Source organism: Blastococcus sp. SYSU DS0552 (assembly GCF_054050815.1).
The window spans coordinates 1-114,102 of the sequence record NZ_JBJHAB010000011.1 but is presented as its reverse complement, the minus strand read 5'-3'; the positions used below and the strand labels follow the sequence as shown (position 1 = coordinate 114,102).

The window sequence follows — 114,102 nt, the reverse complement described above, 5'->3', positions numbered from 1 at the left end:
CCGCGTGGGTGAACGCCAACCAGAGTCCCAGCCCCTCGTGCCACTGCACCGGCGCCTGCGCCCGGGCCCGCGCGAACGCCGGGTACGGGTCGGCGACGAACGAGGGGGCGGTGAGGTCGAGCGCGTCGACGGCCGGGGACACGCCGGGAAGCCTAGGAGCCCGCCCGCGGCGTCCGGCAGCCGCGGGCCCGCCGACGAGTGAGACGAACTCGGCTTCGTGGCCGCGTCCCCCGGCGCCCGCGGCCTCGGGGCGGGGTCCCGCACCCCGCCACATACGCTGACCCGCATGGCTTCCCGCAAGCGCTCGTCCGCCCCCGCTGCCGCGCCGGAGGGCGTGAACCCGAAGGCGCCCTGCCCCTGCGGGTCGGGCCGCCGCTACAAGCACTGCCACGGCTCCGGGTACGCCCCGCCGGTCGTCCGGCCGTTCGAGGGCCTGCCCGGCGAGGCCGACTGGGTGGCGCTGCGCGAGCTCGTCCCGGCGGCGACGGCGACGCTGCGCTCGGCCGACGGGCGCGAGCTCACCCTGGCCAGCGTGCTGCCCGGCGGCGCCCCCGCTCTGGTGCGCGCCAACGGCCAGATCCTCGTCGGCGCCCAGCTGGCGACGTCGTCGGACGACGTCAGCCGCGACCTCGGCACCGCCGTCGCCGCCGCGCTGGAGGCCCCCGCGGGCGCGCCGGTGGACCCGGGCCCCATCGGTGGCACCGGCTCGGCCGGCCCACGGCTGCAGGAGGTGCTCGACCTCACCGCGCCGCTCGAGGTGACCGTGCACGACACCTTCGACTTCTGGCTGGAGGGCACCGACCCCAGCCCCGCCGCGCGCGCCGGCCTGACCCAGGCCAACGAGGCGATCCTGCCCACCGTCCGGCTGGAAGGGCTGGAGGCCGCCTACTGGGTGCGCCCGGGCAGCGAGCGGGCGCACCTGCGGTGGGTGCGGCCGGAGAAGGAGGAGCAGCTGCTCGACGCGCTGGCCCGTCTGTCGGCGGCCGAGCAGATCCTCCTCGGTGAGGGCACCCGCTACGCCGGCGCCTTCCGCGCCCACGGTCTCGTCGTCCCGGTGTGGGACCTGCCGGCCGACACCCCGGCCGAGGACTGGGTCGCACCGGCGACCGAGTTCCAGAGCCGGCTCGAGGCGGCCCTGGCCGAGACGGCCCCGCTGACCGCCGACGAGCGGCGCGCCCGCGCCGGGCTGCTCTCCCGCCAGATCACCCTGCGGTAGCCGGCTGCGGGGCGCACGAACGGGTGACGCCCCGCAACCGACGCACCCGGGAGCGGCCCGCCCGGTGACCGCCCGTACCGGCCGCCCGGCGGGGAGAACGCGCTGGCGGCCGGGCGTGCGCCTGCCCGGACGGCGCTGCCCGGTGTCCGGCGGATGGACGTGTCGTTACGCGACCGTGACGCAAACCGCACTTGACGGCGGCTCGTGTTAGCGCTCACATAGACGGGTCCGCAGACGCGGGCCTGAGCGCCGACGCGACGGCGGCAGAAGCTTCAACGAGGAGGCCCATGTGAGCAAGAAGCTCGGCCTGACCGCACTGGGCGCCACCCTGGCGCTCGGTCTGGCGGCGTGCGGCGGCGAGGGCGCCGGCAGCACCAACGACACGGCCAACGCCAACCCGGAGGACCTGTCGATCGGCGTCTCGATGCCGACGCAGACCTCCGAGCGCTGGATCGCCGACGGCGAGAACGTCGAGGAGCAGCTGACCGAGGCCGGGTACGACGTCGAGCTGCGGTACGCCAACGACGACATCCCGACCCAGGCGCAGCAGATCGACACGATGATCACCCAGGGCGTCGACGCCCTGATCGTCGCCGCCATCGACGGCACCGCGCTGACCAGCCAGCTCGCCAACGCCGCCGCCGAGGGCATCCCGGTCATCTCCTACGACCGGCTCATCCGCGACACCGAGAACGTCGACTTCTACGTCAGCTTCGACAACTTCAAGGTCGGCGTCGCCCAGGGCGAGTCCCTGCTCAAGGGCCTCGGCGTCCTGGACGAGAACGGCGAGCGCACCGACGCCGCCGGTCCGTTCAACGTCGAGCTGTTCGCCGGCTCGCTGGACGACAACAACGCGCACTTCTTCTGGGACGGCGCCATGTCGGTGCTGCAGCCGCTGATCGACGACGGCACGCTGGTCGTCCCGTCCGGGCAGACCGACATCGGGCAGGCCGCGATCCTGCGCTGGGCGCAGGAGGGCGCGCAGCGGCGCATGGAGGACCTGCTGACCTCCACGTACAACAGCGGCACCGTCCTCAACGGCGTCCTCTCGCCCTACGACGGCCTGTCCCGCGGCATCATCACCGCCCTGGAGAACGCCGGCTACGGCCCGACGATCACCGCCCCGGAGCGGCCGATGCCGATCATCACCGGTCAGGACGCCGAGATCGCCTCCGTCAAGCTGATCGACGACGAGATCCAGTACTCGACGATCTTCAAGGACACCCGGCTGCTGGCCGAGCAGGCCGTCGCGGCCGCCCAGGCCTACCTGGAGGGCGAGGAGCCCGAGGCCAACGACACCGAGAGCTACCACAACGGCGTGAAGGTCGTGCCGTCGTACCTGCTCCCGGTGGAGACGGTGACCAAGGAGAACATCGAGCAGGTCCTGATCGACTCCGGTTACTACACCGCCGACGAGGTCGCCGCCGGTCAGACCAGCTGACCCGCGCTCCTCGGCAGCACCCCGCACGACCGGTCGGGCTCGGCGCCGCGTTCTCGCCGCCGGGCCCGACCGGGCACCATCCAGCAGTTCCGTGCACCGCCCAGCACCGTGACCCACTCAGCACCGAGGACGACGGAGTCCCATGGACAACATCCTGGAGATGCGCTCCATCACCAAGACCTTTCCCGGGGTCAAGGCGCTGGAGGACGTGAACCTCGCGGTTCGCGCCGGCGAGATCCACGCGATCTGCGGGGAGAACGGAGCCGGCAAGTCCACCCTGATGAAGGTGCTCTCTGGCGTGTACCCGGCGGGCAGCTACGACGGCGAGATCGTCTTCGACGGTCAGCCGGTCGCCTTCAGCGGCATCCGGGACAGCGAGCAGGTGGGGATCGTGATCATCCACCAGGAGCTGGCGCTGGTCCCCTACCTCTCGATCGCCGAGAACATCTTCCTCGGCAACGAGCGCCGCGGCCGCGGCGGCCTGATCGACTGGAACCGCGCGCACGCCGAGGCCGAGGCGCTGCTGCGGTCGGTGGGCCTGCGGGAGAACCCCGAGACGCCGGTCGGCCAGCTCGGCGTCGGCAAGCAGCAGCTGGTCGAGATCGCGAAGGCGCTGTCGAAGAACGTGCGGCTGCTCATCCTCGACGAGCCCACCGCCGCCCTCAACGACACCGACTCCGCGCACCTCCTGGGGCTGCTCCGCGACCTCAAGGGGCGCGGCATCACCTGCATCATGATCTCGCACAAGCTCGGTGAGATCACCGCGATCGCCGACAACGTCACGGTCATCCGCGACGGCAAGACGGTGGAGACGCTCAACCTGCACGCCGGCGAGGTCACCCAGGACCGGATCATCCGCGGGATGGTCGGCCGCGATCTGGAGAGCTACTACCCCGAGCGCGAGTCGCACCCCGGGGAGGAGGTGCTCCGGGTCGAGGACTGGACCGTGTGGCACCCCACCCAGGACCGCAAGGTCGTCGACGGCGCCGGCTTCGACGTGCGCGCCGGCGAGGTGGTCGGCATCGCCGGGCTGATGGGCGCCGGGCGCACCGAGCTGGCGATGAGCATCTTCGGCCGCTCCTGGGGCCGCAACATCTCCGGCCGGCTGTACATGCACGGCAAGGAGATCCAGGCCCGCAACGTCCCGGAGGCGATCGACCACGGCATCGCCTACGCCACCGAGGACCGCAAGCACTACGGCCTCAACCTGATCGAGGACATCCGGCGCAACGTCTCCGCCGCCGCCCTCGGCAAGCTCTCCCGCCGGGGCTGGGTGAACGCCAACGAGGAGACCAAGGTCGCCGAGGCCAGCCGGCGCAGCATGAACATCAAGGCGCCGACGGTCTCCGCCGTCGTGGGCAAGCTCTCGGGCGGCAACCAGCAGAAGGTCGTGCTGTCCAAGTGGCTGTACACCGACCCCGAGGTGCTCATCCTCGACGAGCCGACGCGCGGCATCGACGTCGGCGCGAAGTACGAGATCTACACGATCATCAACCGTCTGGTGGCCGACGGGAAGGCCGTCGTCGTCATCTCGTCGGAGCTGCCCGAGCTGCTCGGCATCTGCGACCGCATCTACACCCTCTCCGCCGGCCGGATCACCGGTCAGCTGCCGGTGCGCGAGGCGACCCAGGAGAACCTGATGGAGCTCATGACCCAGGACAAGGAGGTCGCGGCGTGACCAAGACCGTGCCGCAGACCGAGGAGATCACGCCGGCGCCGGGCGCCGCGCAGCAGGCGAAGGAGGACGCGCGGGGCGGCGGGCTGCTGGGCCTGGTCACCGCGAACCTGCGCACCAGCGGCATCTACATCGCCTTCGTGGCGATCGTGGCCCTGTTCGCGGTCCTCACCGGCGGGGACTCGCTGAGCCCCGGAAACCTGTCCAACATGGTCCTCCAGTACTCCTACATCCTGGTGCTGGCCATCGGCATGGTGATCGTGATCATCGCCGGGCACATCGACCTCTCGGTCGGTTCCGTGGTCGCGCTCACCGGTGCGGTCTCGGCCGTGCTGGTGATCCAGCAGGGCTTCCCGTACTGGGTCGGCATCGTGGCCGCGCTCGCCGTCGGCATCGCCGTCGGCGCCTGGCACGGCCTCTGGGTCGCCTACGTCGGCATCCCGGCGTTCATCGTCACCCTCGCCGGCATGCTGCTGTTCCGCGGCCTCACCCTGCAGGTCCTGGACAACGTCTCGCTCTCGCCCTTCCCCCGCGAGTACGGGCAGATCGCCACCGGCTTCCTCAACGGCCTGCTGGGCGGCTACGGCTACGACGCGTTCACGCTGGTGATCGGTGCGGTCGCGGTGGCCGGCTACGCGGTCAGCGGCTGGCGGGCCCGGTCGGCGCGCATCCGCTACGACCAGCCGGTCGAGAGCCTCGGCCTGTTCGTCCTCAAGGTGGTCGCCGTCGGCGCCGTCGTGATGGCGTTCGCCTGGCAGCTCGCGAACTCCCGCGGCCTGCCGATCGTGCTGATCATCCTCGCCGTCCTGGTGCTGGTCTACGGCCTGGTCACCACGCGCACGGTGTTCGGGCGCCAGGTCTACGCGATCGGCGGGAACCTCCCGGCGGCCATGCTCTCCGGGGTGAAGGTCAAGAAGGTCAACTTCTGGATCTTCGTCAACATGGGCTTCCTCGCCGCGATCGCCGGGATCATCTACTCCTCGCGCATGAACGGTGCCCAGCCCGCCGCCGGCCAGATGTTCGAGCTCGACGCCATCGCGGCGGCCTTCATCGGCGGCGCGGCGGTGACCGGTGGCGTGGGCACCGTGGTCGGTGCCATGGTCGGCGGGCTGATCATGGCGGTGATGACCAACGGCATGCAGCTCATGGGCGTCGAGCAGCAGGTGCAGATGGTCGTCAAGGGTCTGGTGCTCCTGCTCGCCGTCGCCTTCGACGTCTACAACAAGCGGCGCGCCGGCGCCTCGCGCTGACCGGCGGCGGCGCCTGCGGAGGACCGTGCCGGGCAACGAGGGAGGAGCGGGCGTGACAGCCGAGGTCGTGGGGTCCCGCCCCCCGGGGCTGGCCGCCGTGGCCGCGCGGGCGGGGGTGTCGCACCAGACGGTCTCCCGGGTCATCAACGGGCACCCGAGCGTCGCGCCCCTCACCCGCGAGCGGGTCCAGCGGGCGATCGCCGAGCTCGGGTACCGCCCGAACCGGGCGGCCCGGGCGCTGGTCACCGGCACCACCCGCACGATCGGCCTGGTCACGGTCAACATCGCCCAGTACGGCCCGGCGCAGATGATGATCGGCCTGGAGCGGGCCGCCCGGGCGGCCGGGTACGCGCTGTCGGTGGCGATCCTCGACGAGGCCACCGCCGACGCCATGCGGGAGTCGGTCGACAACCTGGTGGCCCAGGGTGTCGACGCGGTCGTGGCGTTGTCCACGTACGACGACGCCGCCGACGCGGTGAGCCGGCTCGAGCCGCCGGTCCCCCTGGTCGCCGTCCAGGTGGGCGGGGCGGACGGGCGGCCGGCCGTCGCGATCGACCAGGAGGCCGGGGCGCGGGCGGCGGTGCGGCACCTGCTGGACCTCGGGCACGCGACGGTGCACCACCTGCCCGGCCCGGCGGACTCCCAGGAGTCCCGCGGCCGCGCCGACGGGTGGCGCGCGGAGCTCGCGGCCGCCGGTGCATGGCTGCCCGAGGAGCTGCCGCGCGGCGACTGGACGCCCGCCTCCGGGTACGCCGCCGGCGAGGAGCTCGTGGCCCGGCGGCGCGCGGGGGAGCAGATCACCGCCGTCTTCGCGGCCAACGACCAGATGAGCCTGGGTCTGCTGGCGGCGCTGCACGACGCCCGGCTCACCGTGCCGGGCGACGTGAGCGTCGTGGGCTTCGACGACCTGCCCGAGGCCCCGTACTTCGTGCCGCCGCTGACCACGATCCGGCAGGACTTCGCCGAGCTCGGCCGACGGGGCGTGGACCTGGTGCTCGGCCGCATCCGGGGCGAGTCCCCGCATCCCGACCCTGTTCCGCCGAGCCTGGTGGTGCGGGCCAGTGCGGGCTCCCCGCCCGCCGTGAGAGGCTGATGTGAACGCTCACAAATCACCCGGAGGAGACCCGATGGGGCAGCAGGCGGACGCCGTGACGGCCGGCGCCGGTGCCGGCACGGACCCCGGCGAGGCGATCACCGCGGGCCGCACGGCGCTGGGCATCGAGCTCGGGTCGACGCGGATCAAGGCGGTGCTGATCGGCCCGGACCACGCTCCGCTCGCCGTCGGCAGCTCCGACTGGGAGAACCAGCTGGTCGACGGCGTGTGGACGTACTCGCTGGACGCCGTCTGGTCGGGCGTGCAGCAGAGCGTCGCGGCCCTGGCCGAGGACGTGCGGCGCCGCCACGGGGTCGAGCTGACCGGAGCCGGTGCGCTCGGGGTGTCGGCGATGATGCACGGCTACCTGGCCTTCGACGCCCGGGGTGAGCTGCTCGCGCCGTTCCGCACCTGGCGCAACACCAACACGGGGCGGGCCACCGAGCGGCTCAGCGCGGAGTTCGGCGTCAACATCCCGCACCGGTGGAGCGTCGCGCACCTCTACCAAGCGATCTTGGACGGCGAGGAGCACCTCGCCCGGCTCGACCACCTGACCACCCTCGCCGGCTACGTGCACTGGCAGCTCACCGGGGAGCGGGTGCTCGGCGTGGGGGACGCCAGCGGCATGTTCCCCATCGACGCCACCACCGGCGGCTACGACGCCGCGATGCTGGCCCGGTTCGACCAGCTGGCCGCCGAGGCCGGGGTGGAAGTCACCCTCGCCGAGCTGCTGCCGGCCATCGCCGTCGCCGGGCAGCCGGCCGGCACGCTCACCGCGGCGGGCGCGCGGCTCCTCGACCCGGCCGGGCGGCTGCGCCCCGGCATCCCGCTCTGCCCCCCGGAGGGCGACGCGGGCACCGGCATGGTCGCCACGAACTCGGTCGCGCCGCGCACCGGCAACGTCTCCGCCGGGACGTCGATCTTCGCCATGGTGGTGCTCGAGCGGGAGCTCGCCGCGGTGCACCGCGAGCTGGACCTGGTCACCACACCGGCCGGCGACCCGGTGGCGATGGTGCACTGCAACAACGGCGCCAGCGAGCTGGACGCGTGGGCCGGGCTGTTCACCGAGTTCGCCCGGGCGCTGGGTTCCGACGCCGAGCCGGGGAAGGTCTTCGAGACCCTCTTCACCGCCGCGCTGGACGGGCAGAGCGACTGCGGCGGGATGCTCGCCTACAACTACCTCTCCGGGGAGCCGATCACCGGTCTGGAGGAGGGGCGGCCGCTCTTCCTGCGGTCGCCGGACAGCAGGCTGGACCTGGGCACCTTCATGCGCACCCACCTGTTCTCCTCCCTGGCCACGCTCCGGATCGGCATGGACGTCCTGCAGAAGGCCGAGGGCGTGCGGCTGGACCGGATGTTCGCCCACGGCGGCATGTTCAAGACCGAGGGCGTCGCCCAGCGCTTCCTGGCCGCCGCGATCGACACCCCCGTCTCCGTCGGCGACGTCGCCGGTGAGGGGGGTGCCTGGGGCATGGCCGTCCTCGCCGCCTTCGCGACCGGTCGCTCCCCGGAGCAGGGCCTGGCCGACTACCTGGACACCGCGGTCTTCGCCGGCACGAACCTGCAGACCGCCGAGCCCGACCCGGTCGACGTCGCGGGCTTCGACGCGTTCATGGAGCGGTACTTGGCCGGCCTGCCGGTAGAGCAGGCCGCCGTCGACCACGTGGGAGTCGGCCGCGGACGGGCCGCCGACGCCCCGACGACCTCCCCCGTCCCGAAGGAGGAGCACCTGGCATGAGCAGCCCGACCCTGACCGAGCGCGGCACCCACCGGGAACTGCGCGAGCACGTCGCCGCGCTGCACGGCGAGCTGACCCGGTACGAGCTGGTCACCTGGACCGCCGGGAACGTCTCGGCCCGCGTGCCCGGCGAGGACCTGTTCGTCATCAAGGGCAGCGGCGTCTCCTACGACGAGCTGACCTGGGAGGGCATCACCGTCTGCGACCTGGACGGCGCCGTCGTCGACGGGGTGAAGGCGCCCTCGTCGGACACCGCCGCCCACGCCTACGTCTACCGGCACATGCCGGAGGTCGGGGGCCAGGTGCACACGCACAGCCCGTACGCCGCGGCCTGGGCCGCGCGCGGCGAGGAGATCCCGTGCGTGCTGACGGCGATGGCCGACGAGTTCGGCGGCCCGATCCCGGTGGGCCCCTTCGCGCTGATCGGGGACGACTCGATCGGTCAGGGCGTCGTCGCCACGCTGTCGGGGTCGCGCTCACCCGCCGTCCTGATGCAGAACCACGGCGTCTTCACCATCGGCCGGGACGCCCGGGCCGCCGTCAAGGCGGCCGTCATGACCGAGGACGTCGCCCGCACCGTGCACCTGTCCCGGCAGCTGGGCGAGCCGATCCCCATCGCGCAGTCGGACATCGACTCGCTCTACGCGCGCTACCAGAACGTCTACGGACAGCGCTGAGGAAGGACGACTTCGTGGCACAGGACCCCTACGCCGGGGCGCAGGTGTGGTTCCTCACGGGCAGCCAGGGGCTGTACGGGGAGGAGACGCTGCAGCAGGTGGCCGACCAGTCCCGCCGGGTGGCGGTCGCGCTCGACGCGGCCGCCGAGATTCCCGCCGAGGTGGTGTGGAAGCCGGTGCTCACCGACGCCGGCGCCATCCGCCGGGCGATGGGCGAGGCCAACGAGGACCCGTCCTGCATCGGGGTGATCACCTGGATGCACACCTTCTCGCCGGCCAAGATGTGGATCGCCGGGATCGACGCCCTGCGCAAGCCGCTGCTGCACCTGCACACCCAGGCCGACGCCGCCCTCCCGTGGGCGACGATCGACATGGACTTCATGAACCTCAACCAGGCCGCCCACGGCGACCGCGAGTACGGGTTCGTCCTCACCCGGTTGCGCCAGCCGCGCACCACCGTCGCCGGCCACGTGGACAACCCCGCGGTGCGGGCACGGGTCGGTTCCTGGGTGCGCGCGGCCGCCGGGGCCGCGGCCGCCCGGAACCTCAAGCTGGCCCGCTTCGGCGACAACATGCGCGACGTCGCCGTGACCGAGGGCGACAAGGTCGAGGCGCAGCTCCGCTTCGGCATGTCGGTGAACACCTGGGGGGTCAACGACCTGGTCGCCGTGGTCGACCAGGTGGCCGACGCCGACGTCGACGCGCTGGTGCAGGAGTACGGCGACCTCTACGAGCTGGCCGCCGACGTCCGGCCGGGCGGGGAGCGGCACGACTCGGTCCGCTACCAGGCGCGGATCGAGCTGGCGCTCCGGCAGTTCCTCACCGAGGGCGGGTTCGGGGCCTTCACCACCAACTTCGAGGACCTCGGCGGACTGCGCCAGCTGCCCGGGCTGGCCGTGCAGCGACTCATGGCCGACGGCTTCGGCTTCGGCGGGGAGGGCGACTGGAAGACCTCCGCCCTGCTGCGGGTGCTCAAGGTGGCCGCGGCCGGCCTGCCGGGTGGCACGTCGTTCATGGAGGACTACACCTACGACCTGGCCTCCGACCGGCCGAAGATCCTCGGCGCGCACATGCTCGAGGTCTGCCCGACGATCTCCGGCGAGCGGCCCCGGCTCGAGGTGCACCCGCTCTCGATCGGCGGCCGGGAGGACCCGGCCCGCCTGGTCTTCACCGCCGCTCCCGGCGAGGGGGTCGTCATCGGCTGGGCCGACCTCGGCGACCGGTTCCGCTGGGTGGCCAACGAGGTCGACGTCGTCCCGCCGTCCGAGCCGCTGCCGAACCTGCCCGTGGCGCGGGCGGTCTGGGAGCCGCGGCCGGACTTCGCGACCTCCACCGAGGGCTGGCTGACCGCCGGCGGCCCGCACCACACGGTGCTGTCCACCGCGCTGGACGCCGACGTGCTCACCGACCTCGCCGAGGTGTTCGGCGTGGAGCTCGTGGTCATCGACGGCGACACCACCCGCCGGTCGCTGGCCAAGGAGTTGCGCTGGAGCGCCGCGTACCACCGGCTGGCCGCCGGGATCTGACCGGCGGGGCCCTCCGCGCGCAGTCGGGCCCTGCCCACCCTGGTGGGCAGGGCCCGACCGTCCTGAGGACGGTGCGCTCAGAGGCCGCGGATCAGGTGCCGGAAGAACTCGACGCCCCGCTCCAGCGTCTCGACCCGGATCCGCTCGTCCGCGGCGTGCAGCGCCCCGAGCTCCTCGCGGCTGAGGTCGAAGGGCATGAACCGGTACACGCTGTCGCTGATGGCGTGGAAGTGCCGGGCGTCGCTGGCCTGCACCATCACGTAGGGCGCCACGGTCGCGTCGGGGTAGACGGCCAGCGCCGAGCCCCGGATGGCGGCGAAGGCGTCGTTGTCGGCCCGGGAGATCGTCGTCGGGTCGCTGCCCGAGACCACCCGCACCTCCACGGCCGGGTCGCCGATCACCCGGCGCAGCCGGTCGACCGTCGATTGCACCGTCTCACCCAGGGCGATCCGGATGTTCAGGTGCGCCGTCGCCCGGGTGGCCAGGACGTTCGCCGCCCGGCTGCCCTCCAGCTGGGTGACCGCCACGGTGGTGCGCACCATGGCGTTGGCCTCGCGGCCGGCGCGGGACAGGACGGCGGCCAGGACCGGCCGCAGCCGGCGGGCCCGGCCCAGGACGGCGCGCACCGGTGCGGGCGCCTTCGGCCGCACGGCCTCGATCATGCCGAGGACGACGTCGTTGAGGCGGGCCGGGAACGGGTGCTCCTCCAGGGCGACGATCGCTCGCGCGAGCCGGGCCGGCGCGCCGTTACGGGTAGGGGAGGAGGCGTGCCCGCCGGGGTCGCTGGTGGCCAGCTCCACGTCCAGCAGGCCCTTCTCGGCGAGCCCGACGACGCCGATCTGCCCGGGCACCCCGGGGAACATGCCGCTCACCACGGCGCCGCCCTCGTCGAGCACGGCCCACGGCCGGATCCCCCGCGCGCGCAGCGAGTCCACTGCCAGCTGGGCACCGACCCCGGCGACCTCCTCGTCGTTGCCGAAGGAGAGGTGGACGTCGCGGCGCGGGGTGAAGCCGGCCGCCGCCAGCGACTCGACCGCCTCGATGATCGCGACCAGCGAGCCCTTGTCGTCGATGGCGCCGCGGCCGTGCACGACGCCGTCCTCGATCGAGCCGGAGAACGGGTCGCGGCTCCACTCCTGGCCGTCGACGGGGACGACGTCGTAGTGGGCCATGAGGACCAGCGGCGGCTCGTCGGTCGTGCCGCGCCACCGGTACAGCAGGGCGCCGTCGCCCAGCACCTCGCGCTCCAGCACCTCGTGCGTGGCCGGGTAGAGCTCGGCCAGCCGGTCGCGGAACCGGGCGAACACCGCCTGGTCGACCCGCTCGCGGTCGCGGGAGGAGACGGTGGGGATGCGGATCAGCTCCGCGAGCCGTTCGGCCGCTCCGGTCGTCACGCCCGGCTCCTCTCGTCCGCCGTGGGCAGGGGCTGGTCGGTCACCGGTCCGTCGGAGAAGGCCAGCCGCGGCACGAACACCAGCGCCACCGCGGCCAGCAGCGCCGTCGTCCCGCAGACCACCCAGACCGTGATGTAACCCGACAGCGAGCCGGCGGTGCCCGCCGACCCGTCGGGCAGCAGCGGCACGTTCGAGGCCAGCGCGATGGCGAAGGCGGCGGAGGCGAACGACCCGCCGAGCACCTTCGTGGTGTTGGTCAGCCCGGTGGCGACGGCCGTCCGGCCCACCGGCGCCGCTGCGGCGGCCGCCGCCGGGAGCGCGGCGACCAGCGCGCCGGAGCCGAGGCCGGCGATCGCGATGCAGGCCAGCATCTGCGCCAGCGTGTCGTGGAAGGGCACCAGCAGCAGGTAGCCGACGCCGGTCAGGGTCGCCGCGCCGATCAGCGTGCGACGGGGCGTGGTCAGCCGGCTGACCCGGGAGAACTGGCTGGCGCCGACCAGCATGGAGACGACGTAGGCACCGATGACGATGGACACCTCGCTGGTGGAGAGCCCGAGGCCGTAGCCGTAGACCTCCGGGTCGGTGCGCGCGAACGTGGAGAGCGGGCCCTGGGCGCCGAGCACGCTGATGCCGAAGAGGCCGGCGGTCAGCTGGACCGGCCACATCGAGGAGCTGCGCAGGACCCGGAAGTCGACCAGCGGGTCGTCCTGGCGCAGCTCGTACAGCACGAACGGGACGAGCAGCACGAGGCCGAGCGCGGTGACCGCCCACGGCCACAGCGCATCCTCGTTGAGGCGGACGAAGCTCAGCCCGCCGGTGATGACCAGCAGCACCAGGCTCAGCAGGGCCGCGCCCGTCGCGTCGACGCTGCCGCCGGTGCGGTCCTCGCTCTCCGGCACGCGGAAGGCCACGATCGCGCAGACGCCGACGACCAGGACCAGCGGGGCCAGGAGCACCAGCCAGAAGGTGCCGGCCAGGCTCTGCCCGATCTGCCCGCCGCCGAGCGCGCCGACGATGGCGCCCGCCTGCAGCGCGGCCACGATCAACCCGGTCGCGCGGCGGGTCTGGCTCGCGGCCCCCGGTGTCCGGCGCGACCGGTCCCAGATCAGCGCCACCTGCAGCGGCAGCCAGACCACGTACATGCCCTGCAGCGCCCAGGCGGCCAGGAACAGCGGGAAGCTCTGGGCGAAGGCGAGCACGACCGTGGACAGCGCGACGACCACGGCGGACCACAGCAGCACCCGGCGGTGGCCGTACAGGTCGCCGAGCTTGGCGAGCACCGGCACGGCGATGGCCGAGAGCATCAGCTGGGCGGCCTCGAGCCAGTTGACGTCGGCGTCGTTGACGCCGAGGTAACGCGCGATGTCGGTGAGCAGCGGGACGTAGTAGCCCTGCAGCACGCCGCTGGTGAACTCGACGAAGACCAGGTAGCCGACGAGCCCTCCGCCGATCCCCGCGATCCGGCCGGTCCGCCGTGCCGTCTCCGTGCGTGCCACCAGGCATCCCTTCGCCGAGCGCCGGGCCCGGCGCGGGAAGTTGGCAGCGTAGTGGTCGCGATCACGCCGGTGGGGGCTCCGGTGCGGAGAGTCCCCCGGTCGGAGCGCCGCGCCGCCGTCCCCGGTGTCGTGCGCCCGGTGTCGTGCGCCCGGTGTCGTGCGCCCGGCGTCAGAGCGGGGCGCGGGAGACGGGGCAGGACATGCAGCGCGGGCCGCCCCGGCCGCTGCCGAGCTCCGAGCCGGCGATCCGCACCACCTCGATGCCGGCGGCCTCGAGTGCGGCGTTGGTGACGGTGTTGCGCTCGTAGGCGACCGTCAGGCGCGGGGCCAGGGCCAGGGTGTTGTTGCCGTCGTCCCACTGCTCGCGCTCGGCGGTGACCGGGTCCAGCCCGGTGTCGATCACCCGCAGCTTGTCGATGCCCATCGCGGTCGCGGCCGCGGTGAGGAACGGCTGGGGGCCGGTGACGGCGAGGTCGGTGGTGTCGGCGTCGTCGGCGATCCCGTACGGAGCCTTCACGGTCCAGGCGACCAGCGAGTCGGCGACCGCGGGATACATGACCATCGCGTCGACGTCGACCATCGTGGCGATGGTGTCCAGGTGCATGGTCGCCCGCTCCTGGGCGATCGGGACGACGAGCACCGTGTGCGCCAGGCCGCGGGCGAACAGCCGCCGCGCCAGCCGCTCCGCGCCGCCCGGTGTCGTCCGCTCGCCCACCCCGACGGCGACGACGCCCTCGGCCAGCAGCAGCACGTCACCGCCCTCCAGGTGCTCCAGGCCGGGCCCGTACAGCTGCTCGGACCCGGCGAAGCGCGGGTGGTGGGTGTAGATGGCTTCGGTGATCGTGCTCTCCCGGTGCCGCGCCGGCATCGCCAGCGAGGTCACCGCCACCTCGTCGCCGATCCACACCGAGGAGTCCCGGGTGAACAGCAGGTTGGGCAGCGGGGGGACGACGAAGTCCGAGCGGTCCATGAGCTGGTAGGCCAGCCCGTGGCCGCGCAGCTCGTCGTGCGCCAGGCCCGCGATCAGCGCCGTCGCCAGGTCCTCGGGGGAGAGCCAGGCCAGGTGCCGGGTGGCGTCGCGCTGCAGGGTCGCGCCCAGCCGCGGATCGTCGACGGCGGCGCCGATGAGCTCGGCCCGGGCGGCCGGGAAGGCGAGGACCTCGGCCAGCAGCGTCGCCAGGTGCAGCACCTCGACGCCGCGGTCGGTGAGCGCCTGGGCGAACGCGTCGTGCTCCTCCTGCGCCCGGGCCACCCACGGGACGCCGTCGAAGAGCAGCTGGTCGTTGTTGCGCGGCGTCAGCCGGCGCAGCTCGGGGCCGGGCCGGTGCAGCATCACCGTGCGCAGCGGGCCGACCTCGCTCGTGGCGCCCGGGGTCGCGGCGGATCCGATCATGGGAGCCAGGCTGGCACACCTGGCTCCGGCGCCGCCCGCTGCGGCCCTCGTTAGGGTGCCGGAGGTGGTGCCGACGACGGCGCCGCGACGCCGAACCGGAGGTACCCGTGGACCTGTTCGACCTGACCGGCAAGGTGGCTGTGGTCACCGGTGGCACCCGCGGCATCGGCCTGATGATGGCCCGGGGGCTGCTGCAGGCGGGGGCGAAGGTCTACCTCAGCTCCCGCAAGGCCGAGGCCGGCGACGCCGCCGTCGCGGAGCTCGCCGAGTTCGGCACCGCCGTCTCGATCCCTGCCGACCTCTCCACGGAGGCGGAGTGCGTGCGGCTGGCCGAGGAGGTGGGCCGTTCCGAGGAGCGGGTGCACATCCTGGTGAACAACGCCGGCGCCACCTGGGGCGAGCCGCTGGAGACCTTCCCCGAGTCGGCGTGGGACAAGCTGCTCGACCTGAACCTCAAGTCGCCGTTCTTCCTCACCCGCGCCTTCCTGCCGAAGCTCGAGGCCGCGGCCGCCGAGGGCGACCCGGCGCGCATCGTGAACGTCGGCAGCATCGACGGCCTGCACGTCAACCCGATGCCGACCTACTCCTACGCCGCGAGCAAGGCCGGGCTGCACCACCTCACCCGGGTGCTCGCCAAGGAGCTCGGGCCCAAGGGCATCACCGTCAACGCCGTGGCGCCGGGGCCGTTCGAGTCGAAGATGATGGCCGCCACGCTGGACGCCTTCGGGGCCGAGATCGCCGCGAAGTCGCCGCTGGGCCGCATCGGGCGTCCCGACGACATGGCGGGCGTCGTCGTCTACCTCTCGTCGCGGGCCGGTTCCTACGTGACCGGTGCGGTCATCCCCGTCGACGGCGGGATCGCCACGACCGCCTGAACCACCGGGCGAGATCTGCACACTGGCCCTCATCAGGCCGCTGATGGGGGTCAGTGTGCAGATCTCGCCCGTTCAGTCGGGGAGCAGGACGCCGGGGTTGCAGATGCCGTGCGGGTCGAGCCGCTGCTTGACCGCCCGCAGCACCTCCACGCCCAGCGGCCCGATCTCGCGCTCCAGCCACGGGCGGTGGTCGGCGCCGACGGCGTGGTGGTGGGTGAGCGTGCCGCCGGCGGCCAGCAGCGCGTCGGTCGCCGCCCGCTTGGCGGTGAGCCACTGCTGGATGGGCAGCGCGTCGTCGCGGTCGGCGATCACGGTCAGGTAGAGCGACGCGCCGGTGGCGTACCCGTGCGAGACGTGCGCCAGCACCAGCGGCCGGTGCCCGCCGCGGGTCAGCGAGCCCTGCAGCGCGCGGCGGGTGGCGTCGTACACGGTGGGCAGCGCCGTCCAGGTGGCCGCCGTCTCCAGGGTCTCCACCAGCAGGCCGCCGTCCATCAGCCGGTCGCGCAGGTACGGCCCCTCGAACCGGTGCCGGCGCCAGGAGTCGCCCACCCGGCGGCCGAGCCGCACGGCGCCGCCGTCGCGCAGCAGCGAGGCGGCGGCCCGCATCCGGGCGCGCACCAGGTCGGGCACCCCCTCCCAGCCCACGACGAGCATGCAGCCCTCGCCGCGCCCCCGGGCCCGCAGGCTGCCGCGCAGCGCCTTCGCCCCGGCGCCGGCGGCCATGAGCAGGTTGGCGCGGGTCTCGTCGGCGTCGGAGAGCCGGACGACGTCGGGCAGCAGGTCGTGCCGGGCGAGCAGCTGGAGCGCGGCGAGCCCCGCCGGCCAGGTGCGGAACGACCAGCCCTCGTAGGCGCTGGCCGACGGCTTGGGGCGCACCCGCAGCGTCAGCTCGGTGATGACGCCGAGGGTGCCCTCCGAGCCCAGCGCGAGGCCGAGCAGGTCGGGGCCGGCGGCCGAGGCGGGCGGGGAGCCGAGCTGGAGCACCCCGGACGGCGTGGCCAGCGTGAGGCCGGCGACCAGGTCGTCGAACCGGCCGACCCCGGTCGAGGACTGCCCGGCCGACCGGGTCGCGGCGTAGCCGCCGAGCGTGGCGAACTCCCAGCTCTGCGGCAGGTGGCCGAAGGTGAGGCCCTGCTGGGCCAGCGCCTGCTCGAGGGCGGGCCCGCGCATGCCCGGGCCCACGGTGACCAGCGAGGAGGGCACGTCCAGCGCCTGCACCGACGACATGCGCGACAGGTCGACGGCGATGGCGGGCCGGTCGTCGGGGTCGACGCCGGCCAGCCCGCCGACGACGCTGGTCCCGCCGCCGAACGGCACCACGACGATGCCGCGCTCGCTGCAGAGCGCGAGCAGCGCGGCGGTCTCCTCGGTGGTCCCGGGCAGCACCACGGCGTCGGGCGCGTCGGAGGCGTCGCCCTCCCGCCGGCGCAGCAGGTCGAGGTAGCTCTTGCCGCCGGCCCGCCGCAGCCGCGACTCCCGGTCGGTGCGCACGTGCTCCTCGCCGAGCAGGCCGGCCAGCGCCGCGCGGTCCTCCTCGGGGAGCCGGCAGGGCGCCAGCCGGATCTGCGCCACCGGCACGGGCGGCGTGGACCGCGGCTCCCAGCCCAGCTCGCGGGTGAGGTGGCGGCGCGCGGCCTTGGTCAGGGCGCCGTCGGGGCTCTCGTCGCCCTGGGGGGCGGGGCGCGGGCCCCAGCCCTGGATCGTCAGTTCCGGCTGCTCGGGCACGGCTACAGTCTGCCGGTGCCGCAGCGCTGGACAGCCAGGTGATCGGCTCCCTGTCACCCGCTCGGCGGGCCCGGGACCTCGCGAAGGTGGCCGGCGCGACCGTCGACGTGGTGGTGGTCGGCGGGGGTGTGACCGGCGCCGGGGTGGCGCTGGACGCCGCGTCGCGCGGCCTCTCGGTGCTGCTGTGCGAGCGCACCGACCTGGCGGCGGGCACCAGCCGGTGGTCGTCGAAGCTCGTGCACGGCGGCCTGCGCTACCTGGCGCACGGGGAGATCGGGCTGGCGCGGGAGAGCGCCCGCGAGCGCGCCGTCCTCATGCGCGCGACGGCGCCGCACCTGGTGCGCCCGCTGCCGTTCCTCGTGCCCGACGCGGCCGGCCGCGACGTCACCGCCCTCGCCGGGCTCGGCGGGCGGCTCGGTGACGCGGTGCGCTTCTCGGTGCCCGGCGGCCGGGGCTCGCTGCCCCCGACCCGGCGCGTGGACGCCGCCGACGTCGGCCGGCTGGTGCCCGGGGTGCGGGCCGGGGGCGGTGGCGTCGTCTTCTGGGACGGGCAGCTGACCGACGACGCGCGCCTCGTCGTCGCCCTGGCCCGGACGGCGGCCGCGCACGGGGCCCGCATCCTCACCGGCGCCACGGTCACCGCCGTCGACGGCGCCGACGTGCACGTCACCACCGACGAGGGGTCGCTGACCGTGCGGGCCGGCGCGGTGGTCAACGCGGCCGGGGTGTGGGCGCAGCGCCTGGCGCCGCGGCTCCGGCTCGTGCCCTCGCGCGGTTCCCACCTGGTGGTGCCGGGCGTGCGGCTGGGCTCGCCGGCGGCGGCGCTGACCGTGCCGCTGCCCGGGTCCCGGTCGCGGTACGTCTTCGCGCTGCCGCAGCCCGACGGGCTGATGTACCTCGGGCTCACCGACGAGCCGGTGGAGGGGCCGGTGCCCGACGACGACGCGGTGCCCTCCGACGCCGAGGTGCGGCTGCTGCTGGACACGGTGAACCAGGTGCTCGCCGAGCCGCTGACGGCTGCGGACCTGGTGGGCGCGTACGTCGGCTACCGGCCGCTGGTGCTGCCGGAATCCGCCGGCACCGGGCCGGGGAGCAGCACCGCCGACCTCTCCCGGAAGCACCTGCTGGTGTGGGACGGACCGGTCCTCTCCGTCGTCGGCGGGAAGCTGACCACCTACCGGGCGATGGCGCAGGAGGCGGTCGACGCCGTGGTCAGCCGCCTGGGGCGGGGCGCGACCCGCTCGGTCACGGCCCGGCTGCCGCTGGTCGGAGCGGCGCCGCGGGTGGCCCTGGACCGGGTGGCCGCCCCGGCCCGGCTGGTGGCCCGGTACGGCACCGAGGCGCCGGCGGTCGAGGCGCTCGGGCCGGCGCTGGTGGTGGCCGGGCGGCCGGAGACGGTGGGGGAGCTGCGCTTCGCCGTCCGCCACGAGGGCGCGCGGACAGTGGCCGACCTGCTCGACCGCCGCACCCGCATGGGTCTGGTGCCGGCCGACCGCGAGCGGGCGGTGCCGGTGGCCCAGCAGGTGCTCGCCGAGGGCTGATCCGGCGGGGACGCGCTCAGGGGGTCCTGCGCGTGGTCCGGGGGTGCTGCGCGACCCGGGGAGCGCGCGGAGCACTCCCGGAGCGGGCGTCGTCTCGTACAATGGGAACGCTGTTTCGCACAGTGGGACCACGGTGCACGATGCGGGCGTGGACACCTACACGCACGGGCACGCCGAGCCGGTGCTGCAGTCCCACCGCTGGCGGACGGCGGAGAACTCGGCGGGCTACCTGCTGCCGGCGCTGCGCCCGGGCCTCGACCTGCTCGACGTCGGCTGCGGCCCGGGGACGATCACGGTCGACCTCGCCGCGCGGGTGGCGCCCGGCCGCGTCCTGGGGCTCGACGTCTCCCCGGACCCGCTCGACGAGGCGCGGGCGTCCGCCGCCCGCGCCGGCGTGGCGGTGACCTTCGCCGTCGGCGACGTCTACTCCCTCGACCTGCCCGACGCCTCGTTCGACGTCGTCCACGCCCACCAGGTGCTCCAGCACCTCACCGACCCGGTGGCCGCGCTGGGGGAGATGGCGCGGGTCTGCCGGCCGGGTGGGCTGATCGCCGTGCGCGACGTCGACTACGCCGCCACCACCTGGTTCCCCGCCGACGACGGGCTGGACCGCTGGCTGGCGCTCTACCAGCAGGTCGCCCGGCACAACGGAGCCGAGCCCGACGCCGGGCGCCGGCTGGTGGGCTGGGCGCACGCCGCCGGGCTGCGGGACCTCACGGCGTCTGCGTCGGCGTGGTGCTTCGCGACCCCGGCCGAGCGGGAGTGGTGGGGCACCTCGTGGGCGGGGCGGGCGACGGCGTCGTCCTTCGCCGAGCAGGCGCTGGCCTACGGGCTGGCGACGCCGGGGGAGCTGCAGCGGATCGCCGACGCGTGGCTGCGCTGGGCCGGCGCGGACGACGGCTGGCTGGGCATGCTGCACGGCGAGCTGCTCATCCGCGTCTGAAGCTCACGCCGGGGCGCGCAGACCGTCCTGCGCGCCGAGCGCCGACAGGCTGCGGCGGACCCCGACGGCGACGGCGCCGAGGGCGAAGAAGCCCTCGTCGTCGGAGACCGTGCTGTTCCGGACGAGGCCGACCAGCCGGTGCAGCGCGTCGACGGCGCGGGCGAGCCGGGCGTCGCGCTCGTCGGGCGCCGTCCCCTCGCCGGCGCGGAGCACGTCGGCGAGCCCGTCCAGGGCCTCGGCGAGCACCCAGCCGGTCCCGGCGTCGGCGTGGTCGATGCCGCGCCGGTGCGGGTGGAACTCGACGACCAGCGAGGTGAGGTCGTCGACGAGCACCGCGACCCGGTCGACCGCACGGGACTCGGCGCGGATGCTCTCGGCCCGCCCCTTCCAGCGGCGGGCCCGGGGGTTGGCGAGGCGGGCCCGGTCGACCTGGCGCTCGGCGGCCCGCATACGGTCCAGCGCGCCGTCCAGCCGGCGGTTGCGCTCGGTCCACTCGCCCGGATCGGGGACCTGCCCCTCGCGCAGCGTCCCGGCCATGTCGGAGAGGTGCTCGGCGAGGACGGCGCGGGTGGCGGCGATCCGGTCGACGGCCTGGGTGAGCTGCAGGGGTGGGAAGAGCACGGCGGTGACCAGGACGCCGATGGCGGCGCCGACCAGCGTCAGGCCGGCGTACCGCAGGACGTAGGGCCCGGGCTGACCGGCCCCGACGGTGATCATCAGGACCGCGGCGAAGCTGACCCAGGCGGCCTGGTCCCGCAGGAGGCGACGCCACTGCTCGACCCCGATGGCCAGGGCGACGATCAGCGCGATCGTCAGGGCGTCCGGGACGGTCCGGGTCAGCTCGTACACGGCGTAGGCCAGGGCGAAGCCCATGAGCATCGCGAGGACGCTGCGCCACGCCGCGCTCGCCGAGTCGGCGATCGTCGGGTGGACGGCGATCACCGCGCCGAGCGGGGCGTAGTAGGCGTACTCCGACAGCAGCGGCGGCAGCATGACCGCCACCTGCCAGGCCAGCCCCGCAGCGACCGCCGCCCGCACCCCTCGCTGCGCCGCCGGGCGGTGCAGCCACACCCATACGGCCCTCATCCCGCCCAGGATGACCGGTGCCGCGGCTCGGGCGCGCGCCGGGTCCGGGGGGTGCGGCGCGGCGCGCGCCCGACGGGGTGACGCCGACCTGACCGGGTGCCCGGGGAGCGGCAGCCGCTACCGTGGCTGGGCCGTGTCGTGGAGCACGTCGCCCGGCCGAAGGGACTCTGATGCGTGCGCGCCCGCCCGCCGGACTCGTCGCACTGGTCGTCGCGGGCTGCCTGGCGACCAGCGGCTGCGGTCTCCAGGCGGCCACGCAGTACACCCCGCCGTCGGCACCCGGCAGCATCGAACCGATCGACGGCGCCGAGGGCGCCGAGATCGTCGTGGGCGCCAAGAACTTCACCGAGCAGCTGATCCTGGGCAAGATCGCGGTGATCGCGCTGCAGGTCGCCGGCTTGGAGGTCGTGGACCGGACCAACATCCCCGGCTCCGTCCCCGCCCGCCAGGGCATGGTCGACGGCGACATCGACATGGAGTGGGAGTACACCGGCACGGCCTGGCTCTCCTACCTCGGCGAGGCGGAGCCGATCCCCGACCCGCAGGAGCAGTGGGCGGCGGTGCGGGACGCCGACGCGGCCAACGGCCTGACGTGGCTGCCGCCGGCCGAGGCGAACAACACCTACGCCTTCGCCGTCCGCAGCGAGGCGGTGCCCGAGCTGGGCGGCATCTCCACCCTCTCCGGCATCGCCGAGCTCCCGGTCGAGGAGCGGACGTTCTGCGTGGAGTCGGAGTTCGCCAGCCGCAACGACGGCCTGGCCCCGATGCTGGAGACCTACGGCATCCCGCTCGGGGACCCGCAGGGCGTGCCGCGGGACAACATCCGCATCCTGGACACCGGGGCGGTGTACGAGGCCACCGACGACGGGCTGTGCAACTTCGGCGAGGTGTTCACCACCGACGGCCGCATCCCCGCCCTGGACCTCACCGTGCTCGAGGACGACCGGCAGTTCTTCCCGGCCTACAACGTCTCCCCGGTCGTGCTGACCGAGACCCTCCAGGAGCACCCCGAGCTGGCCGACCTCTTCGGCCGGATCACCCCGCTGCTGACCGACGAGGTGCTGCAGGTGCTCAACGCGCGGGTCGACGTCGACGGGGAGGAGCCCGCCGACGTCGCGCTGGACTGGATGGTCTCCGAGGGGCTGGTCACCCGCGGGTGACCCCGGGTGTGTGCGCCGGCGCCCGGTTCCGGTGCGGGACACCGGGCACCGGCGCACATGCCTGCTCAGCCCTGGCGCGCGGCGTTCGCCTGGACGGCGGCGCTCACGTACTGCGCCAGGCCGGGCGCGATCCGCTCGTAGTACGCGGTGAACCGCTCGTCCTCCACGTACATCCGGCCGATCCCGGCGTGCATCTCCGGCGGGCAGTCGTAGAAGTTCCGGCTGATCTGCTGCCGGTGCTCCTCGGCGAGGTCCATCGCCCGCTCCGAGTCCGCGGGCACGCCGGCGGTGAGCGCCTCGGCGAACCGGCGCTCGACGTCGTCGGACTCGGCCTTCACCCGCAGCCAGTCGTCCTTGGTCATGGCGCGCGTCCGCTGCTGCGACTGCGCCCACGCCTCGGTGTCGCCCCACTTCTCCTCGGCCTCGGCGGCGTACTCCTCCGGCAGCCAGTCGCCGAACACCTCGAACCGCTCCTCCGGGGTCAACGAGATCCCCATGGCACGTGCCTCCATCTCCTTCTCGACGGCCGCGACCATCGCCGACGTCCGTTCCAGCCGGTCCCGCAGCAGCCGGTGCTGCCGGCGCAGGTGCTCCACGGGATCGGCGGACGGGTCGTCGAGCAGCGTCGCGACCTCCTCGAGGGGGAACCCGAGCTCGCGGTAGAGCAGCACCTGGTGCAGCCGCTCCAGATCGGCCGGCGCGTACTGCCGGTAGCCGGCCGACGTCCGTCCTGACGGCGACAGCAGGCCGATCCGGTCGTAGTGGTGCAACGTGCGCACCGTGACGCCGGCCAGCGCCGCGACCTCACCCACGTTCATCGGGTCCTCCCTTCTCCTGACACGTTGCAGGCAACAGCCTGACGTCGCGTCAGGGTCAAGCCCGTTCATGGACGACGTGGTGGCCACGACCCGTCGAGTGTCACGAACTCGTGGTCATCAGGCGCTGATGACCACGAGTTCGTCGCACTCGGCGCGGTTGCCGGGCCTCGCGGCCGGGGCCGGCCTCCCGAGGACGGGGCGCCGCCTAGGGTCGACCCGGTGAGCGAGGAACCGCGCGGCTGGGGCGCGCCGTTGCACGAGGCCGTCCTCGACGCCACCGGCGTGGGCCGCGGCACCCGCCTGCTCGACCTGGGCTGCGGCGCCGGGCTGTTCGCGCGGGCGGCGGCCGACCGCGGCGCCGGCGTGACCGGCGTCGACCTCGACGCGGATGCCGTCGCGCAGGCCGCGGCGGAGGTGCCCGGCGGGACCTTCCTGGTGCGGCACGCGCAGGACCCGCCGCCCGGGCCGTTCGACGTGGTGGCCGCCGTGCAGCTGCTGATGCACGTCGCCGACCCGGTCGCGGTGCTGCGCCGGGCCGGGCGCGTCGGCGGCGTCGTCGCCGCGACGGTGTGGGGGCGGGACCGGGAGTGCGAGCTGCGCGTGCTGCAGCAGGCCCTGGCGCCCGGCCGCCCGGCGCGGACGCCGGCGGTGAGCGAGCCGGCCCGGTTGCGGGCGATGGCGGAGCGGGCCGGGCTGGTGGTCGAGCAGCTGCACGAGGTGCTCGTGCCCTTCGGCTACGCCGACGCCGACGAGCTGCTCGTCCCGCTCCTGGCGACCCCGCTGGGCCGCGCCGCCACGCGGCAGGCCGAGCCGGACGTCCTGCGCGACACCGTGCTGGAGCACCTGGAGCCCTATCGCACGGGCGAGGACGGCTACCGGCTGCACAACCTGTTCCGGGTGCTCGTCGCCCGGCCGGGCGCCGGGAGCAGGCAGAGCCCGTCGTAGCGGTCCGATTCGTCACCCTGCTGCGGCAGGGTGCCGGCATGGAGACGACCGACCCGGACCAGAAGACCGTCCTGCACACCTACCTGCGGCAAGGGCGCGACAGCCTCCTCGCCAAGCTGGACGGGCTCGACGAGTACGCCGTCCGCCGGCCGCTGACGCCGACCGGCACCAACCTGCTCGGCCTGCTCAAGCACGTTGCGTACGTGCAACTGGGCTACTTCGGCGAGGTGCTCGGCCGGCCGAGCGGCCGGGCCTACCCGTGGGACGGCGACGGGGAGGAGGACGCCGACATGTGGGCCACCGCCGAGGAGTCCCGTGCGGAGATCATCGAGCTCTACCGGTTCTCGGCCGCGCACGCGGACGCGACGATCGACGCGCTACCGCTCGACGCCGTGGGGGAGGTCCCCTGGTGGTCGGAGGAGAGACGGCGCCCCACGCTGCACACCCTCCTGGTCCACGTGGCGGCCGAGGTCGCCCGGCATGCCGGCCACGCCGACATCCTCCGCGAGACGCTGGACGGCGCGGCAGGGCTGAGCGCGGGCAACGCCAACCTGCCCGAGCGCACCGCGGAGGAGTGGGCCACCTACCGGGGTCGCATCGAGGCCGCCGCGCGCGCGGCGGCGGCCAGGTCCGGTGGTTCCGGAGGTGGTCCCGCCGCCGCGGGGTGAGGATCGCCGCATGGCTGACGAGATCTCACCCGACGACCCGTTCCCGCGCACCCGGATCTCCGTGAAGGGCGCCGAGATGGCGTACGTGGACGTCGGCACCGGGGAGTCGATCGTCTTCCTGCACGGCAACCCGACGTCGTCCTACCTGTGGCGCAACGTCATCCCGCACGTGCAGCACCTCGGCCGCTGCATCGCCCCCGACCTCATCGGCATGGGGCAGTCGGACAAGCTCCCCGACCCGGGCCCCGGCACGTACTCGTTCGAGACGCACGCCGCGTACCTGGAGGAGTTCCTCGACCGCGTCTTCGTCGGCGACCGCGTCACCCTCGTCCTGCACGACTGGGGCTCGGGGCTCGGCTTCGACTGGGCCGAACGCCACCAGGACCGGGTCCGCGGCATCGCCTTCACCGAGGCGATCGTCACGCCGATGACCTGGGACGACTGGCCCGCCGACGCCCGCAAGATCTTCCAGCTCATGCGGAGCGCGGACGGCGAGGCGGCGGTGCTGGACAAGAACGTGTTCGTCGAGCGGATCCTGCCAGCGTCGGTGGCCCGCGGGCTGACGCCGGAGGCGCACGAGGTCTACCGGGCGCCGTTCCGCGAGCGCGCGGACCGCTGGCCGACCCTGGAGTGGCCGCGGTCGATCCCGCTCGAAGGCGAGCCCGCGGCCGTGGTGGAGCGGGTCGAGCGGTACGGGGCGTGGCTCGCGAGCAGCGACGTCCCGAAGCTGTTCATCGACGCCGACCCGGGATCGATCCTGGTCGGCCGCCAGCGGGAGGTGGTGCGCAGCTGGCCGGCGCTGACCGAGGTGACCGTCGTGGGCAGCCACTTCGTGCCGGAGGACTCGCCGCACGAGATCGGCCGCGCGGTGGCGGACTGGATCCCGACCCTGGGCTAGTCGCCACGGCCGCGCGTCACCGGGTGGCCACCTCCGGCGCGGCGCCCTCGACGCCGGGCTCCCGCGTGACCTCGGCGACCGCCAGGCGCTCGCGCCAGTCCCGCATGGCGGAGCGGTGCGGCTCGGCGATCGCGTAGGCGCGCGCCGCCGCGGCGTCGTCCCACCACGAGACGGTGCGGAAGCGCCGGGCCAGCGGCTCGGCCTGCAGCCGTACCGACCGGGCGCCCGGGGCGGCGACGGCCTGCCGGTGGACGGCGAGCGAGGTGCGCACGAAGGCGGGCACGTCGCGCAGCCGCCGCAGTCGCAGCTCGGTGCGGACGACGACGCCCGGGCCCGGACGTCGGTCGGGGGCGGTCCAGGTGAGATCGGGGATCAGCGGCACGGTGGTCTCCTCGCTCGGCGCCAGCTTTACATCTGTAAAGCACGGTAGCCTCCCTCTTTACAGCTGTAAAGTGCCGCTCGTGCCCCGGGACCTGCGCGCCGATCTGGTGACCGCCGCGACGACGCTGCTGGAGCGAGAGGGGTCGCTCGCCGCGGTCAGCCTGCGGGCCGTGGCCCGGGAGGCGGGGGTCAGCGCGCCAGCCGTCTACGGTCACTTCGCCGACCTCGAGGCGCTGCTGGGTGCCGTCCTGGACGAGGGGTTCGAGCAGCTGCGCGCGGCGGTGCTGGCCGCCGTCGACGCCGAATCCGACCCCGCGCGCCGGCTGCTCGCCGGGTGTCGGGCCTACGTGCTGGCGGGGCTGGCCGCGCCGGCCCGCTACCGGGCGATGTTCGGCCCGCGGAGGGGCGCCAGCGGGCAACGGGCCTTCGCCGTCCTGGTGGGCGGCGTCGAGGCGTGCATGGCCGCGGGGCGCTCCCGCAGCCGCGACCCGCACCAGGAGGCGACGCTGGTGTGGACGGCGCTGCACGGCGTCGTCACGCTGAGGTCCGCGGCGCCGGAGGTGGGCTGGCCCGACCTCGATGCCCAGCTGACGGCGCTCGTCGAGCGGCTGGCGCTGCTGGCGCCCCCGGTCAGCTGAGCGCCCGGACCGTCTCCACGACCGCGACCACGGCGAACACGAGGAACAGCCCCGCCGCGACCCGGCGGATCAGCGCGATCGGCAGCCGGTCGGCCAGCTTCTTGCCGAGGAAGACGGCGAGGCCGGAGACCACCAGGAGCGCGGCCCACGCGCCGACGAAGACCGACAGCGGCGCCTCGTAGCGCGCGGCCAGCCCCGCGGTCGCCAGCTGGGAGAGGTCGCCCCACTCGGCGGCGAACAGCACGCCGAAGGAGATCGCCGCCGCCCGCAGGAACGACGTCGGCTCGCGGCCGTCGGCGGCCGCTCCGGCGTCCTCCGCCTCGCCGGTCGCGCTGCGCCAGAGGATCACCGCCCCCACCAGGAACAGCAGCGCGACGACGCCGCTCACCGGCGCCTCCGGCAGCAGGGAGAGCAGCGAGCCGGCGGTGACGGCGATCGCCACCTGCAGGCCGAACGCGGTGGCGACGCCCACGAACACCGGCAGCGGGGGGAACCGGGTGGCGAGCACCAGGCTGGCGAACAGGGTCTTGTCGGGCAGCTCGACCGGGAGCACCAGGACGAACGCGGCCAGCACGACCGACCAGATCACGACGAACCCTCCTCCGCGGCACTGCCGGGCGGAGCTCGGGCAGGCGACCTTCTCAGCGGCCAACGGTAGCGGCCGCCGGACGGGGCGGGCGGAGGGGTCAGGGGGTGGGCACGGCGGATCCCGGCACCGGCCGCGGTGCGTGCGGGTGCCCCGCCCGGCGGGCGGCCTTCACCCGGTACATCGCGGCGTCGGAGGCGGCGAGCGCGGAGTCGGGCGTCTCGCCCGGCCCGCACAGCGCGACCCCGATGCTGATGCCCACGGCGTGCTCGGCGCCGTTGGGGCGGCGCAGCGGGCGGTCGAAGGCGGCGGTGATGCGGTCGGCGATGACCTGCGCGGCCTGCTCGGAGCCGGCCTCCGGGCACAGCACGACGAACTCGTCCCCACCGATCCGGGCCACTGTGTCCCCGGGGCGGATGGCGGCGGCCAGCCGGTGGGCGGCCTCGACCAGCACCTCGTCGCCGGCGGCGTGCCCGGCGGTGTCGTTGACCGGCTTGAACCCGTCCAGGTCGCAGTAGAGCACCGCCATCGGCCGGCGGGCCCGCTCGGCGGCGGCGAGCGTCTGGTCGAGCCGGTCGAGCAGCAGGTTGCGGTTGGGCAGGCCGGTCAGCGGGTCGTGCAGCGCAGCCTCGCGCAGCGCCGACTCCAGCGCCCGCTGCTCGGTGACGTCGGAGAGCGTGACCACCGCGCCGAGCAGGGCGCCCTCGGCGTCGTGCACCTGCACGCCGGAGCAGGAGACGTGCCGGAACGGCTCGCCGGGCACCGCGATGCCCATCTCGGCCTGGTCGAGCCGCCCCTCGGCGTAGACCCGGCGCAGCGGCACCCGCTCCGGCGGCAGCGGTGCCCCGTCGACGTCGGTGAGCCGGTAGGTGCCCGGGATGTCCGTCGGCTCGACGGTGGGGTCGGCGTCCAGGCCGTGCCACCGGCGGCTGGCGGCGTTGAACAGTGTCACCCGGCCCTCGGCGTCGGCGCCGACGACGCCCACGGGGAGCACCTCGAGCAGCGCATGGCTGAAGGCGGTGGACCGGGCCAGCTCCTGGTGGGCCCGGGCGGTCTCGGCGCGGGCGAGCTGGCTGGCGGCGGCCAGGTCGGCGAGCTGGCGCGCCTGCTGGGCGGCGCGCACCAGGGAGGCCACCGCGGTCGCGACATCGGCGAGCCGGGCGCGCTCCTCGTCGCTGAAGGCGTGCGGGGTGGGGTCGAAGACGCAGACCGCGGCCAGCGTGCGGCCGTCCACGACCACCGGGGCGGTGCCGAAGGCGCGCATCCCGGCGCGGCGGCCGTCGACCCATGGGCTCCGGGCGAACCGCGGCTCCGCCCTCAGGTCGTCGCAGGTCTGCACCCCCGGGCCGCGCTCGAGCACGATCGACACGATGGACCCCTCGCGCGGCCACGCCGCTCCCCGGAAGCCGTGCACCGCCATCACGTGCATGACGGGGGTGTCCATGGTGATCACCGAGGCCCAGGACGTGCCGGTGACGGCGGCGGCGACGCGCACCAGGCCCGCGAGCGCCGGGTCGGTGTCCATGACCGGCCGCTCGAGGTCTTCCTCGCGGGCACCCGGACGGCCGGGCACCGGCGTGGGTTCGGCCGTGCTGGTCATCCTGCGTCCCTCCGCGGGCGGGACCGGAGCATCCGGTCTCTTCAGTCTCGCAACGGCGTGCCGTGTCCGGCGGTTGAGTCCCGGCGTGTTCCTTCCACCCGCAGGGGTCATGCCCACCCGCCCCGCTGTTACCCCGGTGCGCCGGGGCGGCGTCCGGGCTAGCCTGCGGGACATGCGCCGACATTGATCCGCACCGCCCCCGCTGCCTCCCGCGGCCAGGCCGCTCGCCCGCCTGGCCATCGGCTGGGCAGCGCTCTCCGAGTGGGTGCCGCTGTACCCGCTGTACGCCCTGCTCTTCCTCGACGCCGGGGTCTCCGCCGCCCAGCTCTCCCTTCTGTTCGGCCTCTGGTCGGTCACCGCCCTGCTGGCCGAGGTGCCGGCCGGGCTGCTCGCCGACCGGTGGTCCCGCCGCGGTGTGCTGGCCCTCTCGGGCGTGCTGCAGGCCGCGGCCTTCGGCGTGTGGGTGGCGGCTCCCTCGACCGGCGCGTTCGCCGCCGGCTTCGTCCTGTGGGGCCTCGCCGGCGCAGGCACGTCGGGCGCGGCGGAGGCCCTGGTGCACGACGGGCTCGCCGAGGTCGGCGCCGCGGGGTGCTTCGCCCGGGTCAACGCCGCCATGACCGCTGCCGAGCTGCTGGTCCAGGTGCCGACGGCGCTGGCGGCCACCGCCCTCTACACCGCCGGCGGCTTCCCGCTGGTCGGCTGGGTCAGCGCCGCCGGCTGCCTGGGCGCCGCCGCGCTCGCGCTCCGGTTCCCCGAGGCGGCGGCGCCCGGCGCCGAGGCCGAGGAGGAGCCGGCCGCCGGCCCGGGCGTCGCGCTGCGCCGCCCCGCGCTGCTCGCGGCCGTGGTGGCCGTCGCGCTGGTCGGCGGGCTGGACGGGATGGAGGAGTACTTCCCGGTGCTGGTGGCCGACCGGGGGGTGCCGGAGGTGGCGGTGCCCGGGTCGGTGCTCGTCGTCTCCCTCGCCGGGGCGTCCGGAGCCGCGCTCGGTGGCCGGCTGGTGCGGCCCCCGGGTCGGCTGCTGGCCGCGCTGCTCGCGGCGGCGGGAACCGGGGTGCTGCTCGCCGCGGCCGCGGACGGGTTCCTCGTGGTCGCCGTGCTGGCGGTGGCCTACGGCCTGTACCTCGCCGTGCTCGTCGCCGCCGAGGCCGAGCTGCAGCGCCGGATCACCGGCCCGCACCGCGCGACGATCACCTCGGTCGCCGGCATGGGGGTCGAGCTCTCGTCGCTGCTGGTCTTCGCCGTGTGGGCGCTGGGCGGGCCGGCGGCCGTCGGGCTGCTGGTGCTCGCCGTCGTCCCGGTGGCGGGGGCGGCCCTGCGGGGGCGGTGAGGTCAGCCCCGGGGCGGGGGAGTGCCGCCGGGTGGGGCGACCGGGTAGGCGGCCGACGCGGCGGCGGTGGCGGCCCGCAGCACCTCCTTGACCGGCAGCTCCCGGGCGCGGGCCAGCGCGGCGACGTCCTCGAACTCGACGCTGACGTTCACCCGCCGGCCTCCCGCGGAGGCGATCTTGACGCCCACCCGGCCGCCGAGCACGTCGACGGCCGCCTGCGTGCGGTCGAGCGCGACCTTGCCCACCGGGACCACCCGCAGCCCGATCGTGGAGGTGCTGGCGAAGACGGCGCCCTGCACCGCCGCGACCGCGTCGGGGCGGCAGAGCACCGACAGCGTGTGCGCCGGGCGGCCCTTCTTCATCACGATCGGCGTCAGCCAGGCGTCCGAGGCGCCGGCGGTCAGCAGCGCCTCCAGCACGCCGGGCCACAACCGGGGGTCGAGGTCGTCGACGTTGGCCTCGAGCACCACCGGCCCGGACGGTGCCGGCTCGGCCGGTTCGCCGAGCACCAGCCGGACCACGTTGGGCAGCTGCTCCGGGTTGCGCTCGCCGGCGCCGGTGCCTACCTGCTGGATGCGGAGGGCGGGCAGCGTCGTCCACTCCTCCACCCGGGCAGCGAGCAACGCTGCCCCCGTGGGCGTGCACGTCTCCGCCGGCACCGGGCCGGCGTGCACCGGCACGCCGGTGAGCAGCTCCAGCACGGCCGGCCCCGGGATCGGCACCACGCCGTGCGCACCGCGCGCCGAGCCGCTGCCCAGGGCCACGGGGGACGCGGTGAGCCGGTCGAGCGCCAGGTGCTCCAGGCAGGCCACGACGCCGACGACGTCGGCCAGCGCGTCCAGCGCCCCGACCTCGTGGAAGTGGACCTCGTCGGCGGGCACGCGGTGCACCCGCCCCTCGGCGACGGCGAGCCGCTCGAACACCGCCAGCGCGCCGTCGCGGACCGGGGCCGGCAGGGCGGAGCCGCCCAGCAGCGCGCGGACGTCGGCCCAGGTGCGGTGGACGTCGGAGGGCGGGGCGTGCACGTGCACGCGGGTGGCGCCCAGCCCGTGCCGGGTGACCTGCTCGGTCTCCAGGCGGACGCGCTCGACCGGGAGCGCGCCGACCGCCCCGGCCGGGACGTCCAGGGGCACGCCGGCGTCCACCAGGGCGCCGAGCAGCATGTCGCCCGAGGCCCCGGCCGCGAGGTCCAGCCAGCCGATCACCGTGACATCGTCGTCCTCCGGACGACACCGCGGCCAGGTGCCGTCCTCCGGTCGCGCGGAGCCGGGACCCTCCGGGCCCCACTCCTCCGGGTCCGGCCGAGACCGCGGGCAGGTGCCGTCCCCCGGCCCGGGGTCACGCCCTCCTGGCGCCCCTCCGCGCCGTTCGCGCGGCGAAGATGCCGGCCGAGCAGCCGTCGTCGACCGCGGCGACGACCACCCCGGACCCGGCCGGGTGCAGCATCGTGACGAGCGCGCCCAGCCCGCCGAGCCCACCGGGGTGCGCGGCCGAGGTCGGCACCGCGACCACCGGTACGTCGGTGCGCGCGCCGATCGTCGCGGCCAGCCCGGGGTCCGCCCCGGCGACGACGACGAGGCAGTCGGTGCCCTCGGGGAGTGTCCCGTCCTCGATCAGGCGGACCTCGGTGCCGGTCACGCGGGCGGCGAAGGCGGCCTCGGCGGCGACGGCGGCGTCCGCACCGTCGGTGCACAGCACGGTGGTGCGGCCGGCCGGTTCCGGCAGCGGGCCGACGGCCGCGGCCCGCGCGGCGCCGTCCAGGGTGGTGCCGGACCCGTGCTCGGTGGCCAACGCCACCAGCGTCTCGGCGGCCGCGCGCAGCACCAGCACGGGCCGGTCGGGGGTCTCGCGGCGGGCGTCGCGGACCAGGGCGAGCACCTGCTCGGTGGTGCGGCCCGCGGCGCGGACCACCACCGGGCCGACCCCCGCGGCGGGGGGCGCCGGCGCGACGGGGGCCAGCAGCGGCTCGCCCGGGCGTGCGGTGCCCAGCGGGGGGTGCGCGCCGCCCAGCAGCGCGGCGAAGCCGGCCGCCTCCGCGCGGACGGCGGCGGCGGCGCGGGCGGCGTCGTCGGCGGGCGTGGCTCCCGCGGGCTCCGGCGGCGCGGCCCCGGGCGTCGTCTCCCCAGGCGTCGTCTCCCCAGGCGTCGTCTCCCCGGGCGTCGTCGCGTCCGGCGTCGTGGCCTCCGGAGCCGCGGCCTCCTGGGCGGCCGGCTCGGGCGCGCCGTCGGCGGCCCGCGTTTGGGTGACCGCGGAGAGCCGCACCACGCGGTCGCGGCCGCTGCGCTTGGCGTCGTACAGCATCCCGTCGGCCGCGGCGAACAGCGTCTTGCGGTCGTCGCCCCGGGTGGCCGAGGCGATGCCGGCGCTGATGGTCACCGGCAGGTCGAGGCCGAGGTCGGTCCACGGGTACCGGGCGACCGAGGCGCGGATGCGCTCCAGCGCCCGCTCGCCCTGCTCCGCCGTCGTCTCGGGCAGGAGGATGACGAACTCGTCACCCGCCCAGCGGCACACCTCGTCGGTGTCGCGCACCCCGGCGACCAGCAGCTCGCCGATGGTCCGCAGCACGGCGTCGCCGGCCGGGTGCCCGGCGGTGTCGTTGATCGCCTTGAAGTTGTCGACGTCGACCACGGCCAGCGCCGGGACGTCGCCGGCGGCCAGCAGCCCGTCCAGCCGCGCCTCGGCGTAGCGCCGGTTGGGCAGGTGGGTCAGCGGGTCTTCGTAGGCCTGCCGGCGCAGCTGCCCGGCGGCCCGCTCGGTCTCCAGCAGGCTCTTGCGCCGGCCGAACAGCTCCACCCAGCGGGTGCGCCGCTCGTCGACCCGGTCCAGCTCGTCGGCGAGGTAGGCCTGCAGGTAGGGGAGCGCGCGGCCGGCGTCGTCGAGGTCGGCGTGCAGCGTGCAGAGCTCCCGCAGGGCGGCCCGGCGCAGCCGCGGCAGGCCGTGCTCGGTGGCCAGGGTGAGGGCGGCGACCAGGTGCTCGTCGGCGGCCCGGCCCTCGCCCTGGCGGCGCAGCGCGCGGCCGAGGGCCAGCTGCGCCGAGGCCATGCGGTCCCGGTCGGCGGCGGCCGCGGAGAGCCGGATCGCGGCGCGCAGCGGCCCGGCCGCGGCGGCCTGCTCGCCCAGGCCCACCAGCGCCCACCCGTGCACGACCTGGGCGGGCACGACACCGGCGGAGTCCGGGGGCAGCTGCACCAGTGCCTGCTCGGCGAGCCCACGGGCCTCCGCGAAGTAGGGCGCGGCCGAATCGGGGGCGCCGTCGTCGAGGAGGCCTTCACCGAGCTCGGCGCACAGCTCCCCGAGGCGGGTGGCTGCGACGGCGACGAGCACGTCGGCATCGGTCTCCTCCGCCCCGCTCGCGGCGACCGCCTGGGCGGCCTCGACCGCGCGTCGCTGGTAGTCCAGCGCCAGCGGCATCAGCTCCAGGTCGGCGAGGACGCCGGCCAGCGTGCCGAGCGTGTCGACCAGCAGCGGGCTGGGTGCCAACCCCGGGTCGAGGAGGCTCGCGGCCTCCACGGCCTCGTCCATCGCGGCGTCGATGCGCCGCGACAGCAGCTCGATGCGGGCGTGTCGGGCCAGCCCGGCGGCCCGCTGGAGGTCGTCGTCGGCGGCGTCGAACGCCGCCTTGGCCGAGCGGACCAGGGCGATGGCCAGCGCCGCGCGGGAGGCCGACTCCGACCGCGGGTCGGCGTCCGCGCAGTCGCCGTCGATCAGCCCGGCGACCCCGGCGTGCAGGTCGAGGGCGGACTCGGCGGGGGAGACGGGGTCGCCGACGAGGGTGAAGCCGGCGACGCGCAGCCGCCGCACCAGCAGCTCGGCGCGCAGCGTGTCGGCCCACGCGCGGCCGAGCGACGCCGGGGCGCCGTCGGGCGCGTCGGCGGCCGGTGCGGCCGCGACGTAGGGCGAGGTGTCCCGCTCGACCCCGGCGAGCAGCTGCTCGGCGTCGTCGAGCTGCCAGTTGCTCAGAGCGGCGGTCACCCGTTGGTGCAGGGCTCCCGGTGGCACGAGCGCACTGTGCATGTCGTCACCGACAGTGTCGAGGACGTCACGGGGAACGCGCCGTCCCTCGTCCGTCGTGTCCCTCCCGTCCCAGGCGCGCAGGGTCGTCACGCAGTTGCCCCGCGATCGGCCTGTGTGACGTCGGCCGGCCCGTGCGCGCGGACCCGGTTGCGCCCGAGCCGCTTGGCGGAGAAGAGGTGGAGGTCGGCGGTGTCGAAGAGCGCCCGCCAGCCGGCGACCGGGCTCGGCTGCCCGTCGGGGACCGCCGGCGCCGTCGCCACGCCGATGCTGACCGTCACCGGCCCCGAGAGCTGCAGGTCGCGCCAGTCGGCCTCGGCGACGGCCGACCGCAGCCGCTCCATGACGACCACGGCCTGCGCCTCGGTGGCGGTCGGCAGCACGACGAGGAACTCGTCCCCGGCCCAGCGGTACACCTCGTCGCCGGTGCGGCTGTGCTCCCGCAGCAGGTCGGCGACCCGGCGCAGCACGGCGTCGCCGTGGGTGTGCGAGGTGTCGTCGTTGACCTCCTTGAACCGGTCGACGTCGACGACGGCCAGGGACAGCGGCTCCTCGCCCAGCCGCAGCGTCCCCAGCCGGCGCTCCGCGCTGCGCCGGTTGCCCAGCCCGGTCAGCGGGTCCTCCAGCGCGTGCCGGCGGAGCACCGCCTCCTGCCGCTCGGCCTCGCGCAGCCGGCTGCGCCGGACGAACATCTCCGCCCACAGCTCGCGGCTGCGGGCGTGCGCCCGGCCGGTGTCGGCGCGGTAGGCCTCCAGCCAGTGCAGCGCCTCGGCCGGCCGGCCCAGGTCGGCGTTGCCCTGTCCGAGCTCCAGCAGGCTCTGCCGGTAGCGGCGTCGGTCACCGACGGCGGCGAACGCGCCCGAGGCGTCGACCAGCAGGGTGATCGCCTCCTCGCCCGCCGCCGGGTCCCGTCCGCCGGACCCGAGGGCGGCCAGCACGCGGGCGAGTGCCAGGTCGGTGTAGCCGCGCAGCCACAGGCCGCCGCCGTCGCGCTGCAGGGCCCGCCGCACGCGGCGCAGGGGCCCGAGAGCGGCGCCCGGGTCGCCGCTGCACATGAGCGCCCAGGCCTGCACCACGTCGAGCAGGTCGGCGTCGGCCTGCTCGGGAGACCAGTCCAGCTCGCGGGCGGCGGTCGCGCAGGCGATCGCCTCGGTGGCCAGCTCGGCGGCGCGCTCGGTGTCGCCGCGGCGGCGCATCGTCTGGGCGAGCTCGACGTGCTGGCGGGCGGTGAGCAGCAGCAGCCGGCCGCGGTCACCGACGTCGGGCAGCTCCGCGGCCACCTGGTGCCCGCGGACGGCGTGGTGGACGGCGAGCTCCTCCAGGTCCAGCCCGGAGAGCGTCATCGACAGCCAGCGGTGGGCCTGCAGCAGGGCGCGCGAGGGCGGCACGGCGGGCCCGTCGGTGAGCAGGCTGGCGTCGACGGCGAGCAGCAGGGCCGAGTCGAGGTGGTCGGCGGTCGCCTCGACGTGGGCGAGGTAGGCCATGAGCAGGGCCGTCTGCGACGACACCGGGCACTCGTCGAGCTGTTCGCGGGCCGCCGCGATCCGGACCGCAGCGCCGGCGGGGTCGTCGTCCACGAGCGCGCGGTGGGCGTCGAACGCGTGCCGCCAGGCGCGCCAGGCGGGGTCGGGGCTGCCGGCGAAGGCCTCGTCGACCTCGTCCAGGTGCGCCAGGAAGGGAGCGTGGTCCTCCCGGTCGCTGGCGTCGAGCAGTCGCCAGAGGGCGGTGTGCAGAGCGCCGGGAGCGACGCGGGCACGACCTGCGGTCACGCATCCCTCCCCTCCGCGGCGGGGCCCCGGAGGGCCGGTGCTGCCGGTTCCCGGCGCCCGTCCGGGCCGGGCGACCGCCTCGTCCCGTGCGCACTACCCTCGTCGGATGCCCGGGATGCCACCCAGTTCGTCTCCGACGCGATTCGCCTATCTGGGGCCCGAGGGTACCTTCGCCGAAGCGGCCCTGAGCAGGGCAATCGCCACCGCCGAGGGACGTCGGGACCCCCACCCGAGCGTCGCCGCGGCCTTGGCCGCCGTCCGATCGGGTGACGCCGACGCCGCCCTCGTGCCGCTGGAGAACTCCGTCGAGGGTTCGGTGCCGGCGACCATGGACGGGCTGGCCGACGGCGCGCCGCTGGTGATCACCCGCGAGGTGTACCTGGAGGTCGCCTTCGTCCTCGCCGTCCGCCCGGGGACGGCGCTGTCCGCCGTCCGGTCGGTGGCCAGCCACCCGCACGCCCTCGCGCAGACCGGCGGGCGGCTGGCCGAGCTGCTGCCCGGCGTCCAGCCGCTGCCGACCAACTCCACGGCCGCGGCGGCCGCGGCGGTGGCCGCGGGCGAGGTGGACGCCGCCGTCTGCGCGGCGATCGCCGCCGAACGCTACGGCCTCGAGCAGCTGGTCTCCGACGTCGCCGACCACCCCGGTGCGGTCACCCGGTTCGTGCTGGTGGAGCCGCCCGCCCCGCCCGCCGCGCCGACCGGCAACGACAAGACGTCGCTGGTCGCCGTGGTGGGCGACCGCACCGGCGCGCTGCTGGAGCTGCTGCGGGAGTTCGCCGTCCGCGACATCAACCTCACCCGCATCGAGTCGCGGCCCACCCGGCAGCGGCTGGGCGTCTACTCCTTCTCCCTCGACTGCGAGGGGCACGTGGGCGACCCGCGCGTGGGGGAGGCGCTGGCCGCGCTGCACCGGGTGTGCGAGGACGTCCGTTTCCTGGGGTCCTACCCGCGCGCGGACGGGCGGGAGAACCGCCCGGTGCAGCCGGAGTCGTCCGACGCCGCGTTCGCCGACGCCCGGGAGTGGCTGGCCCGGGTGCGCGCCGGCGATCTCTAGAAGGACCCCGCCCCCTCACCGCTCGCAGGCTCGCGGCGAGCCTCCGGACGGGGCCGCCCGTCCCTCGCACCGCTCGCGAGCTCGCGGCGAGCCTCCGGACGGGGCCGTCACCGCGCGCGGGTGCGGAGCTCCTCGACGATCCGCCGGGTGACCGGGACGTCGACGCCGTGCCGGTCGGCCGCCCGGAGCACCGCCCCGCCGATGGCCTCCAGCTCGGTCGGGTTGCCCGCCTCGGCGTCGCGCTGCATCGACGAGCGCATGCCGTCGGGCAGCGACCAGGCGAACTCGCGGGTGGCGGCGGCGTCGGAGGCGGCGCCCTCGGCCCGCGCCACCGCGGCGACCTCGCCGATGACCGCGGCGAGCTCCTCGCCGTGCTGGTCGCGCACGGTGCCGAGCGGGGCCGCGGCCTGGGTGGTCAGCAGCGCCATGGGGGCGAGGAAGCAGAGCTTGTCCCACAGCAGGCCGGCCTCGTCCGGTCGAACCGTGACGTCGACCCCGGCGGCGGTCAGCGCGTCGGCCAGCGGCTCGGCGCCCGGCGCCAGCTGGACGGCGCACAGCTCGCCGTCGTGCCGCACCACGCCGGGCGCCGGGCGGTCGGCGAAGACGCGGATCGTGCCGGCGACCACCCGCGCCGCCGGGTAGCGCTCGCGCAGCGCCGCCAGGTGCTCGACGCCGTTGAGCAGCGGCACCACGACGGCGCCGCCCAGCACGTCGGCGGGCACGCGGCCGAGCGCCTCCTCCAGCTGGGTGGCCTTCGTCGTCACCAGCAGGACGTCGACCGGGCCGTCCAGCCGCTCGGCGCCGCGCACCCGCGCCGTCAGCTCGCCGAAGCGGTCGCTGGTCACCCGCACGCCGTGCTCGTCGAGGTGTGCCGCGGTCCCTGGCCGGGCCAGGCAGGTGACGGCGTGCCGCTGGCGCGCCAGCAGGGCGGCGAGCAGCCCGCCGACGCCACCTGGTCCCAGCACGGCCACGCGCAACGGATCCATGACGCCATCCTCGCGCTACGTCAGCGGCCCCGCTGCAGGGTCCCGCCGCGAGCTCGCGAGTGGTGGGGGGCAGCGGGGTCCTTTCTGCGCTCCAGCCCGCGCTCCTCCGTGGGCGCGGCCGGCTCGGTGGGCCCCTGCGCCAGCCGGCCCGGCCACCAGACCTTGTCGCCGATCAGGTGCACGGCCGAGGGCACGAGCAGGGTCCGGACGACGAAGGTGTCGAGCAGGACGCCGAAGCCGACGAGGAACCCGAGCTGGATGAGGATGACCAGCGGCAGCACGGTCAGCGCCCCGAAGGTGGCCGCGAGCACCAGCCCGGCGCTGGTGATCACCCCGCCGGTGACCGCCAGCGACCGCAGGACGCCGGCCCGCGCCCCGTGCCGAGTCGACTCCTCCCGGGCCCGGGTCATGAGGAAGATGTTGTAGTCGATCCCCAAGGCCACGAGGAAGACGAACCCGATGAGCAGCACCTGCGGATCGCTGCCCGGGAAGTCGAAGAGGTGCTCGAAGACCAGCGCGGCGACGCCGACGGTCGCGGCGGTGCTCAGCGCGGTCGTGCCCACCAGCAGCAGCGGCGCCACGACCGCCCGCAGCAGCATCGCGAGCACGACGGTGATCACCAGCAGGACCAGCGGCACGATCACTGCGAGGTCGCGGGCGGCGGTCTCCTGGGTGTCCAGGTCCTGGGCGGTCGAGCCGCCGACGAGGGCGTCGGGGTCGACGTCGAGCACCGCCGCCCGCAGGTCGGCCACGGTGCTCTGCGCGGCCTCGCTGTCCGGGGCGTCGGCCAGCGTGGCGTCGATGCGGACCAGTCCGTCCGCCACGACCGGCTCGGCGTTCCCCGCTCCGGGCGGGCCCCCACCGGTGAAGGGCGCCACCCCGGCGACGCCGTCGACCTGCGACGCGGCGTCGGCGACGTCCTGCCATCCGTCGGCGGGGGTGATGACCACTGCGGGGCTGGCGCCGCCGGCCTGGTAGTGCCGGGCCAGCGCCTCCTGCCCCGCGCCGGACTCCGAGCCACCACGCACCGCCTCCGACAGGGGGATGCCGTCGGCGTCGAAGGTCGGCAGGAACAGCGCGAGGACGACGAGCACGCCGGTGCTGCCGACGAGGTACCGGCCCGGACGGCGCCCGACCGAGGCCGACACCCGCTCCCAGCCCTTGCCGTGCGCGTGCTCCTCGCCGTACTTCGGGCGGAACGGCCAGAACGCCGCGCGGCCGAAGAGGACCAGCACCGCGGGCAGGAAGGTGAGCGCGGCGAGCATGGCGAAGGCGATGCAGACCGCGGAGATCGGGCCGAGCGCGCGGTTGGAGCCCAGGTCGGAGAAGAGCAGGCAGAGGACGCCGAGGATCACCGTCCCGCCGGAGGCGAGGATCGGCTCCCACGACTGCCGGAGCGCCACCTTCATCGCGGCGACGGGGGACCGCTCGCGGCGCAGCTCCTCCCGGTAGCGGGCGACCAGCAGCAGGCCGTAGTCGGTGGCCGCGCCGACGACCAGGATCGAGGCGATGCCCTGGCTCTGGCCGTTGACCGTGATCCAGCCCCGGTCGGCCAGGAAGTAGGCGACGGCGAGGGAGACGACCAGCGCGAGGCCGGCGGTGCCGATGACCAGCAGCGGCAGCAGCGGGCTGCGGTAGACGACCAACAGGATGAGCAGGACGACGCCGAACGCGGCGAGCAGCAGCAGGCCGTCGATGCCGGAGAAGCCCTCGGCGAAGTCGGAGAAGATCGCGCCCGGGCCGGTGACGTACGCCGTGGTGCCGTCGATGCCCGGCAGATCGCGCAGGTCGGCGATGACCTGCCCCAGCGCGTCGCCCAGGTCCGGGTCGAACGGCAGCACCGCCTGCACCGCTTCGCCGTCCTCCGACGGGATCGGCGGCGACGGCTCGCCGGCCAGCGCGCCGGCGTCCTCGGCGAGGGCGGCCGCCTCCTCGACCCGCTCCTGCGCCTCGGTCAGCGCGGCGGGGTCGAGCGCGCCGTCCTCGCTCTCCCAGAGCAGGATCACCGGCAGCGTGCGCTCGGTGCGGAACCGCTGCTGCAGCTCGGTCACCCGGGTGGACTCGGCGCTGTCGGGGAGGAAGGCGGCGGAGTCGTTCTCCGAGACCTCCCCGAGCTTGCCGCTGAACGAGCCGAGGGGTCCGGCCAGCCCGAGCCACAGCAGGGTGACGACGGCAGGCAGGATCCAGCGGAGGACGGGGGAGCGGCGCGGCATCGGTTTTCCTTGATGGTCGATCATCTCGGTGATCGAGAGATTAGGGCGGTCTCGTGCCGCGCGCGAACGGAGGTGTGGTGGCCGAGGTCGATCCCGCGCGGCAGGAGCTGGCGCTGCTCCTTCGCCGGCTGACCGTGGAGCTGGATGCCGTCGGGCAGCGGTTCGCCGGGTTGCACGGGCTGGGGCGCACCGACGTCCGGGCGCTGGTGGCGGTCATGGACGCCGCTCGCCGCGGTGAGGCGCTCACCGCGGGCCGGCTCGGCGCGGCTGTGGAGCTGAGCTCGGCGTCGGTGACCGCGCTGGTCGACCGGCTGGAGCGCGCCGGCCACCTGCGCCGGGTGCGGGACGACGCCGACCGCCGCCGGGTGACGCTGGAGATGTCATCGGAGGCGATGGCCGCCGGGGCGGAGTTCTTCGGCGGGCTGCAGCGGGACCTGCTGGCGGCGATGGAGGGCTACTCCGACGCCGAGCTCGCCGTCGTCCACCGGTTCCTGACCGACATGACCGGGGTGATCGAGCAGCACGCCCGCACGACCCCGCCCGAGACCCAGGCATAGGAAGCTATACGTGCGCATCCGGGGCCCCGGACGCATGCATAGCTTCCTATGCCTGGGGGCCGCTCAGAGGTAGAGGCCGGTCGATTCCTCGATGCGCTCGGCGGCGACGGCGTGCACGTCGCGCTCGCGCAGGATGATCAGGTCCTCGCCGTGCACCTCGACCTCGTGCTGGTCCTCGGGGGAGAAGAGCACCTGGTCGCCGATCTTGACCTGGCGCACGCTCGGGCCGACGCCCTTGGCCTCGCCCCACACCAGCCGCTTGGCGACCTGCGCGGTGGCCGGGATGAGGATGCCGCCGGTGGAGCGCCGCTCGCCGTCCTCCCGGCGCAGCGACACCAGGATGCGGTCGTGCAGCATCTTGATCGGCAACCGGCCGGCGCTGTTCTCGGGCACGTCGTCCCACGCTACTAGGGCCCTCGGAGCGGCCGAGTGCTGACTTGTGGTCGGTCTTCCCGGCGTGTCCGCCCGTGTCGGCGGCAACGACTGCGCACTCGGCTGACGGTGCCGCACCGACCACCCGGCGCTTCGTGCACGAGACGCCGGGGTCAACCCCAGCCGAGCTCGTGGAGGCGGTCTTCCTCGATGCCGAAGTGGTGCGCGATCTCGTGCACGACGGTGACCGTGACCTCCTCGACGACCTCCTCCTCGGTCTCGCAGATGTCGCAGATCGCCTCGCGGTAGATCATGATCCGGTCCGGCAGCGAGCCGCCGTAGTCCCAGCCGCGCTCGGTCAGCGCGTACCCCTCGTAGAGCCCGAGCAGCTCCGGCTCGTCGGGGTTCCGGTCCTCCACCAGGACGACGACGTTGTCCAGCAGCCCCATCAGCTCGGGCGGCACCTGGTCGAGGGCGTCGGCGACCAGCTCCTCGAAGACGGGGAGCGGGAGCGCCTTCACCAGGACGTCGGCAGCGGCCGGCCCTCCTCGTAGCCGGCCGAGCTCTGCACCCCCAGCACCGCCCGCTCGTGCAGCTCGTCCACGGTCCGCGCGCCCGCGTAGGTGCACGACGACCGCACGCCGGCCACGATCTGGTCGATCAGGTCCTCGACGCCGGGGCGGGCCGGGTCCAGGTACATCCGGGACGAGGAGATGCCCTCTTCGAAGAGGCCGGCCCGCGCCCGCTCGAACCCGGTCTGGGTCGCCGTCCGGGCCTTGACCGCCCGCGCCGACGCCATGCCGAACGACTCCTTGTACAGCCGGCCGCCGTCGTCGTGCACGTCACCGGCCGACTCGTAGGTGCCGGCGAACCAGGAGCCCACCATCACGTTCGCCGCGCCGGCGGCCAGCGCGAGCGCGATGTCGCGCGGGTGCCGGACCCCGCCGTCGGCCCACACGTGCTTGCCCAGCGAGCGAGCCTCCGCGGCGCACTCCTCGACGGCGGAGAACTGCGGCCGCCCGACGCCGGTCATCATCCGGGTGGTGCACATCGCGCCCGGGCCCACGCCGACCTTGACGACGTCGGCGCCGGCCTCGATCAGGTCGCGCGTGCCCTGCGCCGTCACCACGTTGCCGGCGACCACCGGCACGGAGCCGGCCACCGAGCGCGCCGCGCGGACCGCCTCGATCGCCTTCTCCTGGTGCCCGTGCGCCGTGTCGACGACCAGCACGTCCACCCCGGCGGCGAGCAAGGCCGCGGCCTTGCCCGCGACGTCGCCGTTGATGCCCACGGCGGCCGAGGTGAGCAGGTGGCCCTCGGTGTTCACCGCCGGCGTGTAGATCGCCGAGCGCAGCGCGCCCTTCTTCGTGATGACGCCGACCAGCCGGTCGCCCTCGACCACGGGGGCGGCGCTCACGCGCTCACCGGAGAGCACGTCGAAGATCTTCGGCAGGTCGGTGCCGGCGGGGATGGTGAGCGGCTCGCGGGTCATCACCTCGGCGAGCTGGGTGAACCGGTCGACGCCCTGGCACTGCCCGTCGGTGACGACGCCGACGGGGGACCCGTCCTCGACCACCACGACGATCCCGTGCGCGCGCTTGGTGAGCAGCGATAGCGCCTCGCCGACGGTGGAGGTGGGGGAGAGGGTGATCGGGGTGTCGTAGACCGGGTGCCGGGTCTTCACCCAGGAGACGACCTCGGTGACGACGTCGACCGGGATGTCCTGCGGCAGCACCGCCAACCCGCCCCGGCGGGCGGTGGTCTCGGCCATCCGCCGTCCCGAGATCGCGGTCATGTTGGCGACGACGATCGGGATGGTCGTGCCCACGCGGTCCGGCGTGGTCAGGTCGACCTCGAGCCGCGAGCCGACCGTCGAGTGGTTGGGCACCATGAAGACGTCGGAGTACGTGAGGTCGTGCGAGGGCCGCTGCAGGAAGCGCATGGCCCCAGTGTCCCAGTAGCGGTGCCGGCTCGGGGGCTGAGCCGGGGAAGCGGACGTTGAGCCGCGATGTGGCCCGGCCAGAGGTCGGACGGCGAGGGTTGACCCGGTCGGGCGTCGGTGGTGCGGTCACGAGCCGCGCGGCAGCGGTGGCTCCGTACGATCGGCGTCGTGATCGACCTACGGCTCGTGCGCGAGAACCCCGACGTCGTCCGTGCCAGCCAGCGCGCCCGGGGCGCCGACGAGTCCCTGGTCGACCAGCTGCTCGCCGCCGACGCCGCCCGCCGCGACGCGGTGAAGCGGGCCGACGACCTGCGCGCCGAGCAGAAGAACGCCTCGCAGGCGGTGAAGAAGGCGAGCCCCGAGGAGCGCCCCGCCGTCCTGGAGCGGGCCAAGGCGCTGGCCGCCGAGGTCAAGGAGGCCGAGGAGCAGCAGCGCGCCGCCGACGCCGCGCTGCGCGAGGTCCACCTGCGCATCCCCAACGTGGTCGCCGACGACGTCCCGCCCGGCGGTGAGGACGACGCGGTCACCCTGCGCACCGTCGGCGAGGTGCCCACCTACGACTTCGAGGTGCGCGACCACATCGAGATCGGCGAGGCCCTCGGCGCCATCGACATGGAGCGCGGCGCCAAGGTCTCCGGCTCCCGCTTCTACTTCCTCACCGGCCCCGGCGCGCTGCTGGAGTTCGCGCTGGCCCAGCTGGCGATCAGCCGGGCGGTGGCGGCCGGGTTCACCCCGGTGGTCGCTCCGGCCCTGGTCAAGCCGAGCGCCATGGAGGGCACCGGCTTCCTCGGCGAGCACGACGAGGAGGTGTACCGGATCGAGCGCGACGACCTGTACCTCGTCGGCACCTCCGAGGTGGCGCTGGCCGGCATGCACGCCGGTGAGGTGCTCGACCTCGCGCAGGGCCCGAAGCGCTACGCCGGGTGGTCCTCCTGCTTCCGCCGCGAGGCCGGTTCCTACGGCAAGGACACCCGCGGCATCATCCGGGTGCACTGGTTCGACAAGGTCGAGATGTTCAGCTTCTGCCGGCCGGAGGACGCCGCCGTCGAGCACCTGCGGCTGCTCGCGTGGGAGGAGGAGTTCCTCCAGGCCCTGGAGCTGCCCTACCGCGTCGTCGACATCGCCGCCGGCGACCTGGGCACCAGCGCCACGCGCAAGTACGACATCGAGGCGTGGTTCCCCACCCAGGGCACGTACCGGGAGCTCACCAGCACCTCGGACTGCACCACCTTCCAGGCCCGCCGGCTGACCATCCGGTACCGGGACGAGGACGGGAAGAACCAGACCGCGGCCACGCTGAACGGCACGCTCTGCGCCATCGCCCGCACCATCGCCTGCCTGCTCGAGGTGCACCAGCGGGCCGACGGCTCGGTGCACGTGCCGGTGGCGCTGCGGCCGTGGCTGGGGGGCGTCGAGGCGCTGACCCCCGGCATGACCCTGGCGGCCCCCGTCCCGCCGCCCGCGGCATGAGCGATTCCGCGCCGAAGGCTCTGCAGGCCTACGGCGTCCTGCCCGGCGCCGACCAGGTCGTGGAGCTCGGTGACCTCGGCCCGTGGCGGCCCAAGCTGGTCGCCACCGACCTCGACGGCACCCTCCTCGACGACGCCGGCGAGGTCAGCCCGCGCACCCGGGCGGCGGTGACCGCCTGCTGGGACGCCGGTATCCCGGTGGTCGGCGTCACCGGCCGCGGCCCCCGGCTGCTGGAGAGCGTGCGCGTCGCCCTCGGTGGGCGCGGCATCGCGGTGCTGGCGCAGGGCGGGTTCGTCGTCGACCTGGAACGCGACGAGGTGCTGCGCACAGTCGCCCTTCCGCGGAGCCAGGCGGCCGCGGTCATCGAGCGGATCGAGTCGGTGGCCGGGGACCTCGTGCTGGCGGTGGAGGACGCCGCCCATCAGGGCGAGGCGCGCGGCGCGTTGCGGGTGCAGCACGGCTTCGACTGGCCCTACCCCGAGGACGCCGAGCTCGTGGCCAAGGACGAGGTGCTGCCGGCCGAGGCCGTGCTCAAGGTCTTCCTGCGCTCGCCCACGATCGGCCAGGACGAGCTGCTCGCGCTCGCCCGCTCCGTCGTCGACCCGGCCGACGCCGAGCTGACCCACGCCGGCCTCGGGTTCATCGAGGTGCTGCCGCCGGGGATCACCAAGGCCACCGGCCTGGCCGTCGCCCTCGAGCGCTTCGGCGTCGACCTCGCCGACGTCCTCGTGTTCGGCGACATGCCCAACGACCTGCCGATGCTGACCGCGGTCGCCGAGGCCGGGGGCCGGGCCGTCGCCGTCGCCAACGCGCACCCGGCGGTTCGTGCCGTCACCACCCACGTGACCAGCGGCCACCGCGCCGACGGGGTCGCCCGGTACCTGGAGGCGGTGCTCGATGGCTGACTGGCGTCCCCGCCTGATCGCCAGCGACATGGACGGCACGCTCCTGCGCTGGGACGACACGGTCAGCGAGGCGACCGTCGCCGAGCTGGAGCGCTGGCGGGCCGACGGCGTCCCGGTGGTGCTGGCCACCGGCCGCCCGCCGCGGTGGATGCGCCGGATCCGCGAGGTGCTCGGCTACGGGACGGCGGTGTGCTGCAACGGCGCCGTGCTCCTGGACCTGGAGAGCTTCGAGATCCTCCACGAGGAGCCGGTGCACCCCGACGTCCTCCGGTCGGTCACGGCCGAGCTGCGTCGGCGGCAGCCGGACACCTGGTTCGCGGTCGAGTACGGGCTGGAGTTCCGTCACGAGCCGATCTACAAGCCACGGTGGGACGTCGACGCGCCGGGGGTCGCCGAGGCGACGCTGGAGGAGATGCTGGAGCAACCGGTCGCCAAGCTCCTGGCCCGCCACGAGAAGCTGCCGCGCGACGAGTTCGTGGCCCTGGTGGAGGAGGTCATCGGCGGGCGGGCGACGGTCACGTGCTCGTCGACGGATGCCCTCGCGGAGATCTCCGCGACCGGGGTGACGAAGGCGTCGGGCCTGGCCACGGTCGCCGCCCGCCACGGGATCGGCCCCGAGGACGTCGTCGTCTTCGGCGACATGCCCAACGACATCGCCGCCTTCGAGTGGGTGCGCGACGGCGGTGGCCGGGCGGTCGCGATGTCGCATGCGCACCCCGACCTGCTCGCCGTCGCCACCGACGTCACGGGGACCAACGAGGAGGACGGCGTCGCCACCTTCCTGAGGTCGCTCTAGCCGTTCCTGCTCCGCTGGAGTGACTCCAGCCTTGGGTCGGCTCAATCCGGCGCACGATCTGCCGAAAACCCGGGCAGTCGACCGCCGGTGGAGCGGTTCTGTCCCTCGGGAGGCTCGGCATGGACGCCGCTGTCGCACCAACCGCTCAGCACGGTTCTGAGCACGCCGCGGATGGAGGGCGCGGGCTGTTCCGCCGGGTCGGTCTGCAGGGCCGGCTCCTGCTGGCGATCCTGCTCGTCGCCCTGACCACCCTGGCGGTCGGCGTCATCGGGGCCTCCCGCATGGCGGTGCTCAGCGACCAGGCCGAGCAGATCTACCACGACGGCACGGTGCCGCTGGACGAGATCCGGCTGCTGCAGTCGGCCTGGTGGGAGTACCAGGCGAACTCGGCGCGCACCACGATCCCCGGGCTCCAGCCGGAGGCGGTCGCCCAGTACCAGGCCCGCGCCACCGAGGTGCAGGCCCGGATCCAGGAGCTGACCGGCCTCGTCGACGGTGAGCCGCTGGGTGCCGCGTCGCGCGCGGCCTTCGAGCGCTTCGAGCCCGCGATGACCGACTACTTCACCACGCTCGGCGAGATCATCGCTGCCCTCGAGAGCGGTGACCCGGCCCAGCTGGCGCAGCTGGAGACCGCCGGCGCCGAGCTCGATGCCGCCGAGATCGAGGCGATCGCCGCCCTCACCGAAGCCGCCGACGCGCAGTCGGAGTTCGCCGACGCCATCGCGGAGGACGCGAGGAACGCCGCCGAGGCGGCGCGCACGCTGACGTTCCTCGTCATCGGGATCGGCCTCGTCGTGTCGGTCGGGCTGGCCGTTCTGGTGGCCCGCAGCATCAACCGCCCGGTGCAGCGGATCAGCGAGGTGCTCGACCGGGTGGCCGACGGCGACCTGAGCGTGCGCGTCGGTCCCACCGGTGGTGCCGAGCTGGCCCGCGTCTCGGCCTCGGTCGACCGGACGCTCGACTCGATCGGCGGGGTGCTGCGGCTGGTCGGCGACTCCGCGAACCGGCTGGCCGACGCCTCGCAGAAGCTCGACGGCGCCGCCGAGGGCATCGCCGCCAACGCCCGGGCCGCGGCCGGCCAGGCCGATGAGGTGGTGACCTCCGCGGGTGCGGTGGCATCGAGCGTGGACACGGTGGCGACGGGGTCGTCGCAGATGGAGTCGGCGATCCGGGAGATCGCGCACAACGCGACCGAGGCGGCCCGGGTGGCGGGTCAGGCGGTGACGGTGGCGGAGACGACGACGAAGACCGTGGGGAAGCTGGGTGACTCCTCGCAGGAGATCGCCACGGTGATCAAGCTGATCAACGGGATCGCGGAGCAGACGAACCTGCTGGCGCTGAACGCCACGATCGAGGCTGCGCGCGCCGGTGAGGCGGGCAAGGGGTTCGCGGTGGTGGCCAGCGAGGTGAAGGAGCTGGCGCAGGAGACGGCGCGGGCGACCGAGGACATCTCCAAGCGGGTGGAGGCGATCCAGGGTGACACCGCGGGTGCGGTGGATGCGATCGGCAAGATCAGTGCGGTGATCGGGGAGATCAACGACTTCCAAGCGACGATCGCTGCGGCGGTGGAGGAGCAGACGGCGACGACGAACGAGATGAACCGCAACGTGGCCGAGGCGGCGAGTGGTTCGCAGGACATCGCCGCGGCGATCTCGGGGCTGGCCGCGGGGACGCAGGAGACCAACCAGCGGGTGGAGGACGCGCAGCGGGCCGCCGCGGAGCTGGCCCGGATGAGCGGGGAGCTGCAGGAGGCGGTCGCCCGCTTCACCGTCTGAACCAACCCGGCACGCCCGACGGCGCCGTTCCCACCCGGGGGCGGCGCCGTCGCGCGTCCCGCGCACCCCTACCGGTGGAGCCGCTCCACGACTGGGGTGAACTCCACCGTTCGGCCTGCCGATGAGCAGGACGACGGTCCTCTCGGACCGACCGACTTCCAGGAGAGCGAGCAGGCATGGAGCGCGTGCAGGACCCCGACACCGCGGCGAACACGGCGCGGGACGACCAGCAGCCCCGGGGGCTGTCCCGGATCGGGCTGCGCGGCCGCCTGCTCGGCTCGATCCTCGTCGTCGCCGTGACCACCCTCGGCGTCGGTGCCTTCGGCATCCAGCGGATGTCGGTGCTCAGCGACCAGGCGCAGCGCGTCTACGAGGACGGCGCCATCCCGCTCGACGGGCTGCGCGAGCTGCAGGCCGACTGGTGGCAGCTGTCGGCCAACATCGCGCGGGCCAACGTCCCCACCCTGCCGCCGGAGAGCCGGGCGCGTGCGCAGCAGCAGACGACGGAGATGACCGAGGTACTCGCGCAGCACGTCGCCGAGGTGGGCGAGATGCCGCTCTCCGACGAGGCGCGAATCCTGCACGAGCAGATGGCCACCTCGGTCGAGACGTACCTGACCGTGCTCCAGCAGCTGCTCGTCGCCACCAACACGCCCGGGACCCCGCCGGCGCGGATCGGCGCCCTGGTCGCGGAGCTCAACGAGAACGAGCAGACCATCTCCACCTCGATCGCGGAGGCCACGACCATCGCTGCCGAGGATGCGCAGGCAATCACGGGGGAGGCCGAGGAGGCGTACCACGACGGCCGCACGCTGACCCTCGTCCTGATCGCCGTGGGCCTGGCGATCTCCGTCGTTCTGGCCTTCGTGGTCGCCCGCGGCGTCACCCGGCCGGTGCAGCGGATCCGCGAGATCCTGGGCCAGGTGGCCGCCGGTGACCTCACCGTCCGCGCCGGCCGCACGGGTGGTGCCGAGCTGGGCGAGATGGCGGCGTCGCTCGACCACACGCTGGACTCGATCGGCAACGTCCTGCTGCTGGTCAACGACTCCTCCACCCGCCTGGCCACGGCCTCCCACCAGCTCAGCGGCGCCGCCGAGGGCATGCGGGAGAACGCCCGCCTCGCGGCCGGCCAGGCCGACGAGGTGGTGACCTCCGCGGGTGCGGTGGCATCGAGCGTGGACACGGTGGCGACGGGGTCGTCGCAGATGGAGTCGGCGATCCGGGAGATCGCGCACAACGCGACCGAGGCGGCCCGGGTGGCGGGTCAGGCGGTGACGGTGGCGGAGACGACGACGAAGACCGTGGGGAAGCTGGGTGACTCCTCGCAGGAGATCGCCACGGTGATCAAGCTGATCAACGGGATCGCGGAGCAGACGAACCTGCTGGCGCTGAACGCCACGATCGAGGCTGCGCGCGCCGGTGAGGCGGGCAAGGGGTTCGCGGTGGTGGCCAGCGAGGTGAAGGAGCTGGCGCAGGAGACGGCGCGGGCGACCGAGGACATCTCCAAGCGGGTGGAGGCGATCCAGGGTGACACCGCGGGTGCGGTGGATGCGATCGGCAAGATCAGTGCGGTGATCGGGGAGATCAACGACTTCCAAGCGACGATCGCTGCGGCGGTGGAGGAGCAGACGGCGACGACGAACGAGATGAACCGCAACGTGGCCGAGGCGGCGAGTGGTTCGCAGGACATCGCCGCGGCGATCTCGGGGCTGGCCGCGGGGACGCAGGAGACCAACCAGCGGGTGGAGGACGCGCAGCGGGCCGCCGCGGAGCTGGCCCGGATGAGCGGGGAGCTGCAGGAGGCGGTCGCCCGCTTCACCGTCTGAACCAACCCGGCACGCCCGACGGCGCCGTCCCCCGACCCGGGGGCGGCGCCGTCGCGCGTCCGGCTCAGGTGAGCACGTTGTAGGCGATCACCATGTTCACGACGGCGGCGACGACCGCCACCGCACCGAGCACCAGACCGGCGGTGGCCTGGCCGGTGCGGGTGCTGTTGCGCCGGGCGGCGACGCCCAGGCCCACGCTCACGACGCCCAGGGCCAGGCCGATGATCGCGAACAGGATCGCGAAGACGACGCCGACGGCGCCGGTGACGAGCGAGGCGATCGCCAGGCCGTTCTGGCCGCTGCGCGTGGACGGGCTGCTCGACTGCTGAGTGGTCACGGGATCCTCCCGGGATGGGGCCGGGGCGGTCCCGGCGCCGGACCGTCAGTGAGCGCGGGCCCGCCCCCGGAAACCGCCGGCGACCAGCGTCACCCGGTCAGGGGAACCGGTGGGTTCCGGTCGGATCGCGCGCTACAGGTACTGGCCGCCACCCGGACGGAGGTCCGGCTGGCCCGCCGGGTGCTGCCCGCCGGGAAGGGCCTTCCGCCGGATCTCCTCCAGCTGGGCCCGGGCGGCCATCTGCTGGGCGAAGAGCGCTGTCTGGATGCCGTGGAAGACGCCCTCCAGCCAGCCCACGAGCTGCGCCTGCGCGATCCGGAGTTCGGCGTCCGAGGGCGTCTCGCCCTCGCTGAACGGCAGCGAGATGCGCGCCAGCTCCTCGCGCAGCTCGGGGGCCAGGCCCTGCTCCAGCTCGCGGATCGAGGAGGCGTGGATGTCGCGCAGCCGGTTGCGGCTGGCGTCGTCGAGGGGGGCCGCGCGGACCTCCTCGAGCAGCTGCTTGATCATCGTGCCGATCCGCATGACCTTCGCGGGCTGCTCCACCAGCTCGCCGACGTCCATGCCCCCGTTGCCCTCGTCGTCGGCCCCCTGGGGCATCGGCACGGTGCCGACCGGACGCCCGTCCGGCCCGACCACGACGACCTGCTGGGGGCGCTCGTTGCCGTTCTGCGGTGCAGTCATGCCACCCATCCTGCCCGGTGGCGCGGACGCTCCGCCGGGGGCCGGGAGAGTGCGGGCCGACCGGGGGCAGGAACTAGGGTCGGACCATGGCATCGGGGGGCCGGCTGGACGTCGCTCGGGTCCGCGGTCTCTTCCCCGGTCTGTCCGACGGCTACGTCCACGCCGACGGCCCGGCCGGCTCGCTGGTCCCCGAGAACGTCGCCCACGCGGTCGGCTCCGCGCTGCGCACGCCGATCGCCGAGCGGGGCGGGGTCTTCCCGGCGTCCGGGCGGGCCGAGGCGCTGGTCTCCGGTGCCCGGGCCGCCGTGGCCGACCTGGTCGGCGGCCGGCCCGGCGGCGTCGTCCTCGGGCCGAGCGCGACCGCGCTGACCTATGGCATGGCCCGCGCGCTGGCCCGCACCTGGCGCCCCGGTGACGAGATCGTGCTCAGCCGGCTGGACCACGACGCCAACGTCCGGCCGTGGCTGCAGCTGGCCGCGACCACCGGGGTGCAGGTGCGCTGGGCGGAGGTCGACATCGAGACCGGCGAGCTGCCCGCCTGGCAGTACGCCGACCTGCTCACCCGGCGCACCCGGCTGGTGGCGGTCACCGCCGCCAGCAACGCACTGGGCACCCGGCCCGACGTCGCCGGCATCGCCGCACAGGCGCACGGGGTCGGTGCGCTGGTCTACGTCGACGCCGTCCACGCCGCCCCGCACGTGTTCCTCGACAAGGGCTCGCTCGGTGCGGACTTCCTGGCGGTGTCGGCCTACAAGTGGTGCGGGCCGCACGTCGCTGCGGTGGTGGCCGACCCGGAGCTGCTGGAGTACCTGCGGCCGGACAAGCTGCTGCCCTCGTCGGACCGGGTGCCCGACCGGTTCGAGACGGGGGTGCCGCCGTTCGAGCTGTACGCGGGGGTGAGCGCCGCCGTCGACCACCTGGCCGGGCTCTGCGCCGAGGCGATCGGCAGTCGCCGCGACCGGCTCCGGGCGTCGATGGCCGCCGTCGCCCGGCACGAGGGTGACCTGTTCGACTGGCTGGACCAGGCCTTGCGGGCCATGCGCCACGTGCAGGTCCTCGGCGAGCCCGAGCGGTGCACCCCCACGCTGTCGTTCACCGTCGCCGGCATGCGCCCCCGCCAGGTGGCCGCAGAGCTGGCCCGGGCAGGCATCTGCGCCTGGGACGGTGACTTCTACGCCCGGGAGCTCTTCGACGCCCTCGGGGTGAACGAGAGCGGGGGCGCGGTGCGCCTGGGGCTCATGCACTACAGCACCGCCGACGAGGTCGGCCGGATCATCGACGCGGTCGCGGGGCTGCGTCCCCGCTGACGGCCCCGTCCCGAGGCTCGCCCCGAGCGTGCGAGGGGTGAGGAGGACGGGGTCCTCTTTCAGGAGCCGGGGAGGAGCAGCACCTTGCCGACGTGCTCGCTCGCCTCGACGACGCGGTGCGCCTCGGCCGCCCGCGCCATGGGTAGCCGCCGGTCGACGACCGGCCGGATCGTCCCGCGCTCGACGTCGGGCCACACGTCGTGCCGCACCGCGGCGACGATGTCGGCCTTGCCGCCGGGGCCGGTCGCCGGCCGCGAACGCAGGGCGGTGGCGTGCACCGCCGCCCGCTTGCGCAGCAGCGTGGCGATGTCGAGCTCCGCCTTCGACCCGCCCTGCATGCCGATGATCACCAGCCGGCCCCCGACGGCCAGCGCCTCCAGGTTCCGGGCCAGGTACTTGGCGCCCATGTTGTCCAGGACGACGTCGACGCCGCGGCCGTCGGTCGCCTCGCGCACGCGCTCCACGAAGTCCTCGTCGCGGTAGTTGATCGCGACCTCGGCGCCGAGCTCGCGGCAGACGTCCAGCTTGGCCGCGGTGCCGGCGGTGGTGAGCACGCGGGCCCCGGCGCCGGCGGCGAGCTGGATGGCCATGGTCCCGATGCCGCTGGACCCGCCGTGCACGAGGAAGGTCTCGCCCCTGCCGAGCCGGGCCAGCATGAACACGTTCGACCACACCGTGCAGGTCACCTCGGGCAGCGCGGCCGCCGTGGCCAGCTCCACCCCGGCGGGCTTGGGCAGCAGCTGCCCGGCCGGGACGGCGACCCGCTCGGCGTAGCCGCCACCGGAGAGGAGCGCGCACACCTCGTCGCCGACCGACCAGCCGGTCACGCCCTCGCCGACCTCGCTGACGATGCCGCTGCACTCCAGGCCGAGGATCTCGCTGGCGCCCTTGGGTGGCGGGTAGAAACCCTGCCGCTGCAGCAGGTCGGCCCGGTTCACCGCAGCGGCCGCGACGTCGACGAGCACCTCGCCGGGGCCGCACACCGGGTCAGGGACCTCGGCCCAGGTGAGCACCTCCGGGCCGCCGGGTTCGCTGATCGTCACCGCGCGCATGGCCCGACCCTAGAAGGACCCCCTGGCCCCCCGCCGCTCGCAGGCTCGCATCGGGCCCCTGCAGGGGGCCGCTCCTGCCCTACGCCGCTCGCAGGCTCGCATCGGGCCCCGGCAGGGGGCCGCTCTTGCCCTACGCCGCTCGCAGGCTCGCGTCGGGCGCCGTTGCCGCGCCGGAGACGGCGACGGTGCTGCCCACGGCGTCGCTGGCGGTGGCGAGGTCGGCGAGCACCGCGCCGACGGCCCGACGGGACACCTTCATCCGATCCGTCCCGCCCGTCCGGGACGTCGTGGCGGCCTCGTCGCCGTCGGTCAGGTAGACCGGCTGCACGATCGTCCAGTCCAGCGCGCTGGCCCGCACGATCTGCTCCTGCCGCTCGTGGTCGGCGATCTGCGGGCGGAGAACCAGGGCGAAGACCACCCGTGAGGTGAACGGCAGCCGGTCGCGCGTCTCGCCGACCCCGTAGGACGACTGGACGACGAGCCGGCGCACGCCGTGCCGCTGCATCGCGGCGACCACCGTGGCGGTCCCCCGCGAGCGCACGTCCAGGGGTGTGCCGGAACTGCCGCGCAGCCGCACCCTCAGCGCGGGCTCGGCGATGCCCAGAGCGACCACGACGGCGTCCTGGCCGTCCACGGCGCGGCCGACGTCGGCCGCGCTCGTCGCATCCCCGTCGACCCCACGGACCCCGCACCGTCCGCCGAACGCCGTGCCCGCCGCCCGCGCGAACGCGGTGACCTCGTGTCCTCCGGCGACCAGGGCGTCGACCGCTGCCCGACCCGAACCGCCCGTCGCTCCCACGACCAGTACTCGCATGACCCGCTCCTTCGGTGGTGGAGGTGCTGCCGGCGCGTTGCCGACGTCGTCCACCCTGGTCTGGACGGGCAGTCAGGAGAACGCCCGTCCATCGCCGTTCCATGACCGTTCGTCCAGCGGGTCTGGACTGGCGGTCCCCGCGCGGTCAGGCTCTCGGCATGGCCGTCGACCCCGCCGCCCCCTGGGCTCCCGTCGACCCGCTCGGGGGCGTCCTCGGCGACCTGCGCATGCGCGGCACGTTCTACTGCCGCGCCGAGGGCCGGGCACCCTGGGGCGCGGAGATGCCCGCGATTGCGGGCTGCATGAGCTTCCACGTGGTCACCGAGGGCGGCTGCCTGCTCGAGGTCGACGGCACGGTGCACCAGCTACGGGCCGGGGACCTGGCGCTCGTGCCGCACGGGCGCGGGCACCTGCTGCGCAGCGATCCCGGCGCGCCGATCGCGGGCCGGGCCGACCTGCTGCCGCAGGACTACCTCGGCGAGCACTACTCGGTGCTGCGGATCGACGGCGGCGGGGCGCCGTCCCGGCTGATCTGCGGGGTGGTCGAGCGCGAGCGGCCGGGTGCGCTGCACCTGCTCGACCTGCTGCCCCCGGTGCTGCTGGTCGAGGCCGGCGACGCGCGCGCGGGCTGGTTGTCGGTGCTGCTGGGGATGATCGCCGACGAGGTGCGCCAGGACCGGCCCGGCGCCGAGGCGGTGGTCACCCGGCTGGCCGACGTCATCGTGGTGCAGGCGATCCGCGGGTGGCTGGACACCGGGGCCACCGGGCCCGGGTGGCTGCGCGCACTGCGCGACCCGCAGGTGGGCCAGGCGGTCGCGGCGGTGCACCGCGAGCCGGGCGCGGCGTGGACGCTGGACCGGCTCGCCCGTGAGGCGCGGATGTCGCGCTCGGCGTTCGCGGCCCGCTTCACCGAACTCGCCGGCGAACCCGCGCTGCGCTACGTGACCCGCTGGCGGATGCACCTCGCCACGGCCGCGCTCGCCCGCGGTGCCCGGGTCAACGAGCTGGCCCGGCAGCTGGGCTACGAGTCCGAGGCCGCCTTCTCCCGGGCCTACAAGCGGGTGACGGCGGTGCCGCCGGTGACCGTCCGGGGCCGGCCGGAGGGATCCGCCCCCGGACGCGCGACGGCGCCGCGCCCCCGGGGGGACGCGGCGCCGTCGTCGTCGGTTACGCCCGGGCCTTGAGGTCCTTGCGCAGGATCTTGCCCGCCGCCGACTTCGGCACCTGCTCGATGAACTCGACGAAGCGGATCTTCTTGTGCGGGGCCACCTTCTCGGCCATGTAGGCCATCACGGCGTCCTCGGTGAGCTCCGAGCCGGGGGCCCGCACCACGAACGCCTTGGGCAGCTCCTCGCCGCTCTCCTTGTCCGGCACCCCGATCACCGCGGCGTCGGCGATCTCCGGGTGGTTGATCAGCACGGCCTCCAACTCGGCCGGGGCCACCTGGTAGCCCTTGTACTTGATCAGCTCCTTGACCCGGTCGACGACGGTGTAGCGGCCGTGCTCGTCGACGATCGCGACGTCGCCGGTGTGCAGCCAGCCCTCGCTGTCGATGGTGCCGGCGGTGGCGTCGGGGTTGTTGAGGTAGCCCTTCATCACCTGCGGGCCGCGCACCCACAGCTCGCCGCGCTCGCCCGGCGCGGCGTCCTCACCCGTGCCCGGGTCGATCAGCCGGCACTCGGTGTTGGGCACCGCGTAGCCGACCGAGCCCTTCGGCACCTCGCTGGTGACGCCGGGCGGCTCCGCGCCCGGGTCGGGCGTGGTGTGCGACACCGGGGAGAGCTCGGTCATCCCGTAGCCCTGGCCGACCGAGACGCCGGTGTCGGCGCCCTTGCGCAGCCGGTCCTGGGCGGCCAGCGCGAGCTGCTCGTCGAGCGGGGCGGCGCCGGAGAGGATCGAGGTCAGCGAGGAGAGGTCGTACTGGTCGACCAGCGGGTGCTTGGCCATGGCCAGCAGGATGGGCGGCGCCACGAACGCCCGGGTGATCTTGTGGTCCTGGATGGTGCGCAGGAAGTCCTCGAGGTCGAACCGCGGGAGGGTGACCACGGCGCCGCCCCAGGCCAGGCCCTGGTTCATCAGCACGGTGAGGCCGTAGATGTGGAAGAACGGCAGGACGGCGATGATCCGCTCCTCCTCGCCCAGCTGGATCAGCGGGCGGCACTGCGCGACGTTCGCCACCAGGTTGCGGTGGGTGAGCATGACGCCCTTGGGCAGCCCGGTCGTGCCGCTGGAGTAGGGGAGCGTGACCAGGTCGTTGGCCGGGTCGATGTCCACCTGGACGCTCGGGGCGTCGGCGCCGAGCAGGTCGAACAGGTTGGCGTGGCCCTCGGCGCCGTCGAGCACGATGACCTCGTCGACCGGCGACTTCTCCACGGCTGCGGTGGCGCGGTCCATGAACAGCGAGATGGTGATGAGCATCTTCGCCCCGGAGTCCTTCAGCTGGAAGGCGATCTCCTCGGGCGTGTACAGCGAGTTGATCGGGCTCATCACGCAGCCGGCCGCGGCGATGCCGTGAAAGACCACCGGGAACCACGGGGTGTTCGGGCAGAAGACGGCGACGACGTCGCCCTTGCGCAGCCCGCGGGCGTGCAGGTTGGCGGCGACCCGGTCCACGTACTGGGCCAGCTGACCGTGGGTGATCACGTCGCCCTTGAGGCCGTCGATCAGCGCCGGTGCATCGGGCTTCTCCCGGCCGGCCGCCAGGACGAACTCGGGGACGGAGACGTTCGGGATCTCGACGTCGGGATAAGGGCTGGACAGCGCCACGGGTGTTCCTCCTCGCATGGTGTGTGGCGCCAGTCTCACACCCGCGGTGTCCCCGCTCACAAGGGGGTTACCGGCGGGTTCGCCCGATCAGCGGGGCCAGAGCACCGACTGCGTGCAGCGGAACAGCGCGATGGTCTTCCCGGTGTCGGCGTTGCGCACGACGGCGTCCCACACCTGGGTCGTCCGCCCGGCGTGCACGTTGGTCGCCTCGCACGCGATGCGCCCCTCGCGCGCGGTGCCCAGGTGGTTGCTCTTCAGCTCGATCGTGGTGAACCCGCTGGAGCCCTCGGGCAGCAGCGCCCGTGTCGGCAGCCCGCAGCTGGTGTCGGCCAGGGTGACGACAGTGCCGGCGTGCAGGTAGCCGTTGGGTGCCAGCAGCTCGGGCCGGATGTCGAGGTGGCTCGTGAGCCGGCCGGGCTCGTGGGTGTCGACGACGATGCCGAGCAGGCCCGGGAAGGTGCCCGGCAGCAGGTCGTTGAGCTCGTCGGCGGTCAGGAACCCGGTGGCGGACATGGCTGGCAACGTAGCGAGCGCCCTCGGGACGGCGACCGGCACCCGCCCTCGCCGGGCGACCTCCTGGCTCACCGTGCGGGGTCCTGGCTCACCGTGCGGGGTCCTGGCTCACCGTCGACGCTGAGCCAGGACCCATAACGATCAGGTCACCTGATCATCAGGCGAGGCCGCGGACGGTGCGGAGCGGCGGGCGGGTGCCCTGGATGGACGCCACCATGTCCAGCGTCTGGCGGGTCGCGGCGACGTCGTGGGCGCGGAACACCCGCGCCCCCAGCCAGGCGCTCACCGCGGTCGCCGCGAGCGTGCCGGTGAGCCGTTCCCCGACGGGGACGTCGAGGGTCTCGCCGACGAAGTCCTTGTTCGACAGCGCCACGAGGACCGGCCAGCCGGTGGCCACGAGCTCGCCCAGCCGGCGGGTGGCCTCCAGCGAGTGCCGGGTGTTCTTGCCGAAGTCGTGCCCCGGGTCGACCAGCACCCGCTCCCGCGCCACCCCCGCCGCGACCGCCGCCTCGGCCAGGGCCGTGGTCCGAGCGACGATGTCGGCGACGACGTCGGCGTAGGCGATCCGGTGCGGCCGCGTGCGCGGCGGCAGCCCGCCGGCGTGGGTGCACACGATCCCCGCGCCCGCCTCGGCCGCCACCGCCGCCAGCCCCGGGTCGACCCCGCCCCAGGCGTCGTTCACGACGTCGGCGCCGGCGGCCAGCGCCTCGCGGGCGACCTCCGCCCGCCAGGTGTCGATCGAGATCGGCAGCGCCGGGTGTGCCGCGCGGATGGCGGCCACGAGGTCGACGGTCCGGCGCACCTCCTCGGCGGGGGAGACCTCCTCGCCGGGCGCGGCCTTCACCCCGCCGACGTCCACCATGTCCGCACCCTCGGCGACCACCCGGTCGACGCGCTCCACCGCCGCGGCCAGCTCGTAGGTGGCGCCGCGGTCGTAGAACGAGTCGGGGGTGCGGTTCACGATCGCCATGACCGCCAACGCGCCGTCCGGCACATCGAGGGCCCCCAGTCGCAGCAACCCGCTCCCCGTCCGATCGTGGTGTGTGGTGGAGTCAGCCAACCAGACCGTCCACGAGGAGGCAGACAGATGGCGCAGACGACGGTGCACGGCGTCGAGGGGGTCCAGGGCCTGGTCGGGCAGCACCTGGGCCACAGCGACTGGGTGACGATCACCCAGGAGCAGGTGAACCAGTTCGCCGAGGCGACCGGCGACCACCAGTGGATCCACGTCGACCCGGAGCGGGCGAAGAAGGAGAGCCCGTTCGGCGGGCCGATCGCGCACGGCTACCTGACGCTGTCGCTGCTGCCCTCCCTGATGCCGCAGATCGTGGAGATCGGCGGGTTCCGCATGGGCGTGAACTACGGCACGGAGAAGGTGCGCTTCCCCTCCCCGGTGCCCGTGGGCGCACGGGTGCGGGCCGGTGCCACGCTCGAGGCGGCGACGCCGTTCGAGGGCGGCATCCAGATGAACCTCGCCGTGACCATGGAGGTCGAGGGCGGCAGCAAGCCGGCGATGGTCGCCACCGTCGTCTACCGCCGCTACCTCTGACGCCGCGGCGCTCGGGCATAGGAAGCTTTACCCGCGTTCTGACCGCCGGGACGCAGGTAAAGCTTCCTATGCCCAGACGCGTCAGTCGACGAGGGCCTGGTTGACCAGCTGGCGCAGGTAGTTGCGGATCGGCAGGGTGCTCGAGGGCAGCAGCTGCGTGTAGAAGCCGACGGTGATGTCCTCGACCGGGTCGACGTAGAACGCCGTCGACGCCGCCCCGCCCCAGCTGTAGTCGCCCACGTTCGAGACGACGCCGTAGCGCGTCGGGTCGATCACCATCGAGAAGCCGAGCCCGAAACCGACCCCGCGCAACGGCGTCTCGGCGAACAGCGGCCGGCCGAAGCTCTCCAGGTCCTGGCCGCCGGGGATGTGGTTGCGCACCATGTGCGCGAGCGTGCGCGGCCCGAGCAGCCGGCCGCCGTCGTAGGCGCCGCCGCGGCGCAGCATCTCCGCGAACCGCAGGTAGTCGCCGGCGGTGGACACCAGCCCGCCGCCGCCGGAGAGGAACGCCGGCTTGCTGTGGGCTGCCTGGCCCATGGCGTCGAGCGGGGCGAACCCCGTGGCCGCGCCGCCGGGCTGCCCGGGGGTGGCGGCGTAGAGCCGGGCCAGGGACTCGACGTCGTCGCCGTCCCGCAGGCCGAACGAGGTGTCCCGCATGCCGAGTGGCGCGAAGATGCGAGACGCGAAGAACTCGTCCAGCGGCTGCCCGGAGACGACCTCGACCAGCCGGCCGAGCACGTCGGTGGAGACGCCGTAGTTCCACTCGCTGCCGGGCTGGAAGACCAGCGGCACCGAGGCCCACTGCCGGCACACCTCCGCGGAGTCCGCGCCGGGCGGGGTGCCCCACTCGTGCCCCATCGCGCGGTACATCGCGTCGACGGGGTGGGCGTGGTGGAAGCCGTAGGTGAGCCCCGACATGTGGGTCAGCAGGTGCCAGACCCGGATCGGCTCGACCTGCGGGCTGGTGACCGGCTTCATCGCCGACCCCGCCACGTAGACCCGGGTCTCGGCGAACTCGGGCAGCCAGCGGGCGATGGGGTCGGTGAGCTGGAAGGCCCCCTCCTCGTACAGCATCATCGCCGCGACGGAGGTGACCGGTTTCGTCATCGAGAAGATTCGCCAGCGCGTTCCGGTCTCCACCGGGAGGCCGTCCTCGACGTGGCGGAAACCCCCGCGGCCGACGTGGACGAGCCGCCCGCGCCGGGCCACGGTGACCAGGAAGCCGGGCAGCTGGCCGTCGTCGACGTAGCGGGCCAGCCGGGCGTCGATGCGGGCCAGCCGGGCGGGATCCATCCCCACCTCGGCCGGATCGGTTCCCACCTGCAGGTCTTCGCTCACGCCCACCTCCCGGTCCTGGGCGCCGTCCGCGGCCGGGCGACGCCTCGACCGGCATCCTGACTCACGCCTTGTGAGCCGGGACACACGGGGGTCTCGGCGTCCGCCCGGCTGCGGGCGCGACCTGCGATCAGACCGGGACGGAGCTCGCGGCCTTCTTGAGGTTCGAGCCGGCGGTCACCTTGACGGTGTTGGCCGCGGGGATGTCGATCGACTCACCGGTCTGCGGGTTGCGGCCGGTGCGGGCGGAACGCTGGGTCCGCTCGACGGTGATCAGCCCGGAGACGGCGACCTTCTCGCCACGGGTGATGGCGTCGACCAGCTCGTCCTGCAGGCCGGCGAGGACCGAGTCGACGGTCGAGGCCGGGACGTCGGCGCGCTTGGCGATGGCGGAGACCAGTTCGGCCTTGTTCATGTGTTTCCTCTCGTAGGCGGTGGCGGTGCCGTGTGCTCGGCACTCAGCCGGGTCTTCCCTCCCGGACGCGCGGCGCGCCGCCGGGGTTCCCGCACCCGCGCTCGTCGCGGGGTGCGGCCGGCCCGTCTCGCGGGAGTCCGGGCCGGCAGCACGGTGTCATGCCGCCTGCTGTCCTGGCCAGTGGGGGGTACCGCGAAACCCCGCAGCAGACCCGCCGGTCACAGCGGTAACGCCCCTCCGCGGGCCGGGCGACGCGCCGGGGCGGCAGGCCCCGGGGGCGCGCCCGGGGCTCGCGGGAGCGCGCCGGCGGAGGACCTCCCTCAGACGTCGACGATGTGCGAGCGGACCGACGCGACCAGGTCGGGGCCGACCTCGTGGATGCCGTGCGCGGCGGCGCCGTGGGGCACCGCCTGGGCGAAGATGCCGTCCTCGTCGGCCGCGGTGAACGTGGCGTCGCAGCCGGGGATGACGTCGCCGCAGGCGAAACGCTTCATGGGGGTCTCTCCTCTGGTGGGGTCAGCGATCGGACCTGGCGCTGGAGGCCAGGTCCTCGATCCGCAGCAGCCCGAGCACGTGGCCGGTCGGGTCCGTGCAGACGACGGGGTCGAAGCGGTGGGCGGGCGGTCGGGTGAGCGCCCGGCGCAGCGCGTCGCCGATGTCGGTCGAGGGGTGCACCCGCAGCGAGACCGGCGCGGTGTGCACCTCACCGGTCCGCGGGTCGCAGAGCAGCAGCGCCGCGGGCTCGCCGTGCGGCCCCACCACGACGGCCGGCGGGGTGGCGGGCACGTCCTCGCCGAGCACGTACTGGCGCACCGGGCGCAGCAGGCTGGCGACGCTGTCGGTCAGCCGCGCGCGTGCCACGTGGGCGCGCACCAGCCGGGCGATCTCGGGGTCCAGTGGCCGGAACTCCGGGGCCGGGCGGCCGAGCAGCCAGCCCTGGGCCAGCGGCACGCCGAGGCGGGTGACGGCGGCGAGCTCCGCGGGGGTCTCCACGCCCTCGGCCAGCAGCCAGGCGTCGATGCGCCCGGCGAACTCGCCGATCATCTCGACCAGCGCCATGCGCACCGGGTCGCCGTCGACGTCGGAGACGAGGGCACGGTCGAGCTTCACCAGCTGCGGCCGGACGGCGGCCAGCTGCTGCAGCCCCGAGTAGCCGCTGCCGGCGTCGTCGAGGGCGATGAGCGCACCGCGCCGCCGCAGCGCGTCGGTCTGCTGGCGCAGGGCGGACAGGTCGTCGACGGGGGTGTGCTCGGTCAGCTCCACCACGACGCGGTGCAGGTCGGGCCGGGTGGCCAGGGCGGTCTGGATCACGTCGGTGCCCAGCAGGTGCGGGCTGACGTTCACCGTCAGGAAGGTGTTGGCGGGCAGCGCGTCGACCGCGGCGAGCGCCTTGTGGATGGCCAGCGCCTCGAGCTCGGCAGCGACCCCGGCCTCGGTGGCGGCGGCGAACCAGACGTCGGGCCCGGCCGCGCCGGGGAAGCGGGCCAGCGCCTCGTAGCCGGCGATGCTCGCCGCGGCGAGGTCGACGATCGGCTGGAACACGAGTGTCAGGTCGTCGGCGTCGGCGAGCAGCGGCCGGCAGTCCGGCAGACCGATGGTGCGCGTGCCCAGCATGGTCAGGGGATCGACCGGTGCGCTCCGGTCCTTGACCGCAGCTACGCGCCCTCCCCCGGCGGGGGGAGGCGCGCCGGCACCCCCGGCGGGGACACCGGTCCGGATTCGTCGGGAAGCCGTGCCAGCATGTGCGGAGGACGCCCCCGGTCCGGGGGCAGCGGACGCTGGGCGGAGGGTGCGTGGCCACGAGGGGCTCCGCCGTCCCGGACGGACAGCTGGAACCGGACCCGCTCACCGATCCGCTGCGCGTGGCGGCGGCGCGCCGGCTGCTGCTGGAGGTCCCGGGGCCCGCGGCCTTCGACCGGCTCTCGGCGCTGGCCGCCCGGCTCGTGGACGCCGGCCATGCGAAGGTCACCCTCTTCACCGACCACGACGTCGTCGTCGGCGGGTACGGGCTGCCCGCCGGCGTGGTCGGGGGGCCGGCGCTGGCGACCGGCGCCCTCTCGGCCATCACGGTCCGCCAGGGCCGGCCGCTGAAGGTCGCGGCGGCCGCGGAGGACCCGCGGGTGGCGGATCTGCCCGCCGTCGCCTCCGGCGAGGTCGGGGCCTACCTGGGCGCGCCGCTGATGGCCGCCTCGGGGCAGGTCGTGGGCGCGCTGGCCGTGTACGACGCGGCGCCGCGGAGCTGGTCCGACGACGCCGCCGAGCTGCTGGAGCAGCTGGCGGCCTCCGTCGTCGCCGAGCTGGAGCTCTCGGCGGCGCAGTCGGCGGTCGGCACCTCGCGGGCCTGGCTCGAGGTCGCTCTGGAGGCGAGCTCCGTCGGCATCTGGGAACGGGACCTGCGCACCGGGACGATCCACTGGGACGACCGGTGCGCGGCGTTGTTCGGCCTGGAGTCCGCGGTCGAGCTGAACTCGCTGGACGACGTCCTCGAGTCGCACGTGCACCCGGACGACCACGCCACGATGGCCGAGGCCATGCGGGTGGCGCTCGAGGAACGCAGCGACTACACCATCGAGTTCCGGGCGCTGCGCGAGGACGGCGTCACCCGCTGGGTGCTCGCCCGCGGCCGCGTGGTCGCCGACGCGACCGGTGCACCGGCGCGGGTCCTCGGCACGGCCGTCGACATCACCGAGGCCCGCGGCCAGGCGCAGCGGCGGCTCACCGCCGTGCAGCGGGCCGCCGCCATCGCCGAGGTGGCGGCCGAGCTGGCCAACGCCGCCCGGCTGGACCAGCTCGCCGACATCGCGCTGCGCGGAGCGCAGGTGCTGGGCGCGGAGTCCAGCGCTCTGGCGGTCTTCGACTCGTCGGGCGGTCCGCTGCGGCTGCGCATGGCCGGCAACATGGTCGCCACCGTCCGGGAGGGCGTGCCGGACGCCTGGCTCGACGACGGCGTCCTCCTCCCGATGGACGACGCGCTCCCCGCGCAGCACGCGGCCCGGCACGGGCGCCGGTTGCTGCTCGGCGACCCCGGCGAGGCGGTTGCCCGGTTCCCGGCGCTGGAGCCGGTCGTCGAGCTGCTCGGGCTGGGGGCGCTGGCGACGATCCCGCTGCGCATCGAGGGGCGGCTCCTGGGCGCCTTCCTCGCGTTGTGGACCACCGAGCACGAGTTCACCGCCGACGACGTCGAGGTGCTCGAGGCGCTGGCCGCGCAGATCGCGCTGAGCGTCTCGCGCCTGCAGGCCGACGCCGAGCGCGGTGCAGCGGTCGCGGCGATGGCGCAGGCCAACCAGCGGCTGCGGCTGCTCGCGGACGCCGGCCGGGTCCTCTCGGGCACCCTGGACATCGACCAGCAGATCGGTCAGCTCGCCGCGCTGGTCGTGCCAGCCCTGGCCGACTGGTGCTGGATCCTGGTCACCGACGAGCAGGGCCGGCTGCACGGGCTGGCCAGCAGCCACCGCGACCCCGCGCGCCGCGAGGAGGTGCAGGCCTACGTCCGGGCGATGGTCGCGGAGATGACCGAGGAGTCGGCTGCGCGGCAGGTGACCGCCACCGGCCGCCCGATGGTGCTGCCGGACCTCGACTGCGAGCACGTCGCCCGCGCGCTGCCCGACCCCGCGACCCGGGAGCTCTTCGCCCGGCTGGGCGCCGCCTCCGCCGTCGTCGTGCCGCTGGTGGCGCGAGGGCAGGGGCTCGGCGCGCTCGGGCTGTTCACCGCTGAGCACCGGGGCCCGCTGGGGGAGGCCGAGGTGGACACCGCGGTGGAGATCGGCCGGCGGGCGGGCCTGGCCCTCCACCAGGCGCGGCTGTACGGGCAGCAGCGCGACCTGGCCGACGCCCTGCAGCGCAGCATGCTCACCGAGCCGCCGCAGCCGGAGCACTGCGAGATCGTCGTCCGGTACGTGCCGGCCGCCGAGGGCGCCGAGATCGGCGGCGACTGGTACGACGCGTTCCTGCAGCGCGGCGGCACCACCGTGCTGGCGATCGGCGACGTCGTCGGCCACGACACCCGGGCGGCCGCGGCCATGGGCCAGGTGCGCGGCCTGCTACGCGGGATCAGCTACTCCAGCGGTGGCTCGCCGGCGGAGGTGCTCACCGAGCTCGACCGGGCCGTCCACGGGCTGGCGCTGAACACGATGGCCACCGCGCTGGTGGCCCAGCTGGAGCCCGAGCCCGGCGACGAGGCCGGCCGGATGCGGCTGCGCTGGGCCAACGCGGGGCACCCGCCGCCGGTGCTGCTGGCCTCCGACGGCAGCGTCGTCCTCCTCGACGGCAAGCAGGCCGACCTGCTGCTGGGCGTGGCGCCGGAGACGGCGAGGGAGGACCACATCGCCGTCCTCGCGCCGGGCGCCACGGTGCTGCTCTACACCGACGGGCTGGTCGAGCGGCGCGACCGCGACATCGATGAGGGCACCGAGCAGCTGCTGGAGGTGCTCGGGGAGTGCGAGGGGCTGCCCCTCGACGAGTTGTGCGACCGGGTGCTGGAGCGCATGTTCCTGCCCGACGCGGAGGACGACGTCGCCGTCCTCGCCGTCCGGCTGAGCTGACCCGAGCCCGCGAGGGGCGGCTCGTCGCGACGTGCTGGAGCGGCCCCCGTGCAGGGCCCCGGCCCGAGCCTGCGAGGGCCGGGGAGCACGGGGGTCCTCTTACTGGCCTGGGGGGACGTCCAGGTCGGTGGCCGTCCCGGCGGGGGTGCTCGCCCGCAGCTCGGCGTCGCGGGCGGCCATCGCCTCCTGCCGGGCCGGCTCCTCCTCCAGGATCGCCGCGGCCTTCCAGTCCGCCGGGATGGCGAAGGCGTCGACCAGCGTGGTCAGGTGCGGCCGTAGCTGCTTGAGCAGACCGTTCACCGTGGCCGTGAGCGCCTTCGCCCGGGCCGGGGTGAGCTGCCCGTGCTCCAGGAACCAGCCCTTGTCCGCCTCGATGGTCGAGAGGGCGTAGAGGTCGCAGAGGGTGTCCAGCAGCGCCTTGGCCGCGGGGTCGCTGACGCGGTCCACACCTTCGACGAACGCCTCCAGGACGATCCGGTCGATGTGCGCCTCGGCGGTCTTCAGCACGTGGTCCTGGACGTCGTTGAAGACGTCGAACGGAGCCATGCCCTCGGTGGTGGAGTTGTTGCGCAGCCGCCGGATGGCGCTCTCGAGCGCGTGCTTCTCGCGGAACTCGAGCATCTTGGCCTGCCAGCCGCGGTCGAGCATCGGCACCTCGTCGTCCCGGCCGGGGACGGCGTCGACCAGCCGCTGGAGGAGCGCGCGGGCCGCCGTCCGCTCCAGCACCGTCTCGCGCACCATGTCGGCGACGAAGCCGACCCGGCCCCAGCCGTCGAGCGAGCCGAAGGCGTCCCGGTAGCCGGTCAGCAGACCCTTGGCCACCAACTGCAGCAGGACGGTGTTGTCGCCCTCGAACGTGGTGAAGACGTCGGTGTCGGCCTTGAGGTGGGGGAGCCGGTTCTCCTGCAGGTAGCCCGCGCCGCCGCACGCCTCGCGGCACATCTGGATGGTGCGGGTGGCGTGCCAGGTCTGGGCCACCTTGAGCCCGGCGGCGCGCGACTCCAGCTCCCGCTGGGCCTGCTCGTCGATCTCCTGGCCGTGCTCGTGCACCGCCGTCTGGACGTCGTGCATGGTGCTCACCAGCTCGTTCTGGGCGAAGTGCAGCGCATAGGTCTTCGCCAGCGCCGGCAGCAGCTTGCGCTGGTGCACCAGGTAGTCGTTGATGACGACCTCGCGCTCCTCACCGGGGGCGGCGAACTGGCGGCGGGTGTTGCCGTACCGGACGGCGATGTCGAGGGCCAGCTTGGTGGCCGCCGAGGCGGAGCCGCCCACGCTGACCCGGCCGCGCACCAGCGTGCCGAGCATCGTGAAGAAGCGGCGGGTCTCGTTCTCGATGGTGGAGGTGTAGGTGCCGTCCTCGGCGACCTGGCCGTAGCGGTCGAGCAGCATGTCGCGCGGCACCGTGACGTGGTCGAACGTCAGCCGCCCGTTGTCGACGCCGAGCAGCCCGGCCTTGGGGCCGTCGTCGCCGATGGTGACGCCGGGCATCGGGTTGCCGTCCTCGTCGCGGATGGGCACCAGCCAGGCGTGCACGCCGTGGTTCTTCCCCTGGGTGACGAGCTGCGCGAAGACGACCGCCATCCGCCCGTCCTTGGCGGCGTTGCCGATGTAGTCCTTGCGCGCGGCCTCGTGCGGGGTGTGCAGGTCGAACGTCTGCGTCGCCGGGTCGTAGGTGCACGTGGTGCGCAGCTGCTGGACGTCGGAGCCGTGCCCGGTCTCGGTCATCGCGAAGCAGCCGGGCAGGTCGAAGCTCATGATGTCGCGCAGGTAGGCCTCGTGGTGCCGGCGCGTGCCGAGCAGCTGGACGGCGCCGCCGAACAGGCCCCACTGGACGCCGGCCTTGACCATGAGCGAGAGGTCGACGAAGGCGAGCATCTCGATCGAGGTGACCGAGCCGCCGGCGTCGGCCTCGCCGCCGAACTCCTTGGGGAAGCCCAGGGTCACGCGGCCGGAGTCGGCCAGCTTCGCCGCCATGCGGGTGACCCGCTCCCGGGCCTCGGCCATCGACTCGCCGTATTCCGGCAGCATCTCCGGGTCGTGCAGGTTCTCGCGGGCGTCGCGGCGCACGTGCGCCCAGCGGCCGTCGAGGGCCTCCTGGAGGTGGGCTGGGTCGACCGTGGTCGGCAGGGTGCTCGTCACTGTTCCTCCTGGGACGTCGGTCGTGCGGTCGGTGCGGGTCGGTCGGGTTCGCGGTCGGGCATCGGGATGACGCCGGTGAGCCCGGACCAGGCCAGGTCGGTGAGGTGGGCGGCCAGTTCGGCCCGGGGCATCGGCCGGTCGGCCCGCAGCCACCAGTCGGCGGCGGCGCGGACCAGGCCGATCAGCCCGTGCCCCCACGGTCCGGCGGGTGCGGGGTCGAGGCCGGCCCGGGTCAGGGCGGTGCGCAGCAGCCCGGCCGCCTCGTCGCCCACCAGGTCGGAGAGGTTGTCGATGGGGTCGGCGTCGACCGGGCGGTCGGTCGGGTGCAGGTGGACCACGAACCGGTACAGCTCGGGGTCGGCCTCGCAGAAGGCGAGGTAGGCCTCGACGGCCGCGGTGGTCATCGCCCGCGGGGACCCGGCGTCCTCCATCGCCGCCCGCAGCCGGGGGAGCAGCTGCTCGGCGACCCGGGCGCAGACGGCCACGTACAGGTCGGTGCGGTCGGCGAAGTGCCGGTAGACGACGGTCTTGCTGGTGCCGGCCTCGGCGGCGATCTCGTCCATGCCGACGCCCGCGCCGTGCCGGCCGATCGCGGCGACGGCGGCATCGACCAGTGCGGCGCGGCGGGCACGGCGGTGCTCGTCCCACCGCGAGCTGCGCCGGTCCCGGACGGCCGCGGCCGCCTCTCCCGACGACGGTGCCACCGCCCCCCCTCCCATGGCCTCGAGTTTCACGGAACCCACGGTACCGGGTACTGTTGGTACCGGCCAGTCCCACCCGACTTCGGAGGTCCCGATGGCTACCCAGAACCCGGCCACCCGCAAGGCCGCGATCGTCGGCGGCAACCGGATCCCGTTCGCGCGGTCCAACTCCGCCTACGCGCAGGCGTCGAACCAGGACATGCTCACCGCCACGCTCGACGGGCTGGTCGCCCGCTTCGGGCTGCAGGGCGAGTCGGTGGGCGAGGTGGTGGCCGGCGCCGTCCTCAAGCACGCCCGCGACTTCAACCTCACCCGCGAGTCGGTGCTGGGCTCCAAGCTCTCGCCGACCACCCCGGCGTACGACGTGCAGCAGGCGTGCGGCACCGGGCTGGAGGCGGCGATCCTCGTCGCCAACAAGATCGCGCTGGGGCAGATCGAGTCCGGCATCGCCGGTGGCGTCGACACCACCTCCGACGCCCCGCTCGCGGTCAGCGAGGACCTGCGCCGCGTGCTCATCGCGCTGAACAACGCCAGGACCTGGCAGGACCGGCTCAAGGTCCTCGGCCGGATCCGCCCGGGCATGATCGCCCCGGAGATCCCGCGCAACGCCGAGCCGCGCACCGGCCTGGCGATGGGCGACCACGCGGCGATCACCGCGAAGGAGTGGGGGATCGGCCGCGAGGAGCAGGACGAGCTCGCCGCCCGCTCGCACCAGCGCATGGCCGCCGCCTACGACCGCGGCTTCTTCGACGACATGGTGACGCCGTTCCTCGGGCTGGCCCGCGACAACAACCTGCGCCCGGACTCCAGCGTCGAGAAGCTGGCGAAGCTCAAGCCGGTGTTCGGCACGGGCGACCCGGACGCCACGATGACCGCGGGCAACTCGACCCCGCTCACCGACGGCGCCTCGGCCGTGCTGCTGGCCTCCGACGAGTGGGCCGACGCCAAGGGGCTGCCGGTGCTGGCGCACCTCGTCGACGCGCAGACCGCCGCCGTCGACTACGTGCACGGCGGCGAGGGGCTGCTCATGGCGCCGGTCTACGCCGTCCCGGTGCTGCTCGCCCGCAACGGGCTGACCCTGCAGGACTTCGACTTCTACGAGATCCACGAGGCGTTCGCCTCGACGGTGCTCGCGACGATGAAGGCCTGGGAGGACCCGGCCTACTGCAAGGAGAAGCTGGGCCTGGACGCCCCGCTGGGCTCGATCGACCGGACCAAGCTCAACGTCAACGGCTCGTCCCTGGCGGCCGGGCACCCGTTCGCCGCGACCGGCGGCCGGATCGTCGCCCAGCTGGCCAAGCAGCTGCACGAGGCGGGCCCCGGCAAGCGTGGCCTGATCTCCATCTGCGCCGCCGGCGGCCAGGGCGTCGTGGCCATCCTCGAGTCCTGACCTCGCGCACTCGCCGGCTCCACCCGCACGACCGGACGTGCAGCCGCGCCACGGCCCGGCTGCACGTCCGCTCCGGTGGCCGCAGCGGTGGGCAGGCGCTCCCGATCCCCTTCCTGGAGGCACTGAACGATGGCTGACTGGTACACGAACTTCGCCAATTCCGGCTTCGGCACCACGATCACCAAGCAGTTCGGCCTGCCGCGGCCGGCGGAGCTGCGCCGCTACGAGCCCGGGCAGCCGCTGCTGCCGGGGCCGGTGGTGGTCGGCTCCGCCGGCCAGGGCCGGCTGCGCGACACGGTCACCGCCGTCCTCCGGGACGCCGGGGCGACGGTGCAGTCGCCGGTCACCGCCGACGGCGGCACCGACGGCGAGAAGCTCGGCGCGGTCGTCCTCGACGCGACGGGGCTGACCGGCCCGGCCGACCTGGCCAGCGCACACGACTTCCTGGCCCCGGCGATCAAGCGGCTGCGCGCCTCTGGTCGGGTGCTGGTCCTGGCCGACCCGCCGTCGGACGCCGGCTCCCCGGCGCAGGCGGCGGCCCGCCAGGCGGTGGACGGACTGGTCCGCTCCATCGGCAAGGAGCTGCTGAACGGGTCGACGGCCAACGCCCTGTTCGTCCCCGAGGGCGCCGAGGCGTCGCTGGCGAGCCCGCTGCGGTTCTTCCTCTCCGGCCGCTCGGCATACGTCGACGGGCAGCTGCTCACCGTCTCGCCGGCCGACGTCCCGGCCAACCCCGACGAGGAGAAGCCGCTGGCCGGCAAGGTCGCCGTCGTCACCGGCGCCGCGCGTGGCATCGGCGCGGCGATCGCGAAGGTGCTCTCCCGGGACGGCGCCCACGTGGTGGCCGTCGACGTCCCGGCCGCGGGGGAGCAGCTGGCGAAGGTCGCGAACGAGATCGGCGGCACCGCCGTGGCGCTGGACATCACCGCCGAGGACGCCGGCCCGCGGCTGGTGCAGCAGCTCGTCGCGCGGCACGGCGGCGTCGACGTCGTCGTGCACAACGCCGGGATCACCCGCGACAAGCTGCTGGTCAACATGGACGCCGCGCGCTGGAACTCGGTGATGGCGGTGAACCTGCAGGCGCAGCTGGACATCACCCAGGCGCTGCTGGACGCCGAGGGCGCGCTCAGGCCCGGTGCCCGCGTCGTCTGCGTCTCCTCGCAGTCGGGTATCGCGGGCAACCGCGGCCAGACGAACTACGCGGCGAGCAAGGCCGGCGTCATCGGCATGGTGCGCGCCTGGGCGCCGGAGTTCGCCGGCCGGAACGCCACGATCAACGCCGTCGCCCCGGGCTTCATCGTCACGGAGATGACGGCGAAGATGCCCTTCGGCACCCGGGAGATCGGCTCGCGGATCAACTCGCTGCAGCAGGGCGGGCTGCCGGTCGACGTCGCCGAGACGATCGCCTGGCTGTCGCAGCCGGCGAGCGCCGGGGTCAACGGGCAGACCGTGCGGGTCTGCGGCCAGTCGATGCTGGGGGCCTGATGGCGACGACGGAGCTCGACGGGCCGCCGAACATGGCGGCGCTGTTCGCGAAGGCGGCGCTCACCGCGCGGGGCCGGGGAGGCGACCTGCCCGACACCCGGCTGGCGCGCACCGGGGTGGCGGTGGACGGCGCGCACCTCGCCGACTACGCGCGCGTTTGCGGGTTCCCGCTGACGGACTCGCTGCCGGCGACCTACCCGCACGTGCTCACCTTCCCGCTGCAGACGGCGCTGATGACCGACCGCGCGTTCCCGCTCGCCCTGCCCGGGCTGGTGCACGTGCGCAACCGGATCGACGTGCTGCGGCCGGTCGGCGTCACCGAGGAGTTCGACCTCGAGGTGTGGGCGGAGCGGTTCGCCCGCCATCCACGCGGGGCGACGGTCGACCTGTGCGCGTCGGTCTCGGCCGGCGGCGAGGAGGTCTGGCGGAGCCGCTCGACGTACCTGGCGCGGGGAGCCAGCGCTCCCGAGGGTGCACCGGAAAGCGATGTGACGGTGGCGGTGGGGGGCCTGGAGCGCCCGGTCGCCACCTGGCGGGTCCCGGCCGACGCCGGCCGCCGGTACGCCACGGTCTCCGGCGACGTGAACCCGATCCACCTCTCGGGGCTCAGTGCGAAGGCGTTCGGCTTCAAGCGCGCGATCGCGCACGGCATGTGGGTGAAGGCCCGCGTGCTGGCGGCGGTGGGCAACCGGCTGCCCGAGGCGTTCGGCGTCGACGTCGCCTTCCGCAAGCCGCTCTTCCTGCCCTCGACGGTCACCCTCGCCACCGCGCAGGCCGACGGCGGCTGGGATGCTGCCGTCCGCAACGCGAAGTCCGGCACCGAACACCTCGTCGCGACCATCCGCCCGCTTCGATAAGGGAGTCCGCCGCCATGGCCGTCTCGTTCGAGCTCACCGAGGACCAGGTCGAGCTGCAGAAGTGGGTGCACGAGTTCGCAGCGGACGTCGTCCGCCCGGCGGCGCACGAGTACGACGAGCGCGAGGACTTCCCCTGGGAGGTCCTGCAGGAGGCGGCGAAGATCGGGCTCTACTCGCTCGACTTCTTCGCCACCCAGTGGTTCGACGAGTCCGGCCTCGGCATCCCGCTCACCATGGAGGAGCTCTTCTGGGGTGACGCCGGGATCGGGCTGGCGATCGTCGGCACCACGCTGGCCGCGGCCTCGGTGCGTGCGAACGGCACCGACGAGCAGGTCGGCCAGTGGATCCCGGCCATGTTCGGCACGGAAGCCGAACCCAGGGTCGCCGCCTTCTGCTCCTCTGAGCCCGACGCCGGGTCCGACGTCGGCGCCATGCGGACGCGGGCGGTCTACGACGAGGCGACCGACGAGTGGGTGCTGACCGGCACCAAGACCTGGGCGACCAACGGCGGGATCGCCGACATTCACGTGGTCACCGCCGTCGTGGACCCCGAGCTCAAGGCGCGCGGGCACGCCAGCTTCGTCATCCCGCCGGGCACGAAGGGCATCAGCCAGGGGCAGAAGTTCCTGAAGCACGGCATCCGCGCCTCGCACACGGCCGAGGTCGTGCTCGACGAGTGCCGCATCCCCGGTGACTGCCTGCTCGGCGGGCGGGAGAGGCTGGAGGAGCGCCTCGCCCGTGCCCGCGAGGGCGCGAAGAGCGGGCGCACCCAGCCCTCGATGGCCACTTTCGAGCGCACCCGGCCGGCGGTCGGCGCGCAGGCCGTCGGGGTGGCGCGGGCCGCCTACGACTACGCGCTGGACTACGCGAAGCAGCGGGTGCAGTTCGGCCGGCCGATCATCGAGAACCAGGCGATCGCCTTCCAGCTCGCCGACATGCGGACGCGGATCGACGCCGCCCGCCTGCTCGTCTGGCGGGCCGCGTGGATGGCGCGCAACGGGCAGCAGTTCACCGCGGCCGAGGGCTCGATGTCCAAGCTCGTCGCCGGGGAGACCGCGGTGCGGGTCACCGAGCAGGCGATGCAGATCCTCGGCGGCAACGGCTACACCCGCGACTACCCCGTCGAGCGCATGGCGCGGGACGCGAAGATCTACACCATCTTCGAGGGGACCTCGGAGATCCAGCGCCTGGTCATCGCCCGCACGATCTCCGGCGTGCAGATCCGCTGACGCGCGTCGCCGCCCCGGCCGATCAGTGTGCGCGAAGGGGCAGGTCCGGGCCCGATTCCTTGCCGATCCGCGCACACGGTCACCCGGCACGGCGCGTCGGATCACGCTGAGCACTCGTTCCGTCACTTAGCATCTGGCGGGGCGCGCCACGGGCGTGCATAGCAGGCCGACGACCGGGGGCACAGTATGGCGGACCCGGACCGGGGACGGCGCGAGGACGACACCCGTCCCACGCAGCGGTGGGACCGCGTCGCCGAGCCCGACGTGGTGCCGGTGCTCGGTCGCCCGCCCGTACCGCCGGTGCCCAGCCGCGCCGCCGCGCCGCGGTACGGCGCGCTCCCGGCCGCGGGTGGCAGCCCGGCGGGCACCGTCGCCGACGACCCTTCGGCCGAACGCCCGTGGGACGACGGGCCGTGGGACGAGCACTGGGACCAGCTCGTCTCGGACGACGGGTCCTGGGACGACATCCCCTCGGACGGCGGCTCCTCGGTCGATGGCTCCTGGGACGACGACCAGTCGTGGGACGACCAGTCCTGGGACGACCCGTCGTGGGACGACGACGGCGAGGAGCCCGCCGGCGGCCCCCGGCGCCGCGAACCGCGGTGGCAGGTGGTATCCCGCGGCATCGGCGAGCTGTTCGTGACGGCCGGTCTGGTGCTGCTCCTGTTCGTCGTCTACGAGGTGTACGTCACCGACCTGCTCACCGACCGCCGGCAGGGCCAGCTCAGCGCCGAGCTGCAGGAGCGCTGGGAGGACGGCCCCGCCGACGCCGGCCTGGTCCAGGTGGAGATCGGGGACGCGTTCGGCGTCCTGCGGATCCCGCGGCTGGGCGAGGACTATGCGCGCGTCATCCTCGAGGGGACCACCGAGGACGAGCTCTCGCAGGGCCCGGGCCACTACGCCGACACGGCGATGCCCGGTGAGCCCGGCAACGTCGCGCTGGCGGGCCACCGCGTGGGCAAGGGCTCGCCCTTCCTGGAGCTGGACGCGATGCGCGCCGGCGACCCGATCGTCGTGGAGACCGCCGACACCTGGTTCGTGTACCGGGTGCTGGGCGACCCGGCGACCGGCGACGTCGACGCCGACCCCAGCGGGATCCCCGGCATGCAGATCGTCAGCCCGAGCGACGTCTCGGTCATCGCCCCGACGCCGAACGCCGATGTCGCCGTCGGGCCGACGGGCTCCTACCTCACGCTCACGACCTGCCACCCGCGGTTCTCCGCGAAGCAGCGGCTGATCATCCACGCGGAGCTCGACGGCGCGGGCATCCCCAAGGCGGAGATGCCCGACGGCCCGCCGGCGTTGCGCGAGAGCTGACCGAGGAGGCTGCGATGTACGGCTGGATCTGGCGTTCCCTGCCCGGCGGGAGGGGCGTGAAGACGCTGGAGGCGCTGGTGCTGGCGCTCGCCGTCTGCGCCCTGCTGCTCTTCGTCGTCTTCCCCTGGGTGGAGCCGCAGCTGCCCTGGAACGACGTCACCGTCGACGGCTGACCCGGCTCACCCCCGGTCGAGCGCGCTCAGCACGGCGTCGAGCACCCGGGTCGCGCCGAAGCGGACGACGTCGTCGCTGACCAGCCCGGTCTCCGCCGCGGCGGCCTCGACCGCGGCCCGGGCGTCGGCGTCGTCCAGCCCGGCGGTGTTCAGCGCGACGGCGGCGACCCGCGCGGGGCGCACCCACCCGGCGGCCTGCTCGTAGCCGCGCACGATCTCGCCCAGCGACGGGAGCGCGGTGCCCGGGTAGTCGGCGATCGCGGTGCGCCCGGCCCGGTGGCACAGCACCAGCGCGTCGGCCGAGGAGCCGTGCAGCAGGCCGAGCGTCACTCCCGAGTAGGCCGGGTGGTGGATCGAGCCCTGGCCCTCCAGCCAGAGCAGGTCACCACGGGTCGCCCCCTCGCGCACCAGCCGGTCGGCGGCGCCGGCGACGAAGTCGGAGATCACGTGGTCCACCGCCATGCCCCACCCCGAGATGGCGACCCCGGTCTGCCCGGTGGCCACGAACACCGAGCGCAGCCCGCGGTCCCGCGCGGCCTGGTCGAGCTCCAGGACGACGCTCATCTTCCCGATCGCGCAGTCCGAGCCCACCGTGTGCACGACCCGGGCCCCGACCGGCCCGGTAAGCGGCACCCCGAGGTCGTCCGGCACCGCCCGCAGGTCCCGGATCCGGACCCCGGCCGCCCGGGCGGCCGCCGCCAGTTCAGGATCGGCGCCCAGATCCCTGTGCAGCCCCGCCTCGACGTGCATCCCCAGGCGCAGCGCCGCGAGCAGCGTCCGCCGCCAGGCGTCGGTCAGCCGGCCCCCGAGCGGGGCCACGCCGAGCAGCACCGTCGTCGCGCCGAGCTCCCGGGCCGCCGCGACGTCGGCGACGACCGGCACGGGGCGGGCGCAGAACGGGACGACGTCCACCGCCCGCTGCCCGGCGTGGACGTCGTCGATCACGCACACGACCTCGCGGGCGCCGTAGCGCAGCACCCCGTGGGCGGTCTTGGCGTAGGACTCCGCGAGCTGGCCACCGGTGAGGACGGCGAGCCGTTCGGCGCTCACGTCGCATCCTCCGCGACGAGCCCGAGCCCCGGTGCGTCCGGCAGCACCAGCCGCCCGTCCCGCAAGCCCAGGCCGGTGAACGGCTCGTCGCTGATCAGCAGGTGGCCGTCCAGGTCGACCAGATCGGCGAGGGGGCCCAGCTGGGCGGCCTGCGCGATGCCGAGCTGCGACTCGATCATGCAGCCGAGCATCACCCGCAGGTCCAGCGCGGCCGCCGCGGCGATCATGCGGTGGGCCTCGCGGATGCCGCCGCACTTGGCCAGCTTCACCACGATGCCGTCCGCGTAACCGGCGACGCCGGCCACCGAGGCCAGGTCCTTGCAGCCCTCGTCGACGAAGACCGGGAGCCGGCCGGGCAACTCGCGGTAGCGGGCGAACGAGTCCAGGTCGGCTGCCGGGAACGGCTGCTCGATCATCTCGACCCCCAGCTCGCGCAGCCGCGGCAGGAAGTCGCGGGCCTGGTCGAGGGTCCAGCCCTCGTTGCCGTCGATCCGCAGCGGGGCGTCGGTGACCGACCGGATGGCCTCCAGCCGGGCGAGGTCCTCCGGTCCGCCCACCTTCACCTTGTAGACGGCGAAGCCGGGGGCGCGCCGGACCCGGGCGGCGGTCTCGGCCACGGTCGTGATCCCGATGGTGAAGCTCGTCGGCGGGAGCACCCCGTCCAGCCCCAGCAACCGCCAGACCGGCAGGCCGTAGCGGCGGCCCACCCAGTCGTGCACCGCCCCGTCGAGGGCCATCTTCGCGCCCTGCGGGCCGTCCCAGGCGCGCAGCCGGCGGGCGATGCCCTCCAGGTCGCGCAGGTCGTCGCCGAGCAGCGCGCGCCCGTCGGCGGCGACGGCGTCGGCCATCGCGGGCACCGACTCGCCCCAGTAGGCCACCGGCGCGCCCTCGCCGTACCCGCGGACGCCCCCGTCGGCGACCTCGACCACGAGCACCTCCTCGGTGTCCACCGACGAGCGGGCGATGGTGAACGTGTCGCGCAGGCGCAGTGTCAGGCGACGGCAGGTGAGCTCCACGGGGTGAGTCTGGCGGGCCACGGCCGGGATGTCTCGAACAGGCAACGATCCTGCTCAGCGGTCGGTTCGGGTTGTCGGCCGGCAGCGACGGGGTCAAGGTCGGAGGTGGACGACCTGCCCCGACCCCGGAGGTTCCCGTGCGCACCACCCGACTCCTGTCCCTGGGCGCCGTCGGCGCGCTCGCCCTCTCCGCCTGCGGCGGCGGTGGGGAGAGCGTCGACACCGGTGGCGGCGGCGGGGACAACGTGCTCGTGGCCGCGGTGAGCGCGCAGCCCGACAAGCTCGACCCGCACACGACGACGGCCTACCCGGCGTTCCAGATCCTGGAGAACGTCTACGACACCCTCGTCGTCCCGGCCGCCGACGACCTGACGATGGAGCCCAGCCTGGCCGAGAGCTGGGAGACCAGCGAGGACGGGCTGACCTGGACGTTCACCCTCCGCGAGGGCGTCACGTTCCACGACGGCAGCGAGTTCGACGCCGCCGACGTCGTCTACTCGTACAACCGGATCATCGACGAGGAGCTCGCCAACTCCTACCGGTTCGCCAACGTGGAGTCGGTCGAGGCGGCCGATCCGCAGACCGTCGAGATCACCGTCAGCCAGCCGACGCCCAACCTGCCGGCGCTCATCGGCGGCTTCAAGGGCATGGCGATCCTGCCCGAGGGCGCGGCCGAGGAGTACGACCTCAACACCGAGGCGGTCGGCACCGGCCCGTTCCAGCTGGAGAGCTCGGACGCGAGCAGCACGGTGCTGACCCGGTTCGACGAGTACTGGGGCCAGGAGCCCACGCTCGACGGGGTCGAGTTCCGCTACATCACCGAGCCGGCCGCGGCGCTCACCGCGCTGCAGAACGGCGAGGTGCAGTGGACCGACAACATCCCGCCGCAGCAGATCGAGTCGCTGGAGGGCGACGACGCCGTCGAGCTGGCCACCACGCCCAGCGTCGACTACTGGTACATGAGCATGAACTACGACCGGGAGCCCTTCGGCAACCCGCAGGTGCGGCAGGCGATCGCCACCGCCATCGACCGCGCCGCGGTCACCGAGGCGGCCCGGTTCGGGGCGGCGCAGCCCAACCAGACCGCCATCCCCGAGGACAGCTTCTACTACTACGACTACGCCCCGTTCGAGCCGAGCGCCGAGGAGGCGCAGGCGCTGCTGGAGCAGGCCGGCGTCCAGACGCCGATCACGATGGGCCTGATGGTCACCGACGAGTTCCCCGAGACCGTCACCGCCGCGCAGGTCATCGCCAGCCAGCTGCAGCCGATCGGGATCAACGTGGACGTCCAGACCGTGGACTTCGCGACCTGGTTGGACCGGCAGAGCCAGGGCGACTTCGACGCCTTCATGCTCGGCTGGCTGGGCAACATCGACCCGTTCGACTACTACCACTCGCAGCACATCACCGACGGCTCGAACAACTACCAGGGCTACAGCAACCCCGAGGTGGACCGGCTGCTCACCGAGGCGTCGACGGAGACCGACGAGGACACCCGCAAGGACCTCTACGACCAGGCGGCGCAGCTCATCGTCGACGACGTCTCCTACGTGTACCTCTACAACCCTGACGTCGTGCAGGCCTGGGCGCCGGGGCTGTCCGGGTACGAGATCCGCGCCGACAAGGCGATCAACTTCGAAGGCGTGGAGTTGCCCTGACCGGCTACGTCCTCCGGCGGATCGGCCAGTCGGCGGTCGTCCTCGCCGGAGTGAGCGTCATCGTGTTCGCCCTGGTGCACCTCGTACCGGGCGATCCGGTGCGGCTCGCCCTGGGCACCCGCTTCTCGCAGCAGAGCTACGACGCCCTCCGCGAGCGGTCGGGGCTGGACCAGCCGCTGGTCGAGCAGTTCTTCGGCTGGTTCGGCCGGGCCCTGACCGGGGACCTGGGGGTCAGCTTCCGCAGCGGCGAGACGGTGACCTCCCAGATCGCCGAGCGGCTGCCGGCCACGTTGACGCTGGCGTTCGCCGCGATCCTGGTCGCCCTGCTCATCGCAATCCCGCTGGGCACGATCTCGGCGCTGCGCCCGCGCTCGCTCGTCGACCGGGTCGCCACCGTGATCAGCCAGTTCGGCATCTCGGTGCCCGACTTCTGGATGGGGATCGTGCTGATCCTGGTCTTCGCCGGGACGCTGGGCTGGCTGCCCTCGGGCGGGTACGTGCCGCTCAGCGAGGACCCCGGAGCCTGGTTCCAGCGGCTGCTCATGCCGGCGTTGGTGACCGGCGTGGTCTCCGGTTCGGTGATCACCCGGTTCGTCCGGTCCAGCATGCTGGAGGCCCTGGGCGCCGACCACGTGCGGACGGCGCAGGCCAAGGGGCTGCCGCAGCGGCAGGTCTTCTCCTGGCACGTGCTCCGCAACGCCCTGCTGCCGCTGGTCACGGTGACCGGCGTGCAGCTGGCCTACCTGCTGTCGGGGGTGGTCGTCGTGGAGATCGTCTTCTCCTGGCCGGGGCTGGGTCAGCTGGCCCTGCAGGCGGTGCAGGCCCGCGACTACCCGGTGCTGCAGGGCGCCATCCTGCTGTTCGCGCTGGTCTTCCTGGTGATCAACCTCGTCGTCGACCTCCTCTACACCGCCATCGACCCGCGGATCCGCCGATGAGCATCCAGCCGACCCCCGGGCCGCCGCCCTACCAGGAGCCGGGCGGCGAGCGCCGCCCGGAGGCCCCCGAGGAGCCCCCGGGCGGATCGCCGCAGCGGGAGTCGCGGTCGGCGCCGCCCACGCTGCGCCCGGCCCGCCCGCGCTGGCGGGAGACGCTCGGCCTGCTGGCGCGCAACCCGACGGCGGCGATCGCCTCGGTGGTCCTGCTGCTGATCGTGGTCGTGGCCTTCTTCGACGACACGTTCGCCCCGGAGGGGGCCAACGAGATCTCGGTGACCGACCGGCTCCAGCCGCCCAGCTGGGAGCACCCGTTCGGCACCGACGACCTCGGCCGGGACATCCTCAGCCGGGTCATCCTCGGCGCCTCGGTGTCGCTGCGGGTGGGCTTCCTCGCCGTCGGCTTCGCGCTCGTCGTCGGCACCCTGATCGGCCTGCTCGCCGGCTACTACGGCAAGTGGGTCGACGATGTCCTGATGCGGTTCATGGACATGCTCTTCGCGTTCCCCGCCGTGCTGCTGGCGATCGCCGTCCTCGCCGTCCGGGGGCCCGGGTCGGGCAACACCGCGCTGGCGATCGGGATCGTCTACACGCCGATCTTCGCCCGGGTCACCCGCGCGAGCGTGCTGGGCGTGCGCGAGGAGGTCTACGTGCGGGCGTCGCGGTCGGTGGGGGCCTCGGACTGGCGGATCCTCACCCGGCACATCCTGCCGAACGCCGCGCCGCCGATCATCGTGCAGACCTCGATCAGCCTGGCGTTCGCGGTGCTGGCCGAGGCGGCGCTGTCGTTCCTCGGTCTGGGCACCCAGCCGCCCAACCCCTCGTGGGGGCTGATGCTGGCCGAGGGACGCGGCTACATCGATCTGGCCTGGTGGCTGGCGTTCTTCCCGGGGATGGCGATCTTCCTGACCGTGCTCTGCTTCAACCTGCTCGGCGACGGGCTCCGCGACGCGCTGGACCCGCGGCAGCGCACCCTGATGGCCGGGGGTGGGAAGTGAGCGGCGAGCCGGTGCTGGAGGTCGAGGACCTGCGGGTGCGGCTGCGCACCCCGCGCGGGCCGGCCGACGTCGTCAACGGGCTGAGCTACACCGTCGGCGCGGGGGAGACGGTCGCCGTGGTCGGGGAGTCCGGCAGCGGCAAGAGCGTCTCGGTGCTGGCGCTGCTCGGCCTGCTCCCCGCCCGGGTGGCGACGGTGACCGGCCGGGCGCTGCTGCAGGGCGAGGACCTGCTGACCATGTCACCCGAGCGGCTGCGCCAGGTGCGCGGCCCGGGCGCCGGCATGGTGTTCCAGGACCCGATGACCTCGCTGAACCCGGTGCTCACCATCGGCCGGCAGCTGGTCGAGGGCATCCGGGCGCACGGCGACGTCTCCAAGGCCGACGCCCGGGCCCGCGCGGCGGACCTGCTCCGCGAGGTCGGCCTGCCCGATCCCGAGAAGGCGCTGGACCGCTACCCGCACGAGCTGTCGGGCGGGATGCGGCAGCGGGTGGTCATCGCGATCGCGCTGAGCAACTCGCCGTCGCTGCTGATCGCCGACGAGGCGACGACCGCGCTCGACGTCACGGTGCAGGCGCAGATCATCGACCTGGTCGAGAAGCTGCAGGCCGAGCACGGCACCGGCGTCATCTGGATCACCCACGACCTCGGTGTGGTCGCCGGGATCGCCGACCGGGTGCTGGTCATGTACGGCGGCCGGTGCGTGGAGGACGGCACTGTCGACGACGTCCTGGAGCGCCCGGCGCACCCCTACACCCGCGGGCTGCTGGGCTCGCTGCCCGACCTGGCCGCGCCGGTGGGCCCCGACGGCGAGGTGCCCGAGCTGACCGCGATCCCGGGTCTGCCGCCGCCCCCCACCGACCTGCCGCCGGGCTGCGTGTTCTGGCCGCGCTGCCCGGTGCGGGCCGATCCGCGCTGCGAGACGGAGCAGCCGCCGCTGGCGGTCGTCTCCCGCGCCGCGGCCGGCGGGCCGGCGGGCGCGACCGCGTCGAGCGCCTACGCCGGCGAAGGGTCGGGGAAGGGCGCGGGGCTGCCGCACCGCGCGGCCACCTGGTGCACCGAGGGCATGGACGGGGGGAGCCCGGCATGAGCGAGGACGTGCTGGTCTCCGCCCGCGGCCTGGAGGTGCACTTCCCCGTCGGGGGCGGCGGCCTGCGCCGGGCGCCCGCGAGCGTGCTGCGCGCCGTCGACGGCGTCGACCTGGACATCCTGCGCGGCGAGACCCTGGGCCTGGTGGGGGAGTCCGGCTGCGGGAAGTCGACGCTGGGCAACGCGCTGCTACGGCTGGTGCCGCCGACCGGGGGGACGATCACCTTCGATGGCACCGACGTCACCTCGCTGGACCGCCGCGGGCTCAAGGAGATGCGCCGCCGGGCCGGAATGGTGTTCCAGGACCCGTTCGCCTCCCTCGACCCGCGGCGCACCGTGGCCCAGACGGTGAGCGAGCCGCTGGAGGTGCACGGCCTGCGCTCGGGCAAGCGCGAACGCGCGGCGCGGGTGGGCGAGCTGCTGGAGCTCGTGGGCCTGGACCCGGTGGTGGCCGGGCGCTACCCGCACGAGTTCTCCGGTGGGCAGCGCCAGCGCGTCGGCATCGCCCGGGCGCTGGCGGGGGAGCCGGACTTCCTGGTCTGCGACGAGGCGATCGCCTCCCTCGACGTGAGCGTGCAGGCCCAGGTGCTCAACCTGCTGCGCCGGCTGCAGCGGCAGCTGGGGCTCACCCTGCTGTTCATCTCCCACGACCTCTCCGCCGTCCGGCACATCTCCGACCGGATCGCGGTCATGTACCTGGGGCGGATCGTGGAGATCGGGCCCGCGGCCGCCGTGGGCAGCGAGCCGCAGATGCCGTACACGCAGGCGCTGCTGTCGGCGGTGCCCGTGCCGCACCCGGCGCAGGAGCGGGCGCGGGAGAGGATCGTGCTGCACGGCGACGTCCCCTCGCCCTCCGACGTCCCCTCGGGCTGCCGGTTCCGCACCCGCTGCCCGTACGTCTTCGAGCCGTGCGACGACGTCGACCCGGCGCTGCAGCCGGCCGGGGCGCCCGGCCAGCTGGCCGCATGCCACCTCCACGGCGTCGCCGGCACGCCGGTGACGAGGACCCCGGAGGGCGTCACCGCCGACCCCTGAGGGTCGGGGTCAGACGGCGGGGCCGACCAGCCGGGGGCGGGCCGCGGCGATCCCGACGGCCGTCTGACCCACCACCACGACCAGCAGGAGCAGCAGCCCCGGGACCCACTCCCCGGTGGCCTCGTGCAGCAGGCCGACGCCCAGCGGGCCGGTGGCGGCCAGCAGGTAGCCCACGCTCTGCGCCGACGCGGACAGCCGGCCGGTCTGGGCGACGTCGCGGGTGCGCTGCAGGATCAGCGCCATGGCCAGCGGGAAGGCCGCTCCCGTGCCGATGCCGTAGAGCAGCGTCCACAGCAGCGGGGCCGCGGCCGGGGCCACGAGCAGCCCCACGATCGCCACGATCACCGGCACGGTGCCGACCAGCACCCACCCCTGCTGGCCGGGGCGCCGCGCGGCCAGCGGCGGGACCACCAGGGAGGCGGGGACGCCCAGCGCGGCGGCGAGCGCCAGCAGGCCGCCGGCCGCGACGGGGGAGACGCCGGCCTCGGCCTGGAGGATGTCGGCCAGCCAGGTCAGCATCGCGTAGAACGAGAGCGACTGGAGCCCGAAGAACAGCGTGACGGCCAGCGCCACCCGGTCGCGCAGCACCGCGGTGCGGGCGCCCGAGGGGGCGGGCGGCGGAGGGGGGACGTCGCGCCGAGCACGGGCGAGCGCGGCCACGGCGACCAGGGCGGCCAGCACCGGCACGCCCCACAGCAGCAGGCCGACCACGGCGCTGCCGGCCGCGGCGGCCAGCGGCTGCGCCAGCCCGGCCCCGATGCTGGCGGACGCCGCCATGGAGGCGACGATCATCCCCACGACCACCGCGCTGCGCGCGCCGTACTCCGCACGCGCGACCGCGGGCAGCAGCACGTTGGCGATGGCGATGCCCCCGGTGAGCAGCACGGTGCCCACGTAGAGCCCGGGCGTGGCGGCCAGTCGCAGCAGGATCCCGATCGCCAGGAGGGCGACGCCGAGCAGCACGGCGCGGTGCACGCCGACGCGGCCGGCGAGAGCGGGGGCGAACGGTGAGATGAGCCCGAAGCAGACCAGCGGCAGGGCGGTGACGACGGCGAGCGCGCCCGTGGAGAGCGACAGCTCGTCGCCGAGCTCCCCGAGGAGCGGGCCCACGGCGGCGAAGGGCGCGCGCAGGCAGAGCGCGACCAGGACCATCGCCACGGCCGGCAGGGCCAGCCGCCATGCGGGGCGGGTGCGGGTGCCGGTACCGGTCACGACCGGGAGCTGCGGCCGAGGTCGTGCTCGATCTGGGTGGCGGTCTCCAGCAGCGGCGGCACGTACTCGTCCTCCAGTTGCTCCAGCGAGGTGCGGCTGGCGCTGACCGAGAGGTTCACCGCGGCGACGACGGCGCCGCTGCGGTCGCGGACCGGTGCGGCGGCCGAGCGCAGCCCCTCCTCCAGCTCCTGGTCGACCATCGCGTAGCCCTGCGCCCGCACGGTGGCCAGCACGCGGCGCAGCTCCGCGGCGTCGGTGACGGTGCGCGAGGTCAGCGCGGGCAGCTCCGCCCGCGCCAGGTAGGCGTCGAGCTCCTCGTCGGGCAGGCCGGCGAGGAGGACCCGGCCCATGGACGTGGCGTGGGCCGGGAAGCGGGTGCCGACGGTGATCATCACGGTCATGATGCGCTTGGTGTGCACCCGCGCCACGTAGACGACGTCGTCGCCGTCGAGCACCGACAGGGAGGAGGACTCCTCGACCCGGGCGACCAGCGCCTCCAGGTGCGGCTGCGCGACCTCGGGCAGGGTGAGCCCGGACAGGTAGGAGTAGCCCAGCTCCAGGACCCGGGGGCGCAGCGAGAACTCCCGGCCGTCGGCGCGCACGTAGCCCAGCTGCACCAGCGTGAGCAGGAAGCGGCGGGCGGCCGCCCGGGTGAGCCCGGTGGCGCGGGCGACCTCGCTCAGCTGGAGCCTCGGGTGCTGGGCGTCGAACGCGCGGATGACGGCGAGACCGCGGTCGAGGGACTGCACGAAGGTGCCGTCCCGGACGGGCACCGGCCGCTCGTCGGGCACGGAGGTCACGGCGCTCCTTCGGTCGGATCGGTGGTGAGCGGCATCACTGTACGGTGCGCATCGGGAACGCGCGTGCGGTATGCGCACGGATACGGCACGGTCACGACCGTTTGACGTGACAGCGCTCACGTGTCAGCGTTCCTTCGTTCACATCGCACACATGCGTTCGCAGAGCGAACACATGTGACGCTCGGTCGTCATCGAAGGAGATCTCATGCGCCGCACCGTCGCTGCGTTCGTCACCGCGCCGCTGATGCTGGTCGCCGCCTGCGGCGGCTCCGACGAGGAGGCGGGCGGCACCACCGGTGGTGGCGAGGGCGGCGGGCTCGAGCAGGTGTCGGTCGGCGTCATCCCCATCGTCGACGTCGCGCCGATCTACCTCGGTGACCAGCAGGGCTTCTTCGAGGAGTGCGGCCTCGACCTGACCCTGGAGACCGGTCAGGGCGGCGCGGCCATCGTGCCCGCGGTCGTCAGCGGCCAGTCGCAGTTCGGCTTCAGCAACGTCACCTCGCTGCTGCTCGCCGCCAGCGAGGGCCTGCCGCTGCAGGTCGTCGCGAACGGCGTCGCCTCGACCGGTGAGCAGGGGGCCGACTTCGGCGCCGTCGTCACCACCCCGGACTCCGGCATCACCGGTGCCGCCGACCTCGCCGGCCGCACCGTGGCGGTCAACACGCTGAACAACATCGGAACGACGACGGTGCGCGAGTCGGTCCGGGCCGCCGGTGGCGACCCGGACAGTATCCAGTTCGTCGAGCTGCCGTTCCCGGAGATGCCGGCCGCCCTCGAGCAGGGCAACGTCGACGCCGCCTGGGTGGTGGAGCCCTTCCTGGCCCTGTCGACCGGTGAGGGCGCCCAGGTCGTCACGTCGAACTTCGTCGACACCGCCGACGATCTCACCGTGGCCACGTACTTCACCAGCCAGCAGTACGCCCAGCAGAACCCCGAGGCCGTCGAGTGCTTCAGCGACGCGATGGCGCAGTCGCTGGAGTACGCCCAGGAGAACCCGGACGCCGTCCGCGAGATCCTCGGCGAGTACACCCAGATCGACCCGGCCGTCGCCGAGCAGATGACGCTGCCGGCGTGGCCGGCCGAGATCAACCGCGACTCGGTGCAGACCCTGGCGGACCTCGCGGTCGAGGACGGGCTGCTCGACGAGGCGCCGGATCTGGACGCCCTGCTGCCGTGACCGGGTCGACCGCCACCCGGGCGTCGGCGGATCCCGCCGCCTCGCCGGCCCGCTCTCCGCAGGCGGGCCGGCGGCGGCAGGTGCCGGCCTGGGCCCTGGGGCTGCTGGGCCTGCTCGCGCTGATCGCGCTGGTCGAGATCGCGCCGCGGATCGGCCTGGTTCCGCGGCGCTGGTTCCCGCCGTCCTCGGAGATCGGCGCCGAGCTGCTCGTGCAGTTCGGCCGCCCGGAGTTCTGGACCGCGGTCCTGGACACCCTCGAGGGCTGGGCGATCGGCCTGGCGATCGCCGCGGTGGCCGGCGTGCTGCTCGGGCTGCTGCTCGGCACGTTCCGGTTCGCCCGCGAGTTCACCGCCTCCACCATCGAGTTCCTGCGCCCGATCCCGTCGGTGGCGCTGATCCCCATCGCCGTCCTGCTGTTCGGCAACGACCTGGAGAGCGAGCTGCTCCTGGTCGTCTACGCCTCCTTCTGGCAGATCCTCATCCAGGTCCTCTACGGCGTGCAGGACGTCGACCCGGTCGCGCAGGACACCGCGCGCGCCTACGGGCTGGGCCGCTGGGCCCGGGTGCGGCACGTCACCTGGCCCACCGCGCTGCCGTACGTGATGACCGGGCTCCGCCTCGGGGCCGCCGTGGCGCTGATCCTCGCGGTCACCGCCGAGCTCGTCATCGGCACCCCGGGCCTGGGGCAGCTGCTCAACAACGCGCAGAGCAGTGGCGCGGTGGCGGCCACCTACGCGATCGTCGTCGTCACCGGGATCCTCGGCGTGATCGTCAACCTGGTCTTCCGGGCCGTCGAACGGCGGGCGCTGTCGTGGCACCCGTCCCAGCGAGCGGAGGTGGCGGCATGAGCGTGCTGCGTCGCGTGGCGATGACCCTCGGCCTGCCGGTCATCCTGCTCACCGTCTGGTGGTTCGCCAGCGCCGGGAGCACCAACTTCTTCTTCCCGCCGCTGTCGGAGATCCTCGAGAGCCTGGTCGAGGAGTGGTTCGGCCCGCGCCTGGCCGCCGACGTCTGGCCGAGCCTCTACCGCCTGGCGGCCGGCTACGCCCTGGCCGTCGCGGTGTCCCTGGCCCTCGGCGTGCTCATCGGCACCTCCCGCACGGTGCGGGCGGTGACCGAGCCGGTGTTCGAGTTCTTCCGGGCCATCCCGCCGCCGGTGCTGGTGCCCATCTTCATCCTGCTGTTCGGCCTCGGCGACGGCATGAAGATCGTCGTCATCGCCTTCGGCTGCATGTGGCCGATCCTGCTGAACACCGTCGAGGGCGTGCGCGCCGTCGACGAGGTGCTCAGCGACACCGGCCGCGTGTACGGCCTCCGCGGCTGGTCCCGGCTGCGCCGCCTGGTGCTGCCCAGCGCCAGCCCGCAGATCTTCGCCGGGCTCCGCCAGGGGCTCTCGGTCGCGATCATCCTCATGGTCATCAGCGAGCTCTTCGCCGCGACCAACGGGCTCGGCTACGCCGTCGTCCAGGCCCAGCGCAGCTTCGCCATCGCGGAGACCTGGGCGGGCATGCTCATGCTCGGCCTGCTCGGCTTCCTGCTGGCCCTGCTGTTCCGGATCGTCGAGAGCCGGCAGCTCGCCTGGTACCACGGCCTGCGCCGCGCCCAGCGCTCCTCCTGACCTCCTTCACCACCTGGAAGGTTCCCCATGCTCGACGTCCGCGGCATCAAGAAGGTCTACGAGAGCAAGGACCGCACGGTCGAGGCCGTCCGCGACCTCACGTTCACCCTCCCGGCCGGGGAGCTCGCCTGCCTGGTCGGGCCCTCCGGCTGCGGCAAGACCACGCTGCTGAAGATCATGTCCGGCCTGCTGGAGCCGACGTCCGGCGAGGTCCGCATGGAGGGCGAGGTCGTCAACGGCCCCCCGCCGGGGATGGCCGTGGTCTTCCAGGAGTACGGGCGCAGCCTCTTCCCGTGGATGACGGTGCGGGAGAACGTCGAGCTGCCGCTGAAGCAGAAGAAGCTGCCCGCCGCCCGCCGCAACGAGCTGGTGGAGGAGTCGCTGGCCGCCGTCGGCCTGGCCGAGGCGCACGCGGCCTACCCGTGGCAGCTCTCCGGCGGGATGCAGCAGCGCGTGGCCATCGCCCGCGCGGTCGCCTACGAGCCGCACGTGCTGCTCATGGACGAGCCGTTCGCCGCCGTCGACGCGCAGACCCGCGCCGACCTCGAGGACCTCATCCGCGACCTGTGGCACAAGTTCGGCGTCACCACGCTGTTCGTCACCCACGACATCGACGAGGCGGTCTACCTCGGGCAGCGGGTGCTCATCCTGTCGAACTCGCCGACGGTCATCCGCGACGACCTGGTGATCGACCTGCCCGACGAGCGCGACCAGCTCACCACCCGCTCGTCCCCGCGGTTCGCCGAGCTCCGCGCGCGGGTCTACGAGCAGATCCACCGGCCCAAGGACGAGCCGGCCGAGGAGCCGGCGCAGCCGGTGGCCGCGAGTCCGGTGACCGGGCCCGCACCGGCCGCACCCGACCACTCGGGGTTCTGACCGCTCCCCGAGGGGCCCGGCGCGAGACGCGCGAAACGGGGCCCCGGCAGCTGCGCCGGGGCCCCGTTCGCCGTCTCTCGCGGGCTCAGCGGTTGGCGCGCTCCGCCTGGGCGAAGCCGGCGCGCAGGAACCTGTCGATGTCGTGCCACGTCGGTGCGGCGCGGTTGACCACCCGCTCGCGCCCGGCGTGGTTCGTCATCCACGTCGTGGAGACCTCGGCGCCGATGATGTCGTCGACCGAGTGGCCGGCGTCCGGCACGAGCGTGAACCTCGCCTCGTTCCCCTCGGCCGTCGTCGTGTCGTAGACGAGCCGGCTCTGGTTGTACGGCAGCAGCGGGTCGGCCAGGCCGTGAAGCACCCACACCGGGATCTCCTCGCCCTCGATGTAGCTGCTCGGGTCCGCGGCCTCGGTCTCCTCCGGGCACGCCTGGATGCTCAGTTGGCCCGGGAACTCCTCGCCGGGGCAGTGGATCAGCAGGCTCTCCGGGGACGTCGGGGCATCGTGGGGGTAGATCCCCGGCTGCATCGGCAGGTCGTTCTCCGCGGCGAACGTGTCCATGGAGAGGAAGTCGGTCGGCGGGAAGAACGGCACGGCCACCTGCACGGCGCTGGAGGTGCCGTCGACGCCCGTCTCCCCGGGCAGCTGCTCGATGTCGCTCGTCGTCGCGGCGAACGCCGCCGACCAGCCGCCCGAGGAGTTGCCCATGAACGCGAAGCGGTCCGGGTCGAGGCCGTACTGCGCGGCGTTCTCCCGCAGGTAGCGGACGGCGGCCCGCACGTCGTAGCCCTGCTCGGGGAACCGGGCGTCGGCGCTGGAGCGCACGTTGATGGTGGCGACGGCGTAGCCGCGGCCGGTGAACTCCTCGACGACGTCGAGCGCCTGCTCGCCGGTCTTCACGTCGTTGCTGAACCACGCGGAACCGGAGTGCCAGACGACCAGCGGCAGGGCGTGCCGGCGGGGGGTGCCGGGGAGGTGCAGGTCGAGCAGGTTGCCCGGGGTGGCCGGGCCGTAGGCGAGGTCGCTGATCACGGTCGGCTCGGGAGCGGGCGGTGCCGCCTGGGCGGGCGTGGCCAGGGCCAGCACGACGGTGGAGGCGGCGGCGAGGCCGCAGGCGGCGGTGATCGCGCCCTGTCGTCGGGGCGCACGTGCGGTGTGCTGCATGGGATCCGGACTCCATTCCTGGTGGCGACGTTGCCGGTGCGGAGCGTGGGTGGTGTGAGGCTAGGCACACCCTCGGCCGGACACGAGGAGCAGCTTCCACTCGCTGGAAACTGGCTGGGGCCGGGCGATGCGGCGCCGCCGCGGGAGTCGAGCGCGTGTGCCGATCGGCAGATCGAGCCGCGCTTCCTGCCGGTCCGCGCACGGCGTCCGGCGCCGGGTCACCGCGGTGGGCCGGGAGCGGGCGTCCGGGATGACGCACTAGCCTCGACGGCGCCAGGAGGGCTCGCCTAGTGGCCGATGGCGGCGGTCTTGAAAACCGCTAAGAGGTAACCCCTCTTCGTGGGTTCGAATCCCACGCCCTCCGCGCTGGCGGCTACACGTAAGCCGTCGCCCTGACTACGCGAAACTGCGAGCCGGGTCCGTGTCCCTACGCGACGTCGCGGCGGGCGGGACGTTGATGTCGCTCGGAGGTCACAATGGCGCCGTGGTGACGGTCAGCGACGCCGAGCCGATGGTGCAGGGTGGAGGCTTCGGTGCCTGACGCGTACACCCGGCGAGCCCGGCTGGCTCCTGCGCTGGCGGCCATGGTGCCGCTCGCGGTGGTGGTCCTCGTGGCTGTTCCGTCGGTTGAGGCATGGTGGGCGAAGGTAGGAGCCGCCCTCCTTGCGGCCGGGCTCTGGATGATTCCGGCACAACTCGTTCGCGATCGCGGGGCCGCCCAGCAGACTGACCTCTGGCGACGTTGGGGCGGCGCGCCGCTCGTGGCCTCCCTGCGGTGGCGTTCGGCGGAGAACAAGATCCTGCTCGCCCGGAGACATGCTGATGTCGCACGGGCGACCGGCATCGCTCTGCCGGATGAGGAGGCGGAGGCTCGGGATTCCGTGGTCGCGGATCAAACGTACGAGGCTGCCGGTGAGGCGCTACGGGAGGCGACCCGCGGTGACGCCTTCCCGTTGGTGCCGAGGAGAACGCGAACTACGGCTTCCGCCGCAACGTCTACGGGATGCGGTCCGTTGGGACGACCGTGGCCACGCTTGGTGTCGTCGTGGCGGCGGTGCTGGTTGGCGTCGGCGCGATGACCGACGTCATCTCGCTGAAGTGGTCGGTCGTAGCCTTGGTGGTGAACCCGGTGTGCCTGGCCGGGTGGTGGCGGACCGTCACCGCGGACTGGGTGCGGGCGGCAGCAGATCGGTACGCGGAGCGACTGTTGGCCGGGGCGTCCAGGTTGCCGGATGCCCCGGCCAGCAGTGAGGGTGCGGCGGACCGCTAGGCGGCCATCCCGCTGATGGTGGCCAGGCGGTTGCCGTTGACGTCCTCGATCATCGCGTGACAGCACGTGTGGACCCGCTAACAGCATGCGTGCGCCCCGCTTGGCGGCCATGGCGCGTCCAACGGGCGTCACGCGTTGGGCTGAAGTACGGTGACGGCATCGCCGATAACCGATACGGTGCTGCATCTGGCGGGCCGCTGCATCGGCAATTGAGATGCAGCGAACTGGTTTGACCTGGACTTATGGAGCGGGAGATGGCCGAGCACGCTGGCGAAGAGGGTCTGCCGAAGCGCCTGCGCGAGAAACTAGCCTCCTTGGAGGCGGGCCAGCCTGATGACCTCCAGCGACTGCGCGCGCGTGTGCAGAAGGACCCCGCAGCCCTTGCCGTCAGTAATGACCTGCACCGCAAGGCGAGGCTTCTGGCGGCCCTGTCGGACGCGCGGGATCGGGCTGGCTTGACCCAGGCTGAGGTCGCAGATGTCATGGGTACGACACAGTCAGCGATCTCCGACCTGGAGCGTGGACGGAGCGATCCCCGACTGTCGACGCTGCAGCGCTACGCCAACGTTCTCGACATGCGCCTGGACCTGGCGCTCATGCGGCGCGTCATGCCTCAGGTCACCGAGGACCTTGCTAACGAGGTTTGGCGCCTCATCGAAGCGCGGGGGACGAGCCGCATCCTGGGCAGGCTCCTTGACCCTGCCCTAACCCCGAAGTCGCTTGCGGAGTTGGCGAAGCACGCGAACCTTCCTGCGCCGATCGCCCGGACGATCTTGCTGCATCTTGTCGATCAGGGGTGGGCCCGTAGGCCGGGCAAGGGGGAAAGATTCGTTCTCGTGCCCGAAAAGATGCTGGTCATCGGCACGTCGGTGCGACACGATCATGTGGTCGGCGCACTGACTGATCTCCTAAGCGGCCGAGTCATTGGGCGACCGTTTCGGACTGACCTGCGCGAACCCTCGCCTCGTGCCGTCATAGACAGCGTTGCCCATGTCGCGAATGAACTTAAGGAATCGGCCTCCGAGTTGGAAATACCCGTTCTCGGCCTCGGAATGACTATGGCGGGGGTTGTCAACGGGGAGGTGGGCAGCGTCGTAACAGCGCCAGACCTCACTCTTCCTGAAACGGACTGGCCAAGGGGGGTTCTGGTAGCTGACGACCTCAACAAGCGCACTGGGCTGAGAGTGGTCGTTGGCAACGACGCGAACGCCCTCGCTGTGCGTGAGTACCTGGTGGGTATGGATCGGCGAAGCCTTGTGCTCGTCCTCCTAAGCGCTTCGGGACAAGGCATCGGCGCGGCCGTCGTTGTCAATGGTGTGCTGGTCCGCGGCGACCTTCATGCCGCGGGCGAGATCGGGCACGTCGGTGTCGGTATGCCGTCGGCAGGCGTGTGCCGCTGCGGGACGGAAGGCTGCTTGGAGCAGGTCGCGAGTGAACGGGCCATCTTGCGCACGTTGACCGATGGGCAGGTCAATACCCTGGCGGAGGCCGCGGGCCTAGTGGCCTCGGGGGACGTGGCCGCCGAGGCATCCTTTAGGGCCGCGGGGAACGCGATTGGATGCGTCCTGTCGACGGTGGTCAGTCTGATCGACCCGTCCAGGCTGGTTGTCTGCGGACCCGAGGAACTTGTCGATCAGGCGGCCCCTGGAGGGGCAGCGTTTCTTGGGGGTGTCCGCGAGACCCTCTCCCACGGCTCTAACAAGGGGCCGGAGTTCGAACCGCGAATCCTCACACCGGACGTAGAGCCCCTGGCGGCATCTTCGCTGGTCGTGCAGCACCTGCTAGATGACCCCCTGCTGTGGGTTCCGTCCCTTGGAGTTAGCGCCCCCACTAGTAAGTGACGATCCGACTGCGCTGCCTCGTGACGGACGAGTTGGGTGCCCGGTGAGCAAGCGTTGGATACCGTCCGGCCTCCTTGTGCTAGCCGTGGCAATAGCGTTGTTAGTCGTAGTGTATGCGCCGGAAGTCATCGCCCCTGCTCGATCTGGCGCCACTCCTTCCGACGAAGTCAAGGCGGTGAGCGACGCCCGGACCGCTGTCGTGCAACTCATAGGGGGTGTGGCCCTTGCGATTGGCCTGATTTTCACCGCCAGAACGTATCGGCTCACCAGGACCGGACAACTGACCGATCGATTTTCCAAAGCGGTTACGCAACTGTCTGACGCCGAAGCGGTTGTGCGTATCGGCGGGATCTACGCGTTGGAGCAGGTAGCTACTGAGTCGCCTGAATCCTACTCTGAGACGGTTGCGGAAGTCTTGGTTGCTTTTATTCGTGGACGCCCCAAAGGCGCTGCCAACGTTGAGCAATCTGTGCAGGTGGCCTTGACTGTCCTCGGCGGCCCGCACGTCTGGGCTGCACCGGGGCGGCTCGATCTCTCAGAACTCGATCTGCAAAAGGTGAATCTGGAGGGGCTCAGACTTGAGCGGGCTAAGTTCACGAAGACTCGGCTTGATGGCGCGATCTTGGTTGACGCTCGACTTGGCGGATCAGACTTGTCCGAATCCGTCCTAGATGATGCGAATCTCTCTGGTGCGGACCTGCGCCAGGGGATCCTCCTGGTCTCCAGTATGGCTCGCGCTAAACTATACGCGACGAAACTTGAAAAGACCGAAGTTCGCCTTGGCAAGATTCAGGAGGCCGAAGGGGTTGACCCGCGGCAGTTGGCCAAAGCCATTCAGCACTGAAGAACGAGCAGTCATAGGCGCGTTCTTGTCAGGCGCCGCTTCGACAGGTCGCACCCGTCTTCGCTGTGGGCGCTGGTCGGGGAGTATGCGAAATGCAAACCGATGATGACCGAGTGGCGCTTAAATTCGGCTTCGGCGAAGTAGATGCAGTAGGCGCCCGCCTGGACGTCGATGAAGGCTGACTCCACTCGGCCGCAGGTTGGCCCTCGCCGAGGCCCCAGTTGGCTCTCTTCGCGCAGTTGACGTACTGCGAACTCCACTTGCGCGACGAGCGCCCCCTGGGCTTGCTGGACCTCCCCCTCGAACTCATCCTCGGCGTCGTCGTGCCAGAAGAAGCCCTTGGACACGCATCCCCCCTGCGCCCGCCTCCGAGGCTGGCGCCTCCAAGCGAGAGCGAACTTACCGCAACTCGACCGGTGGAGTTGCCCGGGTCACTCTCTCCCAGGCCAGCCCGGCATGAACCCTTCGAGTGCGCCCTCGCCGTCGTGCTGCCGCCTCCACTGCCTGCCTGCCGTCGCTCCGCAAGGGTTGCGGCGCACGCGGTCGGCGGACGTGAATCAACGACGAAGTGACGGCATTGCTTGGCGGTCTCGTGCTGGTGATGACGGCTGGGGGCCGAGCGGCCTAGTCGCCAGGTACGGCTCCCTGCACGCTGATCGGCCGGTGTGAATCCCCGCCCGGCAGTGGAGGCTCGTGGCTCGCGGCAGTGGAGTGCCGCAACGACAGTCTCCGGACTATCACGCTGACCTGGTCTTTCGGACTTTCGCGTACCGCCCGCGCTGCGGTGCCGCAAGGCGTCGTCACCTCGCTCCGGCACGTCTCCGCGCTGCCGCCTGACCTGCGGCGGATCCCACCCCGCACCCGATCGTCCCAGACAGTGGGACGCTGCCGGGTCGGATCCGGCGGTCCGGAAACTGTTTCGCAACGGTAAAGAGCCTGGTCGGATCCGTAGTCGCCCGCCGCGGGGTGCGGCCCCTGCGTAACCGGGCGGTGTCGATATGTAGACACACGTGCAGGCCGCATCTAACGTCCCGCTCGACCGTCCGCGAGCGGCCGCCGGTGGCCCCCCACCGTCCGGCTGGACGGTCTTCCTCCGAACGCAGGAGAACCATCCTTGAAGAGAGCTCTGGCCGTCGTCGCCGGTGCCGCCCTGGTCATGGCGGTTCCCGTGACGGCTTCCGCCGCACCCCCCGCAGAAGACGCCCCCACGACCCCGCAGCGCGCCCACGACCTGCCCAACCCGCTCGCCGAGACGCAGCAGGCGCTGCGTGCCGAGGCACTCGAGCAGGTGCTCACCGGGCAGGCCACGCCGCGCGGCAACAACAAGGTGGTCGAGGTCGCCCGGGGTCGCTACGTCGAGCTGGCCCAGGAGGACAGCGACGCGATCTGGACCGTCCTCGGCGAGTTCAGCGACCTGCCGCACAACTCGATCCCGGAGCCCAAGCGGTCGGTGGACAACACCACCATCTGGACCCCGGACTTCTCGCAGGGCTACTTCGACACCCTGCTGTACAGCTCCGAGCCGGGCGTCAACTCGGTGGCCAACTTCTACGAGCAGCTCTCCTCGGGCCGCTACACCGTGACCGGCGAGGTCGAGGACTGGGTGCAGGTGCCCGGCACCGGAGCCTCCTACGGCGACAACGACCTGGGCGACAGCGCCGTCTGGGGCTTCATCAACGACTCGGTCAACACCTGGTACGCCAACCAGCTGGCCGCCGGCAAGACGGCCGAGCAGATCGACGAGTACCTCTCGCAGTTCGACGTCTGGGACCGCTACGACTCCGACGGCGACGGCAACTTCGACGAGGCCGACGGCTACATCGACCACTTCCAGGCCGTGCACTCCGGCGAGGGTGAGGAGGTCGGTGGCGGCGTCCTCGGCGACGACGCCATCTGGAGCCACCGCTGGTACAACCAGACCAACCGGATCGGCACCGCCGGCCCGACGGTCAACGGTGCGGTCAACCCGCTCGGCGGCACGCAGGTCGGTGGGTCGAAGTACTGGATCGGTGACTACACCGTCGAGCCCGAGAACGGCGGCGTCGGCGTCTTCGCCCACGAGTTCGGCCACGACCTCGGTCTGCCCGACCTGTACGACACCTCCGGCAACAGCGGCGGCGCGGAGAACAGCACCGCCTTCTGGACGCTGATGAGCTCCGGCTCCTACGGCAACTCCGGCCGCCCCGAGGACGGTATCGGCACCCAGCCGATCCACATGGGCGCCTGGGAGAAGCTGCAGCTGGGCTGGCTCAACTACGAGGTGGTGCAGCCCGGCGAGAGCGCGAACCTGCGCCTCGGCCCGGCGGCGTACAACTCCAAGGAGAACCAGGCCGCCGTCGTCGTCCTCCCGGACAACGAGGTCACCACCACGATCGGCACCCCGTTCGAGGGCGAGGACTTCTGGTACTCCGGCTCGGGCGACAACCTCGACCACAGCATGCTGGCGCCCAAGCCCGCGGGGGCGGCTGAGCTGACCGCCCAGGTCAAGTACGAGATCGAGGCGGACTGGGACTACGCGTACGCGGTGTACACCACCGACGGCGGGGCCACCTTCACGTCGATCCCGACCAACCTGTCGACGACCACCGACCCCAACGGCCAGAACTTCGGCCACGGCATCACCGGCAGCACCGGTGGCGAGTGGGTCGAGCTCACGGCCGGCCTGGCGGGCGTGCCCGACGGGGCGCAGGTCGGCTTCCGGTACTGGACCGACGGCGCGGCCACCGAGCCGGGCCTGCAGGTCGACGCCGTGGCCATCGACGACGCACCGGTGACCGACTGGACGCTGGACGGCTTCGAGCTGACCACCGGTACGACGACGAACTCGTACTTCAACGCCTACATCCTCGAGAACCGGGCCTACACCGGCTACGACACGGGGCTGAAGACGGGGCCGTACAACTTCGGTGACCCGCGGCGTCCGGACTGGGTGGAGCACTTCCCGTACCAGGACGGCCTGCTGATCAGCTACTGGAACACCCAGTACAACGACAACAACGTCGGCGCCCACCCCGGTGCGGGCCTCGTCCTCCCGGTCGACGCCCACCCGGGCCTGCTCTACGAGCCGACCGACGACGAGGGTGAGGACCGCACCAACGGCGAGAGCTGGCGGCCGCGGGTCCAGTCCTACGACTCGACCTTCGGGCTCCAGCCGACGGACAAGCTGACGCTGCACGACCCGGACACCGGCGTGGCCGGCCGGGTCGGCGGTCTCCCGGCCGTCCGCACCTTCGACGACACGCTCGACTGGTGGGTGGCCCCGGGCGAGCAGCCCGACGCCAACGGCTGGACCGGCGTCGACGTGCCGAAGACCGGCACGACGATCACCGTCACCGGCATGAGCGCGCAGGGTGCGCTCATGCAGGTCCGGGTCAACTGACCCGGTAGCGCAGCACGCGAACGGCCCGCCGGCACCCGCCGGCGGGCCGTTCCGCGTCCCCGGGACGGTGCGCCGGGCAGCGACGTGCGGGCGCGGCGCGCGACCCCCCGGGGACGGCGCCCGCAGCGCGCATCGCGGCCCCTCGGCGCGGCCGCCCGACATGCCGGGCGGCAGCGCCGGCGAGGGGTGACCGGTCCGCCCGCCGACGGCATCCACGCTGGTCGACGCGGTGCATGTCGACATGGCGGTGGCCCGCGGGACGGGTCACCGTGCCGCGGCAGGGGCGGTCGCAACGATCCGGTGACGGGCCTTCCGGTGAGGCGCCGAACCCGCCGATCGCGGGGTCGGTGCGCCGTAACTTCTCCCCTGATCGCGGCACCTTCCCCGGCCGCGACGAGGCACGGAGGAGTTCCCGGTGATCATGGGCACGATGCTGCTGTGGCCCGCCGCGGCGGTGCTCGGTTTCCTGCTGTGCACCGCGGTCGTGGTCGCGCTCGGCGCGAGCTCCACCGCCCGGTACGAGTACGCCGGCGCGGCCGCCACCCAGCAGGTCCAGCGCGCGGCGGCGCGGGCCGCCGGCACCCACCCGGCCGGGCGCCGCGCCGCCCCCGCCCCGGCCGGGCGTGGGCCCCAGCGGAGCCCCCAGGCGGTCGCCCTCGCCGTCCGGCCCGCCGCGGCGCCCGCGCCCGCGCGGCCGGCCGGCCCCACTCCCGGGGCCGCCAACGGCTGGTGGCTGGTCGACGGGTCGGCGCAGGCCGTGGCCGGCCCCTTCGCCGACCGGATCGACGCCGACTGGGCGGCGCTGGCGGGTGAGCTGGCGGCCGTGACCGTGTTCGGCGTCCCCCGGGCCCACGGCACGATCGCCCCGCGCCCCTCGCCGGCGGACCGGGTCTGGCTGACCGAGCTCGGCGACCAGCTCGACCGGCTACCCGAGGACTGGGACGCGCTGCTGACCGACACCGACCCGCTGACGACCCTGGTCGTGGAGGTCGCCGCGGCGCTGGTCGAGGCCGGGCTGCCGCTGCACGACGCCGCCGGGAGCGGAACGTCGGGCGGGGTCTGCCTGGTGCCCGAGACCGCGTCCTGCGGGGTGCTGGTCAGCTGGCGGACGCACGACCGGATGGGCGTGCAGCACTCGCGCGGCGAGGCGGCGCACGTGGTCGTGCAGGAGGTCATGGCCGCCGCCCTCGCCGACACGCTGGCCGAGCTCGGCTTCGTCGTCCAGACCGTCGGGGCGACCGGGGTCACCCTGGTGACCGCGCTGCGCTGAGCGCCGCTCCCACGAGGCGACGCGGAACCGGTGGCGAACGCTCGGTGAACGCTGCGTCCGGGCCGTAACCGCGGGCCGGGCCGCTCAATGGACGGGCCGTGATCACCCGCACGCCGCCGTTCTCCCGCCGCACCGCCCTGCAGCTGGCCGCCGTCACCGGCGCCGGGGTCGCAGGCGCGGTGTCCGCAGGGCCCGCTGCCGCCGCGCCGTCCCCCGCCCGCATCCCCGGGCCGTTCGCGCACGGGGTCGCCTCCGGCGATCCGCTGCCCGACGCCGTGGTCCTCTGGACCCGCGTGACGCCCGACGCCCGGTCGACGCCGGGCTCCGGTGCCGGCCCCGTCGTCGAGGTCGGCTGGGAGGTGGCCACCGACCCCGGTTTCCGCCGCGTCGTCCGCCGGGGCCGGGTCCGCACCGGCCCGGCGACCGACCACACGGTGAAGGTGGACGCCGCCGGCCTGCGGCCGGGCACCGGCTACTGGTACCGCTTCAGCTGCCGGGGGGCGACCTCCCCGGTGGGCCGCACCCGCACGGCGCCCGCCACCGGTGCCGCCGTGCCGCGGCTGCGCATGGCGGTGGTCTCCTGCGCCAACCTGCAGGCCGGCTGGTTCACCGCCTACCGGCACCTGGCCGCGCGCGGGGACCTCGACCTCGTGGTGCACCTGGGTGACTACCTGTACGAGTACGCGCCGGGGGAGTACCAGGCGCGTGACGTCGTCGTCCGGCCGCACGACCCGCCGCACGAGATCGTCACCCTCGCCGACTACCGGCGCCGGCACGCCCAGTACAAGGCCGACCCCGACCTGCAGGCCCTGCACGCCGCCGCGCCGTGGGTGGTCACCTGGGACGACCACGAGAGCGCCAACGACGCGTGGTCCGGCGGCGCGGAGAACCACACGGAGGGCGCCGAGGGCGCCTGGCCGGCTCGCCGCGGGGCCGCCCAGCAGGCCTACGCCGAGTGGATGCCGGTGCGCTACACGCCGGGCGGCCGGCTCTACCGGCGGCTGCGCTTCGGCCGGCTGGCCAGCCTGTCGATGCTCGACCTGCGCACCTACCGCGACCAGCAGGCCGCCTCACCGCTCGACCCCGCCCTCGGGGACCCCGGCCGCACGCTGACCGGGCCGGAGCAGCTGGAGTTCCTGCTCGACGGGCTGGCCGACGACGCGGTGCAGTGGAAGCTGGTGGGCAACCCGGTGATGATCGCGCCGGTGCGGTTCCCGAACGGGCTGGACCTGCGGGCGACCCAGGCGATCGCCGGCCTGGTCGGCGTGGACCTCCCGCGGGTGACCGGCCTGCCCTACAACGTCGACCAGTGGGACGGCTACCCCGCCGAGCGGGACCGGGTGCGGGCGCACCTGCGCGACCGCGCGCTGCGCGGCACCGTCTTCCTCACCGGTGACATCCACTCCGGCTGGGCGGCCGAGCTGCCGGCGGACGACGCCACCTACCCGCTGACGCGCGACAGCCTCGGCGTGGAGCTCGTGTGCACCTCGGTGACCAGCGACAACCTCGACGACATCCTCGGCGCCCCGCCCCGGACGACGTCCCTGGCGGTGGAGACCGCGATCCGGGTGGCCAATCCGCACGTGAAGCACCTGGACTTCGACTCGCACGGCTTCTCGGTCCTCGACGTCACCCCGGAGGCGGTCCAGATGGACTGGTACGTCCTCACCGACCGCACCGATCCGGCGTCGGCCGCGGTCTGGTCGACGTCCTGGCGGACGCCGGCCGGCACCGGCCGCGTCGAGCGTGCGCCGCGGCGGCTGGCGTGAGCGGCCCGGTGCAAGGCATGGACCGCCGGCAGTTCCTCCGGGTCACCGCCGCGGGCGGCGCGGCCGTCGTCCTGTCGACGGCGCTCGGGGCGCCGCGGGCGCGGGCGGCCGACCGGCTGCGGGTCTACGTGCTGGTCGTCGACGGGACGCGGCCGGAGGAGATCACCCCGCTGCTCACGCCGAACCTGCACCGGCTGAAGACGGGGGGCACCTGGTTCCCGTCGGCGCGCTCGCTGCCGGTGATGGAGACGATCCCCAACCACGTGATGATGATGACCGGCGTCCGGCCCGACCGGTCCGGGGTGCCGGCCAACTCCGTGTACGACCGGGCCGAGGGCGCCGTCCGCGACCTGGACCGCCCCTCGGACCTCCGCTTCCCCACGCTGCTGGAGCGGGTGAACGCCACCGGCCGCACCACGGGCACCGTGCTGTCGAAGGAGTACCTGTACGGGATCTTCGGTGAGCGGGCCACCTACCGCTGGGAGCCGTTCCCGGTCATCCCCGTCACCGGGCACGCGCCGGACGCCGCGACCACCGACGCGCTGATCGCGATGGTCGACGAGGCCGACCCCGACCTGGTCTTCGTCAACCTCGGCGACATCGACCGGGTCGGCCACAGCGATCTGACCGGCAGCACCCTGCGGGTGGCGCGCGCTCTCGCGCTGGGCAGCACCGACCTGCAGGTGGGCCGCTTCGTCGCGCACCTGCAGCGCACCGGCCGGTGGGCCGGCAGCGTGCTGGTGGTGCTCGCCGACCACTCGATGGACTGGTCGGTGCCGACGAACCTCGTCTCGGTGGACGCCGTCCTGCGGCCGCGCCCGGACCTGCGGCAGTCGGTGCAGATCGCCCAGAACGGAGGCGCGGACCTCCTCTACTGGACCGGCCCGGCCGCGCAGCGGGCCGCCGGGCTGGCGGAGGTGCGGCGGCTGGTCGCCGCACACCCCGGCGTGCTGTCGGTGCACCGGCCGGCGGAGCTGCGGCTGGGGCGGGAGGCCGGCGACCTGGTCGCCTACTGCCGGGCCGGCTGGCGCTTCACCGACCCGACGCCGCTGTCCAACCCCATCCCCGGCAACCACGGGCACCCGGCCACCGAACCGATCCCGTTCCTGGTGGCGGGCGGGCACCCCCTGGTGCGGGCGGGCGCGGTCAGCGGGGCGCCCGCGCGCACGGTGGACGTCGCGCCGACCGTCGGCGCGCTGTTCGGCCTGGGTGCACCGCGGGGCGGGTACGACGGCGCAGCGCGCACGGAGGCGTTCACCCGGCTGTCCGGGCGGCGGTAGCCGATCGCAGCGGGGGGTTGCCTACCCCTCGGGGGGACGCGGCGCTCCGCTGGCGGGGTCGCCGTGCCGATGCGGCGGAGGTGACCTTCCCGCCGTCGCTGCGAGCACGCGAGCCCGCCGCTGCCGCGCGCACGGCCGTCGTCGTCCTGGCCATCTGCGCCGGGATGCTGGCGCTGGTCGGACTGTTGGGGCCCGCCACGGACGGCGACGCGAGCCCGGCGGTGGTCTGGGCCTGCGTGATCGGGCTGGCCGGGGTGGCGGCCCTCTTCCACGGCGTGCCCGCGGAGCGCCTGGACCGCGCCGGCGCGTTCGTCGTCCTGGCCGTCGGCGGGGTGGCGGTGCTGTGCGTCCTGGCCGTCGTGAACGGGGGGACGTCGACCCGCGCGCAGGCGTTCCTGGCGTTCGTCGTGCTCTAGGCGGGCTTCCACCTGCGGACGGCGGGCGCGGTGGTCGCCACGGTCGTCGCGGTGGCGGCCGGCGGGGTCATGCTGTTCGACGCCGCGCCCTTCAGCGGTGCCCTCACCGACTTCGCGTTCTTCGGGGCCATGCTCGGTGTGATCGGCGGCTTGCTCATCCGCTCCACCGACAAGCAAGAGCGCCTGGTGGCGGCGCTCCAGGAGCAGGCGGACGTCGACACGCTGACCGGGCTGGTCACGCGGCGCGTCCTGGACGAGGCGCTGGATGCCGGGGGCGCCGGCGCGGCGTCGTCCCAGGGCACCGCGCTGCTGCTCATGGACGTCGACCGGTTCAAGATGATCAACGACGTGCACGGCCACCTGGCCGGCGACGACGCGCTGGTGCACCTGTCCACCGTGATCAAGCAGCAGATCCGCGCCGCCGACGCGCTGGTCAGCCGGCTCGGCGGGGACGAGGTCGCGGTGCTGCTGCGCGACTGCTCGCGGGCCACCGCGGTGCGCCGCGCCGAGCAGCTGCTGGACGCCGTGTGCGGGGCGCCCCTGGTGCTCTCCGACGGGAGCAGCCTGGGCATGTCGGTGAGCGTCGGGGTGTCGCACCTCGCCGGCGCGGCCACCGATCTGCGTGAGCTCTACGCCGCCGCGGACGTCGCCCTGTACACCGCCAAGCGCGCCGGGCGGGGCCGGGTCGAGGTCGCGGCGGCCTAACCGGCCGGTGAGGGGAGGCGCAGGGAGCGGGCGGCGCCCGCGAGCGCCCGCAGGCTGAGCCGGCCGTCGGCGAGGCCGAGGTCGACCACGTCGTCGAACACGCCCTGGGAGCCGGCGGCGGCCCGGAACACCGCGTCCATCAGCGCCGGCCAGCGGCTCAGCCGGGAGGCCACCGACGAGTGCCGGAGGTGGCGGCCGAGCCGGTCGGCGAGCGCGCGCCGGTAGGCCGCGCCCGCGTCCGCCCCCCGGGTGGCGACCTGCCCGGCGAGCGCGCCGGAGAGCACGGCGTAGAAGATGCCCTCACCGGTCAGCGGGTTGATCAACGCGGCGGCGTCACCGGCCAGGAGCACCCGCCCATCGGGCTGGCGGGGCCGGCCGGTGCTCAGCGGCAGCCGGTGGGCGCGGAGCTGCTCGGGCTCGGCTCCCGGCAGCAGCCGGTGCATCCCGGCGACGAGCTCGACCCGGGTGGCGCCGCCGGACACCAGCTCCCCGTACCCGACGTTGGCCCGTCCGTCGCCCAGCGGGAAGGACCACGCGTAGGCCGGCCAGCGCTGGTCGGTGGTCGTGATGACCTGGACGCCGCGCTGCCCGGGGGGCTCGGGGGCGTAGCCGCGGAGGGCGACGGCGAGCTGGTCGGGCCGGTTGCGCCGGGTGCCCAGCGCCCGGCGCACCACCGACTCCGCGCCGTCGGCGCCGATCAGCACCCCGGCGGTGACGGACCCGTCCACCTCGACCGCGTCGGCGTGCACCGCGATCCGCCGGACCACGTGCCGGCGCAGCACCGCCCCGGCGTCGCGGGCGGCCGCGATCAGCCGCGCGTCGAGCACCGCCCGGGGGATGACGTGGGAGGGCCGGGCGGTGGCCCGCTCGACCGTCGTCCCCCCGGGCGACCGCAGCCGCAGCCGCGGCACCGGGGGGAAGCCGGCGGTGAGGGCGGCCGGGCGCAGGCCGAGGCCGGCGAGGACGTCGAACGCCTCGGCGGCGATGCCGTCGCCGCACACCTTGTCCCGGGGGAACTCGGCGCGGTCGAGCACCAGCACCCGCGCCGAGGGCCGGGCCCGACGGGCGGCCAGGGCGGCGGCGGCACCGGCCGGCCCACCACCGACGACGACGACGTCCCAGTGCTCCACCCGTCCGACGCTAGGCAGTGGAGGGGCTCACCGCGCGACCGACCGCGGGACGCCGTCCCAGTTCTGGGAGAGCAGCCGCCGCCAGCTGTCCAGGTCGTGGTGCGCCGGTTCGGTCGTGGCGACGAAGTCCAGCAGCACGTCGCAGAAGCGGTCGGGCTCGTCGAGGTGCGGCCAGTGGCCCGCGTCCTCGAACACCTCGATCCGCGCCGACGGGACCGCGGCCCGGACCGGCTCGGCGTGCTGCGCCGGCACGATCGGGTCGCGACCGCCCCAGATGACCAGCATCGGCACGGAGTCGGCGAGGTACAGCCGGTCCAGCGCGGTCACCGCCTGCCCCCGCACGTCGACCGCCCCGCGCAGCGTGCGCAGGAACGCCCGCCGCGCCTCGGCGTCCTGCAGGGCCAGCAGCGCGTCGCCGGCCTCGGCGAGGTCGCGCACCCGCCGCCAGCCGGCGAGCGCCCCGAGCTGGTCGACGGCCCGCAGCCCGGTGCGCAGCGGGCCGGAGACCCCGGCCAGCGCGGTGACCACGAGCTCGGCCCCGGGCAGGGTGGCCGCCCGCAGCCCCGCGGAGAGCTCCGAGCCCAGCCCGCCGCTGCCCACGAGCGCCAGCCGTTCGCAGCGCTCGGGGAACTGGTAGGCGAACTGCAGGGCGATGCCGCCGCCCAGCGAGTGCCCCACGACGGTGGCCCGTTCGACGTCGAGCACCGCGAGCAGGTCGCGCACGCCGTTGGCGTAGCCCGCGATCGAGTAGTCGCCGCGCGGCTTGTCCGAGTCGCCGTGCCCCAGCAGGTCGGGGGCGATGACGGTGTGCGACTCGGCGAGGCGGTCGATCACCCCGGCCCACGTCTGGCAGTTGTTCCCGATGCCGTGCAGCAGCAGCAGCGGCGGGCCGTCCCCCGCGCGGAGAAAGGCCCGCTTGTGCCCGTGGACGATCCGCGACTCTCGGACCTGACCGGTTGCCACGGCCCCAGTGCACCACGGTTCTTGTTGCTCTGCAGTCACGACGGCGCTGGTCAGGCCGGTGCGGGTGCCGTCCACTTCCGCGGCGGGTGCTCGTAGCCCTCGACGAACCGCAGCAGCCCGGCGGCGTCGCGGACCACGCCCAGCGCATCGAGCCGGGGGGCGTCGAGGTAGCCGTCGTCCACCATGCGGCGGAGCTGGGCCAGCAGCGGCTGCCAGAACCCGTCGACGTCCAGCAGCGCCGCCGGCTTGGCGTGCAGCCCGAGCATGCCCCACGTCCAGGCCTCGAACAGCTCCTCCAGCGTGCCGGCGGCGCCGGGGAGCGCGACGAACGCATCGGACAGGTCGGCCATGCGCGCCTTGCGCTCGTGCATGGAGGAGACCACCTCGAGCCGCGGGAGGCCGGGGTGGGCCAGCTCGTCGTCGACGAGGTGCTGCGGGATCACGCCGACGACCTCACCGCCGGCGGCGAGCGCGGCGTCGGCGACGACGCCCATCATCCCGACGCGCCCCCCGCCGTAGACGATCCCGACGCCGGCCTCGGCCAGCCCCGTGGCGAAGGACGCGGCGGCCTCCGCGTGGGCCGGTGGCCCCGCTGGGACCCGGTGAAGACGGCGATCCGCACCGGACGAGGCTATGCCGGGTCCCGGCGCGAGCTGCCGTCGGCCCCGTCCCGGCCACCGCCGCGAGCCTGCGAGCGTTCAGCGGCCCCGTCGCGGGCACCGCCGCGAGCCTGCGAGCGGTGGGGAGGACGGGGTCCTTCCGGGGGTCCTTCCTCAGCCGCCGTAGTAGCGGTAGACGGGCTCGGCGATGCAGACGGGCTTGTCGCCGCCCTCCCGCTCGATGACCGCGGCCAGCGTCAGCTGCAGGCCGCCGGCCACCTCCTCGACCGACTTCAAAGTCGCGGTGAGCCGCACCCGGGAGCCCACCGGGACAGGGGAGGGGAAGCGCACCTTGTTCAGGCCGTAGTTGACACCCATCACCGTGTCGGTGACGACGAGGACCTGCGAGGAGAGCGGGGCCAGCAGGGACAGCGTCAGGTACCCGTGGGCGATCGGGCCACCGAACGGGCTCTCCTTCTTCGCGCGCTCGACGTCGACGTGGATCCACTGGTGGTCGCCGGTCGCCTCGGCGAACTGGTTGACGTGCTCCTGGGTGACCTCGTGCCAGTCGCTGGTGCCGAGCTCCGTGCCGATCAGCCCGTTCAGCTCCGCCATGGTCGTGGTGGTGCTCACGTGGTCGTCCTTCCCTGGGGTGGGCGGTGTTCCTGGTGGCACTCTGCCTCTGATCACCAGGGCACTCAGAGGCAGAGGTTCCGCCGCACACCTTGCCCGGCCCGGCGCGACGGCGCGCGTGCGGGTGCGGATGTCCTCTCCCGGGATGCTCGTGCCCTGCCCGCCGGGGTGGGCAGGGCACGAGTTCCGGCGGGGTGCCCCCGGCGGCCGCCCGCGCGAGCGGGTTCACTGGGCGGGTGCTCGCCTCGACCGACGGCTGGACCGCCTGCAGCCAGGGGCACCGTCACTGGGGGCGGGCCGGCGCGGCCGGCCTGCTGATCCACCGCGACGGTCCCGACGGCGTCGAGCTGCTGCTGCAGCACCGGGCCTGGTGGTCGCACCACGGCGGCACCTGGGGGACGCCGGGCGGCGCGCTGCACGCGGGCGAGTCGGCGGCCGACGGTGCGCTGCGCGAGGTGGCCGAGGAGCTGGGGCTGACGGCCGGCGACGTCGTCCTGGGCGCGCAGTCGGTGGACGACCACGGGGGCTGGGCGTACACGACGGTCCTGGCCCGGCCGGTGCGCCGGTTCGAGGCGGTCGACCTCCGGCTGGACGGGGAGAGCGACGGCGTGGCGTGGGTGCCGCTGGCGGGCCTGGCCGCGGTGGCCCTGCACCCGGGGCTGGCCGCCTCGCTGGACCGGCTGCGGCCGTTGCTCGCCGGCGACGACGCGTAGCCGGGTCCTGGGCGGCCCTCCCGGCGGGGCGGGTGACCCGGCGGCTGCCGGTCCACCCCGCCCCGCGGGTTAGGTTCGGCGCATGAGCGCCCGCGACGACGTCTCCGAGATCTTCGACAGCTCCGCGTGGGCGCCGGTCGAGGGCTTCGACTTCAGCGACATCACCTACCACCGGGCGGTGGACGCCGGCGTCGTCCGCATCGCCTTCGACCGTCCCGAGGTGCGCAACGCCTTCCGGCCGCAGACCGTCGACGAGCTGATCACCGCGCTCGAGCACGCGCGGCTCTCCACCGACGTGGGGTGCGTGCTCCTCACCGGCAACGGGCCGAGCCCCAAGGACGGCGGCTGGGCGTTCTGCTCCGGCGGCGACCAGCGGGTACGCGGGAAGTACGGCTACGAGCATGACTTGGGTCGCTCCAGCGGCCGGCTGCACATCCTGGAGGCCCAGCGGCTGATCCGCTTCATGCCGAAGGTCGTCGTCTGCGTCGTCCCGGGCTGGGCCGCCGGCGGCGGGCACAGCCTGCACGTCGTCGCCGACCTCACCCTGGCCAGCGCCGAGCACGCCCGGTTCAAGCAGACCGACGCCGACGTCGGCAGCTTCGACGGCGGCTTCGGCTCGGCCTACCTCGCGCGGCAGGTCGGGCAGAAGTTCGCCCGCGAGATCTTCTTCCTGGGCGAGGAGTACACCGCGGCCGACGCGCACGCGATGGGCATGGTCAACCGCGTCGTCCCGCACGCGGAGCTCGAGGCCACCGCCCTGGAGTGGGGGAAGAGGATCGTGGCCAAGAGCCCGACGGCCCAGCGGATGCTCAAGTACTCGTTCAACCTGATCGACGACGGCCTGGTCGGGCAGCAGCTGTTCGCGGGCGAGACCACCCGGCTGGCCTACATGGCGGAGGAGGCCGTCGAGGGCCGCGACGCCTTCCTCGAGAAGCGGGAGCCCGACTTCGGCCGCTTCCCCTGGCATGTTTAGCGGAAGGACCCGTCCTCCCACCCTTCGCACGCTCAGGGTGGTGCCCTGGACGGGGCCATAACCTGTCATCCATGAGGAGTTCGAAATGATCGTCGAGGTGATGACGGGCGCCGACGAGCGACCCGAGGCGCGGGTGGTCGACGTCGAGGACCTGGGCCGGCTGCACCTGGCCCTGGGTGCGGTCACCGACGAGGAGGCCGCCGAGGCGCTGGAGCGATCGGGCCTCGGCCGGCTGCAGGACGCCGAGACGGCCACCCTCGATGTGGCGGCGCTGCGGGCTGCCGCGGCACCCCGGGCCACCGCCCCGGACTGGGACGCGCGGTGGGACCAGATGATCGCCGGCGCCCGCGCGCAGGGCTGGCTGTCCGAGGACGGGGCGAACCTGCGGGTGCACATCGAGAGCGCCGCGGGCGCCTGACCAGGCGGTCCTCCCCGGCGCCCGGCCGGGGCACGCGGAAAGTCAGGTGTACCTCAGAGGACCGAGATCATTGTGGTGACCCCGTCCGGCAGCCAGGATGGCCGCGTGCATAGAACCAGCCGTGACAGGACGGCGTCGTGAGCGGTACGCCGGGCCGTCCGCTGAGTGCGGAGCTGTCGGAACAGCTGCTCGCCGTGGCCGTCGACATCCTGGCCGACGAGGGATGGGGCCGCCTGAACAGCGATCGCATCGCCGCCCGGGCCAGGGCCGGCAAGGCGGGCATCTACCGCCGGTGGCCGTCCATGGCGGCGCTCGCCCGGGCGGCGGTGAGCCGCTTCGAGCTGGTGGTGCTGCCCGAGGACTCCGGATCGCTGCGGGCGGACCTGCTTGGCCTGGTCAGCGCCCGCTGGACGCAGCCGCTGGACCGGCAGGAGCGCGCGGTGGCCAGCCTGGTGGGCGCGGCCCGGCACGACGAGGAGCTGCGGGCAGGGCTGGACGAGGCTCTCGTGCGCCCGCTGGCGGCCGCCGTCCAGACCGTCGGCGAGCGGGCCCAGCAGCGCGGGGAGCCCCTCCGGCTCGAGCGGCTGCGCTTGCTGGCCTCGGTGCTCGAGGCCTTCTGGTGGCAGCGCTACCGGATGGCCGAGCCGCTGACGGCCGAGCAGGTCGAGTGCATCGTCGACGAGGTGCTGGTGCCGATGCTGCGGCCGGTCGACGAGACCGTCGCCGCCTGACCTCCCGGCGGCGCCTCAGCCGAGACGGCGGGTCAGCGAGGCGACGTTCGCCGGTGGCTCCAGGCCCAGCTGCGCGTACAGCCCGCTCATCAGGCTGTCGGTCAGCGTCCGCACCTCGGTCGCGGCGGTGCGGTGGTCGGCGGCGTGCTCGACGACCCGCCGCTGCTCCACGACGACCACCCGGGACACGGTGAGCCAGAGGGCCGCGGCCAGGGGGGCGGCGATCCGCGGGCAGAACAGGACCGGCGAGGTGGCCATCCCGGGCTCGGGCTCGGTCTCCCACGCCTCGGCCAGCGCGCCTGCCAGCTGCCGTTCGGCCTCGAACAGGATCCGCTGCTCGTAGCCGGCCAGCGCGGGGCTCTCGTGCACGGTCTCGGTGAACGTGCGTTCCTCGGGACGCACGTGCAGGGCCACGAAGTACGCGGCGCCCTCCGCCAGGTGGTCGCCCAGCGCGACCAGCGGCGTGGTCCCCGGCGGCCGGTTGCGGACCGCGTCGGCCGGGCCGTGCGGACACGGGATGCGCCCGTCGAAGAAGAGCTCCTCCTTCGTCGGGAAGTGGTTGAACACCGTCTGGACGGCGACGTCGGCCTCGCGGGCGATGTCGGCGACGGTGACCGCCTCGAACCCGCGCTCGGCGAACATCTCGTGCGCCACTGCCCGTACGTGGGCCCGGGTCTGCGCCTTCTTCCGCGCACGGCGGTCGCTGAGTTCACCCACGGTGCACAGCTTAGGCACCGAACGTGTCCACCGCGGTCAGGACCGACCGCCCGGTATGTCGCCGGGCGTGCTCTGGTCGGGGGCCTGCGCGGCGGACCGGGCGCCACCAGGCACGATGGCCGCGGATCGACCCGCCCGGGGCGACCGGACGACGACTGCGAGGAGGAGCCGCCCGGTGCGGACGAGAGCTGCGGTGCTGCGCGAGGCAGGAGCCGAGTACGAGATCGTCGAGCTGGAGGTTCTCGACCCCGGGCCCGGCGAGGTGCTGGTCGAGATGGCCTACGCCGGCCTGTGCCACTCCGACGAGCACCTGCGGCACGCCAACCCCGGCGGCCGCTACCCCATCGTCGGCGGGCACGAGGGCTCCGGCGTCGTCCAGGCCGTCGGCGCCGGCGTGACCGGGGTGGCACCCGGCGACCACGTCGTCACGAGCTTCCTGCCCGCCTGCGGGCACTGCCGCTACTGCGCCTCCGGCCGCTCCAACCTCTGCGACAAGGGCGCCACCATCGCCACGGGCCAGCTGCCCACCGGCACCTTCCCGTACCGCCTCGACGGCGAGCCGCTGGGCGGGTTCTGCATGATCGGTGCCTTCGCCCGGCACACGCTGCTCAGCGAGTTCTCCTGCGTGCGGATCGACCCCTGGCTGCCGCTGGAGACCGCGGCCCTCGTCGCCTGCAGCGTGCCCACCGGCTGGGGTTCGGCGGTGTACTCCGGCGGGGTGCGGCCGGGCGACACCGTGGTCGTGGTCGGCCTCGGCGGGGTGGGCGTGAACGCCGTCCAGGGGGCCGTCCACGCCGGCGCCATGCACGTCATCGGCGTCGACCCGGTGGCGATGAAGCGGGAGTTCGCCGAGTCGCTGGGCGCCACCCGCACCGTCGCCGACGCCGGGGAGGCGGTGGGGCTGGCGCGCGAGCTCTCCCGGGGCACCGGTGCCGACGTCGTCGTCGTGACGGTGGGGAAGATGACCGGGGAGGTCTACAAGGCCGCCTCGGCCTGCCTGGGCAAGGGCGGCACGCTCGTGCTCACCGCGCTCGCCGACCGGCCGGAGGAGGGCCGGGCGACGCTCAACGGCCAGCTCACCACGGTGTTCGAGCACCGCGTGCAGGGCTCGATGTTCGGCTCGTGCAACCCGTTCACCGACATCCCCCGGCTGCTGCGGCTGCACGAGGAGGGTCGGCTCGAGCTCGACCGGCTGATCACCCGCCGCTACGCCCTCGACGAGGTGAACCAGGGCTACCGCGACCAGGCCGCCGGCGAGACGGTCCGCGGGCTGCTCGTCCACGCCGACTGAGGAAACACCCCGTCGCCCACCCCAGCACTCGCTCCGCTCGCGCCGGGGCCCTGCGACGGGGCGACCTCTGGACGGAGCCGGCGTTCGGAACGGGCGCCGGGTGGGCAGCCCCGGGGGTGTGAGCTCTCCCCGTATCGCAGTCCTCGACGTCGACGGCACGCTCGTCGACACCAACTACCAGCACGCCCTCGCCTGGTACCGGGCCTTCCGGTCACTGGGGGAGACCTTCCCGATCTGGCGGATCCACCGGCTGATCGGCATGGGCGGCGACCGGCTCCCGGCTGCGCTCGGCGGGGACGACGTCGAGGAGCGCATCGGCGGCCAGGCCCGTGAGCGCTGGACCGAGGAGTTCGACCGGCTGATCGACGAGGTCGCGCCGCTGCCCGGCGCCCGGGAGCTGGTGCAGGCGCTCCGCGAGCGGGGGCACCGCGTGGTGCTGGCCAGCTCCGGCAAGGCGAAGCACGTCGACCACTCGCTGGACCTGCTCGACCTGCGCGACCTGGCCGAGGCCTGGACCACCAGCGACGACGTCGAGTCAAGCAAGCCCGCCCCCGATCTGCTCGAGGTGGCCCTGAAGAAGCTGGGCGAACCCGTGGGTGCGCCGAGCGTGATGGTCGGCGACTCCGTCTTCGACGTGGCAGCGGCGAAGCGCGCCGGGATGCCGGCCCTCGTCGTGCGCTCCGGCGGGTTCGGGGACGACGAGCTGCGCGAGGCCGGGGCGGTCGACGTCTTCGACACCCCCGGTGACCTCGCCGCCGCCCTGGATCGCCTCGACCTGAGCTGACCGGAGGACCGCCCGAGGGGCTCCGCGGATGCTCTGCCTCTGAGTGCACCTGCACTCAGAGGCGGAGCGAGCGGGGAAGGGATCCCGGAGGGCGCTGGGACGGTGCCGGTGCGTGCGGTGGTGGGTTGCGGCGCGGTGCGGCGGTGCGGTGGTGCGGAGGCTCAGGAGGCCGTGGAGGAGCGGCCCAGGCGGCGCAGCGCTTCGTCCGGGTGGTCGGTGATCATCGCGTCGACGCCGAGCGACACGAGGAAGTCGATGTCGGCGGCCGTGTTCGCCGTCCACACGTGCACCTCCTTCCCGGCGGCGTGCGCCTGGGCGACGTACCCAGGGTCGGCCCGCAGCAGCGCCAGTCCCGGGCCGACGGCGCTCATCGCACCCCCCAGGAGCTCGGTGCGCACCGAGCGCAGGCGCTTGCCGATGAGCTGCACGGTCGGCACGCCCGGTGCGAGCGCGCGGATCCGGCGCACGGCGAGCTGGGAGAAGCTCATCACCCGGAACGCCGGCCGGCCGGCCCACTGCGCCGGCCGGTCGCCCTGCAGGAGGCCGTAGCGGCGCAGCGACCGCACCAGCTCCTGCTCCACCCGGTTGGTGTGCCGGGTCGGGTGCTTGGTCTCGATGGCGAGCCGGACGGAGCCGGGGGTGGCGGAGGCGTACTCGAGCAGCCGGTCGAGGGTCAGCACCAGGCCGTTCTCGATGTCGGGCTCGTCGGTGACGGCGGTGATCGTGTCGTCCCTCCACCGGTCCAGCCGGCCGCGCCGGGCGCCGAACCGGAACTGCTCCAGCTCGGCGAGGTGCAGGGCGGAGACGACGCCGCGGCCGTTCGACGTGTGCCGGATCCTGCGGTCGTGGACGCAGACGAGCACGCCGTCGCGGGTCATCCGGACGTCGACCTCCACCGCGTCGGCACCGACGATCGCGGCGTTCCGGTACGCGGCCAGGGTGTGCTCGGGGGCGTCCGCGGTGGCCCCGCGGTGGGCGACGACCTCGGGGCCGCTCACCGCAGCGGGCGGGGAGAGCGGCGCGCAGCGCGGACGGGAGGCACGCGGGGATCCTCCCCGCCCGCCGCGCGTTCCGCGAGCGGTGGGCGCCGCCGTCAGACGGCGAGGCGCGCGCGGTACTCGGGCACGGTGATCATCGGCGGGCGCTCGTCGACCGCGACGGCGTTGCTACGCGGCACGAACCCGGCGCCGTCGTGCCGGAACTGGGTGAGCAGCCCGCTGGGCTGGCGGGTGCACGCCGCCCGGGCCAGCACGGTGGCAACCACCTGGCCGGCCATCTCGCCCAGCGCCTCGACGCTCTGCGAGGTGTGCCGGCGCTCGCCGAGGTCGACCTGGGCCAGCGAGGAGAGCCCGCCCAGGCCCAGCAGGTCGACGAGCAGGCCCACCTCCACGCCGTACGCCGAGACGAACGGCACCTGCTCCAGCGCCGCGCGGCGCCCGGCGTACTCGCCGCCGAGGGGCTGGACGAAGCCGGCGAGCTCCGGCCACAGCGCGTTGAGCAGCGGGCGGGCGGTGAGCTCGGTGACCCGGCCGCCGCCGGCGGGCTGCTCGGCCCCGCCGACGGACAGCGGCCGGGTGTAGCAGCCCTTGACGTAGCTGACCTGCGGGTCGGTGAGCAGCGGCCCCAGCAGGCCGGGCACGTAGTGGGCGACGTCGCCGAGCAGGTCGGCGTCGAGGAAGACGACCAGGTCGCCGGTCGTGGCGGCCAGCGACTTCCACAGCGCCTCGCCCTTGCCCCGGCGGGTGCCCATCGCGGGCAGCACGTCGGTGGTGGCGACGACGTCGGCGCCGGCGGCCCGGGCGACGTCGGCGGTGGCGTCCGTGCTGTCGGAGTCCACGACGACCAGCTCGTCGACCAGCGGCACCCCGCGCACCCAGTGTGCGTGCAGGTCGGCGACCAGCCGGCCCACGGTCGCCTCCTCGTTGCGGGCGGGGAGGACGACGCTGACCCGGTGCCCGCCGCGGCGCTTGGCCTGCAGCAGGGCCGCGGGATCGACCTGCGCCAGGGAGCGCGCAGCGGTGGTGCGGTCGGCGAACCAGGCGCGGGCGTCAGGTCTCACGCGCCCACTGTCGTCCAGCTCCGGTGCGGGCACCAGGCGGTCTCCCCGGTGTTCACCGGGCCGTCACGTGAACGTTCCGGCGGTGAGCGATCGGGTCGGTGCGGGCCCGCGGGAAGCGGCTCGTGGGGCCGCGTCACCCGGTCGGGGAACCGGTCCCGGTGGGCGCCGAGTCGCGGGCCGGCCGGACCTCCCGCACCATGCGGGCATGACCTCGGGTCAGCTGCCCGCAGCGCGCGTGGGAGGCGAGGAGCGGCGGCGGGTCGCGCTGCTGCTGGAGACCGCCGACGTCCTCGCCGACCGGGCGTCGCGCACCCCCGACGCGGTCCAGGCTCAGGTGCTGCTGCGCCGGTCCGCCCAGCGCCGGGCGCAGGCCGCGCGCCTGGCGGCGGGGAGCCCGCCGGGGGGCGACGGCCGCCGCGCGGGCGGTGCCCCGCCGGGTGCGGGGAGCGCCGCCCGGCCCTGACGAGGTCACCGCGCGGGGCCGCCGTTCCCCGGGAAGGGCGGACCGAGCCCGGGCGCGGTTACCGTGGTCCGATGCTCCGCTGGCTCTGCGCCCTCGTCGCCGGGGCCGTCGTCTCCGGGTTCGCCTTCCTGCTGGTCACCGGCGAGTACCGCAACGAGGGACCGGTGCTGCTGACGATCGTCGGCAACCACGGCGTGCACGCCGGTGACCTGTTCATCCTGGCGGGGTGGGCGGTCGCCGTCCTGGCGCTCCTCGTGCTCGCGGCCGCCCCCTGCCCGCGCCGGCCCGCCGAGGCGCCGCCGCGGGGCTGACGCCGCCGTCCTGCGCTTTTCTTGCGGATCGCTGGACACGACCCTGCGGCTGGCCGCGCAGGGTGGCTCGTGCCGGGATGGAGCCGCCACCCCGGTACGAGCAGGGGAGGCAGCGACGTGAGCAGCCGGACGAGCAGCGCCGTGGCGCACCAGGGCACCACCGCGAAGGTCGTGGGCACGGTCGCCGTGCTCGCCGCGGTGGGCGCGGTCGCGGGACTGGGGACCCTCGGCGGGTTCAGCAGCAGCGACAGCGTGGACACCGAGGTGCAGGCGGGGGTGGTGTCGATCCGGCTGGACGCCGCGGCCGGCGGGCAGAGCGTGCCGTTCTCCGGCGGGGCGATGCTGCCCGGCGACGTCGTGCAGGTGCCCTTCGACCTGCGCAACGACGGGGACGTGCCGCTGTCGTCGGTCGGCTTCCGCTCGGTGGCGCGGGATCCCCGGCAGCCGGTTCGCCACCGCGCTGCTGGCCCGGCTCGACCTGGAGTCCGGCCGGCTCACCTGGGTCAACGCGGGGCACGGCTCCCCGCTGATCGTGCGCGACGGCGTCCTCCT

At 74.1% G+C, this 114,102-nt stretch carries 104 protein-coding genes, 1 tRNA gene and 1 pseudogene (1 of these 106 only partly in view); 62 read left to right on the top strand and 44 right to left on the bottom strand.

Features of this window, described 5'->3' with window-relative positions:
* Nucleotides 1-142, bottom strand: partial view of a cytochrome P450 gene (locus tag ACI8AG_RS13060; protein ID WP_456597383.1) — the 5' end (the start) only. The gene continues 1,067 nt to the left of window position 1, outside the view; 142 of the gene's 1,209 nt are visible here — the first part of the coding sequence; its start codon is at nt 140-142; the stop codon falls past the left edge of the window.
* Between the two features lie 144 nt (nt 143-286).
* Here ACI8AG_RS13060 and ACI8AG_RS13055 point away from each other — a divergent pair, with 144 nt between their 5' ends.
* The 8 genes from ACI8AG_RS13055 to araA all read left to right on the top strand — a co-directional run bounded on the left by ACI8AG_RS13055 (nt 287) and on the right by araA (nt 10,616).
* Nucleotides 287-1,216 (top strand): DUF5926 family protein, encoded by a 930-nt coding sequence (locus ACI8AG_RS13055; RefSeq protein ID WP_456597382.1) that lies wholly within the window; start codon nt 287-289, stop codon nt 1,214-1,216.
* Between the two features lie 289 nt (nt 1,217-1,505).
* Nucleotides 1,506-2,657 carry a multiple monosaccharide ABC transporter substrate-binding protein gene (gene chvE / locus ACI8AG_RS13050; protein ID WP_456590263.1) on the top strand — a complete coding sequence of 384 codons (1,152 nt, stop codon included), beginning with the start codon at nt 1,506-1,508 and terminating at the stop codon, nt 2,655-2,657.
* Between the two features lie 142 nt (nt 2,658-2,799).
* Nucleotides 2,800-4,335, top strand: a complete 1,536-nt coding sequence (gene mmsA / locus ACI8AG_RS13045) for a multiple monosaccharide ABC transporter ATP-binding protein (protein ID WP_456597381.1) — start codon at nt 2,800-2,802, stop codon at nt 4,333-4,335.
* Nucleotides 4,332-5,582, top strand: coding sequence for a multiple monosaccharide ABC transporter permease (gene mmsB / locus ACI8AG_RS13040; protein ID WP_456597380.1), 1,251 nt, complete (start codon nt 4,332-4,334; stop codon nt 5,580-5,582). Before mmsA ends, mmsB begins: the two co-directional genes overlap by 4 nt.
* Before the next feature lie 52 nt (nt 5,583-5,634).
* Nucleotides 5,635-6,675, top strand: a complete 1,041-nt coding sequence (locus ACI8AG_RS13035) for a LacI family DNA-binding transcriptional regulator (protein WP_456590266.1) — start codon at nt 5,635-5,637, stop codon at nt 6,673-6,675.
* Nucleotides 6,676-6,709: 34 nt separating this feature from the next.
* Nucleotides 6,710-8,413: a xylulokinase gene (locus ACI8AG_RS13030; protein ID WP_456597379.1), complete on the top strand. Its 1,704-nt coding sequence runs from the start codon at nt 6,710-6,712 to the stop codon at nt 8,411-8,413.
* Complete coding sequence (locus tag ACI8AG_RS13025; RefSeq protein ID WP_456590268.1) at nt 8,410-9,090, top strand: L-ribulose-5-phosphate 4-epimerase; 681 nt, start codon at nt 8,410-8,412, stop codon at nt 9,088-9,090. The genes ACI8AG_RS13030 and ACI8AG_RS13025 overlap by 4 nt, the downstream gene beginning before the upstream one ends.
* A 14-nt stretch (nt 9,091-9,104) precedes the next feature.
* Nucleotides 9,105-10,616 carry an L-arabinose isomerase gene (gene araA / locus ACI8AG_RS13020; protein WP_456590269.1) on the top strand — a complete coding sequence of 504 codons (1,512 nt, stop codon included), beginning with the start codon at nt 9,105-9,107 and terminating at the stop codon, nt 10,614-10,616.
* Nucleotides 10,617-10,693: 77 nt separating this feature from the next.
* Here the strand turns inward: araA and ACI8AG_RS13015 are convergent, their stop codons facing one another.
* The 3 genes from ACI8AG_RS13015 to ACI8AG_RS13005 all read right to left on the bottom strand — a co-directional run bounded on the left by ACI8AG_RS13015 (nt 10,694) and on the right by ACI8AG_RS13005 (nt 14,899).
* On the bottom strand, nt 10,694-12,010 hold the full coding sequence (locus ACI8AG_RS13015; protein WP_456597378.1) for a M20/M25/M40 family metallo-hydrolase: 1,317 nt from the start codon (nt 12,008-12,010) through the stop codon (nt 10,694-10,696).
* On the bottom strand, nt 12,007-13,506 hold the full coding sequence (locus ACI8AG_RS13010; protein ID WP_456597377.1) for an MFS transporter: 1,500 nt from the start codon (nt 13,504-13,506) through the stop codon (nt 12,007-12,009). The genes ACI8AG_RS13015 and ACI8AG_RS13010 overlap by 4 nt, the downstream gene beginning before the upstream one ends.
* A 169-nt stretch (nt 13,507-13,675) precedes the next feature.
* Entirely contained in the window at nt 13,676-14,899 is a 1,224-nt protein-coding gene (locus ACI8AG_RS13005) for an arginine deiminase (RefSeq protein WP_456597376.1), read from the bottom strand.
* Nucleotides 14,900-15,006: 107 nt separating this feature from the next.
* Between ACI8AG_RS13005 and ACI8AG_RS13000 the strand changes: the two genes are divergently transcribed.
* Nucleotides 15,007-15,774 (top strand): SDR family oxidoreductase, encoded by a 768-nt coding sequence (locus ACI8AG_RS13000; protein WP_456597375.1) that lies wholly within the window; start codon nt 15,007-15,009, stop codon nt 15,772-15,774.
* A 72-nt stretch (nt 15,775-15,846) separates the two neighbouring features.
* Here ACI8AG_RS13000 and ACI8AG_RS12995 read toward each other — a convergent pair whose 3' ends face one another.
* Nucleotides 15,847-17,499: an FAD-binding oxidoreductase gene (locus ACI8AG_RS12995; RefSeq protein WP_456597374.1), complete on the bottom strand. Its 1,653-nt coding sequence runs from the start codon at nt 17,497-17,499 to the stop codon at nt 15,847-15,849.
* A gap of 38 nt (nt 17,500-17,537) precedes the next feature.
* On the opposite strand from ACI8AG_RS12995, the gene ACI8AG_RS12990 reads away from it, so the two are divergent.
* Nucleotides 17,538-19,040 carry a glycerol-3-phosphate dehydrogenase/oxidase gene (locus ACI8AG_RS12990; protein WP_456597373.1) on the top strand — a complete coding sequence of 501 codons (1,503 nt, stop codon included), beginning with the start codon at nt 17,538-17,540 and terminating at the stop codon, nt 19,038-19,040.
* 148 nt (nt 19,041-19,188) lie between these two features.
* The gene (locus ACI8AG_RS12985; protein WP_456597372.1) at nt 19,189-19,983 is read left to right on the top strand and encodes a methyltransferase domain-containing protein; all 795 of its coding nucleotides are present in this window, start codon (nt 19,189-19,191) and stop codon (nt 19,981-19,983) included.
* A 3-nt stretch (nt 19,984-19,986) separates the two neighbouring features.
* Here the strand turns inward: ACI8AG_RS12985 and ACI8AG_RS12980 are convergent, their stop codons facing one another.
* Nucleotides 19,987-21,069 (bottom strand): FUSC family protein, encoded by a 1,083-nt coding sequence (locus ACI8AG_RS12980; protein ID WP_456597371.1) that lies wholly within the window; start codon nt 21,067-21,069, stop codon nt 19,987-19,989.
* A gap of 170 nt (nt 21,070-21,239) precedes the next feature.
* Between ACI8AG_RS12980 and ACI8AG_RS12975 the strand changes: the two genes are divergently transcribed.
* Nucleotides 21,240-22,229, top strand: a complete 990-nt coding sequence (locus tag ACI8AG_RS12975; RefSeq protein ID WP_456597370.1) for a glycine betaine ABC transporter substrate-binding protein — start codon at nt 21,240-21,242, stop codon at nt 22,227-22,229.
* Nucleotides 22,230-22,294: 65 nt separating this feature from the next.
* Here ACI8AG_RS12975 and ACI8AG_RS12970 read toward each other — a convergent pair whose 3' ends face one another.
* Complete coding sequence (locus ACI8AG_RS12970; RefSeq protein ID WP_456590282.1) at nt 22,295-23,047, bottom strand: MerR family transcriptional regulator; 753 nt, start codon at nt 23,045-23,047, stop codon at nt 22,295-22,297.
* 219 nt (nt 23,048-23,266) lie between these two features.
* Here ACI8AG_RS12970 and ACI8AG_RS12965 point away from each other — a divergent pair, with 219 nt between their 5' ends.
* From ACI8AG_RS12965 to ACI8AG_RS12955, 3 genes are read left to right on the top strand one after another with little or no spacing between them, the layout of a single operon-like run.
* A complete protein-coding gene (locus ACI8AG_RS12965; protein ID WP_456597369.1) occupies nt 23,267-23,992 on the top strand; it encodes a class I SAM-dependent methyltransferase in 726 nt (241 codons plus the stop codon).
* Nucleotides 23,993-24,030: 38 nt separating this feature from the next.
* Nucleotides 24,031-24,660, top strand: coding sequence for a DinB family protein (locus tag ACI8AG_RS12960; RefSeq protein WP_456597368.1), 630 nt, complete (start codon nt 24,031-24,033; stop codon nt 24,658-24,660).
* A gap of 10 nt (nt 24,661-24,670) precedes the next feature.
* Nucleotides 24,671-25,558, top strand: coding sequence for a haloalkane dehalogenase (locus ACI8AG_RS12955; RefSeq protein WP_456597367.1), 888 nt, complete (start codon nt 24,671-24,673; stop codon nt 25,556-25,558).
* A 16-nt stretch (nt 25,559-25,574) separates the two neighbouring features.
* Here the strand turns inward: ACI8AG_RS12955 and ACI8AG_RS12950 are convergent, their stop codons facing one another.
* Nucleotides 25,575-25,940 carry a hypothetical protein gene (locus ACI8AG_RS12950; RefSeq protein ID WP_456597366.1) on the bottom strand — a complete coding sequence of 122 codons (366 nt, stop codon included), beginning with the start codon at nt 25,938-25,940 and terminating at the stop codon, nt 25,575-25,577.
* Nucleotides 25,941-26,019: 79 nt separating this feature from the next.
* On the opposite strand from ACI8AG_RS12950, the gene ACI8AG_RS12945 reads away from it, so the two are divergent.
* Nucleotides 26,020-26,577, top strand: a complete 558-nt coding sequence (locus ACI8AG_RS12945; protein ID WP_456597365.1) for a TetR/AcrR family transcriptional regulator — start codon at nt 26,020-26,022, stop codon at nt 26,575-26,577.
* On the opposite strand, the gene ACI8AG_RS12940 is transcribed toward ACI8AG_RS12945, so the two are convergent.
* Nucleotides 26,570-27,166 carry a TMEM165/GDT1 family protein gene (locus tag ACI8AG_RS12940; RefSeq protein WP_456597364.1) on the bottom strand — a complete coding sequence of 199 codons (597 nt, stop codon included), beginning with the start codon at nt 27,164-27,166 and terminating at the stop codon, nt 26,570-26,572. The two genes, ACI8AG_RS12945 and ACI8AG_RS12940, sit on opposite strands and share 8 nt — an antisense overlap.
* A 97-nt stretch (nt 27,167-27,263) precedes the next feature.
* Entirely contained in the window at nt 27,264-28,763 is a 1,500-nt protein-coding gene (locus tag ACI8AG_RS12935) for a diguanylate cyclase domain-containing protein (protein WP_456597363.1), read from the bottom strand.
* A gap of 265 nt (nt 28,764-29,028) precedes the next feature.
* Between ACI8AG_RS12935 and ACI8AG_RS12930 the strand changes: the two genes are divergently transcribed.
* A complete protein-coding gene (locus ACI8AG_RS12930) occupies nt 29,029-30,090 on the top strand; it encodes an MFS transporter (protein WP_456597362.1) in 1,062 nt (353 codons plus the stop codon).
* 2 nt (nt 30,091-30,092) lie between these two features.
* Here the strand turns inward: ACI8AG_RS12930 and larC are convergent, their stop codons facing one another.
* From larC to ACI8AG_RS12915, 3 genes are all read right to left on the bottom strand, one after another.
* A complete protein-coding gene (gene larC / locus ACI8AG_RS12925) occupies nt 30,093-31,295 on the bottom strand; it encodes a nickel pincer cofactor biosynthesis protein LarC (RefSeq protein WP_456597361.1) in 1,203 nt (400 codons plus the stop codon).
* Nucleotides 31,296-31,428: 133 nt separating this feature from the next.
* A complete protein-coding gene (locus ACI8AG_RS12920) occupies nt 31,429-34,062 on the bottom strand; it encodes a diguanylate cyclase domain-containing protein (RefSeq protein ID WP_456597360.1) in 2,634 nt (877 codons plus the stop codon).
* Between the two features lie 128 nt (nt 34,063-34,190).
* Nucleotides 34,191-35,870 (bottom strand): diguanylate cyclase, encoded by a 1,680-nt coding sequence (locus ACI8AG_RS12915; protein WP_456597359.1) that lies wholly within the window; start codon nt 35,868-35,870, stop codon nt 34,191-34,193.
* 106 nt (nt 35,871-35,976) lie between these two features.
* Between ACI8AG_RS12915 and pheA the strand changes: the two genes are divergently transcribed.
* The gene (gene pheA, locus ACI8AG_RS12910; protein ID WP_456597358.1) at nt 35,977-36,924 is read left to right on the top strand and encodes a prephenate dehydratase; all 948 of its coding nucleotides are present in this window, start codon (nt 35,977-35,979) and stop codon (nt 36,922-36,924) included.
* Between the two features lie 107 nt (nt 36,925-37,031).
* Here pheA and ACI8AG_RS12905 read toward each other — a convergent pair whose 3' ends face one another.
* Together ACI8AG_RS12905 and ACI8AG_RS12900 are read right to left on the bottom strand one after the other, a co-directional pair.
* On the bottom strand, nt 37,032-37,910 hold the full coding sequence (locus tag ACI8AG_RS12905; RefSeq protein WP_456597357.1) for a ketopantoate reductase family protein: 879 nt from the start codon (nt 37,908-37,910) through the stop codon (nt 37,032-37,034).
* 20 nt (nt 37,911-37,930) lie between these two features.
* The gene (locus ACI8AG_RS12900) at nt 37,931-40,123 is read right to left on the bottom strand and encodes an MMPL family transporter (protein ID WP_456597356.1); all 2,193 of its coding nucleotides are present in this window, start codon (nt 40,121-40,123) and stop codon (nt 37,931-37,933) included.
* Nucleotides 40,124-40,200: 77 nt separating this feature from the next.
* Between ACI8AG_RS12900 and ACI8AG_RS12895 the strand changes: the two genes are divergently transcribed.
* Nucleotides 40,201-40,680, top strand: coding sequence for a MarR family winged helix-turn-helix transcriptional regulator (locus ACI8AG_RS12895; RefSeq protein WP_456590297.1), 480 nt, complete (start codon nt 40,201-40,203; stop codon nt 40,678-40,680).
* Between the two features lie 63 nt (nt 40,681-40,743).
* Here the strand turns inward: ACI8AG_RS12895 and ACI8AG_RS12890 are convergent, their stop codons facing one another.
* The 3 genes from ACI8AG_RS12890 to ACI8AG_RS12880 form a co-directional block, all read right to left on the bottom strand.
* Entirely contained in the window at nt 40,744-41,073 is a 330-nt protein-coding gene (locus tag ACI8AG_RS12890) for a GroES family chaperonin (protein ID WP_456590298.1), read from the bottom strand.
* 152 nt (nt 41,074-41,225) lie between these two features.
* Entirely contained in the window at nt 41,226-41,573 is a 348-nt protein-coding gene (locus ACI8AG_RS12885) for a metallopeptidase family protein (protein ID WP_456597355.1), read from the bottom strand.
* Entirely contained in the window at nt 41,570-42,994 is a 1,425-nt protein-coding gene (locus ACI8AG_RS12880; RefSeq protein ID WP_456597354.1) for a GuaB1 family IMP dehydrogenase-related protein, read from the bottom strand. Before ACI8AG_RS12880 ends, ACI8AG_RS12885 begins: the two co-directional genes overlap by 4 nt.
* Before the next feature lie 168 nt (nt 42,995-43,162).
* Between ACI8AG_RS12880 and serS the strand changes: the two genes are divergently transcribed.
* The 5 genes from serS to ACI8AG_RS12855 all read left to right on the top strand — a co-directional run bounded on the left by serS (nt 43,163) and on the right by ACI8AG_RS12855 (nt 49,766).
* Nucleotides 43,163-44,464, top strand: a complete 1,302-nt coding sequence (gene serS / locus ACI8AG_RS12875; protein ID WP_456597353.1) for a serine--tRNA ligase — start codon at nt 43,163-43,165, stop codon at nt 44,462-44,464.
* On the top strand, nt 44,461-45,369 hold the full coding sequence (locus ACI8AG_RS12870; protein WP_456597352.1) for an HAD family hydrolase: 909 nt from the start codon (nt 44,461-44,463) through the stop codon (nt 45,367-45,369). The genes serS and ACI8AG_RS12870 overlap by 4 nt, the downstream gene beginning before the upstream one ends.
* Complete coding sequence (locus ACI8AG_RS12865) at nt 45,362-46,165, top strand: HAD family hydrolase (protein WP_456590303.1); 804 nt, start codon at nt 45,362-45,364, stop codon at nt 46,163-46,165. Before ACI8AG_RS12870 ends, ACI8AG_RS12865 begins: the two co-directional genes overlap by 8 nt.
* 119 nt (nt 46,166-46,284) lie before the next feature.
* Complete coding sequence (locus tag ACI8AG_RS12860; protein WP_456597351.1) at nt 46,285-47,940, top strand: methyl-accepting chemotaxis protein; 1,656 nt, start codon at nt 46,285-46,287, stop codon at nt 47,938-47,940.
* A 176-nt stretch (nt 47,941-48,116) separates the two neighbouring features.
* Nucleotides 48,117-49,766 carry a methyl-accepting chemotaxis protein gene (locus ACI8AG_RS12855; RefSeq protein ID WP_456597350.1) on the top strand — a complete coding sequence of 550 codons (1,650 nt, stop codon included), beginning with the start codon at nt 48,117-48,119 and terminating at the stop codon, nt 49,764-49,766.
* Between the two features lie 64 nt (nt 49,767-49,830).
* Here the strand turns inward: ACI8AG_RS12855 and ACI8AG_RS12850 are convergent, their stop codons facing one another.
* Nucleotides 49,831-50,103: a hypothetical protein gene (locus tag ACI8AG_RS12850; protein ID WP_456590581.1), complete on the bottom strand. Its 273-nt coding sequence runs from the start codon at nt 50,101-50,103 to the stop codon at nt 49,831-49,833.
* 132 nt (nt 50,104-50,235) lie between these two features.
* Complete coding sequence (locus ACI8AG_RS12845) at nt 50,236-50,784, bottom strand: bacterial proteasome activator family protein (protein WP_456590582.1); 549 nt, start codon at nt 50,782-50,784, stop codon at nt 50,236-50,238.
* Nucleotides 50,785-50,870: 86 nt separating this feature from the next.
* Here ACI8AG_RS12845 and ACI8AG_RS12840 point away from each other — a divergent pair, with 86 nt between their 5' ends.
* Entirely contained in the window at nt 50,871-52,091 is a 1,221-nt protein-coding gene (locus tag ACI8AG_RS12840; RefSeq protein WP_456597349.1) for a cysteine desulfurase-like protein, read from the top strand.
* Nucleotides 52,092-52,150: 59 nt separating this feature from the next.
* Here the strand turns inward: ACI8AG_RS12840 and ACI8AG_RS12835 are convergent, their stop codons facing one another.
* Entirely contained in the window at nt 52,151-53,143 is a 993-nt protein-coding gene (locus tag ACI8AG_RS12835) for an NAD(P)H-quinone oxidoreductase (protein WP_456597348.1), read from the bottom strand.
* A gap of 130 nt (nt 53,144-53,273) precedes the next feature.
* The gene (locus ACI8AG_RS12830; RefSeq protein WP_456597347.1) at nt 53,274-53,957 is read right to left on the bottom strand and encodes an NAD(P)-dependent oxidoreductase; all 684 of its coding nucleotides are present in this window, start codon (nt 53,955-53,957) and stop codon (nt 53,274-53,276) included.
* A gap of 158 nt (nt 53,958-54,115) precedes the next feature.
* On the opposite strand from ACI8AG_RS12830, the gene ACI8AG_RS12825 reads away from it, so the two are divergent.
* Nucleotides 54,116-55,141 (top strand): AraC family transcriptional regulator, encoded by a 1,026-nt coding sequence (locus tag ACI8AG_RS12825; RefSeq protein ID WP_456597346.1) that lies wholly within the window; start codon nt 54,116-54,118, stop codon nt 55,139-55,141.
* On the opposite strand, the gene ACI8AG_RS12820 is transcribed toward ACI8AG_RS12825, so the two are convergent.
* The 3 genes from ACI8AG_RS12820 to folP form a co-directional block, all read right to left on the bottom strand.
* A complete protein-coding gene (locus ACI8AG_RS12820) occupies nt 55,125-56,723 on the bottom strand; it encodes a 4-coumarate--CoA ligase family protein (protein ID WP_456597345.1) in 1,599 nt (532 codons plus the stop codon). The genes ACI8AG_RS12825 and ACI8AG_RS12820 overlap by 17 nt on opposite strands.
* An 87-nt stretch (nt 56,724-56,810) precedes the next feature.
* A complete protein-coding gene (locus ACI8AG_RS12815) occupies nt 56,811-57,236 on the bottom strand; it encodes a PaaI family thioesterase (RefSeq protein WP_456597344.1) in 426 nt (141 codons plus the stop codon).
* 157 nt (nt 57,237-57,393) lie between these two features.
* Complete coding sequence (gene folP, locus ACI8AG_RS12810) at nt 57,394-58,206, bottom strand: dihydropteroate synthase (RefSeq protein WP_456597343.1); 813 nt, start codon at nt 58,204-58,206, stop codon at nt 57,394-57,396.
* A gap of 117 nt (nt 58,207-58,323) precedes the next feature.
* Here folP and ACI8AG_RS12805 point away from each other — a divergent pair, with 117 nt between their 5' ends.
* Nucleotides 58,324-58,785: a MaoC family dehydratase gene (locus tag ACI8AG_RS12805; protein ID WP_456597342.1), complete on the top strand. Its 462-nt coding sequence runs from the start codon at nt 58,324-58,326 to the stop codon at nt 58,783-58,785.
* An 81-nt stretch (nt 58,786-58,866) separates the two neighbouring features.
* Here the strand turns inward: ACI8AG_RS12805 and ACI8AG_RS12800 are convergent, their stop codons facing one another.
* From ACI8AG_RS12800 to ACI8AG_RS12785, 4 genes and pseudogenes are all read right to left on the bottom strand, one after another.
* A complete protein-coding gene (locus tag ACI8AG_RS12800) occupies nt 58,867-60,123 on the bottom strand; it encodes a serine hydrolase domain-containing protein (RefSeq protein WP_456597341.1) in 1,257 nt (418 codons plus the stop codon).
* Nucleotides 60,124-60,250: 127 nt separating this feature from the next.
* Nucleotides 60,251-60,550, bottom strand: a pseudogene (locus ACI8AG_RS12795) (HU family DNA-binding protein); the annotation flags it as partial.
* 305 nt (nt 60,551-60,855) lie between these two features.
* On the bottom strand, nt 60,856-61,029 hold the full coding sequence (locus ACI8AG_RS12790) for a DUF1059 domain-containing protein (RefSeq protein WP_456597340.1): 174 nt from the start codon (nt 61,027-61,029) through the stop codon (nt 60,856-60,858).
* 22 nt (nt 61,030-61,051) lie between these two features.
* Nucleotides 61,052-62,149, bottom strand: coding sequence for an EAL domain-containing protein (locus ACI8AG_RS12785; protein WP_456597339.1), 1,098 nt, complete (start codon nt 62,147-62,149; stop codon nt 61,052-61,054).
* 179 nt (nt 62,150-62,328) lie between these two features.
* Here ACI8AG_RS12785 and ACI8AG_RS12780 point away from each other — a divergent pair, with 179 nt between their 5' ends.
* On the top strand, nt 62,329-65,076 hold the full coding sequence (locus tag ACI8AG_RS12780) for a SpoIIE family protein phosphatase (RefSeq protein WP_456597338.1): 2,748 nt from the start codon (nt 62,329-62,331) through the stop codon (nt 65,074-65,076).
* A gap of 99 nt (nt 65,077-65,175) precedes the next feature.
* On the opposite strand, the gene ACI8AG_RS12775 is transcribed toward ACI8AG_RS12780, so the two are convergent.
* Nucleotides 65,176-67,215 (bottom strand): acyl-CoA dehydrogenase family protein, encoded by a 2,040-nt coding sequence (locus ACI8AG_RS12775; protein ID WP_456597337.1) that lies wholly within the window; start codon nt 67,213-67,215, stop codon nt 65,176-65,178.
* Nucleotides 67,212-67,949: a TetR family transcriptional regulator gene (locus tag ACI8AG_RS12770; RefSeq protein ID WP_456597336.1), complete on the bottom strand. Its 738-nt coding sequence runs from the start codon at nt 67,947-67,949 to the stop codon at nt 67,212-67,214. The genes ACI8AG_RS12775 and ACI8AG_RS12770 overlap by 4 nt, the downstream gene beginning before the upstream one ends.
* A 61-nt stretch (nt 67,950-68,010) precedes the next feature.
* Between ACI8AG_RS12770 and ACI8AG_RS12765 the strand changes: the two genes are divergently transcribed.
* The 6 genes from ACI8AG_RS12765 to ACI8AG_RS12740 all read left to right on the top strand — a co-directional run bounded on the left by ACI8AG_RS12765 (nt 68,011) and on the right by ACI8AG_RS12740 (nt 74,367).
* Nucleotides 68,011-69,306, top strand: a complete 1,296-nt coding sequence (locus ACI8AG_RS12765) for an acetyl-CoA C-acetyltransferase (protein WP_456597335.1) — start codon at nt 68,011-68,013, stop codon at nt 69,304-69,306.
* A gap of 129 nt (nt 69,307-69,435) precedes the next feature.
* The gene (locus ACI8AG_RS12760; protein WP_456597334.1) at nt 69,436-70,791 is read left to right on the top strand and encodes a 3-oxoacyl-ACP reductase; all 1,356 of its coding nucleotides are present in this window, start codon (nt 69,436-69,438) and stop codon (nt 70,789-70,791) included.
* Nucleotides 70,791-71,648: a MaoC family dehydratase gene (locus ACI8AG_RS12755; protein WP_456597333.1), complete on the top strand. Its 858-nt coding sequence runs from the start codon at nt 70,791-70,793 to the stop codon at nt 71,646-71,648. Before ACI8AG_RS12760 ends, ACI8AG_RS12755 begins: the two co-directional genes overlap by 1 nt.
* A gap of 14 nt (nt 71,649-71,662) precedes the next feature.
* The gene (locus tag ACI8AG_RS12750) at nt 71,663-72,877 is read left to right on the top strand and encodes an acyl-CoA dehydrogenase family protein (protein ID WP_456597332.1); all 1,215 of its coding nucleotides are present in this window, start codon (nt 71,663-71,665) and stop codon (nt 72,875-72,877) included.
* Nucleotides 72,878-73,063: 186 nt separating this feature from the next.
* Nucleotides 73,064-74,194 (top strand): class E sortase, encoded by a 1,131-nt coding sequence (locus ACI8AG_RS12745; RefSeq protein ID WP_456597331.1) that lies wholly within the window; start codon nt 73,064-73,066, stop codon nt 74,192-74,194.
* A gap of 14 nt (nt 74,195-74,208) precedes the next feature.
* Nucleotides 74,209-74,367 (top strand): hypothetical protein, encoded by a 159-nt coding sequence (locus tag ACI8AG_RS12740; RefSeq protein WP_456597330.1) that lies wholly within the window; start codon nt 74,209-74,211, stop codon nt 74,365-74,367.
* Between the two features lie 6 nt (nt 74,368-74,373).
* Here the strand turns inward: ACI8AG_RS12740 and ACI8AG_RS12735 are convergent, their stop codons facing one another.
* On the bottom strand, nt 74,374-75,417 hold the full coding sequence (locus ACI8AG_RS12735) for a DUF1611 domain-containing protein (RefSeq protein ID WP_456597329.1): 1,044 nt from the start codon (nt 75,415-75,417) through the stop codon (nt 74,374-74,376).
* Nucleotides 75,414-76,433 (bottom strand): dipeptide epimerase, encoded by a 1,020-nt coding sequence (locus ACI8AG_RS12730; protein WP_456597328.1) that lies wholly within the window; start codon nt 76,431-76,433, stop codon nt 75,414-75,416. The genes ACI8AG_RS12735 and ACI8AG_RS12730 overlap by 4 nt, the downstream gene beginning before the upstream one ends.
* 137 nt (nt 76,434-76,570) lie before the next feature.
* On the opposite strand from ACI8AG_RS12730, the gene ACI8AG_RS12725 reads away from it, so the two are divergent.
* Genes ACI8AG_RS12725 through ACI8AG_RS12705 form a run of 5 tightly spaced genes read left to right on the top strand, consistent with a single transcriptional unit; the run spans nt 76,571 to nt 82,146 of the window.
* Nucleotides 76,571-78,091 carry an ABC transporter substrate-binding protein gene (locus ACI8AG_RS12725; protein WP_456597327.1) on the top strand — a complete coding sequence of 507 codons (1,521 nt, stop codon included), beginning with the start codon at nt 76,571-76,573 and terminating at the stop codon, nt 78,089-78,091.
* Nucleotides 78,088-79,029: an ABC transporter permease gene (locus tag ACI8AG_RS12720; protein WP_456592957.1), complete on the top strand. Its 942-nt coding sequence runs from the start codon at nt 78,088-78,090 to the stop codon at nt 79,027-79,029. Before ACI8AG_RS12725 ends, ACI8AG_RS12720 begins: the two co-directional genes overlap by 4 nt.
* Nucleotides 79,026-80,024 (top strand): ABC transporter permease subunit, encoded by a 999-nt coding sequence (locus tag ACI8AG_RS12715; protein WP_456597326.1) that lies wholly within the window; start codon nt 79,026-79,028, stop codon nt 80,022-80,024. The genes ACI8AG_RS12720 and ACI8AG_RS12715 overlap by 4 nt, the downstream gene beginning before the upstream one ends.
* Nucleotides 80,021-81,112, top strand: coding sequence for an ABC transporter ATP-binding protein (locus ACI8AG_RS12710; RefSeq protein ID WP_456597325.1), 1,092 nt, complete (start codon nt 80,021-80,023; stop codon nt 81,110-81,112). The genes ACI8AG_RS12715 and ACI8AG_RS12710 overlap by 4 nt, the downstream gene beginning before the upstream one ends.
* Nucleotides 81,109-82,146 carry an ABC transporter ATP-binding protein gene (locus ACI8AG_RS12705; protein ID WP_456597324.1) on the top strand — a complete coding sequence of 346 codons (1,038 nt, stop codon included), beginning with the start codon at nt 81,109-81,111 and terminating at the stop codon, nt 82,144-82,146. The genes ACI8AG_RS12710 and ACI8AG_RS12705 overlap by 4 nt, the downstream gene beginning before the upstream one ends.
* A gap of 9 nt (nt 82,147-82,155) precedes the next feature.
* Here ACI8AG_RS12705 and ACI8AG_RS12700 read toward each other — a convergent pair whose 3' ends face one another.
* Nucleotides 82,156-83,358, bottom strand: coding sequence for an MFS transporter (locus ACI8AG_RS12700; RefSeq protein ID WP_456597323.1), 1,203 nt, complete (start codon nt 83,356-83,358; stop codon nt 82,156-82,158).
* Nucleotides 83,355-84,158 (bottom strand): IclR family transcriptional regulator domain-containing protein, encoded by an 804-nt coding sequence (locus ACI8AG_RS12695; protein ID WP_456590611.1) that lies wholly within the window; start codon nt 84,156-84,158, stop codon nt 83,355-83,357. Before ACI8AG_RS12695 ends, ACI8AG_RS12700 begins: the two co-directional genes overlap by 4 nt.
* 205 nt (nt 84,159-84,363) lie before the next feature.
* On the opposite strand from ACI8AG_RS12695, the gene ACI8AG_RS12690 reads away from it, so the two are divergent.
* From ACI8AG_RS12690 to ACI8AG_RS12675, 4 genes are read left to right on the top strand one after another with little or no spacing between them, the layout of a single operon-like run.
* A complete protein-coding gene (locus tag ACI8AG_RS12690) occupies nt 84,364-85,335 on the top strand; it encodes an ABC transporter substrate-binding protein (protein ID WP_456590612.1) in 972 nt (323 codons plus the stop codon).
* A complete protein-coding gene (locus tag ACI8AG_RS12685; RefSeq protein WP_456597322.1) occupies nt 85,332-86,183 on the top strand; it encodes an ABC transporter permease in 852 nt (283 codons plus the stop codon). The genes ACI8AG_RS12690 and ACI8AG_RS12685 overlap by 4 nt, the downstream gene beginning before the upstream one ends.
* Nucleotides 86,180-86,953: an ABC transporter permease gene (locus ACI8AG_RS12680; RefSeq protein WP_456597321.1), complete on the top strand. Its 774-nt coding sequence runs from the start codon at nt 86,180-86,182 to the stop codon at nt 86,951-86,953. The genes ACI8AG_RS12685 and ACI8AG_RS12680 overlap by 4 nt, the downstream gene beginning before the upstream one ends.
* Nucleotides 86,954-86,980: 27 nt before the next feature.
* Nucleotides 86,981-87,829 (top strand): ABC transporter ATP-binding protein, encoded by an 849-nt coding sequence (locus ACI8AG_RS12675; RefSeq protein WP_456590616.1) that lies wholly within the window; start codon nt 86,981-86,983, stop codon nt 87,827-87,829.
* Nucleotides 87,830-87,914: 85 nt separating this feature from the next.
* On the opposite strand, the gene ACI8AG_RS12670 is transcribed toward ACI8AG_RS12675, so the two are convergent.
* Complete coding sequence (locus ACI8AG_RS12670) at nt 87,915-88,991, bottom strand: alpha/beta hydrolase fold domain-containing protein (protein WP_456597320.1); 1,077 nt, start codon at nt 88,989-88,991, stop codon at nt 87,915-87,917.
* A 276-nt stretch (nt 88,992-89,267) separates the two neighbouring features.
* Between ACI8AG_RS12670 and ACI8AG_RS12665 the strand changes: the two genes are divergently transcribed.
* The 4 genes from ACI8AG_RS12665 (at nt 89,268) to ACI8AG_RS12650 (ending at nt 92,946) form a co-directional block, all read left to right on the top strand.
* Nucleotides 89,268-89,355 (top strand) — tRNA-Ser (locus tag ACI8AG_RS12665).
* A 660-nt stretch (nt 89,356-90,015) separates the two neighbouring features.
* Nucleotides 90,016-90,261 carry a hypothetical protein gene (locus ACI8AG_RS12660; RefSeq protein ID WP_456597319.1) on the top strand — a complete coding sequence of 82 codons (246 nt, stop codon included), beginning with the start codon at nt 90,016-90,018 and terminating at the stop codon, nt 90,259-90,261.
* Nucleotides 90,262-90,515: 254 nt separating this feature from the next.
* Entirely contained in the window at nt 90,516-92,102 is a 1,587-nt protein-coding gene (locus tag ACI8AG_RS12655; RefSeq protein WP_456597318.1) for an ROK family protein, read from the top strand.
* Nucleotides 92,103-92,145: 43 nt separating this feature from the next.
* Nucleotides 92,146-92,946 (top strand): pentapeptide repeat-containing protein, encoded by an 801-nt coding sequence (locus tag ACI8AG_RS12650; RefSeq protein ID WP_456597317.1) that lies wholly within the window; start codon nt 92,146-92,148, stop codon nt 92,944-92,946.
* Nucleotides 92,947-92,957: 11 nt separating this feature from the next.
* On the opposite strand, the gene ACI8AG_RS12645 is transcribed toward ACI8AG_RS12650, so the two are convergent.
* Complete coding sequence (locus tag ACI8AG_RS12645; RefSeq protein ID WP_456597316.1) at nt 92,958-93,293, bottom strand: hypothetical protein; 336 nt, start codon at nt 93,291-93,293, stop codon at nt 92,958-92,960.
* A 767-nt stretch (nt 93,294-94,060) separates the two neighbouring features.
* Between ACI8AG_RS12645 and ACI8AG_RS12640 the strand changes: the two genes are divergently transcribed.
* The 6 genes from ACI8AG_RS12640 (at nt 94,061) to ACI8AG_RS12615 (ending at nt 101,765) form a co-directional block, all read left to right on the top strand.
* Entirely contained in the window at nt 94,061-96,325 is a 2,265-nt protein-coding gene (locus ACI8AG_RS12640; RefSeq protein ID WP_456597315.1) for an immune inhibitor A domain-containing protein, read from the top strand.
* A 421-nt stretch (nt 96,326-96,746) separates the two neighbouring features.
* A complete protein-coding gene (locus ACI8AG_RS12635) occupies nt 96,747-97,595 on the top strand; it encodes a hypothetical protein (RefSeq protein WP_456597411.1) in 849 nt (282 codons plus the stop codon).
* A 98-nt stretch (nt 97,596-97,693) separates the two neighbouring features.
* Nucleotides 97,694-99,364 carry an alkaline phosphatase D family protein gene (locus tag ACI8AG_RS12630; RefSeq protein WP_456597314.1) on the top strand — a complete coding sequence of 557 codons (1,671 nt, stop codon included), beginning with the start codon at nt 97,694-97,696 and terminating at the stop codon, nt 99,362-99,364.
* 17 nt (nt 99,365-99,381) lie between these two features.
* Nucleotides 99,382-100,644, top strand: a complete 1,263-nt coding sequence (locus tag ACI8AG_RS12625; protein ID WP_456597313.1) for an alkaline phosphatase family protein — start codon at nt 99,382-99,384, stop codon at nt 100,642-100,644.
* A gap of 80 nt (nt 100,645-100,724) precedes the next feature.
* A complete protein-coding gene (locus ACI8AG_RS12620) occupies nt 100,725-101,060 on the top strand; it encodes a hypothetical protein (RefSeq protein ID WP_456597312.1) in 336 nt (111 codons plus the stop codon).
* Between the two features lie 30 nt (nt 101,061-101,090).
* A complete protein-coding gene (locus ACI8AG_RS12615) occupies nt 101,091-101,765 on the top strand; it encodes a GGDEF domain-containing protein (RefSeq protein WP_456597311.1) in 675 nt (224 codons plus the stop codon).
* Here ACI8AG_RS12615 and ACI8AG_RS12610 read toward each other — a convergent pair.
* From ACI8AG_RS12610 to ACI8AG_RS12595, 4 genes are all read right to left on the bottom strand, one after another.
* The gene (locus ACI8AG_RS12610; protein ID WP_456597310.1) at nt 101,762-102,895 is read right to left on the bottom strand and encodes a geranylgeranyl reductase family protein; all 1,134 of its coding nucleotides are present in this window, start codon (nt 102,893-102,895) and stop codon (nt 101,762-101,764) included. The genes ACI8AG_RS12615 and ACI8AG_RS12610 overlap by 4 nt on opposite strands.
* A 27-nt stretch (nt 102,896-102,922) precedes the next feature.
* On the bottom strand, nt 102,923-103,858 hold the full coding sequence (locus ACI8AG_RS12605; protein ID WP_456597309.1) for an alpha/beta fold hydrolase: 936 nt from the start codon (nt 103,856-103,858) through the stop codon (nt 102,923-102,925).
* A 50-nt stretch (nt 103,859-103,908) separates the two neighbouring features.
* Nucleotides 103,909-104,382 (bottom strand): LOG family protein, encoded by a 474-nt coding sequence (locus ACI8AG_RS12600; protein WP_456597410.1) that lies wholly within the window; start codon nt 104,380-104,382, stop codon nt 103,909-103,911.
* 249 nt (nt 104,383-104,631) lie between these two features.
* Nucleotides 104,632-105,090 (bottom strand): MaoC family dehydratase, encoded by a 459-nt coding sequence (locus tag ACI8AG_RS12595; protein ID WP_456590625.1) that lies wholly within the window; start codon nt 105,088-105,090, stop codon nt 104,632-104,634.
* Nucleotides 105,091-105,326: 236 nt separating this feature from the next.
* Between ACI8AG_RS12595 and ACI8AG_RS12590 the strand changes: the two genes are divergently transcribed.
* The 4 genes from ACI8AG_RS12590 to ACI8AG_RS12575 all read left to right on the top strand — a co-directional run bounded on the left by ACI8AG_RS12590 (nt 105,327) and on the right by ACI8AG_RS12575 (nt 107,925).
* Nucleotides 105,327-105,803: an NUDIX domain-containing protein gene (locus ACI8AG_RS12590; protein ID WP_456597308.1), complete on the top strand. Its 477-nt coding sequence runs from the start codon at nt 105,327-105,329 to the stop codon at nt 105,801-105,803.
* A gap of 82 nt (nt 105,804-105,885) precedes the next feature.
* Complete coding sequence (locus tag ACI8AG_RS12585) at nt 105,886-106,776, top strand: 1,4-dihydroxy-2-naphthoyl-CoA synthase (protein ID WP_456597307.1); 891 nt, start codon at nt 105,886-105,888, stop codon at nt 106,774-106,776.
* An 85-nt stretch (nt 106,777-106,861) separates the two neighbouring features.
* The gene (locus tag ACI8AG_RS12580) at nt 106,862-107,194 is read left to right on the top strand and encodes a hypothetical protein (protein ID WP_456590628.1); all 333 of its coding nucleotides are present in this window, start codon (nt 106,862-106,864) and stop codon (nt 107,192-107,194) included.
* Nucleotides 107,195-107,331: 137 nt separating this feature from the next.
* Nucleotides 107,332-107,925 (top strand): TetR-like C-terminal domain-containing protein, encoded by a 594-nt coding sequence (locus tag ACI8AG_RS12575; RefSeq protein ID WP_456597306.1) that lies wholly within the window; start codon nt 107,332-107,334, stop codon nt 107,923-107,925.
* A 15-nt stretch (nt 107,926-107,940) separates the two neighbouring features.
* On the opposite strand, the gene ACI8AG_RS12570 is transcribed toward ACI8AG_RS12575, so the two are convergent.
* A complete protein-coding gene (locus ACI8AG_RS12570) occupies nt 107,941-108,642 on the bottom strand; it encodes a TetR/AcrR family transcriptional regulator (protein ID WP_456597305.1) in 702 nt (233 codons plus the stop codon).
* A gap of 175 nt (nt 108,643-108,817) precedes the next feature.
* Between ACI8AG_RS12570 and ACI8AG_RS12565 the strand changes: the two genes are divergently transcribed.
* Nucleotides 108,818-109,933 carry an NDMA-dependent alcohol dehydrogenase gene (locus ACI8AG_RS12565; RefSeq protein ID WP_456590631.1) on the top strand — a complete coding sequence of 372 codons (1,116 nt, stop codon included), beginning with the start codon at nt 108,818-108,820 and terminating at the stop codon, nt 109,931-109,933.
* A 118-nt stretch (nt 109,934-110,051) separates the two neighbouring features.
* A complete protein-coding gene (locus ACI8AG_RS12560) occupies nt 110,052-110,717 on the top strand; it encodes an HAD family hydrolase (RefSeq protein ID WP_456597304.1) in 666 nt (221 codons plus the stop codon).
* Between the two features lie 161 nt (nt 110,718-110,878).
* Here ACI8AG_RS12560 and ACI8AG_RS12555 read toward each other — a convergent pair whose 3' ends face one another.
* Nucleotides 110,879-111,715 carry a glycerophosphodiester phosphodiesterase gene (locus ACI8AG_RS12555; protein ID WP_456590633.1) on the bottom strand — a complete coding sequence of 279 codons (837 nt, stop codon included), beginning with the start codon at nt 111,713-111,715 and terminating at the stop codon, nt 110,879-110,881.
* 95 nt (nt 111,716-111,810) lie between these two features.
* Nucleotides 111,811-112,776 carry a glucosyl-3-phosphoglycerate synthase gene (locus tag ACI8AG_RS12550; protein WP_456597303.1) on the bottom strand — a complete coding sequence of 322 codons (966 nt, stop codon included), beginning with the start codon at nt 112,774-112,776 and terminating at the stop codon, nt 111,811-111,813.
* A gap of 205 nt (nt 112,777-112,981) precedes the next feature.
* On the opposite strand from ACI8AG_RS12550, the gene ACI8AG_RS12545 reads away from it, so the two are divergent.
* The 3 genes from ACI8AG_RS12545 to ACI8AG_RS12535 all read left to right on the top strand — a co-directional run.
* Complete coding sequence (locus ACI8AG_RS12545) at nt 112,982-113,239, top strand: hypothetical protein (protein ID WP_456597302.1); 258 nt, start codon at nt 112,982-112,984, stop codon at nt 113,237-113,239.
* Between the two features lie 71 nt (nt 113,240-113,310).
* Nucleotides 113,311-113,550, top strand: a complete 240-nt coding sequence (locus tag ACI8AG_RS12540; RefSeq protein ID WP_456590636.1) for a hypothetical protein — start codon at nt 113,311-113,313, stop codon at nt 113,548-113,550.
* 433 nt (nt 113,551-113,983) lie between these two features.
* Nucleotides 113,984-114,102: SpoIIE family protein phosphatase (locus ACI8AG_RS12535; RefSeq protein WP_456597409.1), on the top strand; the 119-nt coding region annotated here is incomplete at its 3' end.

Coding starts and splice junctions, on each gene's coding strand:
- ACI8AG_RS12745 (WP_456597331.1), top strand. CDS start 73,064: ATGGCGGACCCGGACCGGGGACGGCGCGAGGACGACACCCGTCCCACG.
- ACI8AG_RS12655 (WP_456597318.1), top strand. CDS start 90,516: ATGGCCGAGCACGCTGGCGAAGAGGGTCTGCCGAAGCGCCTGCGCGAG.
- ACI8AG_RS12805 (WP_456597342.1), top strand. CDS start 58,324: ATGGCGCAGACGACGGTGCACGGCGTCGAGGGGGTCCAGGGCCTGGTC.
- ACI8AG_RS12635 (WP_456597411.1), top strand. CDS start 96,747: ATGGGCACGATGCTGCTGTGGCCCGCCGCGGCGGTGCTCGGTTTCCTG.
- mmsA (WP_456597381.1), top strand. CDS start 2,800: ATGGACAACATCCTGGAGATGCGCTCCATCACCAAGACCTTTCCCGGG.
- ACI8AG_RS12840 (WP_456597349.1), top strand. CDS start 50,871: ATGGCATCGGGGGGCCGGCTGGACGTCGCTCGGGTCCGCGGTCTCTTC.
- ACI8AG_RS12790 (WP_456597340.1), bottom strand. CDS start 61,029: ATGAAGCGTTTCGCCTGCGGCGACGTCATCCCCGGCTGCGACGCCACG.
- ACI8AG_RS12880 (WP_456597354.1), bottom strand. CDS start 42,994: ATGCGCTTCCTGCAGCGGCCCTCGCACGACCTCACGTACTCCGACGTC.
- ACI8AG_RS12905 (WP_456597357.1), bottom strand. CDS start 37,910: ATGGATCCGTTGCGCGTGGCCGTGCTGGGACCAGGTGGCGTCGGCGGG.
- ACI8AG_RS12580 (WP_456590628.1), top strand. CDS start 106,862: ATGATCGTCGAGGTGATGACGGGCGCCGACGAGCGACCCGAGGCGCGG.
- ACI8AG_RS12955 (WP_456597367.1), top strand. CDS start 24,671: ATGGCTGACGAGATCTCACCCGACGACCCGTTCCCGCGCACCCGGATC.
- ACI8AG_RS13025 (WP_456590268.1), top strand. CDS start 8,410: ATGAGCAGCCCGACCCTGACCGAGCGCGGCACCCACCGGGAACTGCGC.
- ACI8AG_RS12765 (WP_456597335.1), top strand. CDS start 68,011: ATGGCTACCCAGAACCCGGCCACCCGCAAGGCCGCGATCGTCGGCGGC.
- ACI8AG_RS12835 (WP_456597348.1), bottom strand. CDS start 53,143: ATGCGCGCGGTGACGATCAGCGAACCCGGCGGCCCGGAGGTGCTCACC.
- ACI8AG_RS12830 (WP_456597347.1), bottom strand. CDS start 53,957: ATGCGAGTACTGGTCGTGGGAGCGACGGGCGGTTCGGGTCGGGCAGCG.
- ACI8AG_RS12975 (WP_456597370.1), top strand. CDS start 21,240: ATGCGTGCGCGCCCGCCCGCCGGACTCGTCGCACTGGTCGTCGCGGGC.
- ACI8AG_RS12540 (WP_456590636.1), top strand. CDS start 113,311: ATGCTCCGCTGGCTCTGCGCCCTCGTCGCCGGGGCCGTCGTCTCCGGG.
- ACI8AG_RS12675 (WP_456590616.1), top strand. CDS start 86,981: ATGCTCGACGTCCGCGGCATCAAGAAGGTCTACGAGAGCAAGGACCGC.
- ACI8AG_RS12845 (WP_456590582.1), bottom strand. CDS start 50,784: ATGACTGCACCGCAGAACGGCAACGAGCGCCCCCAGCAGGTCGTCGTG.
- ACI8AG_RS12935 (WP_456597363.1), bottom strand. CDS start 28,763: ATGACCAGCACGGCCGAACCCACGCCGGTGCCCGGCCGTCCGGGTGCC.
- ACI8AG_RS12865 (WP_456590303.1), top strand. CDS start 45,362: ATGGCTGACTGGCGTCCCCGCCTGATCGCCAGCGACATGGACGGCACG.
- ACI8AG_RS12705 (WP_456597324.1), top strand. CDS start 81,109: ATGAGCGAGGACGTGCTGGTCTCCGCCCGCGGCCTGGAGGTGCACTTC.
- ACI8AG_RS13005 (WP_456597376.1), bottom strand. CDS start 14,899: ATGATCGGATCCGCCGCGACCCCGGGCGCCACGAGCGAGGTCGGCCCG.
- pheA (WP_456597358.1), top strand. CDS start 35,977: ATGCCCGGGATGCCACCCAGTTCGTCTCCGACGCGATTCGCCTATCTG.
- ACI8AG_RS12980 (WP_456597371.1), bottom strand. CDS start 21,069: ATGAGGGCCGTATGGGTGTGGCTGCACCGCCCGGCGGCGCAGCGAGGG.
- ACI8AG_RS12625 (WP_456597313.1), top strand. CDS start 99,382: ATGGACCGCCGGCAGTTCCTCCGGGTCACCGCCGCGGGCGGCGCGGCC.
- ACI8AG_RS12740 (WP_456597330.1), top strand. CDS start 74,209: ATGTACGGCTGGATCTGGCGTTCCCTGCCCGGCGGGAGGGGCGTGAAG.
- ACI8AG_RS12715 (WP_456597326.1), top strand. CDS start 79,026: ATGAGCATCCAGCCGACCCCCGGGCCGCCGCCCTACCAGGAGCCGGGC.
- ACI8AG_RS13055 (WP_456597382.1), top strand. CDS start 287: ATGGCTTCCCGCAAGCGCTCGTCCGCCCCCGCTGCCGCGCCGGAGGGC.
- ACI8AG_RS12680 (WP_456597321.1), top strand. CDS start 86,180: ATGAGCGTGCTGCGTCGCGTGGCGATGACCCTCGGCCTGCCGGTCATC.
- ACI8AG_RS12755 (WP_456597333.1), top strand. CDS start 70,791: ATGGCGACGACGGAGCTCGACGGGCCGCCGAACATGGCGGCGCTGTTC.
- ACI8AG_RS13030 (WP_456597379.1), top strand. CDS start 6,710: ATGGGGCAGCAGGCGGACGCCGTGACGGCCGGCGCCGGTGCCGGCACG.
- ACI8AG_RS12825 (WP_456597346.1), top strand. CDS start 54,116: ATGGCCGTCGACCCCGCCGCCCCCTGGGCTCCCGTCGACCCGCTCGGG.
- ACI8AG_RS12750 (WP_456597332.1), top strand. CDS start 71,663: ATGGCCGTCTCGTTCGAGCTCACCGAGGACCAGGTCGAGCTGCAGAAG.
- ACI8AG_RS12690 (WP_456590612.1), top strand. CDS start 84,364: ATGCGCCGCACCGTCGCTGCGTTCGTCACCGCGCCGCTGATGCTGGTC.
- ACI8AG_RS12870 (WP_456597352.1), top strand. CDS start 44,461: ATGAGCGATTCCGCGCCGAAGGCTCTGCAGGCCTACGGCGTCCTGCCC.
- ACI8AG_RS12545 (WP_456597302.1), top strand. CDS start 112,982: ATGACCTCGGGTCAGCTGCCCGCAGCGCGCGTGGGAGGCGAGGAGCGG.
- ACI8AG_RS12855 (WP_456597350.1), top strand. CDS start 48,117: ATGGAGCGCGTGCAGGACCCCGACACCGCGGCGAACACGGCGCGGGAC.
- ACI8AG_RS12900 (WP_456597356.1), bottom strand. CDS start 40,123: ATGCCGCGCCGCTCCCCCGTCCTCCGCTGGATCCTGCCTGCCGTCGTC.
- ACI8AG_RS12970 (WP_456590282.1), bottom strand. CDS start 23,047: ATGAACGTGGGTGAGGTCGCGGCGCTGGCCGGCGTCACGGTGCGCACG.
- ACI8AG_RS12585 (WP_456597307.1), top strand. CDS start 105,886: ATGAGCGCCCGCGACGACGTCTCCGAGATCTTCGACAGCTCCGCGTGG.
- ACI8AG_RS12815 (WP_456597344.1), bottom strand. CDS start 57,236: ATGTCCGCCACCGGGTTCCTGACCGCCGACGAGCTCAACGACCTGCTG.
- ACI8AG_RS12760 (WP_456597334.1), top strand. CDS start 69,436: ATGGCTGACTGGTACACGAACTTCGCCAATTCCGGCTTCGGCACCACG.
- ACI8AG_RS12670 (WP_456597320.1), bottom strand. CDS start 88,991: ATGCAGCACACCGCACGTGCGCCCCGACGACAGGGCGCGATCACCGCC.
- ACI8AG_RS12960 (WP_456597368.1), top strand. CDS start 24,031: ATGGAGACGACCGACCCGGACCAGAAGACCGTCCTGCACACCTACCTG.
- folP (WP_456597343.1), bottom strand. CDS start 58,206: ATGGCGATCGTGAACCGCACCCCCGACTCGTTCTACGACCGCGGCGCC.
- ACI8AG_RS12860 (WP_456597351.1), top strand. CDS start 46,285: ATGGACGCCGCTGTCGCACCAACCGCTCAGCACGGTTCTGAGCACGCC.
- ACI8AG_RS12785 (WP_456597339.1), bottom strand. CDS start 62,149: ATGCTGGGCACGCGCACCATCGGTCTGCCGGACTGCCGGCCGCTGCTC.